Below are 110,379 nucleotides of genomic sequence, written 5' to 3'. Positions count from 1 at the left end.
AATGGGCGCGCGAACGCACGTGGCGCATCTGGCCGTCCGGCAGCAGGATGCGGAATTGCGAGGAATAGCCGCTCTTGTTTTCTATGGCCCGATCAAAATCGGCGCAGGCGCGCTCGCGGTCGCCGGGATGGACATGATCGATCCAGGTGACGACCGAACCGAATTCAACGCCGTAGAGATCACAAAGCCGCTTGTCCCAGACCACCGCGTCGGTGACGAGATTGTGCTCCCATATGCCCATCTGCGACGCTTCGAGCGCAAGCGCCAGCTTGCGGTAGAGCAGCCGAAACTCTTCCGCAGATTCATTGGGGAGCTGAACTGGCTCCAATGCTCGCTCCTCTACGCCAATGGCCTCGGAACGATGGCGGCACGCTCATCCGTGATGGCAGCCTCTCCTAACCCTTATCGTCCCCACACCCCGAGCCTACCGCACGTTTCTCAACATCCCGTTGCCGGCTTTCGCTAAAATCGAATATTTCGGGGTGGTTCATGGGCATGCCGGCAGGGGTGTCGCGCCGGTTTACGCGTCGCTCAGCGTCCGCCGCACCGCGTCCTTCCAGCCCTTGATCTTCGTGGCCCGCGTCTTCTCGTCCATCTTCGGCTCGAAGCGCGTATCGCGCGCCCAGGACTTGGCGAAACCCTTGCGATCCGGCCAGACACCGGCGCGCTGCCCGGCAAGCCAGGCCGCACCGAGCGCCGTCGTCTCCAGGATCGTCGGGCGGTCCACCGGCGCGTCCAGGATGTCGGCGAGGCGCTGCATGGTCCAGTCGGAGGCGACCATGCCGCCGTCGACGCGCAGCACGGTTTCCTTGCCGTTGGCCTTCCAGTCCTTGTGCATGGCGTCGAGCAGGTCGCGCGTCTGGTAGCAGACGGCCTCCAGTGCCGCGCGGGCGAATTCCGCGGGGCCGGTGTTGCGCGTCATTCCGTAGATCGCGGCGCGCGCTTCCGGGTCCCAGTGCGGCGCGCCAAGCCCCGTGAAGGCCGGCACGAGATAGACGTTCTGCGTCGGATCGGCCCGTGCCGCGAGATCGCCGGTATGGGGGGCGGCCTTGATGACCTTCAGCCCGTCGCGCAGCCATTGCACGGCGGCCCCCGCGATGAAGATCGAGCCCTCCAGCGCATAGGTCGTCTCGCCGTCGAGGCGGTAGGCGATGGTGGTGAGCAGGCGGTTCTTCGAGCGCACCATGTCGGCGCCGGTGTTGAGCAAAGCGAAGCAGCCGGTGCCGTAGGTGGATTTCATCATGCCCGGCTCGAAGCAGGCCTGGCCGATGGTGGCGGCCTGCTGGTCGCCGGCAACGCCGAGGATCGGGATTTCCGCGCCGAACAGACCCTTCTCCGTTACGCCGAAATCGGCCGCGCAATCCAGCACCTCCGGCAGCATGGCTTTTGGCACGCGCAGGATGTCGAGCAGCTCGTTGTCCCAGTCGTTGGCCGCGATGTTGTACATCAGCGTGCGGCTGGCATTGGTGGCATCGGTGACATGCGACTTGCCACCCGTCAGCCGCCAGATCAGGAACGTGTCGATCGTGCCGAAGCAGAGGTCGCCCTTGGCGCCCCGCGCCCGCGCACCCTTCACGTTGGAGAGCATCCACGACAGTTTCGTGCCGGAGAAATAGGGGTCGAGCAGCAGGCCTGTCTTCTTGGTAAAGGTCTTTTCGAGGTCCTGCTTCTTCAGCTTCTCGCAATAGGAGGCGGTGCGACGGTCCTGCCAGACGATGGCATTGTGGATGGGTTTGCCGCTCTCGCGCTCCCACACGACGACCGTCTCGCGCTGGTTGGTGATGCCGATGGCGGAAATGTCGGAAGCCTTGACCTCGGCCTTCTTCAGCGCGGCCTTGACCGACCAGACGACGCTGTCCCAGATCTCTTCCGGATCGTGCTCGACCCAGCCGGATTGCGGAAAGATCTGCGTGAATTCCTTCTGGCCGGACCCGACGACCTTCTGTTTGCCGTCGAAGACGATCGCCCGGCTCGAGGTCGTGCCCTGATCGATCGCGAGAACATATCCGCCCATGCTTGCCTCCCAGCTGAAGGTCGCTCCCAGACCCTTCGGAATCTTCAATACGACATCAAAACGAATGTCAAAGGAAAATAAAACGCAAATCGCGTTACCCGCCCCACGCCACTCTACAGCGCGGAAAACGCAATTGTCATCGCGTTGTTTTTAGGCGTAGGCTGACGCGAAGCAGCATATCGGGAGTTGAAAAGCATGAAGAGTGTCGTCGTAACCGGCTCCACCAGCGGCATCGGCCTCGCCATCGCCACCGCCTTTGCGGAAAGTGGCGCCAATGTCGTCATCAACGGTTTTGGCGCGGCCGACGAGATCGAGGCGGCCCGCGCGAAGCTCGACGGCCTCGGCAAGGGCCGTGTCATCTACCACCCGGCCGATATGACCAAGCCGCACGAAATCTCCGACCTCATCCAGACGGCCGTGGAACAGTTCGACGGCGTCGATATCCTCGTCAACAATGCCGGCATTCAGCATGTCGAGAAGATCGAGGACTTTCCGCCGGAAAAGTGGGACCAGATCATCGCGATCAACCTGTCGAGCTCCTTCCACACCATCCGCAACGCCATTCCGCACATGAAGCGCAAGGGTTTTGGCCGCATCATCAACGTAGCCTCCGCGCACGGCCTCGTCGCCTCGCCGTTCAAGGCCGCCTATGTCGCGGCGAAACATGGTATCATGGGCCTCACGAAGACCGTGGCGCTGGAAGTGGCCGAAAACGGCATTACCGCCAACGCGATCTGCCCCGGCTACGTGCTGACGCCGCTCGTCGAAAAGCAGATCCCCGATACGGCGAAGGCGCGCGGCATCAGCGAAGCGCAGGTGAAATCCGACGTCATGCTGAAATTCCAGCCGACCAAGGAATTCGTCGGCGTCGACGAGGTGGCGGCCATCGCGCTTTTCCTCGCGTCCGATGCGGCAAAATCGATCAACGGCACCCATATATCCGTCGATGGCGGCTGGACCGCCCAATAAGGATAAAGATGCACACGGACACCGGCAGCATCCGCTTCATCCTGAATGGCGAGGATATCACGCTCCGCCATGTGCCGCCGACGGGCACCCTGCTCGACTGGCTGCGGCTCAGCCGCCGCCTCACCGGCACGAAGGAAGGCTGCGCGGAGGGCGACTGCGGCGCCTGCACCGTGCTGGTCGGTCGCGTGGTCGAGGGCCGGCTTGCCTATGAGAGCGTCAACGCCTGTATCCGCCTGCTGGGCTCGATGAACGCGACCCATGTCGTGACCGTTGAGTATCTGGCGGGTGCGGATGGGCTGCTGCATCCCGTGCAGCAGGCGATGGTGGACTATCACGGCTCGCAATGCGGCTTCTGTACGCCCGGTTTCGTCATGTCGCTGTACGGACTTTGGCTTGCCGATCCGGCGCCGGACCGCGCGCGTATCGAAAAGGCGCTGCAAGGCAACCTCTGTCGCTGCACCGGCTACGAACCGATCGTCCGCGCGGCCGAGGCGATTGCGGAGGCACGGCCGAGCGCCGTGTTCGACCCCATCGAGCGCACGCGGGCGGCGGTGCTGGCGAAGCTTACGGCCATGGCGCCGGCGAAAACCATCCGCATCAGCGACGGCGACGGCCGGGTGATCGTTCCCGCCTCGCTCGACGATCTCGCCGGCATTCTGGCGGAGGAGCCGAAGGCGACCGTCGTCGCCGGCTCCACCGATGTCGGCCTCTGGATCACGAAACAGTTCCGCGACCTCAACCCCGTCGTCTTCATCAATCACCTCGCCGAGCTGCAATCGATCGAGGAGACGGCGGACGGCGTGCGCATCGGCGCCGGCGTCACATATAGCCAGGCCTTCGACGCGCTCTGTCGTTTGATCCCGGCGCTCCGCCCGCTGATCGACCGCATCGGCGGCGAGCAGGTGCGCAACATGGGCACGATCGGCGGCAACATCGCCAACGGCTCCCCCATCGGCGACACCCCGCCGCCGCTGATCGCGCTCAGTGCGACGCTCACCCTGCGCTCCAAAGACGGCCGGCGCGACCTGCCGCTCGAAAGCTACTTCATCGACTACGGCAAGCAGGACCGCCGCGCCGGCGAGTTCGTCGAAAGCCTCTTCGTGCCCGCCCTTCCCGCGAACACCCACTTCGCCGTCTACAAGATCACGAAGCGCCGCGACGAGGACATTTCCGCACTGTGCGGCGCCTTCCGCATAACACTTTCGCCGGACGGCACCGTCACCGACGCCCGCCTCTGCTTCGGCGGCATGGCCGGCACGCCGAAGCGGGCGAGCAATGTCGAGGCTGCACTGATCGGCAGGCCCTGGACGGAAGCCACCATCGACGCCGCTCGTGACGCCTTCGACGCGGACTACAAGCCGCTGACCGATTGGCGCGCGACGGCCGACTACCGCATGCTGGCGGCCAAGAACCTGCTGACGCGGTTCTATCTCGAAACCTCCGGCGAAATCGCGCAGGTGCAGCGGTTCGAGGAGGTGGCGTGATGCTAGCTGATGCGGTGAAATTGCCCCTCACCCTAACCCTCTCCCCGCAAGCGGGGAGAGGGAACGTGGCCCACGCCACGCTTTTGGATGGGAAAACGGCGCGGCATATCCCCTTCGCCCCGCTTGCGGGTAGAAGGTGGCCGGCAGGCCGGATGAGGGGCGAGCCCCTCGGAAGGAGGTAATAGGATGGACCAGTCCACCTTCGAAGACCGCAAGACCATCTCCGCGCCCATGCACGCATCGCTGCGCCACGATTCGGCGCACAAGCACGTCACCGGCAGGGCCGATTACATCGACGACATGCCGGAGCCCGAGGGCACGCTGCATGCGGCGCTCGGCATGAGCGACCGGGCGCATGCCGACATTCTCGCCGTCGATCTTTCCGCCGTGAAGGCCTGTCCCGGCGTCGTGCTGGTCCTGACCGGCGCCGACATGCCCGGCGTCAACGACATCAGCCCCTCCGGCCGCCATGACGAGCCGGTGCTGGCGGAGGGCAAGGTCGAGTTTCACGGCCAGGCGATCTTCTGTGTCATCGCCGAGACCCGCGACATTGCGCGCCGCGCCGCGCGGCTGGCGAAGATCGACTACCGCGACCTGCCGCACTGGACCGACGTCACGGACACACTCGCCCACGGCGCGGCCCTCGTCACCGAGCCGCTGACGCTGAAGCGCGGTGATGCGCAGGCCGCGCTGGAAACGGCGCCGCGCCGCTTGAAGGGCCAGATGCGCGTCGGCGGGCAGGATCATTTTTATCTCGAAGGCCATATCGCGCTCGCCATTCCCGGCGAAGACGACGAGGTCACCGTCTGGTCCTCCACCCAGCATCCAAGCGAGGTGCAGCACATGGTGGGCCATGTGCTCGGCGTGCCCTCCAATGCCGTGACCGTGCAGGTGCGCCGCATGGGCGGCGGTTTCGGCGGCAAGGAAACGCAGTCCAACCAGTTCGCCGCGCTTGCCGCTGTTGCCGCAAAGAAGCTGAACCGCGCCGTCAAATTCCGCCCGGACCGCGACGAGGACATGACGGCGACCGGCAAGCGGCACGATTTCCTCGTCGACTACGAGGCGGGCTATGACGATGACGGCCGCATCCAGGCGGTAAAGGCGAACTATGCCGCGCGTTGCGGCTATTCTTCCGACCTCTCCGGCCCTGTAACGGACCGGGCGCTCTTCCATGCGGACAATGCCTATTTCTACCCGCACGTCCTGCTCACCTCGCAGCCGCTGAAGACGCACACTGTCTCCAACACCGCCTTCCGCGGTTTCGGCGGGCCGCAGGGATTGGTCGGCGGCGAGCGCATCATCGAGGAGATCGCCTATGCGCTGGGCAAGGACCCGCTGGAGGTGCGCAAGGCCAATTTCTACGGCCTGCCCGGCTCCGACCGCGTGCTGACGCCCTATCACCAGACGGTCGAGGACAACATCATCCACCGCATCGTGGACGAGCTGGAAACCTCGTCCGACTATCAGGCGCGTCGCCAGAAAATCCTCGCCTTCAACGAGACGAGCCGCGTCATCCGCAAGGGCATTGCGCTGACGCCGGTCAAATTCGGCATCTCCTTTACCGCGACCTGGTACAATCAGGCGGGCGCGCTGGTGCATGTCTACCAGGATGGCTCGATCCACCTGAACCATGGCGGCACGGAGATGGGCCAGGGCCTGTTCACCAAGGTCGCGCAGGTGCTCGCCGATGCCTTCCAGGTCGATATTTCGCGGGTGAAAATCACCGCGACGACGACGGCCAAGGTGCCAAACACGTCGGCCACCGCCGCCTCCTCCGGCTCGGACCTGAACGGCATGGCGGCCTATGACGCCGCGCGCCAGATCAAGCAGCGACTCGTCGCCTTCGCCGTTGAAAAATGGGGCGTGGCGCCGGAAGACGTCGCCTTCGTGCCGCATCATGTGCGCGTCGGCGATGCGCTCATCCCGTTTCCGGATTTCGTCAAGCAGGCCTATATGGCGCGCGTGCAGCTTTCCGCCGCCGGCTTCTACAAGACGCCGAAAATCCACTGGGACCGGGCGAAGGGCATGGGCACGCCCTTCTATTATTTCGCCTATGGCGCTTCGGTCTCGGAAGTCTCGATCGACACGCTGATCGGCGAATATCTCGTCGACCGCGTCGATATCCTGCACGATGTCGGCCGCTCGCTGAACCCGGCGATCGACAAGGGCCAGGTCGAGGGCGCCTTCGTGCAGGGCATGGGGTGGCTGACGACCGAGGAACTGTGGTGGGACGGCAAGGGCCGGCTGCGCACGCACGCCCCTTCGACCTACAAGATCCCGCTTGCCTCCGACCGCCCGAAAATCTTCAACGTCAAGCTCGCCGAATGGGCGGAAGCGGCCGAGCCCACGATCGGCCGCTCCAAGGCCGTCGGCGAACCGCCCTTCATGCTGGCGGTCTCCGTTCTGGAGGCGCTTTCCATGGCCGTCGCCAGCACCGCCGGCTATCGCCAATGCCCGAAACTCGATGCGCCGGCCACGCCGGAACGCGTGCTGATGGCCATAGAGCGCCTGAAAGCCCGCAAAGAAGGATGAAATGAACTTTCTGCAGGATAGTCTTGAGGGCTTTCTGGCCCGGGAACACCGTGTCGTCATCGTCGAAGTCACCGCCGTCAAAGGCTCCGCACCGCGCGACGAAGGCACGTTCATGCTGGTGGCGCCGACCGAAATCCACGGCACCGTCGGCGGCGGCCAGCTCGAACATATGGCGATCGAGAACGCGCGAAAGATGCTAGGCAGCGCCGGTGGCGAAGCAACGCTCGACATCCCCCTCGGCCCCGATATCGGCCAATGCTGCGGCGGCCGCGTCGAGCTCACCTTCGCCTTTGCCGACGAGGCGGCGCGCGCGGCACTCGACAAGCGCGTGGCGGACGAGGAACGGCGCAAGCCGCAGGTCTGGGTGTTCGGCGCCGGCCATGTCGGCCGGGCGCTCGCCGAGGCGTTGACGCTGTTGCCGCTCAAGGTCTTCGCCGTGGAAGCGCGCGAAACCGAGCTCAACCAGCTGACCTCGGAGGTTCACCGCCGCATGGTCGCCATGCCGGAATCGCTGATCGCGGATATTCCCGCGGGCTCCGCCGTGGTGATCGTCACGCATGACCACGCCCTCGACTTCCTGATCGGGCAGGAAGCGCTCAAGCGCACCGACCTGGCCTATATCGGCATGGTCGGCTCCAAGTCGAAGCGCGGCGCCTTCGTCCACCATCTGGAGGAACAGGGCGTGGATCGCGCGGAAGCCGACCGGCTGGTCCTGCCGATCGGCGGCACGACAGTCGATGACAAGCGCCCGGAGGTCATCGCCGCAATGACCGCCTCCGAAGTGCTGCTCGCATTCGCCGCCTGGCGCAACAAATCGGCTTAGCGTCCGTCGAGAAATCCGAGGTCGCGCTTCATGTAATCGGACAGCGCGCGCGGGTCGAGCCTCGGGACGCGATCTCTCTTCTTCCTGCGAAAGACGAGAGAGAGCTTATACAAAAAGCCTCGCCTGCGGAATTCCAGCGCGCTCATCGGCGCGTCTTCGGTGATGCATGTCATTGGGAGAACCTCGTAAATTCTTTTCCATTGCTTGCAGGGTGCGCCGAAAGGTGATGAAATTCCAATCGAACCTTTGTCTGCATGCATGAAGAGAACTTGGCCATGAAGATGTCGCGCAACTTTCCGCTGAATGCGCTCCGCGTCTTCGAGGCCGCCGCGCGGCATGCGAGCTTCACCCGTGCCGGCGACGAGCTCGGCATGACGCAGACCGCCGTCAGCTACCAAGTCAAGCTCTTGGAAGAGACGTTGGGCGAGACGCTGTTCCTGCGCCAGCCGCGGCAGGTGATGCTGAGCGAGGCCGGCGAACGGCTCGCGCCCAAGGTCGCCGAAGGGCTCGCCAAGCTCGCGGAGGCGGTGGCGGACCTGCGCGGGGCGGCGGAGCAGAAGCTGCACATCCACTCGACGCCCACCTTCGCCACACAATGGCTGAGCCGCACGCTCGGCGATTTCCAGCTCAAACATCCCAACATCGCCGTCAGGCTTTCCACCTCACAGGAGGTGATCGACTTTTCCAGGGAGGAGGCGGATGTCTCGATCCGCTGGGGCAAGGGCGACTGGCCGGGCCTCGAATGCCACCGCGTCATGCGCATGGACTTCGGGCCGATGCTGAGCCCGGCGCTGGCAGAGACGATCGGCGGCGTGCATGAGCCGGCCGATCTCCTGAAACTGCCGATCATCAGCGCACCGGATATCTGGTGGCCCCTCTGGTTTTCGGCCGCCGGCATCGACAATCCGGGCCTGGAACGCTATCCCCGCAACGAACTCGGCGTGCAGACGATCGACGCGCAGGTGGCGATGGCCGGCCAGGGGGTGGCGATCCTCAATCCCGGCCATTTCCGGGCGGAGGTCGCCGCCGGCCTGCTCTACCAGCCGTTCACGCTCACCTGCAACGACGGCCGCGACTACTGGCTGGCCTACCCGGAAAACCGCCGCAACATTTTGAAGATCCGCGCGTTTCGCGAGTGGATTCTGGCGACGCTGCCGACAGAGGCGTAAGGTGGCTCGCACCAAGAGCCTGGAAGTGGAGTTTTGATCTTGAGCGTTGCCTTCATGAAGGAAGAAAGTGCCGAAGCGGCATCGGAAACCCAGCTGCCCGACCGGCCGATCTCGCCGCATCCGAACCTGGTGACGCCGGCCGGCCTGAAGGCGCTCGAAACGCAGCTTGCCGAAGCGCGCGCGGCCTGCGAGGCCGCAAACACCGTCGAGGATATCAATGAGCGGCGCCGGCAGACGGCGGGTCCGCTGCGCGACCTGCGCTATTTCGCCGAGCGCGTTCACACGGCGCAGGTGATGCCTGACCCGGCCTCAAGCGAGACCGTCGCCTTCGGCAGCACCGTCACCTTCAGCCGCGACGACGGCCGCACCCAGACCTACCGCATCGTCGGCGAGGACGAGGCGGACCCCAAGGCCGGCTCGATTTCCTATGTGTCGCCGGTGGCGCGTCTCCTCATGGGCAAGGCCGTCGGCGAGGTGGTGAGCGTCGGCGCGCAGGAACTGGAGATCACCGCCATATCCTGAGGCCCGTCCCTATAGGGTCCCTTCCCTCGCCCGCGAATATTGCGCAATGTGCACACCGGGAGACAGGACGGAAGGGAACGCGCACACATGTATGAATATGCCATCGCCTGGGAATGGCTGACTTTCGCGGTCCGCTGGCTGCATGTCATCACCGCCATCGCCTGGATCGGATCGTCCTTCTATTTCATCGCGCTCGACCTTGGCCTTGTGCGGCGGCCGCACCTGCCGCCGGGGGCTTACGGCGAGGAATGGCAGGTGCATGGCGGCGGCTTCTACCATATCCAGAAATACCTCGTGGCGCCGGCCGCGATGCCGGAACACCTGACCTGGTTCAAATGGGAAAGCTACGTGACGTGGCTCTCCGGCTTCGCACTGCTCTGTCTGGTCTATTATGGTGGCGCGGACCTTTTCCTGATCGATCGCAACGTGCTGGATGTCTCGACGCCGGTGTCGATCCTCATTTCGCTCGCTTCGCTCGGCCTCGGCTGGATCCTCTACGACCTGCTCTGCAAGTCGCCGCTGGGGAAAAACACCTGGGGGCTGATGATCGTCCTCTACTTCATCCTCGTCGCGATGGCCTGGGGTTATACGCAGGTCTTCACCGGCCGCGCCGCCTTCCTGCATCTCGGCGCCTTCACGGCGACGATCATGTCGGCGAACGTCTTCTTCATCATCATGCCGAACCAGCGGGTGGTGGTGGCGGATCTCATCGCCGGGCGCATTCCGGACCCGAAATACGGCGTCATCGCCAAGCAGCGCTCGACGCACAACAACTACCTGACGCTGCCCGTCATCTTCTTCATGCTGTCGAACCACTATCCGCTCGCCTTCGCGACGGCCTTCAACTGGATCATCGCGGCGCTGGTCTTCCTGATGGGCGTGACGATCCGGCACTGGTTCAACACGACCCATGCGCGCAAGGGCAAGCCGACCTGGACCTGGCTTGTCACCGCGCTCCTTTTCGTGCTCATCATGTGGCTTTCCACCGTGCCCAAGGTGCTGACCGGCGAGAGCGCCGGCCTTGCGCCGTCCGCGCAGCGCTTCGCCTCGAACGACCATTTCCCGGCCGTGCGCGATCTCGTCTCGACGCGCTGTTCGATGTGCCATGCGGCGGAACCCGTTTGGGAGGGGCTGCGCGCCGCGCCGAAGGACGTGATCTTCGAAAGCGAATCCCAGATTGCCCTCCATGCCCGCGAGATCTATCTGCAGGCAGGCCGGAGCCACGCCATGCCGCCGGGCAATGTCACCGGCATGACGAAGGAGGAGCGCGCGCTCATCACCGCCTGGTTCGAAACCGCCGCAGAAGGAAGCTGACCGCCCATGACGAAAACCCTCATCCGCGGACGCCTGCTCTCCTTCCTCCGCCGGCCGGACGCGATCGACGATGCGGCGAGCTATCGCTACGAGGAAGACGGTGGCCTGCTGTTCGAGGACGGCCGGATCGCAGCCGTCGGCCCCTATGCGCAAGTGCGCGCCGCCGCTCCCGACGACGTGGAGGAGATCGATCACCGCCCGCACCTCATCCTGCCCGGCCTCATCGACACGCACCTGCATTTCCCGCAGATGCAGGTGATTGGCTCCTATGCCGCCAACCTGCTGGAATGGCTGAACACCTATACGTTTCCGGAGGAATGCCGCTTCGTCGAAAGCGCGCATGCCGCCCGCATCGCCCGGCATTTCTGCGACGAGATGATCCGCCACGGCACGACGACGGCGGTCGCCTATTGCTCGGTGCACAAGGCCTCGGCTGACGCCTATTTCGCCGAGGCGCTGGCGCGCGGCATGTGCATGGTCGGCGGCAAGGTGATGATGGACCGCAATGCGCCGCAGGGCCTGCTCGATACGCCCGAGATGGGCTATGACGAGACGCGCGCGGTGATCGCCGAGTGGCACGGCAAGGGCCGAAACCACGTCGCCATCACCCCGCGCTTCGCCATCACCTCGACGCCGGCACAGATGGAGATGGCGGCGGCGCTGGCCCGCGAATTCCCCGACCTGCATATCCAGACGCATCTCTCCGAAAACCACGACGAGATTCGCTTCACCAGCGAACTCTATCCCGAGGCGATCGACTATACGGACGTCTATGCGAAATACGGCCTGCTCGGGCGCAAGAGCCTGTTCGGCCATTGCATCCACCTGTCGGACCGCGAGGCCGATGCGATGAGCGAGGCGGGTGCCGTGGCGGTGCACTGCCCCACCTCCAACCTCTTCCTCGGCTCCGGCCTCTTCCCTCTGAAAGCGCTGTCGCGGCGGGAAAAGCCGGTTCGCATCGGGCTTGCCACCGATATCGGCGGCGGCACGAGCTATTCCATGCTGAAGACGATGGACGAGGCCTACAAGATCCAGCAATTGCTCGGCGAACGGCTGAACCCGTTCGACAGCTTCTACCACATGACGCTCGGCAACGCCGAAGCCCTGTCGCTCGCCGACCGCATCGGCACGCTGGAGGCCGGCACGGATGCCGATTTCGTGGTGCTCGACGCCGCCGCCACACCCGCCATGGCGCTGAAGATGGAGGTCGTGCGCTCGCTCACCGACGAACTCTTCCTGCTCCAGACGATGGGCGACGACCGCGCGGTGCGCGAAACCTATGTGGCGGGCAAGGCGATGAAGGCGGCGCTCTAGCTCCCGCGATAGGTCGAGTAGCTGTAGGCCGAGAGCAGCAGCGGTACGTGGTAATGGCTCGATGGATCGGCGACGCTGAAGCGCAGCGGGATGCGGTCGAGGAAGGCGGGCTCGGTGACGGCGGCACCGCTGGCGCGCAGGTAGTCGCCGGCGTGGAACACCAGTTCATAGGTGCCGGCCATGAAGCCGACGCCTTCGACCAGCGGCGCATCGACCCGGCCATCGTCGTTCGTCACCGCGCTCACGATATGCTGGTGCTCCTCGTTCTCGATCCAGTAGAGGTCGATCTTCAGGCCGGCCGCCGGCTTGCCGAGCGCGGTGTCGAGGACATGGGTCGTCAGGCGGCCGGGCTTGGTCATGGTTTCCCTCAGGGCTGTTCGATGATGAACGGGGTCTCGAAGAAGAACTCTTCCAGGTTGACGCCGCCGCCGAGGCGATCGACCACGAGGAAATCGCTCGCCGCGCCGAGCGTCATCAGCGGATGGTGCCAGACATTGCGGCGGTAGTTGACGCCCTGCCGCCCGCCGGCGCGAAAGACCTGCGGCCTGCCCGGCCGGCCACCCTCGTCCTCCGCCGCGATCACCAGCCAGGGCCGGTCGTCGATCGGCGAAAAACTCTGGCTGCCGAAGGGATGGCGCTCCATCATGTCGACGGCATAGGGGAAGGCGCGCGGGGCGCCGCGAAACAGGTTGATGATCACCTTCGCATCCTCGCCCACGGCCTCGGCCTCGGCGAGCGCGTGATAACGCTCCGTCGTGCCGCCGTTGATATGGCGCATGGATGCGGGATCGGCCTCGATCACCGTGCCGAAAGGCGCGAAGGCCTCCCGTGTCAGCGGCTGGATGGTCAGTCTTTCAGCCATCAGACTGCCCTCCCGGGGAGAGGAAGGGCGGTCATTCGGTCGTCGGGCATTGTCAATCTCCGGGGAGAGAAGCTTTTAATCTGAGGAGCGCGATGCGTTCCACCTGGGTTTTCGCGGTTTCGAATTCCTCGTCGGTCGTGTTGCCGACGCGGGCTTCGAAGGCCGCGAGAATATCGTCCTTGGTAAGCCCCTTTACCGCGATGATGAAGGGGAAACCGAATTTTTCCACATAGGCGGCGTTGAGCGCGGTGAAACGGGCGTGTTCGTCCGGGCTCAGCCGGTCAAGGCCGGCGCCGGCCTGTTCCTTCCGGCTGTCCTCGGTGAGCCCGCCGGCAATCGCCAGCTTGCCGGCGAGGTCCGGATGGGCGGTGAGCACACCGAGCTGTTCGGCCGCGCTCGCCCTGCGGAAGGCATCCGTCAGCGCGGCATGCACCCCGTCGGCCGTCAGCGGCAGTGCGACAGCGCCCGCATCGAGCGCCCGCTCGGCGATGAAGGGCGAGTGCTCGAAGACGCCGCCGAAACGGGCGAGGAAATCGGCGCGGTCGATCATGCGCCCTTGCTCGTCGTCGGGTGGTAGTTCTCGATCCAGTGGTGCGCGATATCGATGCGGCGTGGAATCCACACCTTCTTGTGCTCCAGCACGTAATCCACGAAGCGGGCGAGTGCCGCGACGCGGCCGGGGCGACCGACCAGGCGGCAGTGCAGGCCGATATTGAGCATCTTCGGGCTGCCCTCCTTGCCCTCCTGGTAGAGCACGTCAAAGGCGTCCTTCAGGTAGTTGAAGAACTGGTCGCCGGCGTTGAAGCCCTGCGGCGTCGCAAAGCGCATGTCGTTCGTATCGAGCGTATAGGGGATGATGAGGAAGGGCTGGCCGTCGAGGCCCGGCACGAAATAGGGCAGATCGTCGGCATAGGAATCGGAAGAATAGACGAAACCGCCCTCCTCCATGACGAGGCGCAGCGTGTTGGACGACGGCTTGCCCTGGTACATGCCGAGCGGGTGGGAGCCGGTCAGTTCCTTGTGCAGGCGCACGGCTTCGAGGATGTGCTCGCGCTCCTTCTCCTCGGAAAAATCCTTGTATTCCAGCCAGCGATAGCCGTGGCTGGCGATTTCCCAATCGGCTTCCTTCATGGCCGCGACGGCATCCGGGTTGCGCGCCATGGCGAGCGTCACGCCATAGACGGTGACCGGCACGCTGCGGCTGGTGAACAGGCGGTGCAGCCGCCAGAAGCCGGCGCGCGAACCATATTCGTAGATCGATTCCATGTTGAGGTTGCGCTGGCCCGGCCAGGGCTGCGCGCCGACGATTTCCGAGAGCAGGGATTCCGACGCCGGATCATCGTCGAGGATGCAGCTTTCGCCGCCCTCTTCGTAATTCACCACGAACTGCACGGCGATGCGTGCGTCGCCCGGCCAGCGCACCTTGGGCAGGTTGCGGCCATAGCCGATGAGGTCGCGCGCGTAAGTCTTCTCGGTCATTCTGTCACCTCGGGAATGGGCATTGAGGAACCAATACCGCCTTGCGCCGTTTCCTGTCCATCACAACCAAGGAGAAACACCTATGGCCATGCAGGACGCAAACATTCGCGAAACCCAGGACCTGATTTCCAGCGACAAGGTGGAAGGCACCAGTGTCTACGGCGCCGACGGCAAGCATATCGGCTCGGTGGAACGCCTGATCCTCGACAAGCGCAGCGGGCATGTCTCCTATGCCGTGCTCAGCTTCGGCGGTTTCCTGGGCATCGGTCACGATCACTATCCGCTGCCCTGGGGCAAGCTCAACTATGACGAAGGCCTCGGCGGCTACCGCGTCGATGTGACGAAGGAACAGGTCGAAAAGGCGCCGCACTATGAAAGCGACGCGGAATACGACTGGAACCGCCGCAACGGCAAGGTGATCAGCGACTATTACGGCGTGCCGCCGTACTGGATGTAAAAGCGGGTTAATCCCGTCCGGCTTCCTCCAGGTGGGCTGAGACGGTGAACGAGGGCGGTACGTCAAGCGTGCCGCCCTTGATTTCGTGAAGGACCTGGCGCGCCAGCGCATGCGCCATGCCGAAACTCACCTTGAAGCCGCCGGTCATCAGGCTGATATTCGCATGATCCGGATGCCGGCCGACCATCGGCTCCCGGCCGATCGCCTTGGGGCGCAGACCCGCCCAGCGCTCCACGACGGGTGCCTCCGCCAGAATTGGTGCCATGCGCCGCGCCTTGTCGATGAGGGTATCGAGAAGGCCGTCGGTTGCCAGTGGATCGGCAAAGGTGTTTTCGCTGGTACTGCCGATGGCGACGAGACCGTTTTCATGCGGCACGATATAGAGGCCGTCGGCGAAAATCACCGGAAGCGCCGGATCGACCGGGGCCTTCAGCAGCGCCGCCTGCCCCTTGACCGCGGCACCGACCGGCTTGGCGAGCGGCGGGTTGAGGGGCGCGAGCAAACCGAAGGTCTCGACACCGGCGGCCAGAACGCAGTGGCCGAAGCGCAAGCTGGTGCCGTCATCGAGGCTGGCAAGACCGGCAGCGGACTCGATCGCCTCAACGCCGACGCCCTCGGCAATCGCAACATTCGGCAGACGTTCAAGCGCCGCGCGCAAGGCCGCCAGCAGGCTGCGCGGCGCAAGGCGGGCGGCGAGGTGATCGTGCACGAGCCCGTGCGCCATCGCCGCCTCGGCCGGCCAGCCGGAAACCGGGGCAGCGTCCAGCACTTCGAAAGAAAACGTGCGGTTGGGGGTGTTCCAGACCGAAAGCGCATCCCGCGCATGGCCGAGTGCGATGTCGCGATTGTGCGGCTTCGGGAGTGGAATGAGGCGGCCGGAGCGGCGGTAGCCGGCGGAAAAACCGGTTTCGGCTTCGAGTGCGGCAATCTCCGCTTCGAGCGAGATGAGGGCGGCGAGCTGAAAGGCCTTCTTGGCGTTCCAGCGGTCCGGCAGATGCGGCATCAGCGCGCCGAGCACGCCGCCGCTGGCACCGGCGCCAATCCCGCGGCGTTCGACGAGGCGCACGGAAAACCCCTCACGGGCGGCGAAAAGCGCGGTCCACAGGCCCATGATCCCGCCGCCGACCACGAGCAGGTCCACGCCCGGTTGACCGGCGGCCTTCACGCGACTATCGGCATCCGTCATGGCTGAGCACGATCCTGAAAACGTCCCGCAAAACGAAGCGGTCCTCGACTGGCACGAGGGCGATATGCCCTATTCCCGGGCCTTTGACGACCACTTTTATTGCCGCAGCGACGGCCGGCTGGAATGCGGCCACGTCTTCCTCGCCGGCAACGAGCTGCCGCACCGCTGGCAGCGCGGAAAACCGTTTCGCATCGCCGAGCTCGGCTTCGGCACGGGCCTCAATCTCTGCGAGACGTGGCGGCAATGGCGGGACACGGCGCCAGACGGCGCGAGCCTCTCCTTCACCTCCTTCGAGCGTTTTCCGATGGCGCGCGCCGATATCGACCGGGCGCTCTCGCACTGGCCGGAGATCGACCGCGAGCGCGCCATCCTCACCGAAAACTGGCCGGAAACGCCGGCCGGCCGCGTCGAGATCGACCTGGAACCTAACGTCCGCCTCACCGTCATCTGCGGCGCGGCCCTCGAAAGCCTCAGCCGGGAGGAAACGCCCTTCGATGCCTGGTATCTCGACGGTTTCGCGCCGTCGCGCAATCCGGACATGTGGTCGGCCGAGTTGATGGCGGAGGTTTTTCGCCTGACCGCGCCGGGCGGGCGTTTCGCGACCTATGCGGCGGCGGGTTTCGTGCGGCGCAACCTGGCCGCCGCGGGCTTCATAGTGGAGCGCCGCCCGGGTTTTGCCGGCAAACGCGAAATGCTCTGCGGGGAAAAGCCGGCGGCCTGAAGCCTCAATGCAGGGTGCCGGTTGCAGCCTGCGTCTTGCCGCGCTTCAGCCAGCGGTCGAGTTTTTCTTCCAGCTTCTCGATGCTGATCGGCTTTGCCAGATAGTCGTCCATGCCGGCGGCAAGGCATTCTTCACGGTCGCCATCGAGCACATGGGCGGTGACGGCAACGATCGGCACGCGATGGCCGCTGCCACTTTCGATCTCGCGGATCGCCCGGCTCGCCTGCAGACCGTTCATGACCGGCATGGAAATATCCATCAGGATCATGCGGGGGCGAACGGCACGAAAGACCGCGACGGCCTCTTCGCCATTGCCGACAAGCCGGAACTTCAGGCCCGAAGCGAGCAGCATCTGGGTGAAGAGGATCTGGTTGACCTCGTTGTCCTCGGCGACGAGCACGTCCAGCACCTCGCCCTCCGCAGCGACGGGAGCGGCCGGAGCCACAAGGGGGCGGAGCGGCAGGACCTTGCCCTCGGGTGCGGTCGCGGCCGGCCGGACGCCGCGCGTCGCGCGCAGCACTTCCGAGACCGTCTCGCGCAACAGGTCGGCGCGGGCCGGCTTCATGAGATGGGCCTGGATATCCTGCGAGGAAAGGAGCCTTTCCTCCGACGACAGGTTCATGGAGGTGAGCACGATCACGGAGACATCGGCCGTCGCCGGGCTTTCCCTGAGCGCGCGGATGAAATCGGGCGCGTGGTCCGGCTGATAATCGAGCAGGATGGCGTCCACGGAAAGGCCCATGCCGGTCGCCGCGGCGAGCACGGCGAGCGCCTCGGTCTCGGAGGCCACGGCGGTCGCATCGAAACCCCAGTCCAGCAGCATGTCGTGCGAGGCCTTGCGGGAAAGATCATGCGCATCGACGACGAGGATGCGCGCGTCCGGCGTTTTCGCTTGCACGATGCGGGCCGGCAGCGAGGCAACCGCGAGCGTCATCGGCAGGCGCGCGGTGAAGACCGAACCCTTGCCGACCTCGCTCATCGCCTCCAGCGTGCCGCCGAAAAGCCGCGTCAGGCCGTCGGTGATCGCAAGGCCGAGGCCGGTGCCCTCGTGGCGGCGGGTCGAGGAGGCATCGACCTGCGAGAACTTTTCGAAGATCGATTCCATCTTCTCGGTCGGGATGCCGGCACCGGTATCCTCGACGCGGATGACGATCTCGATGCCGCCATCGGCCTTCGTGTGGCATGCGAGGTCAATCAGCACATGGCCGCGATCGGTGAACTTGACGGCATTGCCGACGAGGTTGGTGACGATCTGGCGGAAGCGGCCCGCATCGCCCATCACGGCGGCCGGCATGTTGGCCGCGCCGCGCACGACGAGCTCGATATCCTTCTCCGCGGCCTTGGCCGAAAGCAGCGTCGCCACGTCCTCGATCGCCTCGACCGGGTTGAAGGCGACATCGCGCAGCGTCATCTGGCCGGCGTCAATCTTCGAAAAATCGAGGATGTCGTTGATGATGGTCAAAAGCGCATTGCCGGACTTCACCATGATGTCGATGAAGGTTTTCTGCCGCGTATCGAGGTTCGACTTGGCAAGCAGCTCCGCCATGCCGAGCACGCCGTTCATCGGCGTGCGGATTTCATGGCTCATATTGGCCAGGAATTCCGACTTCGCCTTGTCGGCCGTCTCGGCGCGGGTGACGAGCTGGCGCAGCTCCTCCTCGCGGCTCTTGAGGTCGGTAATATCGGAAAAGACCATGACGGAGCGCCCGCGGCCCGTCGGCGTCACATCGAGGCGCAGCCAGCGCTGGTAGCCGCTAAATACCGTCAGCGAGGCCGGCTTGCCGGTGAAGAGGATGGTTCGGAACTTGCTCGCATCGACCGGCTCCTCGCCAACGAAGCCGGCGATCTTGCGGTCGATGCAGCTTTGCAGCACGTCCTTGACCAGCGCGCCGGGCTGCAAAAGTTCGCGCGGCATGGCGATCATCGTCGCAAGCGCCTCGTTCGAGAGCACGACCCGGTCGTCCTCGATGATCAGCAGGCCCTGGCTCATGGAGGAGACGGCATCCTTGACGAGGCTGCCGACCTCTTCCAGCGCGCTGCGGGTTTCCAGCACCTCGCGCTCGCGCTCGCGCCGCTCGGTGATGTCGATATAGGTGAGCAGGCAGCGGCCGCCGGAGATCGCACAGCCCGCCTCGATGACGGTGCGGCCGTTGGCATAGGCGACTTCGCGCACCGGCATCTCGCCGGAGCGGATGCCGGAGAGGCACTGTTCGTAGCCCTGGTCGCAATCGCCGTCCTCGCAGGTGCCGCCCTGCGCCTGCTGGAAGCGCAGGAGCACGCCGAGCGCCTCGCCCCTGATCGGCGGCAGAGCACCGTCCCACAGGTCTTCGAAAGCGCCGTTCACCAGTTCGATGATGCCGGTTTCGTCGACGACGACGATGCCGACGGGAAGCGAGGCGACGATGCTTTCGAGGTCGGAGCGCGCCGCCTCCGCCGCGCGCTGCGCCTCGATAAGCTGGTCTTCGCGCTTCTTCAGCACCGTCGTGTCGGTGATCGAGCCGATCAGGTAGCTCTTTTCGTCGAGCGTCGTGACACGGTAGAGCCTGGAGATCGTCGGCAGCGTGGAGCCGTCCGGGCGCACATAGTCGATCTCGGATTCGACGAGTTCGCCGGTGTCGAGCACGAACTGGTTCTGCTTGTGGAATTCCTGCCCCTGTTCCGGGTACATTTCGAGCGTCGTCAGGCCTAGCAACTGTTCCGGCTGCTTGCCGGTCATCTCGACATAGGCCCGGTTGGCGAAGATCATGCGTTGGCTCTCGTCGCGCATGAAGCTTGCGACCGGCAGTTCGTCGAGCAGCGCCCGGTAGAGACTGATCTCCTGCGAATGCTGCTTCAGCCGCCCTTCGCTCTCCTTGAGCGCCGTCACGTCCAGCCGCAGTGCCACGAGCGCGCCATCCGGCCGGCGCTGCGTGACAAGGCGCATCCAGCCGCCCGCAAGACGCGCAACGGATTCGTAGACCGGCAGGTCGTAGCTCGCGAGCCGCGCGGCAACCCAGCGCTCGCGCTCCGCCGCGGGCGTGCGCCCCACTTCTATATCGTGCAGCGCCTCCGTGAGCGTCGTCAGGCTCACCGGCCCATCCGCAAGCTCGCCGACGAGCACCCGGTAGAATTCCCGCATGCTGCGGTTGGCATAGCTCAGCCGGTTGTCGGCATCGAACACGGCGACGCCCGCGCCGAGCGCATCGAGCGCGCCCTGGACGTGATCAGACGGGCGGTCCTGCCCGTCATCGTCGTAAGCGTTCGACGGCCGCACGGCATCGGCGTTCGCATTGGCGGCAGCGCGCAGCGTCGTGGCCAGCGCCTCGATCGACGGCGTGAAAAGACCGACGAGGATCGACAGCGTGGGAGAAATGCGCTCGCGTTTCAGCGCGATCTCGAAGCTGCCACCGCCGAAGGGGTGAATGTAGCGGGCGCGTTCGGGATTGCCGAAAATCAGGCAGCGGCGTTCGGGATCGTCCCGGTCGCCATGGCCGAGCGCTTCGCCGATCTCGTCGCTGCGAAGGCCGATCATCTCAGAGGCTGTATGACCGAACAGGCGGGCATAGGCGTCGTTCACCGCCAGGTAGCGCAGCTCGCTGCTTTTGACGTAAGCCGGATGCGGGTGTTCGCGAACGCGCTCACAGGCCGCCACCAGCAATTCGTCTTGAGATTCAGCCACGCCAAGCGCTCCCCGAAGCGGGACGGAGGGAGAGATTCATACCCCTTGGGGAGTACCAGCAATCCTTGAACGGATGGTTAACCGTTCGTTGCCGGAAATCACTCATGGCGGCTGCGAGCGCCCTCTTATCCAAGAGAGCATTTCCCTGTCGCAAATGACGGGGCATCGCACGGCGGGATATGCAACAAGGAGAAAAGACAAACCAGACCGGGGTTCTCTTGCACATGGGCGACGTGATCAAACTCGAAAATCACCTCGAACAACCGGAGGCCGAGGCCGCCGAAACACCCGTCGAACGCCGGCGCCGAAGCGGCGGGCGGGGCGCTGAGCGCAGCCGGCGCGCGCCGGCCAGCTCGAAATATCTGAACCTCGTCAACACGACCGCCAAGTCCACCGTGCTGTCCGAGGATGCGCTGGAGGCCGTGCACCAGGCCTCGCTGACCATCCTCGAAGAGATCGGCATGGACGTCATCCTGCCGGAGGCGCGCGAGCGCATGAAGGCGGCGGGCGCCGACGTAACTTCGGGCACCGACCGCGTGCGCTTCGACCGCGGGCTCATCCTCGACATGATGGCGAGCGTGCCGCCGGCCTTCACGCTGCATGCCCGCAACCCGATCCGCAATGTCGAGATCGGCGGCAACAACCTGGTCTTCGCGCAGATCGCCTCCGCCCCCTTCGTCGCCGATCGCGACGGCGGCCGACGCGCCGGCAACCAGGAGGATTTCCGCAAGCTGGTGAAGCTCGCGCAATCCTACGACATCATCCACACGACGGGCGGCTATCCCGTCGAGCCGATCGACATCCACGCCTCGATCCGCCATCTCGACTGCCTGTCGGACATGGTGAAGCTCACCGACAAGGCCTTCCACGTCTATTCGCTGGGCAAGCAGCGCAACCTCGACGGCATCGAGATCGCCCGCATCGGCCGCGGCATTTCCATGGAGCAGATGGAGCGCGAACCCTCGCTCTTCACCATCATCAACACCTCCTCGCCGCTCCGCCTCGACGGACCGATGTTGCAGGGCATCATCGAAATGTCCTCGCGCAACCAAGTCGTCGTGGTGACGCCGTTCACGCTCGCGGGCGCCATGGCACCGGTGACGATCGCGGGTGCTGTCGTGCAGCAGAATGCGGAAGCGCTGGCCGGCATCGCCTTCACCCAGATGGTGCGTCGCGGCGCGCCGGTCATGTATGGCGGCTTCACCTCCAATGTCGACATGAAGACGGGCGCGCCCGCCTTCGGCACGCCGGAATATATGAAGGCGGTGGTGGCCGGCGGCCAGCTCGCCCGCAAATACAACATCCCCTACCGCACCTCGAACACCAATGCCTCCAACACGCTCGATGCGCAGGCGGCCTATGAATCCGCCTTCTCGCTCTGGGCACTGACGCAGGGCGGCGGCAATTTCATCATGCATTCGGCGGGCTGGAGCGAGGGCGGCCTGACGGCCTCCTTCGAAAAGTTCATCCTCGACGTCGACATGCTGCAAATGGTGGCGGAATATCTCCAGCCGCTCGATGTCAGCGACGATGCGCTCGGCCTCGATGCCGTGCGCGATGTCGGCCCCGGCGGGCACTTCTTCGGCACGCCGCACACGCTGGCGCGCTACGAGACTGCCTTCTACGCGCCGATCCTGTCGGACTGGCGCAATTTCGAGACCTGGACGGAAGCCGGCCGGCCGACCACCTACGACCATGCCAACCGGGTTTTCAAGGAAAAGCTCAACACCTATGAACGGCCGCCGCTCGACCCGGCGATCGAGGACGAACTGGATGCGTTCGTCGCAAAGCGCAAGGAAGAGGGCGGCGTTCCGACCGACTTCTAAGCGTCGAACATGATGGAGCGGACGGAGGAGATCAGTTTCTCCGTCGGCAGGTTGGAAAAGTTCTTGTCGATCTCGGCCATGGTCAGCGTGCGGGATTTATCCGAAAGCTTGTTGCGCAGATCCCCCAGCGTCTGCGGTGCTGCGCACACGACCAGCCGGTCGAAGGCGCCTTCGGCGGCGTAGTCGTCGATCCGGCCCGCGACTTCGGCGGTGAATTTCTGCTGTTCTTCCCGCACCGGGTCGCTCGAATATTCCATGGCGGAACGGCCGGGGCCGACCGACGAGTGGCTGCGGCCGGGCTTGTCGGTCATGATGTCCTGCGCCTTCTTCGTCTCAGAGCGATAGACTTCCTGCTCCGGGCTCTGTTGGCCATCCTTCAGCAGGTTTACCCCCTTGAGCAAGCGGGCCTGATTGCCATCGGCGGCGAGAATCCAGGTCGTAGCGGTCATGTTTCACTCCCGTAGCGAGGTTCATGGATAGGCAGACGAATCTGCGTAGGAAAGCATCCTGCAAGATTGTGGCCAGGATGCGCATTGACCCAACGCAACAGGTCGGCCGCATGTTCCGGGTGGCGCTGGACACGAAGCTGTTGGAAAGGCGAAGCGACCCCTATCGCCATGCCGCAAAGGCTGGCTAGGGTGCCCGAAACGACAGGAGAAGACCGTGGCCGAACCGCTGAAAAACCTGCTGCATCCCGGCCTGGTGAAGGACATGGCGGGCCACATCTCCCGCCACGCGCCGGATTTCGACGCGGCCCGTTTCACGCGTCTGGCAACCGACGGCATGGCGGCTCTGGAACTCATGCAGCGCGCGGAGCGCATCAAGGATGCGCTGGCCGAGACGCTTCCCGCGAACTACGCGGCCGCGGCGGATATCCTGCGCAAGGCACTGCCGCAGGATGGCAATCCCGGCCTGAGCGGCTGGGCGCTGCTGCCGGTCAACCAATTCGCCGCCCAGCACGGTCTCCAGCATTTCGACCTCTCGCTCGCGCTCCTCAAGGCGCTGACGCCGCATTTCACGGCGGAGTTCGGCATCCGCCGCTTCATCCATGCCGAACAGGACCGGGCGCTCGCCGAAATCTCCGGCTGGACGGCCGACCCCAACCACCACGTCCGCCGGCTTGCCAGCGAGGGCACCCGCCCGCGGCTGCCCTGGGCGATGCGCCTGCCGGCACTCGTCAAGAACCCGCAGCCGATCCTGCCGATCCTCGTCGCCCTGCTGGACGATCCGGAGGACTATGTGCGCCGCTCCGTCGCCAACAGCCTCAACGACATCGCCAAGGACCACCCGGCGCTCGTCACCGATTTCGTCGAGCGGCATATCGCCGGCGCCTCGGCCGAGCGGCGGCAATTGCTGCGCCACGCCTCGCGCACCCTGCTCAAGAAGGGCGACGCGAAGGCGCTTGCCAATTTCGGCTTCGCAGCCGCCAAGGGCATCCAAGCCACGCTGGCGCTCGCCACACCGGTCGTCGACTTCGGCGACAAGCTCGGCTTCTCGATCGTCGTGACGAATGCCGAGGCCGCGCCGCAGCGGCTGATGATCGACTACGCCATCCACCATATGAAGGCGAACGGCACGCTGGCGCCGAAGGTCTTCAAGTGGAAGCAGCTCGACCTGCCGGCCGGCGGCAGCCAGGCTATCGCCAAGGACCACGCGATCCGGGCGATCACCACCAGGCGCTACTACCCCGGCGCGCACCGCATCGAGATCCTGATCAACGGCGCGATCTGCGCCTCTGCCGACTTCGATCTCCGCATAGAATGAGGCCGGTCTTTTCGCACCTGCGAAAAACTAGGGCTTGACTTTCCGACGCAAAACAACGACATGAGCCCCAGCGTCGCCCTTCGGCCGCCGCGTGAGCGAGCCAAAGATGTCCCGATATCGGGATGCTGAGAAGGACTAGCGCAAGAGAACGATCCGCCTCCCATTTGCGGATGCCTGCGCAGACGACTACCCAACCAACCCACAAGTTCCCAATTCACGCGGGGTTCTTGACGCCAGACGAAACCGGAAGCGCATGATGCGATTCCGGTCCAAAGCAGTTCGAGCAAAAGTGTGACGCGGTTTGCGTCCCGAACTGCCTATGGAAAAGTCGTTTGGTGCCCCGAAAGGTATTTGACTTGACCACTTTCCACGACCTCGGCCTCTCGAAGACCATCGTCGACACGCTCACCACGCTCGGTTTTGAAAAAGCAACGCCGATCCAGGAAAAGGCCATCCCGCTCGTCATGGAAGGCTCGGACCTGATCGGCCTCGCCCAGACCGGCACCGGCAAGACGGCCGCCTTCGGCCTGCCGATGATCGAAAAGCTTCTTGCCGACACCCGCCGTCCCGACCCGCGCAACATCCGCGCCCTCATCCTCGCGCCGACCCGCGAGCTGGTGAACCAGATCGCCGACAACCTGCGCGACTTCGTGAAGAAGACCCCGCTGCGCGTCGTCACCGTCGTCGGCGGCGCCTCCATCAACAAGCAGTCGGAAATGCTCTCGCGCGGCACCGACATCCTCGTCGCCACGCCCGGCCGCCTGCTCGACCTCGTCAATCGCAAGGCCGTGACGCTGACCCAGGCCCGCTACCTCGTGCTCGACGAAGCCGACCAGATGCTCGACCTCGGCTTCATCCATGATCTGCGCAAGATCTCCAAGATGGTGCCGAAGAACCGCCAGACGCTGCTCTTCTCGGCCACCATGCCGAAGCTGATCGGCGAACTTGCCGGCGAATATCTCGTGAACCCGAAGAAGGTCGAAGTGACCCCGCCCGGCAAGGCCGCCGACAAGGTGGAACAGTATGTCCACCACGTTCCGGGCAAGGACCAGAAGGCGCAGATCCTGCGCAAGACGCTCACCGACAATCCGGACGGCCTGTCGCTCGTCTTCTCGCGCACCAAGCATGGCGCCGAGAAGCTGATGAAGCATCTCGACCATATCGGCTTCAAGGCCGCCTCCATCCATGGCAACAAGAGCCAGGGCCAGCGCGAACGCGCCCTCAAGGCCTTCCGTGACGGCGAAATCCGCGTGCTGGTCGCCACCGACGTTGCCGCCCGCGGCATCGACATCCCGGGCGTCACCCACGTCTACAACTACGACCTGCCGGAAGTGCCGGACGCCTATGTCCACCGCATCGGCCGCACGGCCCGCAACGGCCGCGACGGCATCGCCATCGCCTTCTGCACGCCGGACGAAGCGCACCTGCTGCGCGATATCGAAAAGCTGATGGGCATCCAGATCACCGTCGCAAGCGGTGAAGCGCCGGCCGTCATCACCGCCGGTCCCGGCGGCAAGTCGCGCAAGCCCCGCTCGGGCAGCGGCCACCGCGCCAGCCAGGGTCGCGCAGGCCAGCGTCCGGCGCGCAAACCGTTCGGCGAAGGTGCGCAGGCCGATGGCGGCACACCGGCAGCCGGCAAGCGCGCGCATGGCAACCGTCCGCCGCAGAAGCAGGGCGAGCGCCAAAACCGCAACCACGGCGCCGGCAACGGCCAGGGCCGCCCGAACCAGAGCGGTAAGCCGCGCCGTTCGGAAGGCCAGCGCCGCGAACAGGCGTAAGCTACAGCGTTAGGAAATGAGGAAACGGCGGGCTTCGGCCCGCCGTTTTCGTTTGCTCACTCCGCGGGCGCGGGGTCCTTGCGGTTGGTGAGGTAGACGCCCACCACGACGATCAGCGTGCCCAGGATCATCGGGATCGTCAGTTCCTCGCCGAAGATGGCGGCGGCCTGGAGGGCGGCGATCGGCGGCACGAGATAGATAAGCGAGGCCGCGCGCGAAACCTGGCCGCGGCGCAGCAGGTAGAGCAGCAGCAGGACCGCCCCCATCGAAATGCCGAGCACCGACCAGGCGAGCGCGGCGACGAAGGCCCAGCCGAAATCGACATGCAGGCTTTCGAGGCCGAGCGCAAGCGGCACAGTGACGATCAAGGCCCCGGCATATTGCAGGGTCGCGATCGCCCTGATGTCCCCCGTCGGCAGATATTGCTTCTGGTAGATCGTGCCATAGGTGACGGCGGCCATGCCGAGCATGTTGAGGACAAGCGCGAAGGCCGGGATTTCCGCTGCCCCCTGTCCGAAGAATTTCGGCAGCACCGCGAGCAGGACGCCGAGGAAGCCGAGACAGAGGCCCGCCTTCTGCGTGCCGCTCAGCCGCTCGCCGATGAAATAAGGCGCGGCCAAAGCCGTCATCAGCGGCTGGAGTGCGGCAATGATAGAGGAGAGCGCCGCCGGCACGCCCTCCCCGATCGCCCACCAGACCGCCCCGAGGTAAAGCCCGTGCAGGAAGGCGCCGGAGACCACGGCATGCACGATGGTGCGCCTGTCGCGCGGCCAGGCGACGCCGGAGACGACGCACAGCCCGCCGAAGAGAATGGCGGCGGCGATATAGCGAATGCTGAGGAAGGTCAGCGGCTCCGAGACGATGGCGCCGAACTTCGCGACGACCCAGCCGGTCGACCAGAGCAGGACGAAGATGGCCGGAGCCAGGCGATCGAGGGACATGGGACTTCCGGCAGAAGGACAATCGGTGGGCGAGCGATAGGCGCCGCCCCCGTGATGGTCAAAGGAATTTCCTTGATGATTAGGTTCAACGAAAGGCGCGACGGTGCAGCTTTTCGGCATCTGCCCATGTTTTCGGCACATCGCGCGCAGGACGCCGGCGCGGGGAATGCGTCGGCCGGTTCGTTCCCACCGGAAAACCGTCCTGCCGGCCGGTTTAGCCCTGCTCAAAGCGGTATGAGAATTCTTCAGCGCTAATTGAGCATGGTTCTTGCATTGCCCCTGATGTTGTACTCAAATGGCGAAAAATAGGGAACACGCCTTTGGCATTTGACGAAATGATGAGCGCGGACTCCAACCCGCGGCAGCCATATGAAAACTACCATGACTGGTACGAGGGGCAGGATCGGGCTCGCCTGATTGCCAAATCGAGGGACGCCGAAAACCTCTTTCGAAAAACCGGCATCACCTTCGCGGTCTACGGACACGAAGACAGTTCTGAAAAACTCATCCCCTTCGACATCATCCCCCGCATCATTTCCGGCCGAGAATGGCGCAGGCTCGCCCAGGGCATCGAACAGCGGGTCATCGCCCTCAACGCCTTCCTCGACGACATCTACCACAAGCAGGAAATCATCAAGGCGGGCCGCGTGCCGCGCGAGCTGATCGAGCGTAATGTCGCCTTCCTGCCGCAGATGATCGGCTTCAAGCCGCCGGGCGGCGTCTACACCCACATCGTCGGCACCGATATCGTGCGCACGGGCGAAGACCAGTTCTACGTGCTGGAAGACAATGCCCGCACTCCTTCCGGCGTCAGCTACATGCTGGAAAACCGCGAAACCATGATGCAGATGTTCCCGGAGCTGTTCCACCTGAACAAGGTGCGCCCGGTGGAAGACTATCCGAAACTGCTGCGCCAGAGCCTCGCTTCGCTCGCCCCGCCGCGCTGTTCGGGCAAACCGCGCGTCGCGGTGCTCACGCCCGGCATCTTCAACTCCGCCTATTACGAACACGCCTTCCTCGCCGACATGATGGGCGTGGAACTGGTCGAGGGTTCGGACCTGCGCGTCGTCGACGGCAAGGTGAAGATGCGCACGACCCGCGGATACGAGGCGATCGACGTGCTCTACCGCCGCGTCGACGACGATTTCCTCGACCCCCTCACCTTCCGCCCGGATTCGGCGCTCGGCATCCCCGGCATCATGGACGTCTACAAGGCGGGCAACATCACGATCGCCAACGCGCCAGGCACCGGCATTTCCGACGACAAGGCGATCTATTCCTACATGCCGGAGATCGTCGAGTTCTATACGGGCCGCAAGGCACTGCTCGAAAACGTGCCGACCTGGCGCTGCTCGGAAGAAGACAGCCTGAAATACGTGCTCGAACATCTCGAAGAGCTCGTCGTCAAGGAGGTGCACGGCTCCGGCGGCTACGGCATGCTCGTCGGCCCGACCGCCTCGAAGAAGGAATGCGCGGCCTTTGCCGAAAAGCTGAAGGCCCGGCCGTCCAACTACATCGCGCAGCCGACGCTGTCGCTCTCCACAGTCCCCATCCTCGTCAACAAGGGCATCGCGCCCCGGCACGTCGACCTCCGGCCCTACGTGCTCGTTTCCGACAAGGTGCAGATCATTCCGGGCGGGTTGACCCGCGTGGCGCTGAAAGAAGGCTCGCTGGTGGTGAACTCCAGCCAGGGCGGCGGCACGAAGGACACCTGGGTACTGGAGGACTGATGCCGATGCTGGGAAGAACTGCAAACGGCCTATACTGGATGTTCCGCTATATCGAGCGGGGCGAAAACATTGCCCGCCTCATCGACGCGGGCCTGCGCATGGCGCTGACGCGCAGCGGCTCCAGCGACGAGGACTGGGACGGCGTGCTGCAAAGTGCCGGCGTGCGCGAGGATTTCGACGAGGTGCACGGCAAGCTCACGAGCGCCGATGCCATCGACTACCTGCTGCGCGACCCCGCCAACCCGTCCAGCGTGATGTCCTGCATCGATTCCGCGCGCAACAATGCGCGCATGGTGCGCACGGCGCTTACCCGGGAGACCTGGGAAGCGACGAACGAGTGCTGGATCGAGTTCAAGGATATGCTGTCCAAGCGCGTCCGCCCGGCCGAAATGCCCGAGGTGATCGACGCGATCAAGCGGCGCACCGGCCTCATCCGCGGCGCCTTCCACGGCACCATGCTGCGCGACGACATCTACAATTTCTCGCGCATCGGCACCTTCATCGAGCGGGCGGACAATACCGCGCGCATCCTCGACGTGAAGTATTACGTGCTGCTGCCGGCGATCGCCAAGGTCGGTTCGTCGCTCGACAACATGCAGTGGGAATCGATCCTGCGCTCGGTCTCGGCACACCGCTCTTACAGCTGGGTCTATGACGGCGACTATTCCGCCACCAACATCTCGGATTTCCTGATCCTCAACGACCGCATGCCGCGCTCGCTCGCCTATAGCTATGACAAGATCGTCAGCAATCTCGGTTATCTCGCAAAACTCTACGGCGACAACCACGCGGCGCACGAGACGGCCTCCGCCACGCTGATGCTGCTGCGCAGCCGCAACATCGACGACATCATGGAACAGGGTCTCCATGAATTCATCGAGGAGTTCATCGTGCACAACAACCGCCTTGGAGAGGAAATCTCCGAAGGCTACCGCTTCTACCGATAGGCTGACGGGGCAACCAATGCGACTGAAGATCAGCCACACGACGGAATATCACTATGACGACCCGGTGCAGTATTCGCTGCAAAGGCTGCGGCTGACGCCGAAGACCCAGCCCGGCCAGCGCGTGCGTGACTGGAAGACAACGGTGCACGGCGCTCGCCTGGAGGCGGGCTACACCGATCATTTCGGCAACCATGTCGACCTCGTCAGCACCAATGCCGAGCAGGTGACGATCCGCATCGTCGCCGAGGGCGAGGTGGAGACGGAGGACCGCGCCGGCGTCTTCGGCCCGCACCAGGGGTTCGTGCCGCTTTGGCTGTATCTGCGCGAAACGCCGCTGACCAAGCCCGGCGCTCTGATCCACGAACTGGCCAAGGCCGCCAGCGGCGAAAACGAACTGGCGCGCATGCACGCGCTCATGGAAGCGATCCACCAGGCCGTCGCCTACAAGCCGGGCGAAACCGCCTCCGACACCACGGCCGAAGAGGCGCTGGAAAAGAAGCAGGGTGTCTGCCAGGACCACGCGCATATCTTCATCTCCGCCGCACGCTCGCTCGGCCTGCCGGCCCGCTATATTTCCGGTTACCTGCTGATGGAAACGCCCGAGCAGACGGCAAGCCATGCCTGGGCGGAAGTGCACCTGCAGGGGCTCGGCTGGGTCGGTTTCGACGCGGCCAACAAGATCTGCCCGGACGCCCGCTATGTCCGCCTGTCCACCGGCCTCGACTATACCGACGCCGCCCCCATTTCCGGCATGGTGGTAGGCACGGCGGCGGAAACGATGAGCGTTGCCATCACGGTGGAAACGTCCGGCCAGAGCCAGTCACAGAGCCAGAGCTGACGGCACTTGAATCAGGGTTCCCAAAGGGCGCCGTAACGCCCTGAATCTGCTGCACAAGCCCTCAAATCGAATCCGCTTTAAGGGCTTGTGCAATCGCTTTAACGCGACGCCGTTTCGAGCAGGCGGCAGAGTTTCACGAGGGCGGCATCATAACCGCCGCTGTCGACGCCGCGACAGCGCTTGATGAGCTGCATGCGATCGTTGCCGGAGAGCCGCGAGAATTCGCGAACGACCGTGCGGTCATCCGGATCGCCGCGCCGGTCGTCATCGCCGAGCGAGCGCGGCTCGCGGCGGTCCGGCCGGCCGAGCACGTCGTCGTCGCCGAGGCTGACATCCACGTCGGCATCCAGCAGGCCGCGACCGCCGACCGTCGCACCGACATCCGCCGCAAGTCCATCCCGCCCGCCAACGGTCGCCCGCACATCCGCATCCGCAAGGCCGCGCGATCCGCCGACATTCGCCCTGACGCTGGCATTGACGCCATCGCGCCCGCCGAGGCCGGCCTTCACATTCGCATCGGCAAGCCCGCGAGCACCGCCGACATTCGCCTTGGCATCGGCCTTCAGGCCGTTCCTGCCGCCGACCCGCGCGCCGACATTGGCATCGGCAAGCCCCTTGCTGCCGCCGACCCGGGCATCGACACCGGCCCGGACGCTACCGAGGCTCACGCCGACGCCCACACCGAGGCCTCCCCGATTGCCGCGATCGGCCGCGTGAACCGGCACGGCAAGAACCGCCGCGACCAGCACGACCGCGGAGAGTTTTGGAATCGATACACCGTCTGATGCTCTGAACATGGAAACCTCCCATTCAGCGACCGACCCGGGAGTGGACCGGTATCGTGAAATGGAAGGGGAAGACGACCTCCGCGGTTCCTCGCGCAGGACGACAGGTGGCTGCAAGGGGAAAGGAAAGGTTGCATTCGGCGCGCAAGGCGGGGCAACCTGTGCCGGAACGGCACAGATCGGGCGCGACCTTGAAAGCCGCGCCCGAAAAAGCTCAGTGGCTGTCCTTGCCGACCGCGCTGCCGCGACACCCCTTGAGGAAGTCGAGATCGGCGCCGGTATCGGCCCCCTGGACATGCTGCTGGTGCAGCCAGGCGTAACCCGACACGGGCAGATCATGGTTCGGCGTCCAGGCGGCAAGCCGGCGCGCCAGCTCCTCCTCGGAAATGTCGAGATGCAGGCGGCGGTTCGGCACGTCCAGTTCGATCATGTCGCCGTTCTTCACCACCGCAAGCGGCCCGCCGACGGCGGCTTCCGGCGAGGTGTGCAGCACAACGGTGCCATAGGCCGTGCCCGACATGCGCGCGTCGGAGATGCGCACCATGTCGGTGATACCCTTCTTCAGCACCTTCGGCGGAAGGCCCATATTGCCGACCTCGGCCATGCCGGGATAACCCTTCGGCCCACAGTTCTTCATGACCATGACGCAGGTCTCGTCGATGTCGAGAGCGTCGTCGTTGATCTTGGCCTTGTAGTCGTCGATATCCTCGAACACGACCGCCCTGCCCCGATGCGTCAGAAGATGCGGCGAGGCCGCCGACGGCTTCAACACCGCGCCCTTGGGCGCAAGATTACCGCGCACGACGACGATGCCGCCCGATTGCGTCAGCGCCTTTTCGGCCGGAAGGATGACGTCCTCGTTCCAGTTGACGACGTCCTTGACCTCGTCCCAGACGGTTTCGCCGGAGACCGTGATCGCATCCTTGTGCAGGAGGCCGGCCTCGCCGAGGCGCTTGAGAACGACGGGCAGGCCGCCGGCATAGAAGAACTCTTCCATCAGGTATTTGCCCGACGGCATCAGGTTGACGATGGTCGGCACGTCGCGGCCACAGCGGTCCCAGTCGTCCAGCGTCAGGTCGATGCCGACACGGCCCGCCATGGCGAGCAGATGGATGACGGCATTGGTCGATCCGCCGATCGCCGCATTGGTGCGGATCGCATTCTCGAAGGCCTCTTTCGTCATAATGTCTGACGGCTTCAGGTCGTCCTTCACCATCTGCACGATGCGCCGGCCGGTGAGCTGCGCCATGACCTTGCGGCGGGAATCGACGCCCGGAATGGCGGCATTGCCGGACAAAGCCATGCCGAGCGCTTCCGCCATGGAGGCCATGGTGGAGGCCGTGCCCATCGTGTTGCAGGTGCCGGAAGAACGGCTCATCGAGGCTTCCGCCTCCAGGAACTCTTCCTGCGTCATCTCCCCGGCCTTCACCATCTCGGAAAACTTCCACAGATGCGTGCCGGAGCCGACGCGCTCGCCGCGGAAATAGCCGTTCAGCATGGGGCCGCCTGTGACGACGATCGACGGCAGGTCGACGGACGCTGCCGCCATGATCAGCGACGGCGTGGTTTTGTCGCAGCCGACCATCAGCACGCAGCCGTCCATCGGCTGGCCGCGGATCGTTTCCTCGATCGCGAGCGCTGCCAGGTTGCGGTACATCATCGCGGTCGGGCGGAAGGTGTTTTCGGAGGCCGAGAACACCGGCACCTCCATCGGGAAGCCGCCGGCCTCCCAGATGCCCGCCTTCACCTTCTCGGCGAGCTCGCGCAGGTGACCGTTGCACGGCGTCATATCCGACCAGGTGTTGAGGATGCCGATGACCGGGCGTCCGTCGAACAGGTCGTGCGGATAGCCCTGGTTCTTCATCCAGCCGCGGTGATAGATCACGTCACGGCTGGTGCCGCCGTACCATTCCTGCGATCTCAGCCTGCGCGGCCATTCCGCTTTCTTCTTCATGTCTTTCAGTCCTTGAAGGGCCTGCCGCGAAAAGCCGGGCGGCCTTTGCCTCACGCCAGGGTGTAGGCGGTCTTGACGGTTGTGTAGAATTCGTTGGCGTATTTGCCCTGCTCGCGCGAGCCGTGCGACGAGCCCTTGCGACCGCCAAACGGCACATGGAAATCGACGCCCGCCGTCGGCAGGTTCACCATCACCATGCCGGCCTCCGCATTGCGCTTGAAATGCGTCGCATGCTTGAGGCTCGTGGTGGCGATGCCGGAGGACAGGCCGAACGGCGTGTCGTTTGCGACGGCCAATGCTTCCTCGTAATCCTTGACGCGGATGACCGCAGCGACCGGACCGAAGATTTCTTCGCGCGAAATGCGCATGTCATTCGTCGCTTCGGTGAAGAGCGCCGGCGCGAGATAGAAGCCGGGCGTGTCGCGCTTCAGCAGTTCGCCGCCGAAAGCGAGCCTGGCGCCTTCCTTCTGACCGATCTCGATATAGTCGGTGTCCTGCTTCAACTGGCTCTCGTCGACCACCGGGCCAATATGCGTGCCGGCCTTCAGCGCATCGTCGACGACAACGCTCTTCAGCCGCTCGCCAACGGCAGCGACGAAACGGTCATGAATGCCTTCGGTGACGATGACGCGCGAGGAGGCCGTGCAGCGCTGGCCGGTGGAGAAGAAGGCCGAGTTGACGGCGGCTTCGACGGCGACGGTGAGGTCCGCATCGTCGAGCACGACGAACGGGTTCTTGCCGCCCATTTCGAGCTGGTATTTGCGGTTATGCTCGACGGAAGCGGATGCGACGCGTTTTCCTGTACCGGTCGAGCCGGTGAAGGTGATGGCGTGCACGTCCGGACTGTCGAGCATGGTCTGGCCGACGACGGAGCCCTTGCCCATGACGAGGTTCAACACACCCTTCGGCAGGCCGGCGCGCACCAGGATATCGACGATCGCCCAGGAGCAGCCCGGCACCAGTTCGGCCGGCTTGAAGACCACCGTGTTGCCGTAGCAGAGCGCCGGCGCGATCTTCCAGGCCGGGATGGCGATCGGGAAATTCCACGGCGTGATGATGCCGACGACGCCGACCGGCTCGCGGGTAATCTCGACGCCGATATTCGGACGCACCGAGGGCAGCACTTCGCCGGCAAGGCGCAGGCACTCGCCTGCGAAAAAGTCAAAGATCTGGCCGGCGCGCACGGTCTCGCCGATGCCTTCGGCAAGCGTCTTGCCCTCTTCGCGCGACAGCAGTCGGCCGAGTTCGTCCTTGCGGGCAAGGATCTCGTCGGCGGTCTTGCGCAGGATGGCGTGGCGCTCAAGAATGCCGGAGCGCGACCAGGCCGGAAACGCTGCCTTTGCTGCCGCGATCGCGGCCTTGGTGTCCTCGACGGAGGCGCGGGCATATTCGCCCACCACATCGTCGGTGTTCGACGGGTTGATGTTGCGGATCGCGTCCGAGCCGACCCATTCGCCGGCAATCAGGTTCTGGTGGATGGTCATGGGCTGTCGAGCCTCCTGTGTGTCATGGCGGCCGCGTGGCCGTCGCATCGATTACAATTGGCGGATTTCGATCTCGTCTTCCCTCGCGATCGCCAGCGGATTGCGCAGCGGCAGGCCAAAACCGTCGGCGCCGATCTCGAACACGTCGCCCTCTTCCGTGCGGATGCCGTCGCCGAAGGACAGCGTCGCCGTGCCGAACATGTGGACATGCACGTCGCCCGGCGCGCGGAACAGGCCGTATTTGAAGTGGTGGTATTCGAGGTTGGCGAAAGTGTGGGACATGTTCGCCTCGCCGGAGACGAAGGGCTTTTCCCACAAGACCTTTCCGCCGCGCAGGATGCGCGAGAAGCCGCGGATATCCTCGGGCGCTGCGCCGACGCGGATTTCCGGGCCGAAACTCGCCTGCCGCAGCTTGGAATGGGCGAGATAGAGATAGTTGATGCGCTCCGTCACATGGTCGGAGAATTCGTTCGAGACGGCAAAGCCAATGCGGAAGGGCGAGCCATCGGCCGCGATGATGTAAATGCCGGCCATTTCCGGCTCCTCGCCGCCATCGAGCGCGAAGGAGGGCGATGTGAGCGCAGCACCGGGTGCGACGGCCTGCGAGCCGTTGCCCTTGTAGAACCATTCCGGCTGCACGCCCTTCTCGCCGGCTTTCGGCTTGCCGTTTTCGAGGCCCATGCGGAACATCTTCATGGAATCCGTCAGCGTCTCTTCGGCGGCTTCCGTCGTCTTCTTGTGCATGGAATCGCGCGTCGCGGCGGAGCCGAGATGGGTGAGGCCCGTGCCGGTCAGGTGCAGGTGTGCGGCATCCGGATGGGTGATCGGCGAAAGCAGCCGCCCATCGGCATAGGCCTCTTCCAGATCGACCTCATCGCCAAGGCCTTTGGCATCGATGACAGCCTTCAGCGACCGGCCGCTATTGCCTGCTTCCATGGCGAGCGCATAGACGCTTGCCGCACCCTTAACCGCGCGGCCATGGCCGCCCTCTTCCCGCACGACGACCGTGATCGAACCGTCGGCATTTCCGACCTGCGAAATCAGCATTTCCATTTCCTTCCTGGAGCCGGCTCTGGCCAAGGCTCCGCACCTGCGGTGGACAGACGCCACCACAGTGGCCGCCTCGGCGGCTCGTCAGATACACATGCAATTCGGAGGGTTGGCCGGTTCCGGTCAGCCCTTGTTCTTGTTGTAGACGTCGAAGAACACGGCCGCGAGCAGCACCAGGCCCTTGATGAGCTGCTGGTAATCGATGCCGATGCCCATGATCGACATGCCGTTGTTCATGACGCCCATGATGAAGGCGCCGATGACCGCGCCGGTGATTTTTCCCACGCCGCCGGAAGCCGAAGCGCCGCCGATGAAGCAGGCCGCGATGACGTCGAGCTCGAAGCCGACGCCGGCTTTGGGCGTCGCGGAGTTGAGGCGGGCGGCGATGATCATGCCGGCGAGTGCCGCAAGTGCACCCATGTTGACGAAGGTGTAGAAGGTCAGCCGCTCGGTATTGATGCCCGAAAGCTTCGCCGCCTTCTCGTTGCCGCCCATCGCATAGATGCGCCGGCCGATCGTCGTGCGCGTCGTGACGAACGTGTAGAGCACGATCAAGAGGCCCATGATGACCAGAACGTTCGGCAGGCCGCGATAGGTGGACAGCTGGAAGCCGAGGAAGATCGCCACCGCGCTGATGATCACCATCTGCCCGGCGAAGAAGGCGAAGGGCTCGTTCTCGGTCTCATGCAGCGCGTTCTGGCTGCGCTCGCGAAGGCCGGCATAGATGGCGTAACCGACCAGCAGGATGACCACGACGAGCGCGAAATAGTTCTTGATGAGGCTGGTTGCCGGATCGGTGATCGACAGGAAGTCCGGCACGAAACCGGTGGAGAGGATCTGGAAATCCTTTGGGAACGGACCGACCGGGCGGCCGCCAAGCACGACATAGGTCATGCCGCGGAAGACCAGCATGCCGGCGAGCGTGACGATGAAGGACGGGATCTTCTGGTAGGCGACCCAATAGCCCTGTGCCGCGCCCATGAGAGCGCCGACGAGAATGCAGGCCGGCACGACGATGATCGCCGGCACGCCCCATTTCACCAGCATGATCGCCGATATCGCCCCGATGAAGGCGACGATGGAGCCGACCGAGAGGTCGATATGCCCCGCCACGATGATCAGCAGCATGCCAAGCGCCATGATGACGATGAACGAGTTCTGCAGCACCAGGTTGGTGATGTTGACCGGGCGGAAGAGCACGCCGTTGGTGATGACCTGGAAGAAGATCATGATCACGACGAGCGCGACCAGGAGGCCATATTCGCGGATGTTCTTCTTGAGGTATTCCCCCACCGAAGGCTGGGTCGTCTTTGTCGCGGTGTCGGTGGACATCAGTGTTTCTCCCCGGAGCGCATGATGGCGCGCATGATGGATTCCTGGCTTGCTTCCGCCTTGGAGAGCTCGGCCACGATGCGTCCTTCGTTCATGACATAGATGCGATCGCAGGTCCCGAGCAGTTCCGGCATCTCCGACGAGATCATGAGGATGCCCTTGCCCTCGGCGGCAAGCTGATTGATGATTGTATAGATTTCGAACTTTGCGCCGACATCGATGCCGCGCGTCGGCTCATCGAGGATCAGCACCTGCGGATCGGTGAACAGCCACTTCGACAGCACCACCTTCTGCTGGTTGCCGCCCGAAAGATTGACCGCTTCCTGATAGATCGAGTGGGACCGGATGCGCAGCCGCGAGCGGTAGCCGGAGGCGACCTTCGTCTCCTGGTGATTGTCGATCACCGCCGCCTTGGAGACACCCTTGAGGTTGGCGAGCGTCGTGTTGTGCATGATGTTGTCGATCAGCACGAGTCCGAGATGCTTGCGGTCTTCCGTCACATAGGCAAGGCCCGCATCAATCGCCTTGGGGATCGTGCTGACATCGACCGGCTTGCCGCGCATCGCGACCTCGCCCGTGATCTTGTGGCCCCAGGACTTGCCGAAGATGCTCATCGCCGTCTCGGTGCGCCCGGCCCCCATCAGCCCGGCAATGCCGACCACTTCGCCGGCGCGCACGTTGAAGCTGATATTGTGCAGGAACTGGCGGTCGCGGTGGTGCTGGTGGAAGACGTTCCAGTTCTTCACTTCCAGCAGCGTCTCGCCGATCTTCGGCTCGCGGACCGGATAGCGGTCTTCCATCTCGCGGCCGACCATGCCCTTGATGATGCGGTCTTCGGAAATATCCTCGTGATGACAGTCGAGGGTTTCCACGGTGCCGCCATCGCGCAGGATGGTGATCTGGTCGGCGACCTTTTTGATCTCGTTCAGCTTGTGCGAGATAATAATCGACGTCATGCCCTGCGCGCGGAATTCCACGAGCAGCTTCAGCAGCGCATCGGAATCCTTCTCGTTGAGCGAGGCGGTCGGCTCGTCGAGGATGAGCAGGCGCACCTTCTTGGAGAGCGCCTTGGCGATCTCGACGAGTTGCTGCTTGCCGACGCCGATATCGGTGATCAGCGTGCCCGGCGGCTCCCTGAGGCCGACCTTGTTCAACAGTTCCTGCGTGCGGCGGAAAGCGAGCTTCCAGTCGATGATGCCGTTGGTCGCCACCTCGTTGCCAAGGAAGATGTTTTCGGCGATCGACAGAAGCGGCACCAGCGCCAGCTCCTGGTGGATGATGATGATGCCCAGATGCTCGCTGTCGGAGATCGTGGAGAAACGGCGGACTTCGCCGTCGAAATGGATTTCGCCCTCATAGGAGCCGGCGGGATAGACGCCGCTCAACACTTTCATGAGGGTGGATTTGCCGGCGCCGTTTTCGCCGACAAGGGCGTGAATCTCGCCTTCGCGGACTTTCAGGTTGACGTTGTCGAGCGCCTTTACGCCCGGAAACGTCTTCGTGATGCCACGCATTTCGAGAAGGGTCTTGCTCATGTATCAGTTTCCAGCAGCCGGTCCTCCACCATGCGGCGGTAAACCGAGCCTATTCGCTCTGCGATCCGGAGAAAAGAGGGTTCGCGCACGCTGGCGCGAACCCCGGAGAATGGAGAACGATCAGTTCTTCAGCTGGTCGGCCGTGTAGTAGGCCGAGTCCGTGACGAGGATCTTCTCGGCATTGGACTTGTCGACGGCAACCGGCTTCAGCAGGTAGGACGGAACGACCTTGACGCCATTGTCATAGGTCTTGGTGTCGTTCACTTCCGGCTCCTTGCCTTCGAGGATCGCGTTGACCATGCTGACGGTGACCTTGGCCAGTTCGCGCGTGTCCTTGAAGACCGTCGAATACTGTTCGTCGGCGAGGATCGACTTGACCGACGGAAGTTCGGCGTCTTGGCCGGTGACGATCGCCATCGGCTGGTCGCCCGAGCCGTAGCCGACGCCCTTCAGGGCCGACAGGATGCCGATCGAGAGACCGTCATAGGGCGACAGAACGCCATCGACGCGGCCATCGGTGTAGGTCGAGGACAGCAGGTTTTCCATGCGGGCCTGGGCCACGGCACCGTCCCAACGCAGCGTGCCGACGGTTTCCATGCCGGTCTGGCCGGACTTGATGACGATGTCGCCGCTGTCGATCAGCGGCTGGATGACCGACATTGCGCCGTCATAGAAGAAGAAGGCGTTGTTGTCGTCCGGCGAACCGCCGAAGAGCTCGACGTTCCACGGCTTGGTGTCTGGGAACTTCGCCTTGAGGCCGTCGACGAGGCTGGTGGCCTGGAGAACGCCGACCTGGAAGTTGTCGAAGGTGGCGTAGTAGTCGACATTGCCCGAATCGCGAATCAGGCGGTCATAGGCGATGACCTTCACGCCGGCATCGGCCGACTTCTGGAGAATGTCGGAGAGCGTCGTGCCGTCGATGGCGCCGATGACGAGAACCTTGGCACCCTTGGTGACCATGTTTTCGATCTGGGCGAGCTGGTTCGGGATGTCGTCGTCAGCAAACTGCAGGTCCGGCGTGTAGCCGGCTTCCTTGAAGAGCTTTTCCATCGTCTCGCCGTCGGAAATCCAGCGGGTCGAGGTCTTGGTGGGCATGGAAATGCCGACCATGCCCTTGTCCTGGGCGAAGGACGGCGCCACGAACGACGCGACGCTGATGGCGGCGGCGGCGAGAAGCGAAGTGATCATTTTCATTGAAAGGTCTCTCCCTTGTGCGCACTGGCCGATATTGCGGCCAGGCATTGTTCTGTGCGCGACGGGGTCGCATTCAGACGACGGTCCAGACTGGCCGGGCGCGAGACCCGCCGGTCCCCACTCCCAAGGACCCCAGCGCACATTGGCGCAAGGTCGTACGAATTGCCATAACTGTCAAATGCAATAAGCTTCTAAATCGATATCAGAACTGATATATTATGGGGCAAATATACTATTTTATGGATTGGAGTAACCATGCGTTTGGAGGACGATATCGACGAACGCCTCTTTTCCGATGACAGCGCCGACAACCTGCAGGGCGTCGGCCTGCTGCGCAGCGGCCTGAAGCTCAGCCACCTGCGCATGATCGTCGCGATCGAGGAACACAAGCAGGTGAGCGCCGCAGCCGATGCGCTGAACATCTCGCAGCCCGCGGCCTCGCGCATGCTGACGGAAATGGAGACGATCCTCAAGGCCCAGTTGTGCGAGCGCGTCTCGCGCGGCGTGGCGCTGACGGCCTTCGGCCGCGCCTTCGCGCGGCGCGCGCGCACCATCCTGCTCGAACTGCGCGAGGTGGACCGCGAGCTTTCAGCGCTGAAATCCGGCACCGGCGGCTCGGTGTTCCTCGGCTCGGTGACAGCGCCGGCAATCAGCCTCGCCGTGCCGGCGATCCAGCAGGTGAGTGCGGCCTATCCCGGCATCGAGGTGAATGTGCGCGTCGAGACGAGCAACGTGCTCGCCCGGGAGTTGCTGGCGGCGCGGCAGGATTTCATCATCGCCCGCGTGCCGGACGATCTCAACCCGCGCCTCTTCAACGTCACAGAGATCGGCATCGAAAAGGCCTGTCTCATCGTGCGCAAGGGGCACCCGCTTTTGGAAAAGCCCGTCGTCGGCCTTGCCGACCTGCCGCATTACGACTGGGTGTTCCAGCCGGCCGGCACGCTTTTGCGCCGGCGCATCGAGGAACTGTTCATCGCGGCGGGTGTCGCCCTTCCCTCCACCGTGGTCAACACCTCGTCGATCCTGCTCACCACGGCCATCGTCTGCGGCTCGAATGCGATTGCCCCCGTCGCCCGCGACATGGCGGTCTTCATCGCCGATGTCGGCGCGCAGGCGGGCGATGTGCGCATCCTCAACACCGATTTCGAGATTGACATCAAGCCGTACAGCCTCATTTCCGTCAAAGGCAGGGCGCTGCCGCCGAGCGCCAAACTGCTCTATGATCTGATCCTGCAACGCAGCCGGATGCTTTCGCCGGACTGAGGAGACTTTTGATGTTCGGCCTGACCGTTTTCGAATCCGTGCTGGAAAGGCTGAAGGCCGAGGCACGCCAGGCGGCCGAGGATGACGCGCAAGAAGAAGAAGGCCCGGGCGAGATCCGCGGCCTCACTTCCGGCTTTACGGGATTGGGAATGGGCGGAACCTTCGTCTCCGGCTCGCAGGCCGCTGCCGCCTATCTCGATCTCTATGAAGAGCCTGCCCCCGTGCCACCGGAGCCGGAGCCGTCACCGCCAGAGCCGCCGCCGCATCTCCTGCGCATCGCGCCGGAAGAGGTGGCGGAAGACCTCGCCTTGCACGGCAAGGAAAGCGTGGACGACTTGCTCGCCCGCCGCCGCAGCTTCGCGCGCGAAAACCACCCGGACGGCGTACCGCCGGACCTGCGCGACAACGCGACCCTGCGCATGAAAATCGCCAATATGCTGATCGACGAGACGATCCGGCGGATCAATGTCGAGAAGAGCCTGGGGTTGTCGCGCTAGCTCTTGGGCTGCTCTTCCGGCGGCTTTGCGGCCGGATCGGAGGGCTTGAAGAACAGGATGAGGTTGGCGAAGGCATAGGCGGTAACGACGAGGAAGATCGTGCCCCAGGTCTGCTCGCCGTTATAATATTCCACGCCCGTCCATGCGGCACAGACCCCGACCAGAAGCAGCCGCCGCCAGAGCGGACGGTAGAACGGATGGTCGGTATCGATGATTTTCATGAACGTCTCCTCACGCCTTCGCCCGTCTATAGGCGGTTTTTCCGCGCGGGGAAACCGGCTTTTCAGGCATCGAGACGATCGAGGAAGGCCGCAAGCTCCGAGGGCTCGATGCCGACGAGATGGCTCTTCTCCGGATAGGTGCCGGAGCGCACATCATCCACATATTCGCGGAAGGCGGCGATGCGCTCCTGCTGGAGCCGGTCATATTCGACGGCGAAATTGCGATAGACCTTGGCATGGCGCGGATAATGGCCGCGGTTCTGACCGAGCACGTCGTCGGCAAAGAGATATTGCGCATCGCAGCCCGTACCGGCGCCCATCGAGAGCATGAGGAGCGACGTCTTCGCGCTGATCGCAGCCGCAACCTCGCCCGGCACGACCTCGATTTCGGCGGCGAAGGCGCCGGCCTCTTCCAGCGCCTTCACCTGCCGCCAGATTTCGAGCGCACTCGCCGCCGTCTTGCCGACCGCCTTGAAGCCGCCCGTCCACGTCGCCTTCGAAGGGATGAGCCCGACATGGCCGCAGACCGGAATACCCTCTTCGCGCAGGCGCCGGACGGTGGAAAGGCCGGCCGCGCAATAGACCGCATCGCCGCCCGCCTTCATCACCTGGAAGGCGCCACGCAGATAGTCGTCCGCGGTGACGAAGTCGCCATATTCGAGGCCGGGAAAGGCGAAGACCGTGGGCGCCGCCTCGCGAAAGGCGGGGCCGAGCAGCGCGGGCGGCACGGAGACGAGGTCGATACCCGCCTGCTCGGCGGCGGCAGCTTCCTCCAGCGTCACGACGCGCAACATGGTGAGCTGGCGCTTGCCCTTCATCGCCTGAAGGTCGGCGACGGTCGGTCTCTTGTTCTTCACGGTGATCTCCTGGGTTCAGGCGGCAAGCAGTTTCTTAAGTTTGGTTTCCGGCGCGGCCAGTTCGGTCGGATCGGGATGGGCGCGTGCGGCGATGAGCATTTCCGCAAGACGGATATCGCGCGCCACCGCATTGCCCGGCCCGATGCCGCTTGCGGCAATCAGCCGGCCCTCACCATCGAGGTGGAAGAGGATAAAAGCCCCCTCGCCCATGTCGCGCCGGACTGTCGTGACCGCACCATCCGCAAGGCCTGCGATCTGCAGCGTCATGTCATAATGATCCGACCAGAACCACGGCACGGCCGAATGCACTTCCGCGGCGCCGAGCATATTGGCCGCGGCAAGCTGGCCCTGCTCCTGCGCATTGCGCCAGGATTCGAGGCGGATGCGGCGATCGCCGTAGAGGGGCAGCGGATAGGACGTGCAGTCGCCGGCCGCGAAGATATCCGGATCAGAGGTGCGCAGCATTCCATCAACGGCGATGCCGTTCTCGGTCGCAAGACCCGCCGCTTCCGCCAGTTCGGTGTTCGGCATCGCGCCGATGCCGACGACCAGAAGATTTGCCGAGACGGCGCGGCCATCCTCTAGCGCGATGCGCACCTCGCCCGGCAAGTCCTCGACACCCGCAACCTTTGCACCGCAAAGGATCTCGACACCCTCCGCCGCATGGCGCTCCGCCACGATCGCGGCGATTTCGGCCGGCACGCCGCGCGTCAGCACGCGGGGCAGCCCCTCGACCAGCGTCACCATCGCCCCAAGCTTGCGGGCGCTGGCCGCCAGTTCCAGGCCGATAAACCCGCCGCCGAGGATGGCGATATGGCTGCCATCGACCAGATGCGCACGAATGGCCGCGGCATCGTCGTGGCTGCGCAGCGCGACGATGCGCCCGCCGGCATAGGGCGCACCCGGCAGGGCGCGTGGCCGGGCACCGGTCGCGAGCAGCAGCTTGTCGTAGGCAAGCGCGGCGCCGTCGCCGAGCACGATGCGTTTTCCGGCGCGGTCGATCTCGGACACCGTCCGGCCGGTGAGCACGTCGATGCGCGCTTCGGCATAACACTCCGCATCCGCCACAAGCTTCGGGCCTGCACCGGCCACCAGCGCCTCCTTGGAGAGCGGCGGGCGCTCATAGGGCAGATGCATCTCGCTGCCGATCAGCGTGATCGTACCGTCGAAACCCTTGTCGCGCAGCGCGAAGGCTGCGCGGGCGCCGCATTCGCCGGCGCCGACGATGACGAAATCTGCCATGGACTGTTTCCTCAAAGACCGATGAAGACGGTGCCGCCTTCGACCTTGACCGGATAGGTTTTCAGGTCGACGCAGACGGGCGCGCCCTTGGCCTCGCCGGTCTTGTAGTTGAAGCGGCCGTTGTGCTTGGGACATTCGATGACGTGGTCCATCACGAGGCCATCGGCGAGATGGATTTTCTCGTGGGTGCAGAGCCCGTCGGTGGCGTGATAGGTGTCTTCCGGGCTGCGATAAACCGCGAAGGTGCGGCCCGCATGGTCGAAGCGGATGACATCCTCCTCGTCGATTTCGTCCGCTGCGCAGACCTCGATCCAGGTGTCGCTCATGGTCGTCTCCTCCAAAGACTGGGGTTTTACTCGGCGGCCGCGACGGCCGGTTCTGCGTGGAATTCTTCCTTGTAGGGCCGTGCAGTCGTGGGCAGGGCACGCTTCAAAAAGTAGTCCTCGTTGCGCAGTTGCCGCAGGAAGGCCGGCAGCATTTCGCGATAGCCGTGCCACATGGACGGGTTCGGCGCCGGCAGATCGTGCTTGATCATGGCGTGCAGCCGCGGCAGCGCGTGATAGGGCACCATCGGGAACATGTGGTGCTCCACATGGTAATTCATGTTCCAGTAGATGAAGCGGCTGAAGGGGTTCATATAGACCGTGCGGCTGTTCAGCCGGTGGTCGGTGACATTGTCGGCAAGGCCACCGTGCTGGAGCAGGCCGGTCAGCACATGATGCCAGGCGCCGTAGAGCCGCGGCAGGCCGATCAGCATGGCCGGCAGGATAGAGCCGGTGGCGAAACAAAGGGCGATGGTCGCGAGATAGATCGCCAGCCAGATGCGCGCGATGCGGATCGCCTTCGGCTGCTCCGATTCGGGGATGAAGGTTTTTTCCGCCGCACTCATCACGCCGGAAGCATTGCGCACCATATCGACGACAGCATGCCAGGCATCGAGCAGGCCGAAGAAATTGAGCACGAGGCGGACAAGATCCGGCGGGCGCATGACGGCGATTTCGGGATCGCGGCCGACGATGACCGTATCCGTATGGTGGCGGGTATGGCTCCAGCGCCAGGTCACCGGATTGCGCATGATCATGAAACAGGCGATCTGGTAGACGGCGTCGTTCATCCACATCGTCTTGAAGGCCGTGCCGTGGCCGCATTCGTGCCAGCGGGAATCCGATGCCGAGCCGTAGAGCACGCCATAGACCAGGAAGAACGGCAGCGCCCACCAGCTTCCCCAGAACCAGATGCCGAGAGCGCCGGTGACGAGCATCGTGCCGAGCCAGATCGCGGTGTCGCGGATCGCCGGTCCATCGCTGCGCTGCATCAGCGCCTTCATCTCCTTGCGCGGGATGTCGGTGTGATACCACTCGGCCGCGGCAAGGCCATTTGCCACGGCGGCCTCGGCATCGCGGCCAAGAAGGCTGTAGTCCCGCTTCGTCGGCTTCATCGCCCGTCTCCTCCATCTGATGGGCAAACGATAATACCGATGCTTGCGTCTCTCAATCCTGCCATGATAGAATGCGTCAAATCCTATCATTCGCCATCATTTAATTTTGATGGAAAGATTTCAGGGAGGGGAACATGGCATCGCGGCCCACCATCACGGATCTCGCCAACGCGGCCGGCGTCAGCGTCGCGACCGTCGACCGCGTGCTGAACGGTCGCCACAAGGTGCGCGAGGAAACGGCGCGCCGGGTCTATGATGCCGCCAATGCGATCGGCTATCACGCGCTCGGCCTCATCCGGCAACGCGTCTTCGAGGACCTGCCGCAATATCGACTGGGCTTCAGCTTCCAGCGTCCCAACCAGGCTTTTTATCAGAACTTTGCCCGCGAGATCGAAATCGCCTGCAATGCCTGCACCACCGCGCGCATCGTGCCCCAGATCGATTTCATCCCCACACAGACGCCGGCCGCGATGGCCGAAATGCTGCGCCAGCTCTCGACCCGCAACCAGGCGCTCGCCGTCGTGGCACCGGATTATCCGGCGACGACGACCATGGTGGAAGATCTGAAAAGTCGCGGCATTCCGCTGTTCTGCCTGCTCTCCGACTTCGCCATGGACGTGCGCCAGGGCTATATCGGCCTCAACAATATGAAGGTCGGGCGCACGGCGGCATGGATGATCGCCAAGGGCGCCAAACGCCCCGGCAAGGTGGCGATCTTCGTCGGCAGCCATCGCTTCCACGGCCATGAACTGCGCGAGATCGGCTTCCGCTCCTTCTTCCGTGAAAAGGGCCAGGGCTTCGAAGTGCTCGACACGCTGGTCAATCTCGACACCAGCGAAATCACCCACGAGGCGACCGCCAACCTGCTGGCGCAGCATCCCGATCTGGTCGGCCTCTATGTCGCCGGCGGCGGCATGGAGGGGGCGATTTCCGCTGTGCGGGAAGAGGGTTATGCGGGAAAGGTGCAGTTGATCGTCAACGAGTTGACTCCGGAATCGAAGGCGGGGCTTGCCGACGACGTGGTCACCATGGCCATCCACACGCCGCTCGCAGCACTTTGTCGCGAACTCGTCACGCTGATGATCACCGCCATCGAGAAGGGCGGAAACGCCGTGCCTGGCCAGACCTTCCTGCCGTTCGACATCTTCACGCCGGAAAATATCTGAAGCGGAAATGATGGTTTCCCCTCACACCCGCCGCTAATCTTTCAGCAATGAGGGCGCATCCGCGACCTTCGGCTTTGACGCCCGCAAAACCCTTCCCGATCCTCATGCGTGCATGCGAGGCCGCCCTGTTGCCGCCTCGAAGACCGGAGGACCCATTCCATGCCCGCCCTGACTTTCGCCCTCAACCACATGACGGCGCCCGCGCTGACGCTCGACGCCTTCTTCGCCCTTGCCGTCTCGCTCGGCATGAAAGCCGTCGAAATCCGCAACGACCTTGACGGCAACGCCATCCTCGACGGCACGACGCCGGCCGAGGTGAAGGCGCTTGCCGAGCGCCACGGCGTCACCATCATCTCGATCAACGCCCTCCAGCGCTTCAACGAATGGACACCGGCCCGCGCCACAGAAGCCAAGGAGCTCATCGACTATGCGAGCGCCTGCGGCGCCCGCGCGCTCGTGCTCGTGCCGAAGAACGACGGCACCGGCCAGGCCGACGGCGAGAGGCAGGCGAACCTGCGGGAAGCGCTGAACGCGCTGAAACCCCTGCTGGATGCCACCGGCATCATCGGCCTCGTCGAGCCGCTCGGCTTCGAAATCTGCTCGCTGCGCTCCAAGCGCGAGGCCGTGGAAGCGATCAGGGCCGTCGGCGGGGAACAAGCATTCCGTCTGGTGCACGACACGTTCCATCATCACCTGGCGGGCGAGCCCGACCTCTTCGCCAACCTCACCGGCCTCGTGCATATTTCCGGCGTCGAGGACCCCGCCGTCTCTGTTTCCGACATGCGCGACGGCCACCGCGTTCTCGTCGGCCCGGCGGATCGGCTTGGAAATATCAGCCAGATCAATGCCTTGCTTGCCGCCGGCTATACCGGTCCACTCTCTTTCGAGCCCTTCTCACCGGCCGTGCACGACGTTGGAGACCCGCAGGCAGCGGTCGCCGAAAGCGTTGCCTTCCTGCGTGAAAACATCTGAAAACCGGGTGCCGGCGGGCAGTCTGCCGGCACTTTTCCCCAAGCGGAATGAATCGCGCATCGGAAAAAATGGAACAGGCTTGACGTTCTCCGCAGAAAATGGAATAAACATTCCGTAAGACGGAATTCGCGGTTTGTTTATTCTGTTTTGACCCTTGCCTCCCGGGAGGAGCAAGGGTCGGCCACCCGCAAGGGCGCGCCATCCGGATCAGTCTGTGGTGCGACCGGACACCACGTTGAGGAGGAGAACGACATGAAAAAATTCATTCTTGGCTCGGCACTCGCCGTCATGATGTCCACCGCCGCCCATGCCGAGACGATCGGCGTGACGATGGCGCAGTTCGACGACAACTTCCTGACCGTCCTGCGCAACGGCATGTCCGATTATGCCAAGACGCTCGACGGCGTCGAACTGCAGATCGAGGATGCACAGAACGACGTCGCCAAGCAGCAGAGCCAGATCCAGAACTTCATCGCTTCCGGCGTCAGCGCCATCATCGTGAACCCGGTCGATACCGACGCCACCGCCGCCATGTCGAAGGCTGCCGCGGATGCCGGCATTGCGCTCGTCTACGTCAACCGCGAGCCGGTCAACGTCAACGAACTGCCGGAAAAGCAGGCCTTCGTCGCGTCCAATGAAATGGAGTCCGGCACGCTGGAAACCAAGGAAGTCTGCCGGCTCCTCAACGGCAAGGGCAAGGTCGTCGTCATGATGGGCGAGCTTTCCAACCAGGCCGCCCGCATGCGCACGCAGGACGTCAAGGACGTGATTGCGACCGACGAGTGCAAGGGCCTCGAAATCGTCGAGGAGCAGACCGCCAATTGGTCGCGTACCCAGGGCTCCGACCTCATGACCAACTGGCTCTCCGCCGGCCTAGAATTCGACGCCGTCATCTCCAACAACGATGAAATGGCGATCGGCGCCATCCAGGCGCTGAAGGCCGCCGGCCGCTCGATGGACAGCGTCGTCGTCGCCGGTGTCGATGCCACGCAGGACGCGCTCGCCGCCATGGCTGCGGGCGACCTCGACGTGACGGTGTTCCAGGATGCCGCCGGCCAGGGCAAGGGCTCGGTCGATGCCGCGCTGAAGCTCGCCAAGGGCGAAAAGGTCGAGACGAAGGTCTACATCCCCTTCCAGCTCGTGACCCCGGCCAACATCGCCGACTTCCAGTCGAAGAACTGATCGGCTCTCGCCGGTCAAGCAAGAACGGCTAGACTGTTATGGACGCGCGCACGCAGGCGTGCGCGCGTCCGACCCGTTTCAGGTTGCAAGGGAGGGGACGATGGTCAGTCCGACCACCATGGCCGCGGTTCGTGCCAGCGGCGCCATTCCGAATGCCGAATATCTCTTGTCCGCGGAGGGTGTCCGCAAGGAATTCCCCGGCGTCGTCGCCCTCGACGACGTCCAGTTCAAGCTGAAGCGCGGCACCGTGCATGCCCTGATGGGCGAAAACGGCGCGGGCAAATCCACGCTGATGAAGATCCTCGCCGGCATCTACACGCCCGACCAGGGCGAGGTGCTGCTGAAGGGCCAGAAGATCCGGCTCGGCTCGCCGCTCGATGCGCTGGAAAACGGCATCGCCATGATCCATCAGGAACTGAACCTGATGCCCTTCATGACGGTGGCGGAAAACATCTGGATCCGCCGCGAGCCGAAGAACCGCTTCGGCTTCGTCGACCACGGCGAGATGCACCGCAAGACCGCAGAACTCTTCAAGCGCCTCAACATCGTCATGGACCCGGAAGTGCAGGTGCGCGACCTCTCGGTGGCGAACCGCCAGATGGTCGAGATCGCGAAGGCCGTCTCCTACGAATCCGACGTGCTGATCATGGACGAGCCGACCTCGGCGCTGACCGAGCGCGAGGTGGAGCATCTCTTCACCATCATCCGCGACCTTCGTTCGCAGGGCATCGGCATCGTCTACATTACCCACAAGATGAACGAGCTGTTCGAGATCGCCGACGAGTTTTCGGTGTTCCGCGACGGCAAATATATCGGCACGCACGCCTCCACCGACGTGACGCGCGACGACATCATCCGCATGATGGTCGGCCGCGAGATCACCCAGATGTTCCCCAAGGAAGAGGTGCCGATCGGCGACGTCGTGCTGTCGGTCAAAAACCTCTCGCTCAAGGGCGTCTTCCACGACGTGTCCTTTGATGTGCGCGCAGGCGAAATCCTGGGCCTTGCCGGTCTCGTCGGCTCCGGCCGCTCGAATGTCGCCGAGACGATCTTCGGCGTGACGCCGGCGACGTCCGGCACGATCGAGATCAACGGCAAAAAGGTCACCATCGACAGCCCGAACACCGCGATCCGCAATCGCATGGCCTTCCTCACGGAAGACCGCAAGGAGACCGGCTGTCTGCTGATCCTCGACGTGCTGGAAAACATGCAGATCGCCGTGCTTCAGGACAAGTTCGTGAAGAACGGCTTCGTTTCCGAGGGCGCGCTGACCAAGGTCTGCGAGGAGATGAGCAAGAAGCTGCGCGTCAAGACGCCGAACCTGTCGGAGCGCATCGAGAACCTGTCGGGCGGCAACCAGCAGAAGGTGCTGATCGGCCGCTGGCTGCTCACCCATCCACGCATCCTCATCCTCGACGAGCCGACCCGCGGCATCGATGTCGGCGCCAAGGCGGAAATCCACCGCTTCGTCACCGAGCTCGCCCGCGACGGCGTCGCCGTCATCATGATCTCGTCGGAAATGCCGGAAGTGCTCGGCATGAGCGACCGTGTGATGGTCATGCACGAGGGCCGCGTCACCGGCATCCTCGACCGCGCGGACGCCACGCAGGTCGCGGTGATGGAACTGGCTGCCCAGTAAGTTTTTGGGCCGCTAAGCGGCCACAAGGGAGGTAATCATGAGCACGAATTCCGCAGCGCAAGCCCAGGTCGCCGCGCAGAAATCTGCCCGCCGGCTCCCGCCGGAACTCAGCATCTTTCTCGTCCTCATCGGCATCGCGCTGGTCTACGAAATCCTCGGCTGGATTTTTGTCGGCCAGAGCTTCCTGATGAACACGCAGCGCCTGACGATCATCATCCTGCAGGTCTCCGTCATCGGCATCATCGCCGTCGGCGTCACGCAGGTCATCATCACGGGCGGCATCGATCTGTCCTCCGGCTCGGTGGTCGGCATGACCGCCATGTTCTCCGCGAGCCTCGCGCAGTCCTCCACCTGGCCGCGCGCGCTCTATCCCTCGCTGACCGACATGCCCGTCATCGTGCCCGTCGCGCTCGGCATCGGCGTCGGCCTGCTCGCCGGCTTCATCAACGGCCAGCTCATCGCCAAGACGAAAATACCGCCCTTCATCGCCACGCTCGGCATGATGGTCTCGGCGCGCGGCATCTCCAAGTGGTACACGAAGGGCCAGCCGGTCTCGGGCCTCACCGACCAGTTCAGCTTCATCGGCACCGGCATCTGGCCCGTTGTCATTTTCCTCGTCGTCGCCGTGATCTTCCACATCGCGCTGCGCTACACCCGCTACGGCAAGTTCACCTATGCGATCGGCGCGAATGTGCAGGCCGCCCGCGTCTCCGGCATCAATGTCGAATCGCATCTGGTGAAGGTCTATGCCATCGCCGGCGCGCTGGCCGGTCTTGCAGGCGTCGTCACCGCGGCCCGCGCCCAGACCGCCCAGGCCGGCATGGGCGTGATGTACGAACTCGACGCCATCGCTGCGACCGTCATCGGCGGCACCTCGCTTGCCGGCGGCGTCGGGCGCATCACCGGCACGGTCATCGGCACCGTCATCCTCGGCGTCATGACATCGGGCTTTACCTTCCTGCGCGTCGATGCTTTCTACCAGGAAATCGTCAAGGGCGTGATCATCGTGGCCGCCGTCGTCGTCGACGTCTACCGCCAGAAGAAGCGCAAGACGTAGTTTCAAAGAGCGAATAGGGCGTGGCGAATAGCGAATAGTTCGCCGACAACCGCTCCCTATTCGCTATTCCCTATTCGCTACTCGCTCACATGAGGACAACATGACTGTAAGATTTGGTCTTCTCGGCGCCGGCCGCATCGGCAAGGTGCACGCCAAAGCCGTGACCGGCAATCCGGACGCCGTGCTCGTCGCGGTCGCCGATGCTTTCCCGGCTGCCGCCGATGCCATCGCCAAGCAATATGGCTGCGACGTGCGCACTATCGAGGCGATCGAAGCGGCCAAGGACATCGATGCTGTCGTGATCTGCACGCCGACCGATACCCATGCCGACCTGATCGAACGCTTTTCGCGCGCCGGCAAGGCGATCTTTTGCGAAAAGCCGATCGACCTCGATGTCGATCGCGTGCGCGCCTGCATGAAGGTGGTGGAAGACACCAAGGGCAAGCTGATGGTCGGCTTCAACCGCCGCTTCGATCCGCATTTCATGGCCGTGCGCAAGGCGATCGACGAGGGCAAGATCGGCGACGTCGAGATGGTCACCATCACGTCGCGCGACCCCGGCGCTCCGCCGGTCGACTATATCAAGCGCTCCGGCGGCATCTTCCGCGACATGACGATCCACGACTTCGACATGGCCCGCTTCCTGCTCGGTGAAGAGGTCGTCTCGGTCTCGGCAACCGCGGCCGTGCTGGTCGATCCGGAAATCGGCAAGGCTGGCGACTATGACAGCGTCTCCGTCATCCTCCAGACGAAATCCGGCAAGCAGGCCGTCATCTCCAACTCGCGCCGCGCCACCTACGGCTATGACCAGCGCATCGAGGTGCACGGCTCGACGGGCATGGTCGCCGCCGAAAACCAGCGCCCGGTCTCGATCGAAATCGCCAACGGCGACGGCTACACCCGCCCGCCCCTGCACGACTTCTTCATGACCCGCTACACGGAAGCCTACGCCAACGAAATCGCCGCCTTCATCGCGGCAATCGAAAAGGGCGCCACCATCTCGCCTTCAGGCGCCGACGGCCTCGCAGCGCTGGTGCTGGCCGATGCCGCGGTAAAATCCGTACAGGAAAAACGCCAGATCTCCGTCGCCTGACGGACAACGCCTCCCAAGGCAACTGGCCGGGCGATACTGTCGCCCGGTCTTTTTTGTGCGGCCCTCGTAATCGACCCGAGCATGACGGAGGAGAGGCGCCTGGGAAACCGGGAAAGCCGAAACGGGCTTTCCCCACCTGCCCTCAATCCCCATCCGCCCTGACCGCGATAATATCGTGGTCCATCTCCGCCAGCGCGCGGGCGAAGTGCCCCTCCAGCACCAAGGTTGCCTCCTCCGGCACGACCGAAATCGGTGGCGCGCCGAGCAGGCGAACCTGCTGCGACTGCGCGAGCCCCTCCTCCAGTCCGCGCTGGATGAGGTCGAAATAGCGGGTGCCGGGGCCGGTGATGGCGATGGGCATGTTTTCGTAGAGGCTCACCATGCGTGAAAGCCCCTGCCCCAGCGCGAGACCGGCCTGGCGGAAGGCGTATTCGGACATGCGGTGGCCCTGGCGGGCGCGCAGCGCGATCTTGTCCATCTCGGTGAGCGGCACGAACTTTGCCGGGATCGTGTCCGGCGGCACTTCGAAGGCGGTGCGCAGGATACCGTAGAAACCGGCCGAGGCCTCGATGCAGCCCTGCGAGCCGCAGCGGCACAATTTGCCATCCGATGAATTCAGCATATGGCCGAAATTCGGCGCGGTAACGGAGAGTTCGCCGGAGCGATCGAACCGCGCAATGCCGAGCCCGATGCTGTGGCCGAGCGACAGGGCCGCGACAGCCTGCAGGTTTTTCACGCCCGCTTTTTCCATGCGCAGTGCCATCGCGTGTGCCACGAGCAGCGTTTCGTTGCTGAGCAGGATTTTCGCCCGCCAATGCGGCTCCAGCAGCGCCGCAAAATCCACCTGCTGCGCGCCAAAAACCGGCGACCAGACGAGACGCGCCAGGGCGGGATCGACCAGGCCCTTGCTGCTGATGGAGACGACGAGCACCTGCCCCCGCTCGATGCGTGAGCGGCTCACGAGCTTTTCCAGCGCCGCGACAAAGGCCTCCGCAAAGGGGCGGGTCGAAGTGTCGGCGTGGTTGCGCGCCTCCTCGAACCGGTCGATCAGCGTGCCGGCATAGTCGGCCAGCGAATATTGCACGATATCGGACGAGATGCGCACCGTGACGAGATAACCGGCGCCACGCCGCTGGCCGAAGATGACGCGGGGGCGGCCGCGCGAGGCCGACGCCTGCTGCTCGCGGCGCTCCAGCACGTCGGCTTTTTCAAGCTCCGCGGTAATTGCCGAAACCGTCGCCGAGGCGAGCCCGGTATGCTGGGAAATGTCGGTGTGGGCGAGCGGACCATGCCGGCGCAGCGAGGCGAGCACGAGCGCGCTGTTCTGCTGACGCACAAGCTCCGTGCTCGACTTGGTCAGCATCCCCGGTTTCCACTCGTTTTCAAAGGCTGCAACACATGCCCCTCCCAAAGCATCTGTCGTGCTGCCGATCAAGGTCTCAATGCCTTGTTGACAGCCCGAAAAACTTCTGACATTTATTTTCTCGACTGTCGAGAAAAAAGTCCCGGCACCGTCGGGAGGGGCATCGAGACAGTATTATCGTGGCCGGTCGTTGAAAGGGCGGGAGGTTCGTCCAAGCGGCCGGTATTCACTTGGGAGGATAATATGAAGTTCGTTCTGAAGCTGATGGCAGGGGCTGCCATCATCGTTTCCCTGCATTCCGTTGCGCACGCCAAGGACCTCGTGGTCGGCGTTTCCTGGTCGAACTTCCAGGAAGAGCGCTGGAAAACCGACGAAGCCGCCATCAAGGCAGCACTCGAAGCCTCCGGCGATAAGTACATTTCCGCTGACGCCCAGTCGTCTGCCGCAAAGCAGCTAACGGACGTCGAATCGCTGATCGCCCAGGGCGCCAACGCCATCATCGTTCTCGCCCAGGATTCGGAAGCCATCGGCCCGGCCATCGAAAAGGCCGCTGCTGAAGGCATCCCGGTCGTCGGCTACGACCGCCTGATCGAAAACCCGGCCGCCTTCTACATCACCTTCGACAACAAGGAAGTCGGCCGCATGCAGGCCCGCGAAGTGTTCAAGGTGAAGCCGGAAGGCAACTATGTCTTCATCAAGGGCTCCTCGTCCGACCCGAACGCCGACTTCCTCTTCGCTGGCCAGCAGGAAGTGCTGAAGGAAGCGATCGACGCCGGCAAGATCAAGACCGTCGGCGAAGCCTATACCGACGGCTGGAAGCCGGAAAACGCCCAGAAGAACATGGAACAGTTCCTGACGGCGAACGACAACAAGGTCGACGCGGTCGTCGCCTCGAACGACGGCACGGCCGGCGGCGCAATCGCTGCGCTTACGGCACAGGGCCTCGCCGGCTCCGTCCCGGTCTCCGGCCAGGACGCCGACCATGCCGCGCTGAACCGCGTGGCGCTCGGCACCCAGACCGTTTCCGTCTGGAAGGATAGCCGTGAACTCGGCAAGCGCGCTGCGGAAATCGCAGCCTCGCTCGCCAGCGGCAAGACCATGGACGAAATCGAAGGCGTGACCACCTTCAACGGCGGCCCGAAGGGCGTCGAAATGAAGTCGGTCTTCCTCGCCCCGCTGCCGATCACCAAGGACAACCTGAACGTCGTCATCGACGCAGGCTGGATCCCGAAGGAAACGGCTTGCCAGGGCGTTGCTGCCGGCTCGGTCGCAGCCTGCAACTGAGTAACCGCCAACCGGTACTGATCTGACCATCGCCAGGCGCCGCAACGTCAAACGTTGCGGCGCTTGCGCAAGATGGGCAGCGGGCGGAGGATGAAGGCGGCGAACATCCTCGCAGCGGGATGCGGAAAAGTGGGAACCGGTTTTCCGTGACATCCCGCTTGAACTTCAGACCACGCCCGAAGAACACGTCAACAAAGTGGGGGGACGGCAAAGCCATGGCCGACATCACGACTACCGCACAAGCCAATCGCGCGCGATCGGCAAGCGAGAACCCGGTAAAGCGCTTCTTCCGCGCAACCGAGATCGACACGCGCCTGCTCGGCATGATCGGCGCCATGCTGATCATCTGGATCGGCTTCAACATCCTGTCCGGCGGCCTGTTCCTGACGCCGCGCAACCTCTGGAACCTCTCCGTCCAGACCGCCTCCGTCGCCGTGATGGCGACCGGCATGGTGCTCGTCATCGTCACGCGCAACATCGACCTTTCCGTCGGCTCGATCCTCGGCTTCGTGGGCATGAGCATGGGCGTGCTGCAGGCCGAACTGCTGCCGCAGCTGCTCGGCTTCAACCACCCCGCCATTTGGGTCGTCACGCTGCTGGCCGGCATCCTGCTGGGCGCCGCCATCGGCGCGCTGCACGGCTCCATCATCGCCTTCCTCAACGTGCCCTCCTTCATCGTCACGCTTGGCGGCCTGCTCGTCTGGCGCGGCGCCACCTGGTTCGTCACCAGCGGCCGCACGGTCGCCCCGATGGATTCGACCTTCCGCCTGATGGGCGGCGGCACCGAGGGTTCGATCGGCGCCACGGCGAGCTGGGTCGTCGGCATCCTCGCCTGCATCGCCATCGTCGCCACCATCATCAATTCGCGAAAACAGCGCCAGCGCTTCGGCTTCCCGCAGCGCCCGATGTGGGCCGAATATTTCCTCACCGCCGTGGGCTGCGCGCTGGTGCTCGGCGCCATCGCGGTCGTCAACAGCTACCCCTGGCCCGTCGCCATCGCCCGCAAATATGCCGATGCCAACGGCATCGCCTGGCCGGACGGCGGCCTGTTCATCCCGCACGGCATCGCCATCCCGGTTCTCATCGCCATCGTCGTCGGCATCGTGATGACCTTCATCTCGACGCGCCTGCGCTTCGGCCGCTACGTCTTCGCCATCGGCGGCAACCAGGAGGCCGCGGAACTCGCCGGCATCAAGACCCGCTGGGTGACGGTAAAGATCTTCGCGCTGATGGGCATTCTCTGCGCCATCGCCGCCGCCATCTCCACCGCCCGCCTCAATGCCGCGACCAACGCGCAGGGCGAGCTCGACGAGCTCTACACCATCGCCGCAGCCGTCATCGGCGGCACGTCGCTCGGCGGCGGCATGGGCACAATCGCAGGCGCCATGCTCGGCGCCCTCGTCATGCAATCGCTGCAATCGGGCATGGTGCTGGTCGGCATCGATACCCCGTTCCAGCGCATCGTGGTGGGCATGGTCCTTGTCGTCGCCGTCTGGCTCGACACGGTCTACCGCGCCCGCGCCAAGTAAGAGGAGCCCATCCAATGACGGACACCCGTACGCCCCTCGTGGAAATGAAGAACGTTTCCATCTCTTTCGGCGGCATCCACGCCGTGGACAATGCCTCGATCGACCTCTATCCCGGCGAGGTCGTGGCGCTGCTCGGCCATAACGGTGCCGGCAAGTCGACGCTGATCAAGATCCTCTCCGGCGCCTACAAGCGCGATGGCGGCGAGATCCTGATCAACGGCGAAGCCGCCGAGATCAACAACCCGCGCGACGCCAAGAAATACGGCATCGAGACGATCTACCAGACGCTCGCCGTCGCCGACAATGTCGACGCCGCCGCCAATCTCTATCTCGGCCGGGAACTCCGCACCCCCTGGGGCACGCTCGACGACGTGGCGATGGAAGCGAAAACCCGCGAAGTCATGGGCCGCCTCAATCCCAACTTCCAGCGCTTCAAGGAACCGGTCAAGGCGCTCTCCGGCGGCCAGCGCCAGTCGGTGGCGATCGCCCGTGCGATCCTGTTCAACGCCCGCATCCTGATCATGGACGAGCCGACCGCGGCGCTCGGCCCCCAGGAGACGGCGCAGGTCGGCGAACTGATCAAGCAGCTGAAGAAGGAAGGCATCGGCATCTTCCTGATCAGCCACGACATCCACGACGTCTTCGACCTCGCGGATCGTGTCTCGGTGATGAAGAACGGCCAGGTCGTCGGCCACGCCCGCACGGAAGACGTCACCAAGGACGAGGTGCTCGGCATGATCATCCTCGGCAAGGTGCCCCCCAAGGCCATCCCCGGCCCCGGCGCCATGCAGACCGCCTGAGCAGATGAGGACGGGCCGCCGGCAACAGCCGGCGGCCCGCACCACGAAACAGATCGCCTTTCGACATTTTCCCGATTGAAGCCCGCCCTCACCTAGGCTAAGAACCCTCTCATCGGACAGGCGAGTCATCGCCTAGGGCAAGCACCCGTAGCTCAGCTGGATAGAGTGTTGGATTCCGATTCCAAAGGTCGCAGGTTCGAATCCTGCCGGGTGCGCCACTTCCTTGCAAAACTGGACATTCTTCTACCGGGGCCACGTCGAGCGGGCTCTATCCAGTACGCTCAAGCGCCTTTCCCCGAGGCCTCTTCGATCACCCGGCCGAGACGTTCGAGTTCGAGGGCGTAGCAGAATGAGGCGAAGAGCAGGGCCATGACTCCGGCCGCTTTCGCCAAGCCTTGTTGTGGCGCGCGGCTGGCTTTGGCACACAGCGGCGACAGCTTTGGCACAGGAAATTTTTCAGCAGCTTGACGAAATGGGGTAGCAGCGCCATTTAGCGCAGCCGGGGCAACGAAATGACATGCGGCACATCTAAGCGAGGATGACGCATGTCTGAAAAAATCGTAGCCGAACTGCTGGACGGCCTATTTGGTGCCGACCGCCCGACTTTTAGCAACCTGTTGCAATGGTATGTTCTCGGCGGCCGGTGCCTAAGTTGCGGGCGCGATGGCTGGGTGGATCGATGGGAGTTAACTCGCCGGTTCGGCCGGTCTCAATACATACACCAACTAAGCCCGCTTTTGCGCTGTGTCGAGTGCGACAGCAAAGGGTCAAACAAGTGGATTGTCGGAAGGATGCCGCGATGATCCCATATGATGGAAAGTTAGCTACAAGGCCCCGCGATTAACGTGGGGCCTTGCGGCGCTAATGCCGACCTATGTGGGCAGCCTTGAGAGTTCGCCACGCATACGCCGCAGCCAGACTGACCACTCCGTTACCGGCCGCATCGGATCGGTCCATCCGATCGGCCATCCCATCACCCAATCCGAAAAGTTCGGGTTGAAGGTCAGGTCGCCGGGCAAGGATCGGTGCCCAGCGTTCAAACTCAGATGGAGCGGGCGGGAAGACGGGAAGCTGAAAGACCGCGTCGGTGTCGCCCCGCAAGCCTTCATCAGCAGCCAGATATGCGTCCACACCCGCGCCGCCTTGCCTATCCCGAACTGCGATCCCGCTGCTGCCGCATCGTCCCTCAGCCGGAAGCAGTTGTTGACCAGCTCCAGCTCGATCCTCGTACAGTAGAGGGATTTTGTCGGCGTGGGCCACAATGAAGAGCCGACGCCGTATATGGCTTGCACCGGCTTCGAGCGCGCTGAACAGGCCTGCTTTGACCGTAAAGCCCATCCCTTGAAGGTCCCGGAAGACTGCGTCGGCTCCCAGGGACATGTGTCCTTCGACGTTCTCGAAGAAGCACCACTCCGGATCGAGATCGCTAATGATCCGCCGGATGTGGGGCCAGAGGTGGCGGGGATCGTCTTCGCCAAGCCGCCTTCCAGCGAAGCTGAACGGCTGGCAGGGATAGCCGCCAGTGAGGATATGAACCTTTCCACGCCAAGGCCGGCCGTCGAAGGTGGTGACGTCGTCCCAGATAGGAGCCTGATCCAGGGCCGCGTCTGCCATCCTCGCCACGAGAGTGGCCGCAGGGAAGGCTTCCCGCTCAACGTAACAAACAGTTCGATAGTCGGGTTCGGCGATATGCAATCCAAGTTCAAGACCTCCGACGCCGGCACAGAGGGCAATTCCGGTGAAGTTATGGGCGGGATGTAGAGCCACACGAGTTTTTCCCTATCGGTCGCTCCTGGCGATCTTGTTCGGGCTCGATTGGCCTCAAATGATTGATGGTGCCGCATCGGCGGCATTTGATCTCAATGTCGTTAGAAATCGCGGCAGGCCGCGCCCTAAATAAGAGGGCGTGACAGGTGCCGCACCTTACGTCTTGCATTCCGTTTTGCTCTCGACTCAGTCACATAGAACGCGCCTCGCGAGGCAGGGTGTGACGGTTGTCGATAGGTGCTGTCATACGGGACTTGTTTCCACACGTAGCCCCGTAGTCGGTGCGTTAGAGCGCACCGGCCGCCCTCTGATATTCGAGGATGGCCTGAAGGTCTCGAAATTCCCGATCGGCGGTGGTTTGGCATCCGCCGAGCAGAACGCCCACCATAGCGGCGATGACGACGCGGCGGATCACGCTGCACCCCCAGCGGGAAGCCAGAGGTAGGCCGCCCATACGATCGCGTACACGATCATATTGCCCGCCATGTCGGTCACGTTGCTCCAGCGCGTCCACATCAGATACCACGCGCGCGGCGAGCCGGCCGGCAGTTTGAGCCCGGTCTCGCAATCCCGCTTTTCGCGCCCGAGATAGACGAGGATGCCGGCAGCGCCGCCATAGAAATAGGCCGTCCAGGCGTTCTGGCCGAGAAGGTTGATCAGGAGGAGCATGACGAGCAGCGCGATCAACTGCCCTTCGAGAATATGGCCGACGAAGCTGCGGTCGAGTTTGAATTCACCTTGCATTGAAGTCCCTTTAAACGTGTGAGGATAACGACAAGCGGCGAGCAGCTAGGCCGCCCGCACCTCCGGGCGCACCGAGACGATGAATGTCTCGCCGTCCGGCTGGACGACGAAGTGAGCGAGAAGGTCCGTGTCCAGGACAAGGCTCGGCGGCACCTCCTCGACTTCGTTAGGGGGCGTCTCCGAGACGAAATAGCGGGTCTCGCTAACGTCTTCCGGCACGGCATAGACCTTGATCGAGCGCCGCCAGTCGCTCGCCTCTAGTTCGTGACTGAAGGCGGGGAGGCCCAATGCGGGAATAACGCCCCAAGAGGTTTCGAGGCCGAATTCTGCCATAGTCATTTCTCCAGTGATGATGATTGCGATCAGACTTTTGCGAGGCGCGTGCCAGCGTCCCCGTAAGGGCTCGCCTGAAGATAATTTAGCTTCAGGAAAAACAGTCCCGCCTGGGCGCCGTTGTTGTAAGCACCGCCGTGAACCGCCATGCGAACATCACCCGAGCTGGCCTGACTGGTGAAGTTGTCGGGGAAGGTTCCGTTGACCGCCGAATCAACGGTGAGAGGAAGAAAAATGTCCCGGAGGTCCCAGTTCGCTGCCGTGCCATGGTTCATGCTAACGGGCGTGCCGCTCGATGGCGGCGACAGATTTGTCTGGAGGAACTCCTTGTTACCAAGGCGGTCCCAGAGTTCGAGTTTCACGTTCGTGTTCTGGCGGAGGCCATCAATCATCTGAGACACGTTGCCCCAAAGACCGACGATGCCACGCCATGTCGCTGCGACAGTGTCAACATTGGCTACGGTGGTATCGTCTACTCGGCCCGTGCCGATGAGAGCCTGCGCGTCGGAACCGCCGATTTCAATGAGCGCAAGCATCTGGATCGCGGCGAGCTGGTAGACGGACCACATCATGAAGCCATTCACCCCACCAGCATTGCGGGCTGCCGCTCGCGCTTTCATCGTCGCGAAGGCGATGCTGACGAGCGGTGCAGCGCCAGCGACGGAGCCGAGCTTTGTGCCGGCGTCGTTCGTCGCCTGATATTTCCCGACATAGAAATGCGGGATCGGGCTGCCGGCTTCCATGAAGGCCGGATGGAGCACATAACCGGGCAAGGGCTGGTCCGAAATCCACCAGCAGCGCTTGCCGGCACGATCGGAGCCGGCGGGCGCGTCCCCGACCTTGTAGTAAAAAGCCGGGATTTTGATCATCGCCTGCGCGTCGATCGTTACGCCCACGACGTTTGCGTAGACCGCATGGTTGCTGAAGAACGAGGCGTTTGTGGTGCGGTTGTTGCCGTCCTTATCGACGCGCGCCCAAACGCCCGCGCCGCCGCCCGAATTGACCAGCGCAAGGCCGATGACGTTCGCAAAGATCTGTTTGGTCTTGAACCGCGTTTCGGTGGACCACTCGGAATAGCCATTGGCCGTGCCCTTGTGGCGCGCACGCCAAAAATACTCGGTCACGCCTTCCTGAAGCAGCCCGGCCGGGACCTGGACCTGCAAGAGATTGACCGCGTCGTCACCGCTCGCCCATACGGGCGCGGCATAGGTGCCGTCGCTGCGCCTGATCTGCCATTGCGTGGCCGCATGCGTGTCGACCGCGCCATTGACCTCGAAGACCGAGGTGTAGAGCGTCGGCTGCGCGGCGATATCTTCCGCGCCGTTCGCCGGACTGCTGTTCGCGGGCGTCCGGACGTAGATGAAGCTCGCCGCCGCCATGAAGCTCGTCGGAAGCGACCACGACGACCATTCGCCTTCCGCATCTTTCACCCGTGCTCGCCACTGGTAGCTTCCGCTGGCTGTCAGGATGCCAGCTGGCACGCTCCACGAAAGACCGGGCGGAAGTTCACCACTCGCTGCAAGCGGCGCGTTGAAGTCGCCGCCCGTTGCGATGAGTTGGAAACTGATAGCCTTCAGAGCGCTGCCAGTCGGTGAAAGGTAGCTGGCGATGGCGAGCGTCGGCCGCTCCGGAAGGCCTACTGCGGCATTGGCTGGCGCTGCGTTGACCGGACGAACCGGCCCATTGTGTACGCCGCCGAGCTGCGTTGCGGCCGTAAGGCAGACCATGTTGTAAATCGTGACGTCGGTCTCGCTGACGCCGTGTTCGCTCGTGGCCTTCAGGCTGAAAACGCCAGTCGCAGGAACCTGATACTCCACGTCGATGATGCCGGGCGCGATCTGTCGCCGCCACGACCAGGGCGCTGCCGTCCAGGCAGGGTGCGCGGCATCCTTGAAGAACAAGGCGATCTGCGCGTCATTGTCCTGCCGGCGCACGACCACGGCACGCGGGCCGGCCGCGACGCCCAGATTGACGGGCTGTGAGAAATAGACGCCGCCGTCGCCGGCAACGGCCTTGCCGTGCTGGATCAGCCAGTTGGTGCGGGCAAGCTTGGCGGTGGCATTGAACGTGTTGACAAGCACTTCATCGGCGCGAAGGCGGTTCGCCGTCAAAATGCCGTCAATGATCAGCGTTTCCCGCTTCGTGGCGTCGAAAATGACGTACTCGCCGCCGACGACCAGCTTTGCCGTCGAGGCGACGTCCACGCTCTCGTCGCCGGCAACGGAAGCGATAACGGCGATCTGGTCGGTATCGAGCAGCGTCCAGTCGGCCTGGAAAAGCTCGATGGCGATCCGGTAGGACGAATAGAGCCAGTCGAGCTTCACGGCGCGGCTGAGACCGTCTTCGGAAGCGGGATCGCCCGGACCGCCGAGGCCAAGGCTGAGGAGCCGTTCGGCGAGCGATGCCGATGAACCGCGTGCGATTTCAACCTCGTCGGCAAACTGCTTGAGGAACGTCGTGCGGTTCGCAAGCGCCTTCGCCTGCGCGTTAGAAATGCCGTTCGGCCCGCCAACAACCGGGTCGGCGGTCTCGATCTGATAGACGGCGGGGGTAAATTCGGCAGTTTCGGTCAGGTTTGCCACGATGCTTGCTCCTTAAAAGATGATGGTCCAGATGCCGTCGATGGAGATGTCAGCGGCCTTCTCGATCGCCGGACGCGCCTTACGGGCGAAGAGCGTGCCGTCCACGGTCAAAAGGCCGAATTCCTTGATTGCCATGCCGTTGGCCTCGTTTTGCTCCAGCCGCCATTGGAAGCTGACGCGACCCGTCTCCGGGTACTGGTGGCCATAGAGGGGCTTGACGAACGCGCCCGTCAGGCCGACATCGGCCGGCGTCGGCCCGCCCCCATTCGTGCCGACACCAATCTTGGTGATGACCTTGCCCGCCCCATCGCCGGCAACGAGGCGGGCGAGCGCATCGCGCGCGGCCGTCATGATCATGTTGTCGTCGCGCCAGCTTTCGATCAGCACGTCGCCGCGTCTAACGTCGATCGCGAGCGCCCCGCGCAGGGTAATCGTGTCGGAAACCTTCATTGCGCTCCTCATGCAACAAGAACCTGCGGAACGACGCCCGCGTAAAAAATGCCGGTGTAGTAGGTGGATGAGCCGTCATGCTGGAGCGTGCCGTCATAGCGGTGGCCCGCATGGCGATAGCTGCCGTCGTAACGGATGTGCCGATTGACAATGATGGTCATCTCGGCATCCGCGATGACGGGCTGTTCACTGCCGTGGTTGTAGGCCGCATCATGATGCGCCGTACCATCGTAGAAGAGCACGATGCCGGGACGGTCCTCGGCGGCGTGCGTCAGCTCGGCCGCGAACTGTAAACGCTCATTGTCATGCAGCGCGCCATCACCCTGCCAGCGATCCGGCTGCAAGCCATTGTGCGTAAACGTGCCGTCGTAGCGCGCCACGCCACAATAAGGCAGCCGCATAAGCCGGCCTTCGGCTTCCACCGCTGATCGCCGCCTCGGCCCGCTGTGATGCGCGAGGCCGTCATAGTCATGCTGCCCGTCATAGCGGACATAGGCGGCGTGGTCGTAGCTGGTGCGGCCATCGTAGCGCAGGCCATCGGGCCAGACGTCAATCGGATCATGCACAACGGCGACCGCCGCCGTCTCGTCCAGGTCAACGACCTCTTCAAAACCGGCGCGGAAGCCGATCCGGAAATCAATGTCCTGGCTCTTGCGCTTCGTCGCCTCAACCACCTTGCCGATCGCGCGGCGGGAAGCGAGCGAAAGCAGCGGATGGCCGGAAAGGATGCCATCTTCCATCCAGGCGGTCACGACATGCGTATTGTGATGGCCCTTCGGCTCCTGCTGCCACCACTGTTGCCAGTCCACCTCGATACCCATGGCGGAAAGCGCGCGGCGCGTGCCGGCGACAAGGCCACTAAGGGCATGGATGTCCGGCGCCGCGTCAATCAGCGCGCGCAGAAGGTCTTCGCGAAGGTCGGGCGAAACGAAATCCGTCAGACTCGCTTCCACCACCATGATCGGTAGAAGCTCGGCCGGCGCTGTCCAGGCATCCTGCACCACGAGCGCAGGCGGCTTGAATTCTTCCAGCGCCGTGGAGAACGCGGCGATGAAATCCCGGTTGCGCTTGTCGCTGACGCCGGGCGCGATGAGGATCGGCGGGATGAGCGGCTCAGTCATCGGCATCCACCGTGACGTTGACGGTCACCGTGCCGAGGCGGGCGAATTGATGGCGCTGAAGGTCGGTGAAGGCAAAGCCCGTCGTATCCACCTCGATCACGGTCGGCAGTTTTCTAACGGCCACCGTGATATCGGCACGGGCGATCTGCGCGCCAAGCTGGTCGCGCCATCCCTCGAAAACGCCGGCCACCGCCGCCTCTGCCCGCGCTTCAAGATCGAATGAAGCTTCAGCCACGCGAATGTTGATGACAGGATTGAAAATCACCGCTTCGGGATCATGGATCGACACATAGTCGCCCATCGGCCGGCGAAGGTCCGGATCAAGGTATTCGAGGATTTCCGCCTTTAGCTCGGCCGATGGCAAAAGCCCGCCCTTCATGAGCGGGTAGATCTCGATATAGCCCGGTTCCGGCTTGATTACGGCGACGTCAACGATGTCCGGATGAACGTCTTTCACATATTCGCGGTAGCCCGCGCCGGGGCCAGCCTTCGAGATTTTATATAGCGCGTTGGCGGCGCGGCCGCGAAACCGTTCCTTGTCCTCGATGTCAGCGCCGCCACTGATATTCGTGATGTTGGCGGCGCTCACCACGTAGGCGATCGGATCGAGGATTTCCGTCACCTTACCAAGGCCAAGACCATTCCAGCGTGCGCCTGGCGCTTCGGCGGTGGCTGCGATCGACGCCGCATCCATCCCGGCCGGGATAACGAGATCGGCATCCGTCGCAAAGGTGATCGCCGTGCCGGCTGCAACCCGCGTGCCTTTCGGGATAGCGGTATCAAGCAGGCGCGGTTCGGACAGGCGGAATTCCAACGTCGTTGCTGCTCGCTGCGCCAGAAGACGGAACGTCGAGACATTGGCGGCGCGATTTTCGAGATGGACGCCCTCGGCGAAAACCACCGTGTTTTGCTCCACACCCGTCTGGCATGCCTCGCCGAGGAGGGAGAGCGCATAAGCCGCCGTCTCGATCAGGAACATTTCCGTCTGGGCGGGATAGAGCGTGCGACCCGATTCAGCTTCGAAGGCCGCTTTCAGCTTTGTCTTCCACGCTTCCGGATCGCGCTCGAAGAATTTGGGCGCACCGGCCGCGCGCAGCTCGGCGATCGTGCGCATGACGGGATCAGCCATTGAAGGTCACCTCCGTGACCTGCAATTCGGAAACGACGCCTTCGGCCGGCCGCCAGAGGATCGTTGCAACGAAGTGCGCGAAGGACACTTCGCCGATCGCCACCTTTTCGACGATGACACGCTTTTCCCAGATCGCGATGGCGTCCCAGATTTCGCGCGAGAGGTAGGGAATGCCGATGTCCGGGTGCTTGTCGATCGCGCCGAGGATATCGACGCCCTTTTCCGGTTCGGTCGGAACGCTGCCTTTCGGCGTCAGGACGAGATTGGCGATCGACTGCGAAAGGTCGCTGAGCGCCACCTCGATTTCGCCGTAGGTCTCCGGTGCAAGACGCGTCTCAGGATCGGCGCGGCCGACCCTGAGGGACCAATGGCGATGGGTGATTGCATCCTTGTCGATCATGCCGGCGACAATGGCGCGCGGCGGAAACGAAAACGACCGGACACATGTCCGGTCGGTTCATCCTATGAGCAACGGTAGCCGCAAAGCGGGCATGTGACAAGTCAGACGGCGCGCACGCGGCTGGCGGACCCCATGGCCGTATCACCGTCGCTGTCGGTATCACCCTTGCGGTGGAGAAGTTGACCGCCTTCTCCGCCGAGATCGACCTCCCCATCCAGAATGATCTGGGAGGCCTTGAAACGTATTACGCCGGAGGTCTCCAGCGTGATCGCACCCGAGGCCGTGTCCAGCGTAAACATGCCGCCACCCCATTTAAGGGCAACAACATCATTGCTTTCGGCCGGCGGCTTATCCTTGGCGTTGTACTTCGAAGAGATGATGCAGCCGGCTTCGCCCTTGGCATCCATTGCGCACCAGACCTCATCGCCCTTTCCAGGCATGTGGAAGAACGAAACCCCCGTCGAAGAATTTGCGCCGGCATCGATCCACTGTGTGACAACGTCGTCTTCGTCCTCGAACTGGACCTTGGCCTTCATCTTCTTCGGATCGCGATCGATGACGATGCCGCGCCTGATTTGCTGGTTTTGCCGATATTCGTCACCGTTTCGCACTAAGCAACTCCGCGCTGGATGTGTAGCCACTACGGGTCATGGCGTGGCTGGAGCGGTCCACCAGAAGCGGCCCGCTGTATTTCCCGAAATCAACCAGATCGACAATGACGCCGGCCAGCAGCCGTACATCGCCGACGACAGAAATGGAGCCGGAGCGCTTCTTCCGGTTCTTGAAGTGCAGGCGGGATTTTGCGAGCGCCTTGGCCTGCGCGACGTTCTCCACCCGCTCGCCCGCAATGCGCAACGTGTCGCCGGTCTTGACGTCGCTGTCCTCTTCATCCGCCTCAATCTTTTCCTTCTTGTCCTCGTCGAGCGCCGTCACCTTCGCCTTGCTATAGGTGTCGGCCGCCTGATCACGGATACGATAATCGAGCAGGGTCTTACCGATCTGAGTGTGGCTAATGGCCAGTGCCGCCGCCTGTCCGTCGATCGAGCGGATGGAGGTGAACACAGCTCGATTGCCGCGCGCTGAGAAATAATGGCCGGTGTCCTGGGCGAGCCGCGTTAAAAATTCGAGATCCCGTTCGCGGCGTTGGGTCACCCGCTCGAAGCGCTGATCCTCGATATCACCCTCAATCGACAAGCCCGTCTCGCCTGCCACCTTCTGGACGATCTGGCGAAGCGTCTGCTTCTCGAAGGCGCGGGTCTTTTCCGTGCGAAGGGCCTTGGTTATGGGAGCGGCAACCCCACGGATGGTCATGGTGTCGCCTTCGCGATTGCCGGACGCGTCAGGCTCATCCATCTCGAAGATGCCGCAGGGCAGCATGCCGCCGGCACCATCAAAGATGGTCAGTTCCATCGTATCGCCGGTTTCCGGTTTCCACTCACCTTTCCAACGACCGTCCTTGTCCTGCACGGTCACGTCGATCTCATCGACCTTGCCGTGATGGTTGTCGGTGTAGGTGATCGACGTCGTCAGGGGGTCCAACTCCGAAGAGATGTCCGTGCCCTGATAGATGAGCGAAAAACGGGGGCTTAGGGCCATCGGCGCATTTTCCAGTCGGCCACGCCGCCAGCAATGAACGCCGCAACGGCTTGGAAGGCAAAGGCGGTCGCGAGACCGACCTCGTGAAAGATCGAGATGGCCAACAAAACAAGCATGGCAGCGACGGCACCATCAATAACGCCAAGCAGGTAGACCAACGCCTTCAGTAGCGGAACGGTCTCTTCTTCCATGTCACGCTCCATAGGTCGGCTTCGCGCGCTTCCATGGCGGGAGCGCATCAAGATTGGTGGCCTCTTCGACGATGACGGGCACCTTCAGGACCAAGCCGCGCGGCAGGATCAGCGGTGGCACGCTCAGGTTATCAAGCCATAGGGGGCGGTTCGCTTCGAGCAGTACGGTTTGCTTGTCCGGATCGCCGTAGTACCGATAGGCGAGCAGGTCCCACCGATCGCCCGCAATTGTCTTGTGCTCGAAATACTCGCCGGTCAGGATATCCGTCATCTGCGGACCTCCGGATTGAAGCCAGCTTGTTTCGAGACGGCCACTGCGCGTGACTTGGCAATGGAGTTGATCAGTGCGTATAGGCCACCCGCAATGGGGTCTTCCAGTAGACCGATCGTAGCTTCGATCCGCACCGGGACGCCCCGGCTGCTGGTTTTGGTGATGCGGCCATTGAGCGTCTCGACAAGGTAGCGTTTGCCGTCATAGCCGCCGGACCCGAGGGAGAGGGAGTTGGGCGTCTTCGTCAGGAAAGCCATTTGGAGCTTGGCGAATTCCTGTTCCACGTCGCAGAATTCCTCTGAAAGGAAGAACTCGAAGTTTCGCACGTCCAATTCAGAGCCGACGTCCTGGACAACGGGCTTGCCCCGCGTGACGGCATGCTGGACGAAGGTGTTCGTGAAACTGAAGTCGTGATTGATCGGCCCGGTGACCGGGGCAATTCCTAACGGTATGTCGCCGAGGAGGTAGATCATGTGGACGTTCTCCCCTTGCGGCGATTCTCTTCATCGAGCAGACGGGCGATTTCGCGGGAGTGCTGGCGGAGCTGCTCCGCAAAGCTTTGCTGCGCCGAGGCCAGCTCACCGGAAAGGTGGATCGTCGGCGAATAGACGATCGAGGCACCGCCGCCCGCCTGTCCTGCCTGGGCGCTGCCGGCCGACTGTGTCGTGACGCGGGCAACCTCGGACCGTGCCGCATCGGCGCCGGTGATCGGGATGGCCGTCTCCGCCATCGATGGCGAGGCCATGCTTGCCGCGCCCATCGTCGCCAGGGCGGCGGCGCGCATGGCCTTCACCATCGGCTCGGACCTGATGCTTGACGCTATGGTTTCGCCGAACTTGAGACGATGGATATCGGACAGCGGCCCGACCTTGGCCGGTGACGATGGGAGATGATCGCGGACCATCTGCGTCACCTTGCGGATTTCCTCGACCACGACGGCGGCGCGGGCGCGAATGCCGGCCGCGAGCGTGTCCATCATGGCAACGCCCTGCGGATAGAAATTGACGGCCGCAAGCGTCGCCTCGGCCTGCCGTATGGCGGCCGTGATGGAGGAGGAAATCTTGCTGGCGGCAGCATCCAGCGCCGACACCCGCGCCATGGCTTGACTGGTATCGATCGCCGCCACGGCCTGAAGATCGGTTCTCAGGCCGGCCACGGCATTGGCGGTCGCCTGGATAGTCGCGGGATCGGCCGTATCGATCGACATGGACTGCTCGCCCCACGTAAACGCGGACTTGACCTTCGCCCAGGCTGTGCCGAGCTTTGCGGAAACTTCCCCGATCGCTTCCATGGCATCATCCGCGAAACCTGAGAGATAGGCGCGAATGTTCGGAAGCTCAGGCAGGCTCAGGGCCGGCAGTTCGGGCCATTCAAATGTCGGCAGCTCGGGCCATGAAAAGTCCGGAATGAGGTCGCCCCATTCGAAACCGGGGATGAATTCGAGCCACCGGATCGGGAAGATGTAGGACGCCCAATTCAGCGCCGTCAGCATGTCTCCCCATTCGAGCGATGGCAGATTGTCCCAAACCGCACTGAGTTGCGTGCCGATATCGGAAAAGGCTTCGAGCGCCATTTTGCCCGCCGCCCTATGCAGCTCGACAAATCCAGATATCGCCGCCATCGGATCAATGCCGGTGAACCGCGCGATGGCGTCAACCACCTTTTGCGCGCCGGCCGTGATCGTGTCCCAGAGATCGATGAAAAAGGCCTTGATCGGCTCCCAGTTCATGTAGATCACGGCAGCGCCCGCCACGATCGCGGCGATGCCGAGCATGATCGGGTTCGCCATCAGCGCCGCGCCGAGCATCGAAAGCCCTATGGCGATCTGGACGAGGCCGGCGGCCGTGGAAACGAGCGTAGGCGCGAACGCGATGCCTGCAAGCACCATGGCAAGATTTTCCCAGCCGCCGACGTAGTCTGCGGCCGCTTTGAGGTAGACAGCCATCTTTTCGAGGGTCTCCCAAACCTTAGTGCCGAATTGCCATGCACTGTCGAGGACCCAGATAATGTTATCGGAGATGCTCTTTGCCCAGGCATCGAGGGTGCCATCAGCCTTCATTTTGTTTAGGGTCTCAAGAACACCCTCAAGCTTCCCCTTCATCCAATCGAAAAGACCGGCGTTCATGATGGAAAGCTGAAAGCCGCTCCACAGATCGCCGAAGTTGGAAATCATGCCCTCCCAAGTGCCAGAGAGCTTATCCATAGCGCCGCCGTACTTTTCGCTGAAGATTTCCATTAGCTTCAACTGGATCGCCGTGCGGTCATTGGCCTTCACCACAGCCCGCATCTGTTCCCCGGCAGCGTTGGTATAGTTGTAGGTGATTTTATTGCCCGTTTTCTCGGCGGTGATACCGAACGCCTTCAGGCGCTCATTCTCGCCAGTCACGGCATCCGCCATCGCTTCCACGCCCTGCATGAGCGGAACACCCATGGCGGCCGATGTATCGCCGAGCGAAAGCAACAGGCCCTTGGTCGGGTCAAGGCCGCGCGTACGGAGCTGGACGAAGCTCTCCATGACCTGGTCCAGTTCATAGGGCGTCTTGACAGCAAATTCGGAGACCCAACTCATCGCCGTCTTCGCCTTGGCGCTGGAGCCCTCCGTGGTTTCCAGAATGGTTTGGAACTTTTCGAATTGCGAGGCCACGCTAACGAGTTTTCCCGCTGCCAATGCTGCTGCGCTGAACGCAGCAGCGGCTGCCGCCGCCGCAACCGTGAGACCGTTGAAAACCTTGCCCGCGCCGGACTTGATTTGACCGAAGCCCATCTTCCCCAACGCGACAGTCTTGTTGTGAAGGGCAACGGTGGCGCGCGCGGCGGCATTCGCGCCTGAGACAACGGCACTGTAGGCGGAGCGTGCAGCGCCGCCGATACGGGCCAGCGCAGATGCATGCTTGTCGGTTGCTTTGGCAGCGTCGTTGGATGCGGTAGCGCCGGCTTTTGCGCCGGCCTTCATTGCGCTGGCGGTCTTCTTCTCCGCCGACATTATTTTGGACATGACCTTCGTCGCGCGGTCGATGCCTTCGAAGACCATTGCAAAGCGCAAAGCAAAAACTCCATCCGGTATCCCGAATGGAGTTCGCACATTACTTGGGGGAGAACGACCGGACCTATGTCCGGTTATTTGCCAGAGGCTTTGCGGATCGCTTCCGCCTTTGCCTCTTCCAGCGCCACGGCCTCCTCATACCAGAAGCCGAATTCGCTCTCAGTCATGGCATCAAGCGCATCGGGCGTCCAGCCCCTCTCCACCATGAAAAGATGCTGAACCGGAGCGGACAGCGTCAGGCCGCTTCCGTCCCGTTTCCCTCGGCATCGTCGCCGCCGAAGATTTCGCCGATCAGCTCCATCGTATCGCCTGCCGGCATCAGTTCGGCAAGATCGGTGATGGTCAGCTGTTCGCCGTCGAAGAGGACCGTTTCGCAGACGAATGCCGCCTGCGCCTTGGCATTGTCACTCTTCGCGATGCGCTGCGCGGCCATCCACCGGCCGTGGTTGATGAAATTCGGGATGGTCGCGGTGACGCCGCTTTCGGAGAGCGGAAAATCGTAGGTGCCGCTCTTGGCGTCTTTGTTCGCCTTCAGCTTCTTGATGATTGCACGTTCGGGCTTGTCAGCCATATCGTTTCCTCGGATCGTCATTGAAGTGGGGAAGATGCCGGCCGCGCGTCTAACGCGGCCGGGAGAACTGCAAACGGGGCTCGTCAGCAGCGCAGCCGCGTTTCGATGAAGTTCAGCGCGTCGGTTTTCAGGCTCTCGGCATAGTCGGGATGGAGAACAGGCGCAGCGCGGAGCGAACTTCGCCGGAAGCCGGCGTCTTCGCCCTGGCGGATGGAGATCGCCGCCGGCATGGCATAGGGCGAGCCGTACTTGACGAAGTCAGCCGCCCCGAGTTCGAAGCTGGTAGAGTAGACCTGTTCATGGGCCGATGCCGGCGTGAACCAGAGAGACACGGCCAGCAGCGCGATGGCGGCGAGCCCGGTAAACAGCGGAAAGAGATGGTATCGCTTCATAGGTTCCTCGATACGCGTTACAAATTGCCCGGACGCGCGATCAGCGCGGCCAGACGGGTTCACCGTCGATGTTGTAGATGTTGTTGAAGCCATCATATTCGACGATGGGGGTCTGATCGCCGTAGACCTTCTGCATCCAGTACGTAATGGATACGTCCAGTTCGCCCGCGAAGGGCTCGCCGAGCTTGGCGGTACGGCCACCGGATTTCATGCACTGGAAGCGGATGTGCGTGATGAGCGTGTGTGACGCCGACACGTCGAGACCATCCGGCCCCATGACATCCACGTACGAATGCAGCTGAAGCTTCTGCGCGATCGTCGGATTGAGAACCTTCCGGCTGATGCTCGCTTCCAGATAGGAGAAGGTGATCTTGCCTGAGATCGCCTGCATGGGCCGGCCCGGCAGCTTCAGAACGCCGATCATGCCGAGCGCGCTGTGCTCGACTTCCTGATGTTCGAGCTCGCCGAGATCGATTTCGGAAATCCGGCCGACGAGATTGGTCTCGTTGACGTAGACGTCGCCGGCCGTGATCTGTCCAAGGTTCATGGGGCGCGCTCCTTACGCTGCGAGCGACAGGGCGTCGCGGATGAACGACGTATCGACATAGGAGTGCGTGGTGATGCGCTCCATGACCGATACCGGGTGGGACTTGAGGACGTAATGGAACTTGCCGTCAGCGACCTGCGCCGAGGTGTTCAGCTCGTGATCGAACCGGAACGATGCGCCGTAGAAGGCCGGGTCCGTGCCGCCCGATTTTAGACGCAACCAGCCATTGATGGCGTCCTCTGCTGCTTCCAGAAGATGGCGCGATCCGTTCGCATCGACATAGGTCATGGTGTAGAAAAGGATCGTCTCATGCGCCATGTCGAGAATTCGGCGCGCATGGATGAAGTTCTCGACGTGGTTGCTGGTCGGGAACGCGGCTGAGCGGTTTCCATACGTCCTGAAGCCGGTGGCGAACGACCGCATCGCCGTGACGATGCCTGCTTCATTGAGGAAATTGGTGTCGTTTTGGTAGTCACCGGGATAGAAGTTGATAGCAACTTCGAGATCCTCGACGCCTCTCATTTCGCGGTTTGACGGCGAGTGGTGCCATCCTTCCGTCAGGTCGGTCGCGATGATCACGCCCGCGAGGCGCGATGATAGAGGATCAAGGCGCGTCTCGGCCGCGCCGGTCGTGTCCTCGATCTCTACATGCGGGTAGCAGAGGACTGTACGTGCGCTCGACGTGTTTGCGGAGCCAGAAACGCCGCGCGCCTCGACCGCCTGCTGCTTTGTCAGGCCGAGCGGTAGATCGGCAAGGGCGAGCGCATTGAGACGATGAGCAATCACGTCCATTTCCGAGCGGACAATGCCAGTCGGAGAGAAGCCGGGCGTCAGCAACAGTTTCGGGAAATATCCGAATTTGCTGTAGCACTCGTAGGCACCCTTCGCGCCCGTGGCGAGACCTGCGGGCGTGATGACGCCGTTGATCTCCTGAGGCGTGACCTTTGAGACATCGGGCGTTGAACCTTCCTTGTGCGTGTCCGGATCAAAAACGTTGTTGACGATGATCGTTCCGCCAGCGCCCTGGTCGAAGATGGCATCCAGTGCAGCCGGGATCGTAAAGCCCGCCTTGTGCGGTCCGAACGCAGCGGCGGCCTCCGCCTGCGTGCGGATAATGACGCGCTTGTTGATGTACTTGGCGCGCTCGGTCGGCGTGGTGTGCAGCTCGTGGATCGGAGCCGTACCGTTCAGGTACGTCACTGCGGACTTGACGTCCCGCACAACGGCCGAGCCTTCCTTGTGCTCGACGATTTCTGGACCGTGATGAAAAGTGCCGGTCATGGATCAGGCTCCTGCGGGCGTTTCGGCGGGCGCGGATGCTTCACCGAGTTCGGCGGTGAGCAGCTTGCGCTCGATCAGATTGGCGATGATGGGGTGATCCACCGGCAGATCGGTGTACGACCGCCCTGGAAAGAGAGACCGTGTATGATCCGGGCTCTCGTCAAAACTGGTCACCGGCCCGGTGTAGGTGTACTCGGACCTGACGGCGGGCTGCGGTGTCTGGACGGGGGGCTGGTCAACGATGACAACCGGGGCGGAGGCGTCGTCGGCTTTAACGGTCGGCTGCTTTGCCATGGCGTTACCTTTCAGGGCTGAACGGGGATTGCCGGCCGCATCAGGGTCTGAAGCGGCGTGACGGGGTGCTGGCGGGGGACCGCCTGAAGCGGGAGGGCGATGGCGATCTGCCAGCGCCAGATGCCGCCCTTTTCCTCTTCGAGCGCATCGCGAACGATGCGAGCAGGACCGGAGCCGGCAAAAGGTTTGCCCTGCACGGCGAGGCGAATGTCTTCGAGGTGCCGATACGCGCCGCCTTGGCCGCGCAGCGATCGGCAGAGCAGGACAAGCGAGAACTGCATACCCCGCGCCTGGACGGCATTGGCTGGGCCGGCCGGGTCGGTGTAGCGGGAGGCCGAATAATGGATGAGCAGCGCGGCCGGCAGGCCGGAGAAGTCATATTGCGCCGGATCGTTCGGGAACGCCTCAACCTTGCACTGACCGGAGACGCTCTCCTTCAGATGCTCCAGAAGCGCATCCTCAATCTGCTCGATGACGCCGGGAGGGCGAACGTTTCTGACGACGTCGGTCATTGCCGCCACCCGTCAAGAATTGAAGGGACCGGCGATGGTGGAATGATCGATGTGACACGGGCAGAGCCAGCCTCGCCGTTAACGGGTTCACCCGCGATCGGCAGTTCGAATTTGCCGGTTGCGACGGCCTTGATGTTCGCCATCGCGGCGTCGTGGCGATCCTGTACGATCTTGTCGACCTGCCCCTGACCGCCGGAACGCGAACGCAGGCGATAACGGGCTACATCGCTAACGAGGCCCTTCACGAGGTTGGGCGTTGCTTCCGGGGTCAGGGTCTCGATAACGGCGTAGCGCGCGCGGGCGTAGCCGATAAGCAGGTCTTCGGCGTAGGCGATGGCCTCCTCGATCTTTGGCAGATCGAGCGTGCGGCCGGCCGCGTCGTTCAGGTTGCCGATGCCGGCAATTTGCGACAGCTCATCGAGCGTGATGGCGTCCCTGAATTCTTCGACCGTTAAAAACCGCATGGTGTCATCGTCCGTTGAAGGGAATGTGCGGCGCGGCCGATGTAGAGGCAGCCGCGCCGCTGAAAGCCTGCCTTGGGAGATCAGGCTTTCTTGATCGCCGCGCCCTTCTGGCCGGCCGGGTTATTGAGTGCAGCGGCTTCCAGCTCGGCGACACGCGCACGAAGACTGATCGCGTCGGCTTCCGCGGTGGCGCACCGAGCGGTCAGCAACCTCACACCCTCGGCGTGATCGGCCTCCAGGGACGCGATTGCATCTGCCTGCCGGTCTTCCGCCATGGTCTGGAAGTGATCGAGCGCCGTGGACCAGTTGGCTTCCCGGTCAGCGAGCGCGGCGGCAACATCAATCACGGTCTCGGAGCCGGACGCGGCGGGTGGAAGGTCGGGATTAATGACACCGGCAGCGGCAAGCTGGAGAGCGAGGACCAAGGTGACGGGAACCGATTTTCCGGCCGGCTCCCTGACACCGTTGACCTTTGCCGGCCCGGTGAGCGTGACGTGAAACGTCTGATCCATCACGCCCTCCATCACGCCGGAGCCGAACCGGCGTTCTGGAAGAGGAAGCCGCCTTCGGCCCCGGTGAGGATCGGCCGGCGCTCCACCGTCGTCGGGTAAATCCACGACTTGGTGGGCCGGTCATAGTACGGCTGCTCGACCATGGGATAGCCGTTCAGCTCATAGGTGTAGGCGTAGCTCGGCACCTGGAAATTATCGCCGGCCTCGGGAACGTAGGCGAGAATCGCGTCATCGCCCCAGACGTCATTGGCCAGATCGGCATCGGAGGCGGTTTCCGGCAGGTAGACGGAGGAGCCGACGACCACCTTCTTGACGTCGAAATACGCCGCCAGCATCTCGGTCGAAATGCTATCCTTCGACGTGTACTTGAACTGCTCTTTGATCTTCGGATGGTTCTTCAGAGCGTTCGCGGCGTTGGGGCCGAGAGCCAGCGTGTTCGGATAGCGGCCGATCTTGCGGCGGATCACTTCCTTCGCAGCATCGATATCGCCCTTGGGGTCGGATGTGTCGCTCGCCCAACGGTCAGTGCCGGCAAGCACAAGCTTGTTGCTGGCGGCATAGTTGCCTGCGTTGCGCGCGAGGTTGGCGCTGTCGATCTCCAGATTGAGATCGAGTACGTCGAGCACCATATTGACGGCACCCGCGCCAAGATCGATGCCGGGCACCTTCTCGGCCTCCTGCTGATGCTCGCTCGGCACGATGCCTTCCAGTGAATCTTGCACGAGCGCGACGGCGTCGGCTGCATAGCCATACTGGACGCGCTTGGTGACGGAGCCCGGTGCGCGACGGGTGTTGAGCTTGCGGAAAGCTTCCTTGCCGAACTTGATGGTCAGCATCGAGCGGTTCGGGATCGACACGCGCGGAAAGAGCGCGGCGGCAATGAAGGTCGAATTGCGATAGCCGCGCGCATGCGTGGACAGGATCGGATCGACAACGGCGGCAGTACGCTGGTTCAAAGGAGCCATGTGGGCGTTTCCTAACGAATAAGGATTTCGACGAACTCGCCGTCAGCGGCGGCGGTGAGCGCGGTGGCGAAGACGTTGGCGGGAGTGGCACCGGCAACCTTCACGCCGCCGGCAGCGGCGGAGATCAGCTTCGCACCCTTGGTGATCGCCCCACGGGCGCGCACCCGATGGATGCCGAGGGCGTTCAGGGCAACGTCCAGGCCGATCGCGGCCGGAGCTTGGGCGACACCTTTCACCGGCATATCGTCAGCCGTGATCTTGGCATCGCTGAAATCGACGAGGTCATGCGCCTCGAAGACGCTGGTCGCCGTGGCGGTCAGCGAAAGGATGGCGTGAAAATACTGCATGTCGGTATGGCCTCCTCAGGAAACGGCGGCGACGGCGGCGAGCCAGACCGTACCGGGATGGGCTTTCTGGTAGGCCGTCGCCTTGGCATGCAGCTCCATGCCGGTCGGATCGACCGCCTTGCCATCGGCGGCGAACGACGCCTGACGATTGCCATCGCCGGGATCGTCCGGCAGATCGAGCGCCCCGAAGGAAACGACCTTCGGCTGCGCGGCGAGAAGATCGCGAATCGCCTGCGCCACGGGAACGGCGGCTTCACCGGCCGCGAAGGAAACGGCGGTTTCTGCCGGCACGGCGTCGAGGATGGTAACGAGGCGGTCTTTGGAGGCCGGCAGAAGCCGCCCATCGGTCACCAGTTTTTCCGCGAAGGAAACGTTGGCATCGTGCGCGATTTCGGTTTCGCGCTTCTTCAGCGCCGCCTCACGGGCGGTAAGGTCGGCATCGCGCGCGGCGAAGGCCGGATCGGGCTGGGTCACAGCAGGCTCCTTTTTGACGGGGACGGGTGCGGGAGGGGCCGAGAAGGCAGGCTGGCTTGCCGGCTTCTTCTCGATTTCGGTTTCGGCGAGCCATTCGAGGCGGTAGGCCGGCAACGCCTTGTCGGCGTCTTCCATGCCAAATCGCTCGATGAAGAATTCGCGGATGCCGCGAAAAAGGCTGGCAGCGTCCTCAAAACCTTGCTCGCCGAAAGCGGCGGCGAAGGTGACGATCGCCGCCGGGTCCGAGAACTGGACGTTCTTCAGGCCGGTGACAGCCGGAGCTGCGCCGCCGAGGAAGCCGATGTGCTTCGGATACCAGGTGCCGGGGACAGGATTGGCGGCAGCATCAGGACGATGGAAGGAAAGCGACACCTTTTTATAGGTGCCCTTGCGCACGGCCTCGGCGAAGGCGGGGCTGATCTCGCCTACGGTGGCGTAGAGCCGGCCGGTGGTGGCGTCGAAATCGAAGGACTGCGCCCAGCCAAAAGCCGGCGCATCGGTTTCCGGGTGGCCCACGACGATCGGCGCGGGAGCCTGATCGTAGTCGTAGGCATCGGCGCTCGCCCGCAGATCGGCGGCGGTATAGGTCAGCGAACCACCCTGCATCGGCGTAAAGGTGCCGGGGCGGAAAACTTCGATGCGGGCGGTCGGCTTGGCGGGCATGGCGGCTCCAGAAACAATCTGGGGCGACCATGCGGCGGGCCTGAAAACAAAACACCCGGACATGTGTCCGGGTGGTCAGGGTTTTGGCTCCGGCCGCACAATGCGTCAGGTCGGAAATGGTTTCAAGCCTAGATCGCGATCCGTAGGGCGTGAGTAACGGGGTGATGGCCTCTCATTCGATTTCTAACGGGGGTCTAACGGGCCGCGAACCGAAATTCGGTATGAGCGGACGTCCCAGAGGCCTACGCGCGCCAGCGGCCGATATTTCGAGGGGTCATTCAACGGCCAGCCACTCTTCCGCGATGGCGAGAATTTCTGCTTCGTCGTCGGCCGAAATGCCAAGGTAAGGACGGGCCGGAATTACGGCATTCGACATGTAGCCCTTTGACTCGCCTCCGAAGTGTTGGATGGCGGCATAGACGAGCGCCGTCCCGATCCGGACCTCTGTGGCGCTGTGCTCCATGTTCACGGCACGAAGTGCGCCAGACACACGAAGGATCGGCGTCGGGCCGTGTCCGGCCGCCTCACGCCGGGCGACCGTGACGTCTGACAGGATTTGCCACTTTTCGCCGTCCGGTCCCTGCTCATTGTCGAAATTGTCGCCGACCGAGTTCAGCAGATGCTCGCCGACGTTCTTGTAGAAGCCCTCGGCATTCTCCATTCGGTCGATCAGCTCGGCGAGCTTTTCGCGCATATCGCGGTCATCGACCGTGACCTTGTAGCTGATGCCGGACATTGGACTTTTCCTCTTCGGCGCATTATCTTGTCAAAAGTGTCAGGTGACCATGACCGGTGAATGGTCCAGCTAGTTGCCTGATCGATCGGAGGCCGGATCACCCCGGCCTTTATTTTTTCGGGCGCTTGTAAAGCAGCTTTCCGCCCCTGCGCTTGTCCAGGGCCTTGAAATCGGGATCGCCCTTTTTGGTGGTGGGATTGTAGCTGGTGACCGCTTCCCAAAGACGCTCGCCGATCTCGAAGACGATCTGAATGCCCGTCACCGCGTCCACGCGGATATACCGGCGATCCACGACCAGGTCGCCGCTCTCGACCTTGCGAGCAACGCCGGTCCAGATTTCATCGGGATCGATCAGGGTTTCCGCCATCATGCCGACAAGGCGATGCCGGCCGCGCTTCATGATCTTCAGCACGCCCTCGGCGTCCCGGAAGAGCTGGTCGGAAATCGGAAGCTTCGTGCCCGTGTGGTCTTCGAACAAGACCGCGCTGCCGATATCGCCGCCGAAGGGCTTCAGGAACGCCCTGACATAGTCCTCGGGCTCAAGGCCATCGTCCATGACCTTGCTGGAGAAGGGTTTCGCGTCCTTCATAAGATCCGCTAACGGTTCGGGCGTGTCGATCGCCACCGCCATGCGGGGATTGTCGAAGAGTTCGCGACCCTCGTCCATCAATGTCGAGGGCGTAAGACCGCGTTCCCAAAGGTCACCGGGCATGTAGTCCCAGCCCAATCCGACGCCCTGGGGCTGCTCTATCAACTTGCCGGAAATCGGATCGATGACGGGCTCCATCAGTTCGGCCGGCGATTCATCCAGTTCCTTCCCCATGCGCTTCAGGTCCCGCAACGATCTAGACCGAACACCGCATGAGCAAAGCCATTCGTTGGGCGGGAAGTGCTTCTTCCACCAGGGATCATCATGCATGAGCAGCTTGCCATGCCAGGACAGGTGAAGGCGGCGCGGGACCTTCGGGCGGCGGGTTTCACCATGGCGGTATTCCCAGACGGGGCGAAGCTTCAGTACGTCAGGATCGCGCATCTGCTTCAGCCGGCCCGCCATATAGCTCGTCCGCATATTGGTTTCGAAGATCACGCGGGTTCGCCATCCGCGCTCGCCCTTGTAGGCCCAGCCGTGTTTCGCAACGATCCTGTCGAAGTCGCTACGGAATGCCTCCAGCGTCGTACCCTTTTCCATCGCCTCGGCAATGGCGGTTTGAAACTCCGACAACATGGAAAGATCGGTCGCGCCGGCAATGACGAAGGCGCGGTCGTGCGTGCCGCGCATGGCGTCCGTCCAGGCCTTCGTCGGCTTGCCGCGTTTCTGCTTAAAAAAGTCGATCTGCTCTTTGAAGGGCTGGTTGAAGACGTCGGGATCGGCGAAACCCGCCTCCTCCTCGTCATCCAGGTAGACCGCTTCACGCCCATGCAGGGCGGAAAGCTCCAATGCGCCGGCCATGAGAGCGCCTAGCGCGGCCGGCGTCCATTTCGCGGCGAGCTGAAGCACGGCGCGGGCAGCTGCCGGGAGATCGTCTGTAGTGTCGATCGCGGCGCGGATGGCATTCAATCGCCGGGTGAAATGTCCCGCCGCCAACTCTTCCAGATGATCGGTCAGCTGCTCGACCGCATCAGGCTCGCTTGCGAAGCCTACGCCGTCATAGAGTTTTTTTTTACGTCGATCGGGCCGAAGAGCGCCGCGAAGGTCGGGTTTTCCTTTTCGAGCTGGCGCAGATCGCGCGCCCGTTTTCCGCCTTCCATGAAAGCGAAACGCGCCTCAACAAGTCGATCAATCGCCGTGTCGGACAGCGCGTGGGTAAGCTCGAACGAGACGATGAACTCCCGTGCCACCGCGTCGTCATCCAGCATTGCCGCCGTCGAGATGATGCCGACGAGGGCCGCATGCTCAGATGTGGCGGCTTCCGCCCGCGCCTGCCGCGTCTCGGCCTTGGCCTTTTCATTGGTCGGACGGACGCGCCAGATACGCGGGACGCCAGCACCGGGGAAGTTGTAGTCGATCAGCCACGACACCAACTGCTCATAAAGCGTATCGGAGAAATTATCGGCATCACTATCGACAAGCAGGCTTAGCATGTCGGCATGGGTCTCGGCGGCGGCGCGAGAGCCGCCGGCGCCGATATCGGTGGTCAGCGTCTCGCCAAGGATGCAGATGGTGATCTGCTTATCCCAATAGGCGAGCCACTCCTGATAGGAGACGCTGCCGGAGCGGGCAGCCTCCAGGAATTTAACGTCCGTGCCGATCGGCACGGTGATCGCCGACGCGGTGCGGATCGCGGCAAGGTCGTTAAGCAGCTTTTGCTGTTCTTCCGACAGCATGCCGTAAGGCGTCTGCGCGACGACGGTCGGGCCGGCAAACTTGTCGAGGAAGTGCAGCCAAAAGGCTATGCCTTCCCGCTTGAAAAGGACGGCCCAGAACAGTTGGTGCCCGAGGCCCAGACCGTACGGGTTATTTCCGAGTGCACCATATCGGTGGACAATGAACTTCCGGTCCGGAAGCTCGATGCCGTCGGTGATGTTCGTCCAGGTGCGAAGACGCGGCTTCCAATCCGCGCCGAAGGCGAAACGGCGCTGATCGTGGCTGACGATCTTCTCCGGAACGATGCGCTCGCCCTTACGCGCCCAGACGACTTCGGAGACCGCGAAGCCCTTCAGAATGGAGCCGCCGGAAAGCTCTTCGCTGATCCGGTCAAACGGCAGTCCCTTCAGCGTCTCACGGACGAAATCCGCCGCCTCGACATCGCGAGGCGCTTCCGACGCAGGCTCCACCTCCCACTCGCGGGCGATCATTTGTTTGTCGCGCTTGGCCAGCATGGACGAGGCGTGGGTGTCACGCTTGATCTCGTCATAGATTTTGAGGCCCTTGCCGCCGCCGCGCAGCAAGAGCGTGTCGTCGGCATGCTGCAACGCGCCGCTGAAGTACGGGATGGTGATATCGTTCTGGACGGTGGCGATCAGCCCGCGCGCCTCGGCCGGCAGGTTCTTCCTATCAGCGACGGGAGCGGCAAAAGCGGCAGGTTTGTTGTGCTTACGGCGGCTCACAGGCGATAGTCTCCAAGTCGTTCGCCGCCAGCCGAGCTGGAGGCCGTTGCAATGCCGCCGCCAGCGCCGGGCGCTCCAGCCCGACCGCCTGCGTACATCAAGGTGTGCTGCCAGAGCATATCGAGGCAGTCGGGGCCGTCGTCATGATCGGCATCCGGCCATTGCTGCAGCTGGTCGATCAAGGTCTGTTGCGTGGTGTTGACGCGTATGAGGCCGGCTGCGGCAGGCGGCTGAAGACGCTCAATGCGCAAATCCTTGTCCGCGTTAGGAATGACCGGCACTGCGGAAATGCCGACGCCGAGCTTTGCGGCCTCCGTCATCAGCGTTGTGCGCAGGAATTCCTGAAACTGGACGGCCTCGACGAACCAGAGAAGGCAGCGATACTGCCGCTGGAAGGCGATGATATCGGAAATGATGACGTCCGGCAGACGCCTGCGGATCGACGCCTCGACAACGTCCATGGTGCCGGTGAGCCGATTGAAGCCGCCGATCAGGATTGCGGACGGATCGCGGCCCTTGCCCTTTTTGCCAAGCGACGGATCGACCGCCCCGAAATAGATCAGGCCCGGTTCGCGCAGCGTCCAGAAGGTCAGCTTGCTGAAGGGGCTTCCGGCGTTGATCGGCTTGTTCTGGTACTCGGTGGCGAAGCTGTCATGATCGGCGGCGCGCTCAAGCATGAGCCAGACGAGCGGCTGCATCGCCGGCCAATTGACCACCGCACCTTCGTCCATCTGCGCCTTGTTCGCGTCATAGAACGCGCGGGCTGCCTCTTCACCGTCATTGTTGAACGCCTCTTCAAACTTGTCCCAGAGGTCCATGCGATCGGGAAAGCGGATGATCGCCTGGAATTCGGCAACCCGCCAAACCGGCGACTTCGACGCGCGGACCAGCACGGCGTCATAATGCAGAACGGTCCCGACCCAGATCACGTCCATCGACCCATCGGGCGGGCCGACCTTCAAGGCGGCGCGCTTGATCCATGTCTCCAGCTTCTTACGCTGTTCGGGCGAGCGCACTGCCTCATCGTTCTCAAGATCGTCGAAGAACATGAGATCGGGACGGTATGGACCATGGCGACGGCCGCGAAGCTTCTGTCCAGCGCCGAGGCCTTCGACGCGCACATTGTTGGCGGTGACGATCTCGCTCTCGCGCCAGACGCGACCTTGACCGGTGACGTCGGGGAAATCGTTAGAAAGCCGGGGGTTTTCGGTCAGCTCCGCTTTGAGCGCCTCGATCAACAGCGCGGCCTGCGCGTAGACGTCGCAGACCTCCAGAATATAACGCTTGTGCCCGAGGCAGATGCAGTAGAGCGCGAAGCCAAGGGACAGGTGCGTGGACTTGGAAGAACCGCGGGGCGCGACGAACAAGTCTCGCACGCCCTTCTTGCTGGCGAGGATGTTCGGCACGCGGTCGAAAATCTCGCGATGGAAAAGGCTGTGCTCGCCCTTCACATAGTGCGGCAGATACGTTTCGAGAAAGAACTGAAAGCCACCCGGCCCGCGAACCTTGGCGAGGCGCTCGGCCTTCGCCTTCGGATCGGCCGGAAAGGCGGTAACGGACAGGTCCACCCACCGCGCAAGTTCGTCGGCTTTCTCGGAAATCCAATCGAGAAAGTCCTTTTCGCTGACCTTGGCTTTCAGGCTTGGTCGCTTCATGACCTGAAGGCGCTCGCAATCCGGTCACCGAACGGAACGATGATTTCCTGCACCACGGAAATGTGCTGCGGGAACTGCTCTTGGACGAAGGCGATGAGATGCTGCACGACGCTCTGCGCCACGCCGAGCTCGGAAATCTTCGGTGCAAGCTTGCCGGCCGACGCGGTGACCTTCACCATGGCATCGCCGAGCGCCACCATGTGCTTGATCTTCTGATCAATGGACAAGTCTTTGTTGTTCTTGACCTCGTCCAGTAGCGCCTGCGCCATGATGACGAAGTCTTCGACAACGGACGAAACAACCGTATCGAGACCTTCGCCCGCGATCACGGCGGCCGAGCGCGCCATGTCCCAATCGTCGCCGTCTTCCTTCGCGGCCTTCTTCCAGCGGCCGATCGTTGTCTGCGCAACATTGAGCGTCAGCGCGATCGTGCTGAGCGACATGCGACGGTAGATATAGTCGGCACGCGCCTTTCGGCGATGATCGTTATCAGAGGCCATTCAGGCCTCCTTTCAAAATGAAGGTGGCAAATGCGCCGACGACGGCGATGATGAAGGTCCAGACGATGCGCGACAGATTGCCGTCGATCTTGGTGAGGGACGCCTGGATGACGGACATGCGTTCATTGGAGACCGCCTCGTTGCGCTCTAGCGTCGTTACGCGATTGCCCAGGCCGTCGAGCCTCTCATGCGCCTTCTCGATGCGCGTATGCAGATGGGTGGTGGGATCGGTCACTGCGCAGAAAGCCTTTCGATGTCCTGGTACTGGGAGACGACGCGGCCGTGCTTGCGGCTGCATTCGGCAAGGGCGAGGCGCTGCCGGCCGATTTCGACCTGAGCGACGGCGTGATCTCTAACGCCCGGATCGCCGCAAGCCGCCCTGTCCTCGGCAGACAGGGGCGGCACAGGGCGAACAGCGGGAATGGCGATCCTGCTACCGGATAGCGCGCAGCCGGCGAGCGTCGTCGGGAGTGAGACGGCAAGAATTATCAGCGGGAGGAAACGCATTTTCGAGATTATCGACCTGTTCGCGAAGGATGGAGATGGCGGCGGCGTCAGTGGTGGCCCGCTCGACGGCGGCGGCGGAAACCGCGCGCATGGCGGCGATATCCTTCCGCAGTTCGGCATTCTCGGCTGTCAGCGCGGTGACGTTGCAAGAGGCAGCCCCATCTTTACGGCCGACCAAATAAACGCCGAAACCAGAGGCTCCGGCGAAGACAACGAGAGCGCAGATGACCGGCAACAGATCAATGCCGAGGAGCGACAGAAACCACTTCTTCATGCGGTCTTACCGGTGCGGTGATCCTCGGCACGCGCCTTGCCAGCGCGGATGGCCTGCCAGACGATGATCGCACCGCCGATCAGGATCGCGCCGCCGATCCACGGGCCAAGCCGGGTCAACGCGTCACCGAACACGCCCGCATAACCGGTCAGCTGCGACACGATGCCGGACGTCTGCTCAACCACGGAAAGCGCGCCACCGGCCGCAAACAGCCCGCCCATCGCGCCGCTGTTGAGAGAGGCCTGCGCGATACGGCTTCCGCTGCTGGCGAGGCTTGAGACCGTCGCGGCAGCGCGCTTCTCCGAGACGGGGCGAGGCTTCGCATCTTTCAGCGCCTCCCGGCAGGCCGGCCCAAAGACCCCATCCGTCTCCAGATGATTGTCGGCCTGGAACGCCAGCACCGCAGAACGGGTCCGTTCGCCGAAATGGCCGTCCACTGCGCCGGGGAAATAGCCAAGGTCCGTCAGCCGGCGCTGAAGGCCTTCGACGGCACTATTGTGGTTGCCGAAACGAAGGGTGGAAATGACCGCTGGCGTGAGGACCTCTAGCGGCGTGTCGGCCGCAAGCACGGGCGCCTGAAGGGACTTGGAGCCCGCCAAAACCTTGGAGCGGGCGAGCTTTCCGCCGCGATCAAGCGACAGGACCGCCTTATAGTCGAAAACCGGGCACGCCTTGTTGGCAACCTCACGATGACCATGGAACGTGACCTTGCCGTCATAGGCCTCGTTGATCTGGTGGCAGAGGGTCAGAAGCGACTTGAACTGCGCGTCGGTAAACTTGTCCACCGCAAGGCCGTGCAAGCAAATGGCGATCGTGCCGGTATTGTGGCCTTCCTGCGCGGCCGGCACCTTTTCCAGATCGCGGCCCTTTTCGATGAGACCGGACTTGCGGATGAAAAGATGATATCCGACGCCGGCCCAGCCACGCTGCTTGTGCCACTGATCCATCGTGGCGACATTGTCATGTTCCGGACGGTCGGATGCGGAACAATGTAGAAAAACCCGCGTTACGGGACGGCGTGGCTTGGTGAAAACGTAAATGCCGGTGTTGGACATAAGACCTCGCAACGAAAATATGCGAGGACCGTAGAGCAGTCGCGCAATGCGAGCGCCCGGACATGTGTCCGGTTATGTCCCGAAGAGATCGGCTTGGCGGGGTTTGTCCTGATTGGCAACGCGCCGAACGTGGCGCTGGGAAATGCCGAGAGCGCGGGCGATTTCCTCGCGGCTCTTGCCTGCCGCCTGTAGTGCCAGCACGTCCGGCTTGGCGCTCTTTTTTCGGTTCGGCACGTAGATCATGTTGCCGCCGAGCATACTGCATAGCGCATAGCCGTCCTCTCTGCCAAGAGCGCGGATGAACGGATGAGCTTCATCGGGAGATTTCGGAACCGGGACTTCGATGCCGGCATACTGCTGAAGCAGCTTCAACGCCACGCGCAGACCGAGGGTTTCGGCGACGTCGATCAGCGAGGCGGGAATGCCGGCAAGGTTATCGGCCGTCATCGTGAAGCCTTTCCACGCTTCTCCATGGCTTTCAGCGCATCAATGACCTTGGAGGCCTTGCCATAGTCGAGTGCGTCCGGATCGACGGCGACAGCGTTATTGTCAGGGTAGAGGCAGGCTCGGCAGAAATTTCGCAACGCCTGCCTGGAGCCGTCGTTAACGACGCCGAGGCGATGGCAAGATTTCCAGAGGGCGTGGATCAACCGGATATACGGCTTTGTCGACGCCGGCAGCTTCTTTCCGCCGGACGTCACGCGAAAGCCAAGCCGCTTCAGCTCCTCGACAACTGCAATGCGCTGACGCTCCGACATGGCACGCAAAGAGTTGATGCCGGTAACGCGACTATAGAGCGCCCGCACCGTATCTTCGTCCAGGCCGAGCTGCGCGCGGGCAATATTGATAACGGCGAACGTGTTCAAGGCGCACCTCCGGCCTGCCTGTTGAGCGCGGCGATTGCGACGTAGGAGGGTTGCGGGCACGGATGCAGCACCGAGATCGGCTTGCCGTCTGCCACGTCGAAAATCGCGGTGCAGGCGAACAGAACGCTGAACCGGCCGGTATCCGCGCCGTGGGCAGTGACTTTTGCGCCGCAGGCCGGGCAGTTCGAAAGATCGCGCAGAACGTTAAGGCGTGCGGATGCCAACATATCCATCATTCGCCTCCGGCTGGGGCAGCTCCGCCCGTGTCTGTGGCGTCGCGGGCAGCCTCGAACTGTTCCTTAGAAAAGTGCTCGCCGATGCTGTCCGAGTACCGTCCGAGGTGTCTTGCTGTCCGGAAAGCCGCAAACGGCTCTAACGCCTTGCGCAACTGCTCGCGCTGGCTTTTGAGCAATTCGATGCTTTCCCACGCCGCGAATGGGTCTTCGGTCTCGCCCATGTCGCTGGCGATGCGCAACATCTCGGCGGCGAGCGCGGTGATGGTTTCCGGGGCGGTATAGCCGGTGCCTTTGCACGCTCCGCAGAGGAGCGAGGGGAAGCCGACCGGGCAATCTTCGTCTTGCTCGATGGTCGTGCAGGGGCATTCGGTGAGAAGGTCACTCATCGGAAATTCCCTTCGATTTTATGGAGGAACCCTCCGGGTCCAAGGAAACGCCCTCGATCTCGTCGGGCGCGAGAAAGTCGAGCTCTAGCGGATGGCAGAGGCCGGGATGCTTGCAGCCATCGAATTGGACATGCACATAGTGCGTGTGCGTCTCGGCCTCCTTCAGGATGGTGCCGAATTCACCCGTGACGCTGTGCTCGACACGGCCGCCGATGACCGGCCGGACGCCGTAATAACGGAAGATGTATTCATACTGGCCCGTCATGACGCATTCGCCGCGCTTGCTGCCTTCTGAAGCTCGACCTCGTGCTGATCACGGGCGTTCTTCAGGACGGCCGGCCCAACCTCTTCGATCGTCTGCGCATACAAGGTGCCCAGTTGGACCCAATTCCAGCTGCTCTGGTAGGCGGTGGCCGGCGGGGGGAAGTAGTGCCGCACGCACACTTCGAACCGGACGATGAAGCCGGATCGGGAGTGCATGACCAGGGCGCGTGCCCATTCGGCAACATCGTCCACCATGACTGCCGCCAGTTCAGGCAGGGCAGAGAAGATGGGGTCGCTCGGGTCCTGAGCATCCTCCCATAGTTCGATGAGCCACTCAGGCGGATTTTCCGTATCGCCAATCATGCCGATCGGATGGATCGCGGTGACACGGGCCTCCTCCTCAAGCATCTCGTCGTTATAAGTAGCGGGGGTCATGGTCACCTCACGCCTTGGCGAGATTGATGGTGACGGCACGGAATTCGTCCTGATGCGACTTCCGCACTTTGAAATGCAGGTATTCGCGCACCATCACCGTGCGTTCGGCATCCGCAATCGCCTGCATGGCACGGACCCAGCGTTCGTCCTTGATATCGTACTTCCTCAAGTCCAGAATTTTCTGGCGATCCAGCTTGCCCTTCTTGTCGACCTCGAATGCGCCGAGGACGAGGGTTTTCAGTTCGGCGATCGCGTCGGAAGTGATTTCGCGCAGGTATTCGTCGATGAGTGATTTGGCGATATGGATTTCGGGGCCGAACTCCATAAACTTCCCGACCTTCATCTCCACGCGCATCAGATCGTCAAACGTGCGGAGTGAATAATTGCCGCCGGGGCCGCCGATCGTGACGCGATATTCCTGTTCGAGGAGCGCGATGATAGACGCCATGTCCTGTTCGGTATGGCGACGGAAGCGCGTTACCTGCGCCGAAAGGTCAAGCGCATAGGCGATGATCTTTCTAACGACCTCATCCTGAAGCTGATCTTTCGGCTTGACCAACGTCCAATCCATCCACCGGCCTTCGGCATCCTGGACGTGGTTGCGACCGTTGATTTCGATGAAGCCGGTCGGCGGGGAAAGCTCCTCATACTGATCGGCAGGGATGAGCCGGCCGCGAATGTCCTCGATGTAGATTTTCCCGTTCACTTCGTAGGTCGGGCGGGCGGTTTTCGGTTCTGCGATGATGCAGGCTTCCATGCTGAAATCCCTTGTATGAATCAGGCCACGCCGCCTTCGGGCGACGATGGACGGTTGAACTTGACGTGGATGACGTTGCCTTCCGCCGAATGGGCCGGAGCCGCTGCGGCGCAACGCTGGGCGTGCTCAAGCTTGAGAACTTCGCGTTCGCAAAGATCGAGCAAGGTGGTGACAGTGCCGGCGTAGCCCGGATGGATCGGAACGTCGGCTACGCTGTGCAGGTGGGCGAAAGCCTTCAGCAAGGCGATCATGTCGGATGTCCAGATCATGCGAGGCTCCCGATTTCGATCATGGGCGACGAAATGAGCCTGCCTTCCAAAGGCGCATGCGGCCTGCCGGTCAGGTATTGGATGCGCTCCTCCATGTTCCGGGCCTCCATCTCCATCGTCCGGAACGTTAGGACCAGCTCGGAGCGCTCCTCGCGGCTAACAAGCGGCAGCATCCGGTCTCGGAGCGCGACAAGGGCGTCACACAGCATCGTTCACCTCACTCTTTGGCTTCAGGGGATTAAGCGCGCAGGACTGGCAAGCAGCCCACTGGCGAAGCTTGACCGGATCACTGGTCGACATGGTCGCGCGGGCGTAGGACAGGCAAACGCGCTCGCCGATCGCCGCACGCTGATGGGGGCACCACACCTGATGGGCGTACCGCCGCACGACCTGGTCGGCGATCTTGCGACTAACCTTGTCGAGCTTCGCCGAGTATTTTCCGGCGCAGAGGAGCGAGATCGCCGTGCGAGAAACGCCGAGTTCATCGGCAATCTGCTGCTTTGACCGCTTTGGCTTCGCAGCCTCGGCGCGCAGGACATCGATCCAGGCGGGATCGGGCAACGGGATCAGGCTCTGCTGCCGCACGGCACATCCTCCCGCGTGTTGTAATCGTGCAGCGCCATCCGCTTGGGGCTGAAGGCAGGTGCGAGCGGCCCGGTGTTTTTAACGAGCCGGTAGCGCTTGAAGCCGCTGGAAGTCAGCTTCGTGCCGCGCCTGCGTTCGCGCAGCTCTTCGACGTAGCCCGCCCGGATGAGGTACGCGATGTAGCGGGAAGCGTTGTTTTCCGGCCGCATATCGCCAGCGCGTGCCGCCGCCATGACAAGGTCGGCGATCGTGAAGACGCCGCCCATACGCATTGCGCTCCAAAGCCGCCGCCGAAAAGTGTCGCGGACGGGCCGACGCGCGCGGGCCGTGTCCGGACGCCAAGGGCCGCTGGAGATCGTCTCGCCGGCCTGCGCCGCTGCGATGCCCACAGGGGTCAGCTGGTAGCAGCCCGTCTCCACCCTTTCGAGGTAGTCGCGCAGCACGAGCTTTGCCGCACCATCGGAAATCTGGCGACGGCTGAGGTCGAGCATCTCATCAAGCTCGTCGATCGTGCGGCAAGCGCCATCGGCAAGGCAATGCAGGATCGTGCTGGGGATTTCTCCCGGTTCAAGGCGCGCGTCCATCAGACAACCCTCGGGACCATGACGGGCTTGCTGGTGGCGCGATCGTCAATGATGATCTGACCTGCCATGTCACGCAGGGTCACGCCGTCGGAGCCGGGTGGGGAAATCAGGCCAAACCGCTCGATGCGCGCGATGGCCTCAAGGATTTCGCGGTTATAGCCGCCAGTCACCTTCAACACGAAGTCCACCAGATCGTCGGCAACCCGGACTTCGCAGCGTTCGTCTATGAAGTGACGGACATCTTCCTTGGAGGCGCGCGTGAAATGTACCCGCTGCGAAACGCGAGACGCGACCTGCGGATAGCGCTTCAGCTTGTCGTTGACCTTATCCATGCCAACGAGGATTGCCGGCAGTTCGAGATTGTCGGTGAGGTCGCGCACCGTATCGAGAATGGACTGTTTTCCGGCGATATGATCGGCCTCGTCGATGACGATGCCGAAGCTTCCGCCCTGAAGCGAAAGATCATGACGAAGGGTGGCGAGGACTTTTAACGCCTCTTTGAACTTCACTTTGAAACCATTCGGAGGAACGACATTCATCGCCTCCAGGAGGTCATCCATGAACCACTTGGCGTCCCATTCCTTCTTGGCGCGCAGGTAGATGCTGCCGGTCTGGGCCACCCAATGGCGCAGTGTCGTGGTTTTGCCGAGGCCGGGTTCGCCATCGACCACAATAAGGCAAGCTTCCGGTGCGCCGCGATCCTCAAGGGCGGAAAGCGCCTGAAAATAGCGCTTCACATTGCTGGTTCTGACAAAGGCATTCTTCATTTCATGTCTCTCTTGTGCATGGTCCTGTCAGGCGGCGGCGCGAACGATCTCGGTGAGAGCGTCCACGTCGATGCCGTCGAGGAGGAAGAGTTCAATCTCGGTCTGCCGGTTGAGGCAGTCCCGCAGTACGCGAACTTGGCTACTGGTGAGGCTGTCCGGATTGGCGAGCGCGAAACGGGCCAAATCCTGCTTGGAACGGATGATGGGCGCGGCCGGAAGGTCGGCCATGGGCGTCGGGGTGGATGCGCCGGGGCTGTTGTCCACGACCAGCACGGGGCCAGCGGGGATCGGCTCGGCCCGAAGGTCGATGATTGGCATGGGCTCCATGGAGGACTGCTCGACAAGGTACGGAGCGACAAACTCGCTCTGCACGTCCCGCAGTTTGCCCTCCAAGCGCTTGACGCGGCCCTGAGTGCGCTTCTCCTCTGCCTGCTTCTGGACAGACATCGGGACATAGTCGCGCTTGTTGCTATCCCAATCCGCCACACAGATCAGGCGGCCGGGCTGATGCTCGGCGTGATCGATCTCGCGCACCCAAACCTTGGACGCGTCATCGAAATCGTAGCCGACAAGCACCCACTCGTTGTTCCGAAGCTCCAGCTCCCGATGGTGGTAGGTATTGTTTTTCCACGAAACGAAACCTCGCTGGACCTTGCGCGCGATCGTGGGCCGGAACAGATCGTCAATCTCGTCGGCATCGACGGGAACCGGCTCGAAGCCGTCTGCGACATGCAGCGCCCAGAACTGGTTCGGCGTGTAATGCCGGTACTTTCCAGCCGCCTCGTCATAGAAGCGCGGCAGGCCCTCATGTTCGGTATCGTTATATTCCGCGACCGCTTCCGCGCACATATCGCGAAAATCGTCCCACGACGGCAGAAGGCGGGAGGAGCCGAATTCCTTCAGGTCGCGGCGGGTTTCCTTGTGCGCCGCCTTGGCGGCTTCCTTGTCCATCGGCTTGCCGAGATAGGTCGGCAGTTTCTTCGCAAGCGGGTTCCAGACCGAACCGTTAAACCGTTCGATGATGCCCTTTGCCTGTGAATTGTATGGCAAGGCATGCATCTTCGTGATGGAGAGCCGCCCCATGAGGCCACTGGTGTCGGCGTCAAAAGCCTTGTTCTTGTAGCCGGGGCCACGGTCCACGTAGAAGATCGCGCAAATGCCCTCCGCCTCGCAGGATTTGCGCAGGGCTTCCGTCACCGCGATGACGTTTTCCTTCAGCGAGACGGCGAAGCCGACGCATTTGCGTGTCGCAACATCCAGAATGGAGGTGATTTCCGGCTTAAACGCCTTGTTCGAAATCGGATGCGCCACCTCGGCGTCGAAGGTCTTGCCATCGGCCGTGTAAATCGTGGTCGGGAACAGGTTCTCCGTCGAGCGCTGGATGTAGGCCATGCGCGAACGCAGGGTCAGAAGTCCCTCACGGCCGACATTGCGCTCGATATCGTTCAGCTTGTGCTTCAGCGTGTAGCGAACCTGCTCAATGGAGAGCGTGCTGAAGGGATTGACTTTGAGATAATCCTTCAGCGCCTCTGTCGCGGCCGGTTTCGACGGCCGGGCATAGTAATAGAGGAACGACTTGAACTCTTCCGAGATCGGTTCCTCTTCATTCGTCAGTGCTGGGGCAAGAGCTGTGACGCCAGCGGCATCACGAAGGCTGAACCAACGCTGCACCGTGCGGAGGGAAACTTTGAAGGCATCGCCACAACGGTCGTTCGCCAAGCGCAGTGTGTCGGCAAGCAACCAGAGCCCGTTCGGGTCCTCAAGGCGGGAGGGACGCTCAAGCATCAGCAGCTCTCGCCCGTTAACCGGCTCGCCTGCCTTTGATTTCTCGCTCGCAACCACCCATTCTGCGTGGTGCTCCTGCGCCGAGACGAAATCTAGGATGGCCTTGCGACGGCCGACGTACCCGTGTTGCGCCGCGTAACGGTCGATCGAGAGGAGGATTTCGCCACGCGCTTCCATGGTCTGGCGCTGGCGGAACCGCAGCGACGTCACCGGCAGGGTCTCGACCTTCTTGCGCTCGACTTCCCGCCGCATCTCCTGCGCCGCCAATTGCAGCGCCTTGGTCTGTCGTGCGTGGATGACGTCCTGCATGAAGTCGGGCAGGAGCGAAAAATGGAATTCCTTTCCGCCGCCGCCCTCTCGGCCGGAACGTTCGCGGCAAAGGTTGTCCGGCAGGGAGGTCCATCCTTGCTCGGCAACCAAATTGTTGACGCCGCGCTTGCTCCAGGGAAAGTTTTTAACGCCGCGATCTTTCGCGATGGCGGCAAGCTCTCGGGCGCTGAACCATTCGTTGGAGGTCATCGTTTTGCTTTCCTGCGCGCGGCAAGCACCTGTCGGCGCGCCTGCATCTCTTCAATGTGATCTTCCAAGAGGCGCTCTTCGATCAGCGCGGCGTATTCATCCTCGATCACGGTCAGGCCGAACTCGCCGGGCACGAAGCCGAGCAAGCCCTTGGCTCCGGTCGCATGAACGAGGGCAACGAAGGCATCGAGCGGGATGCGGTGATCTTCCGAGCTTTCGGAAGTCCACTTGTAGAGCATGTCCGCTGAGACCTTCCGGCCGAGGAAATCACTGATCCGTTGCGCCACGTCGTCTCGGCTGAGACCTTGATCTTCGCGCGCATCGCGAAGGGCATGCGAAATCAGCCGCGCAATTTTGGCGTCCAGCCGCCCACGTCCGATCACGTCGGCGCTGTAGCCGATAGCCACCTTCGGCGGCTCCCAACTGAACAGGTCTTTCGTGAGGGGATCGCGGCGGCGGGACATGGTTAGATGCGCCCCCTGCGCTTGAGCGATGCGACGATGCGCTCTTCATGCTCCAGGACAACGGTATCCAGTTCATCGTCCTTCAGGCCGCCGAAGAATTTCGACAGCGTGGCGATGCCCTTTTGAAATTCTGCGAGCCGAGCAGCAGCGGACTGGGCACTGGCAATCGACGAGGCGACTGGCTGCGGTAGGGCCTTCAAGGCGTTCCGGGCGGCTTCCGCCTTTTTTTCGGAAGGTGTCTTTGCCGCGCCAGTCTTCAGGATTTCCACGGCATCGGCCACGGTCGATGCAACTGGTGGATCGGCCAGAACCATATCCAGCACCGTCACCTGATCGGCCGGCGACTGCTCGGAAAGCTCTTTCAAGGCAGATTGCCGTTTCGCGATACGCGTGCCGGTGGCGCGTTCCCGGCTTTCAGGCGTCAGGTCGGTCCAGATTTTAACGGCAAGCTTGATCGCACTCTCACTGAGGCCGATTTTTTCTGCCGCCGACTTCGTGAAGCCGAGGATTTCGGGCGCTTCCAGATCAGAAGCCAATTTTTGGCTTCTGATCTCTGATTTGCGGTCGCCGCCATTTCGGGTCTCTGGAAACAGGCGCTCATGAACCTGCTTCAGGTCATAGAGGTGGTGGCAACGGTCGAGTGCATCGAGATCGACACGGCCGAGATTTTCCATGACCTCTTCGAGCTTCGCCTCGTCATCGGTCGAAGCCGTCGAAATGGTCGCTGGGATCGCCTCCCATTGCAGTAAGCGGAAGGCCTCAAGGCGCTTGCGACCAGCTATCAGGCGAAAACGGTTGCCGACAAGGCGAACACGGATCGGGTGCTGAAGGCCGGTGGCGGCGATAATAAGGGAAAGCGCTTTCGCCTCTTGCTCATCGTAGGAACGGGCGCGATCGTCGGGAATGTCGATCTCTGCGAGAGGAATATCACGCACCCCTTCGGTGCGCTGGTCTGGAACGTAGGAATTCTCGGGATTGAACATGGTGTCCTGTGGGAATGTGTCTGCTGGACTGCTGCGGAGCCGCCGCGTCGGGGGCATTGAGACGGCGGCTCCGCGAGGCCACGCCGGACGCAAGACCGGATCGACGCGGCAAAGGGGGTGGCCGAGCGCAGCTTCCGACTACGGCTCGGCCGTCCCGCTGGCACATGAAGGCGATGCCAACGGGAAAGGCGTGAGGCGCTAGCTGGTCCGTTCCAAGTCGGCAGCAATCTGCCGGAAGCGCGCGGCGACATTCGCCCTCGCTGTGGCGCGCACATCCAAGTTGACGCGGGCAACCTCCTCTTCGATCATCTGCCGCGCGACGAGGACGAGCGCCGGGTCCGGCCGCCCCTCACTGAGATCAGGAGGCGTGATGCTCGCCCCCATAAGCGTGGAAAACACCGTCCCGCCAAACGTTGCGGGCGTCAGTTTTTCAAAGGCTTCCTCGGTCGGTGCAGTCGAACGAGGCGGAGTGAAGAGGTGCTCGATGCCGGCATCTTCTAGAACAGGCATCACCACGATCTGGCTCTCGGAAACAATCGGGCCGCCCGTATCATCGGCCGGTCGCCGCACCTTGCGCCCCGGCTTCGCTTTGGCCGTCTCAGCTTCCGTCTTGCCGTTGGCTCCGGGGGCAACTGTACCGAGCGCTCCCGGCCGGGCGATGCCGCCCGCCTGGACGCCGGCCTGCCAACGCTTCACCACGGAGCGCGGCGGCGCGATGATGCCCGCAAAGGTTAGGTCCTGCACGAAATCGTTGTAGGCCACGACGCCGTTATAGGCCGGCTGATGAATTGCATCCCAAAGACGGGACGCGGCCTTTACGGCCTTCTCAGGCAGATCGTTGAAAAAGGGAATGTTCTCGCGATGCGTCATGGTCATTGCGCGGCTCTCCAAATGAGAATGAGGGCTGTTGCAGTGCCGGCGAAGTAGAGGACGCCGAGCACAAAGGCAGTGATGGCCCAGAAGGCGAAGAAATCGCGGGCGGAGAAGGACAGGAGGGCGCGATACACGGCGGCGAGCGCGTTCATGTGGGGTCGCCTTCCGGCAGGTGGCCCAAATCGCGCGCTGCACTGAGGTAGCCCAAGACGTAGACTGCGCAGAGTTCAACGCGGACACGATCTTCGTCCTCTATCGGCAGATCGGCGAAGGTATCTTCATACCAGCGCGCAAAGCTTCTCTCGCCCGCATCGGCAAGTTCATATTCCGAGGCGTAGCCCTCGACCTTGTTGCGGATTTCCGCGTCGCTCGGGATTTCGAGCAGGCTGAAGATCGACGCCTGAAGTCGCAGACGACCGTTCTCGATGTCAGACGGTGTGTTTGTGTCCGACACGAAACGGATCATGCCGCCACCCGCATGTCAGACGCCCTACCCGATTTTTGACTTTCTAACGCCTCGGATTTCGCGGTATGGAAGATGCGGTTAGATTGTATGGGGTAGCGGTCGGGCCAGACCACTTCGACGGGATCACCAAGGAAGTCTGCGATCAGCTGTTCGTTCGGCCGGTTCCAGCGCGTCCAGATGCCGCGAAAGGTGTTGGGGTTGCGGCCGTTCTCAACGGCGAAGTCGCTGAATTTGACGCCTCGGCGGCGAAACTCGGCGAGGATCGAATGGCGGTCCCACTTGGGCTTGGCCTTTGCCATATGACTAACTCCTACAGGAAGCGGGTGGTAGCGCACCCGCTTTTTGCTCAGGGATTTGCAACATTTGCGGGTCGCCGAAGCGGGCCGCACAAATATGATTATGCCCAATTGGGAATTTCGTCAATTCCCAATTGGGCATGTTATGGGGCTGTTGTGTCTGAAAAGATCGACGCTGAGGAAATGCTGTTTCGTGAGCGCGTTCGCGACGCTATCCAGGCAGGGGGAAAATCGGGGGTGATGGCCCGGAAAACTGGCATTCCTGTAGGAACGCTGAACAAATATGTTTCGTTACGCTCGACCCCATCCGCGCCGAACGCTTTGAAGATAGCTCAAGCTGTTGGCCTCTCTGTAGAGGAGCTTGCGGCCGGGATAGCTGTGGGTGAAGGCAATCGGGAAGAGCTATTGCGTGCTGGACGCCCTACGCGTGAGATAAATCCCGCGATTTTCAAAGCGGTCAAAGCTATGATTCGCGAAATCAACGACTCTCAGGGAATAAGGCTCACTGAAGATGCGCGTGAGAGTGAAACCATTCGTTGGTATAATGAGCTGATTTCGATGGCTAAGGGCAATACCGACGAAGGAAAATTGCGGAGCCTTCTCGGAGGATTGGAATACGATATCAGACAGAGCGTGATCGAAGCGGTAGCGGAACCCGGCACTGGCAAACGCTTGGCTTGATGATTGTCAGAAGTTGCATCCTGCTCTCCCCATGCCTATTACGAGCGCATATTTTTACGTGCAATGTAGCGCCGAACTATATTCTCGGTTAAGGTAACCTGGCATGGTAAACGCTTGAGGGACCTATGAAAAAGGTACGGGAAATACTGAATGTTTGCGGCTTTGCAGTTGCAATTATAGCGACCACCGCTGGTTCGGCACACGCTTCAGAAGTTACACTTGGTCGAGGGGACGAGCCGGTTTTTGTCTGGCGTGACGGCGATGCAATGGATGAGGGTTTCAAGCTCATCCGCGCTGGGGTTCACAAATCCAACCCTATGATGGTCATGGAGCTGTTGTCGTGCGCCGTACCAGCGGGCACGAAGGCAATTGTGACCGACAGCGGTTTCGCTACGCATAGCATCCTGGTGATCGACGGCGAGAATTCGGGTTGCCGGGGAGATGTCGTGACCGAGGATATCAAGAGGCAGTAATTCGCAACGTTTCCGTCGTTAAGTGGGGGTAGAAGATCGCTCCATTCTAACGCCGCCTTCTGCCACCCCTGTTCCCACCTCCCGATTTTTAAGTTGAACCGCTGCTGCGCCGCAATGCCCTGCAATTCCGCGCTTTGCGCAAGGTGGGAACAAAACGAGCGAGGTGGGAACGTATTTCCCACCTCGCTCAACCAACTCGAATTTGCTTCGCACCAATTTCCGTCACGTTTCTGGCCGCAAGCCGGTGCACAAGTGCTCCTCCGCTGCACTGCCACGCTCGCAAACGCCTGATACCTCGGGCTTTCCCGGCGCTTAGCAGAACACCGCACCAAGGTGCATGGTTTTAGGGTCAGAACGCACCGTTTCGCATCAGGAATGCCGGCTTTCACCTCGATTTCAGGGGGTGTTGTGCAATCCGTCCGCACCGCCATAGCAACCGGAGAGGCCGAATTCCTCTTTCATTACGGCTACTTGGCCCGCGTTTGGTAGGTTGAACCCTTTGTGTCAAAGGCAGTACCCCCCTACACTTGTCCCATTGGCGGCAGGACGTCGAGTTGGGGGACGTGGCGAAAGAAGATTGCCGAGAAAACCGCGCCGGAGAAAAAGAAGCTGGCGCGGCTGGCGAACAAGACGAGATGGCCGATCATTGCGCCGCGGATCGGCGCGGCGACTGGCACCCGATGATATCGTAGCCAGTAGCAGACCTGCATGACGGACGCCGCAACGACGGCGATGATTGCCGTGGACGTGGGAAGCTGCTGCGGTTGGCCGATTGCCGTGACGACTTGCTGGAAAAGCGGAAACACGACCAGCACCAGAACGGTAGCGGCTCCCGTCTGAATCGCAAGCAGGATCAGATAGACAGCATGCGTTGTGGGGCGCGGGGCGCCGGCGTCACTCTGCATCGGCGCCCTCGCGCTGGACAAGATCGCGCAGGCCATGCGCAAGTTCCTGCGCGGAGACATCGCCCGTGATCGCCGACTGGACGACAAAGCCGAGGATCATTGCGAGCAGCGTCTTCGCGACGTCCCCGTCATCGGCCGTCTTTCGGATCTCGCCGGTACGCTTCCAGTTCGCGACGGCGTCGGCGAGCCGGGCGCGAAACTCCACGTAGTAGACCTGCATCGTCTCGCGCAGATGCTCGTTGCGCTGCGCCTCGCTCCAGCCCAGCAGGGCGACGCGCCGGAGGTCGTATCCCTCGCGCGCGGTGAAGTCCGTGACAGCTCGGGCGATGTCCTCGATAAAACGCGCCGGCGGTGGCAGCGGTGCCGCGTTCAGAAGCGGCTCGACCCGCTCCCGCAGGCCCGTCAGCGAGGTCTTCACGGCGGCGAGGATCAGTTCGTCCTTGCTGGGAAAATAGGAATAGACGGCGCCGGCCGAGAGGTTTGATGCCGCGATGATATCGCTCATCGTGGTGGCGTGCAGACCTTGCTTCTGGAAGCAGGACCAGGCGGCTTCGAGGATCTGGATTCGGCGGAGCGCGCGCTTTTCGTCGGTTATCTTTGGCATGCCTTTTATTAAAACGAATGCTCGTTCTTTACAAGCGTACCCTTGTGCTTTAAATAGAATGAATGTTCGTTTTATGGAGGCATCCATGATCAAGGTCACAGCCATTGAAACCGGCAAGGCCCGCATGAAGACGGCTCAGCGCACCGGGCGCGAAGGCCGGGGCGGCATCGGCCGCAAGATTGACATCTTCCGGGACCCGAACTGGGTCGAGCCGCTGCCCATTCTGTGTTTTCTGGTCGAGCATCCCGAAGGGCGCTTCCTGGTGGATACTGGCGACACCTGGCGCAACTCGGTTCCGGGCTACCTTCCGGGCTGGAACCCGTTCTACAAGCAGGTGCAGATCCGCGTCGCGCCGCATGAGGAGGTCGGCACCCGGCTGCTCGCGATGGGGCTCGATCCGGCCGAGGATATCGATACCGTCATCCTCACCCATTTCCACCACGATCATACCGGTGGGCTCGATCACTTCCCCCGCAGCCGCATTGTCGGCCCGCGCGCGAACTACGCGACCTCGACCGGACTGCGCGGCATGATGACGGGCTGCCTGCCGCAGCGCTGGCCGGTCTGGCTGCGGCCGGAGCTTGTCGAGATGGACGGCCCGCCGGTCGGCCCGTTCGCGGCGTCCCATGCCATCACGCGCGATCGCCGTATCCTGCTCGTGCCGACGCCGGGCCATGTCGACGGGCATGTCTCGGTCATCGTTCGCGGAGAGGGCATGACCTATTTCCTGGCCGGTGACGCCACCTATTCGCAAGCCAATCTGCTGGCGGAGAAGACCGACGGCGTCACCAATGATCCGGCAACGGCCCTAGCGACATTGCGGGCAATCCGCCGGTTCGCTGCCGAGGAGCCGACGATCCTGCTGCCGGCGCACGACCCGGACGGCCCCGCGCGGCTTGCCGCCGGCACGCCCCTCGCCTGACGCCGGCATTATGCCCTTGTGGTGGCGGCATTTCGGGAAACGGCGGGCGAGGCTTCGTACCAGCCCTTCGAGCGGTTCACGATCCAGACGACCGAGAGCATGACCGGCACCTCGATCAGCACGCCGACGACCGTCGCCAGCGCCGCTCCGGATTGAAAGCCGAAAAGGCTGATGGCGGCGGCGACCGCCAGTTCGAAGAAGTTGCTGGCTCCGATGAGGGCGGACGGTCCTGCTACGCAATGTTGTTCGCCTGACAGGCGGTTCAGGAGGTAGGCGAGCCCCGAGTTGAAATAGACCTGGATCAGGATCGGGACGGCCAGGAGCGCGATGATTGTCGGCTGGGCAATGATCTGCTCGCCTTGGAAGCCGAACAGGAGGACAAGGGTCGCCAGCAGGGACACGAGCGATATCGGTTGCAGCTTCTCCAGCAGCCTGGCCAGCCCGGTCGTCGCGAGCCTGGCACGCAGGAGCTGCGCGATGAGTACCGGCGCCACGATGTAAAGGCAGACGGAGATCGCCAGCGTGTCCCATGGAACGGTGATGGCGGAAAGGCCCAGCAGCAGCCCGACGATGGGGGCGAAGGCGACGATCATGATCGCGTCGTTCAGGGCGACCTGGGACAAGGTGAAAAGCGGATGCCCTTTCGTCAGGTTCGACCAGACGAAAACCATGGCGGTGCATGGCGCTGCCGCCAGGATAATCAGGCCGGCAATGTAGGAATTGATCTGCTCCGCAGGAAGATAGGGTCGAAAGAGCCAACCGACGAACAGCCATGCGAGCAGGGCCATCGAGAACGGCTTGACCGCCCAGTTGATGAAGAGCGTGACGCCGATCCCCCGCCAATACGTGCCCACCTGGGCCAGCGACCGGAAGTCGATCTTCACGAGCATCGGGATGATCATCAGCCAGATCAGGACGGCGACGGGGATGTTCACTTTGGCGATCTCGGCGGCGCCGATGGCCTGGAAGACGCCAGGCATCAGGTGGCCGAGCGCAACGCCGACGACAATGCAAAGGAAAACCCAGATCGTAAGGTAGCGCTCGAAGGTCGACATCAGGCGCTCCGATCTTGCGGCCTGGTCGAGCCTTCCATCGCGCCGATCTGCCGGAGCTTCGTTTCCAGCGCCAGCCGGTCGATGGATTCCATGGGAAGGCTCAGGAACGCCGTAATGCGGTTCTTGAGAAAGCGGGCGGCCTGCGCAAAGGCGCGTTGCACCTCCACCTCGGAGCCAAGGACGGCGGCGGGGTCTTCGACACCCCAATGTGCAGTCATGGGATGGCCGATCCAGACCGGGCACGCTTCGCCAGCGGCGCTGTCGCAGACAGCGAAGATGAAATCCATTTCCGGAGCGCCAGGCCCGGCAAAGACATCCCAGCTCTTGGACGAGAAGCCGGTTGACGGATAACCCAGCGCTTCAAGCTCCTTCAGAGCGTGCGGGTTAACCTCGCCCTTTGGCTGGCTTCCTGCCGAGAACGCCTTAAAGCGCCCTCGTCCCTCCTTGTTCAGAATGGATTCGGCGAGAATGGAACGAGCGGAATTGCCCGTGCACAGGAAGAGCACGTTGTAGATTTTCGCAGTCATGGTGATGATCCGTTGTTAGATCGGGGGCTTGAGATTCATGAGGGGTGCCGATACCGGGCGGACTCCGGGAGGCGGAACCATTTTCAGCGCTTCAAGGACGATCATGTTGCCGAGGGTCATGTTTGCGGTCCCGCTGGTGGGCAACAGGGTGTCAGTTCCGCAATCAACGGCGCGCAAAGCTCTTTGGCGCCGCCGCAGCAGTCCTTCAGGAGAAACAGGGTTAGGTCCCGCAGGCCGGCGAGATCGGCGCGATAGATTATCGAGCGGCTCTGACGTTCGCTTTTCACCAGACCAGCACGAGAAAGTGTGGCGAGATGTGCGGACATGGTGTTCTGCGGCACATCGAGCAGCCGGGCCAGCTCACCGGCAGGCACGCCGTCAGGCTCATGACGGACCAGAAGACGGAACGTCTCCAGTCGCGTTGCTTGGGCCAGAGCGGAGAGTGCGGTGATCGCGGATGTGTTTTCCATATATCCAGATTAATGGATATATTGACATTGTCAATGCCCCTGCCCGCTGTCTTCTACCGGCGCTACAGATTTTCTAACGGCCGCAGCCCGACTGAACTATCACACCGTCAGCGTAAAGCGTGTGCGCTCATCGTCCGACACGACGGTCAATGTTCCCCCATGCGCCTTGGCTATTTCCCAGGCGATGAACAGGCCGAGACCCAGGCCTTGGAGGCTGTCGCGTACCTTGCCCCTTCGGAACGGCTGGAAAAGTTGCTCCAGTGTTTCGGGCGGGATTTTTGTGCCGCCGTTTTCGACGATCAGCGTGAAGCCGGCCGGATTGGTCGTCACGTCCACCCGGACGGGCCGGTCTTCAGAGCCGTGCGCGATCGCGTTCCCGAGAAGGTTCGAGAAGAGCTGCCCGAGACGGGCGTGATCGCCACGAACGTCGTGGGCGAGCGCAAAACGGGTTTCGATCTGTCGATGCGGAAAGGCGGCTTTGATCTCGTCGATCACGGTAACAAGCATCGGCTCCAGCGACTTCGTCGTTTTGGTCAGCGTCAAACCGCCACCGAGGCGGCCCCGTGCGAAATCCATGACATTGTCGATGAGCCCCGCCATCCGCTGGACGCTGGCCGCCATCTTCTGCAGGACCGATCTCGACTGATCGTCGTCAATCCTGCGCAACAAAAAATTCGTCCCGCCGCTGATCGCGGCCAGCGGATTGCGAAGGTCGTGGCCGAGAACGGCAATGAACTGTTCGCGGAGCTCCGAGGCAGCCTGCGCGTCCAGCAATTTGCCCTGCGACGCGGCAAGTTTCTCATGCTCGAGGGTCAGGCTTTCCCGCGAGGAAATGAGGGCGGACCGGGCATCGACATGGACGGCGATCAGTTCGGCAAAGAGCTTGAACATGCCGATGGTTTCTGGCGTGCTCAAGCGCATGGGGCGCGGATCGATGGCGCATAACGTACCGAAGAAGCTTCCATCTGCCAGAATGATCGGCATCGATATGTAGCTCTGGAAGCCATACAGCGCCGGCGTATGATGACCGGAAAACGTCTTGTCTTCAGATACATGGTCGATGATCACGGCCTGCCGGCTATCGCGGATTTCGTTGCATATCGTGGTTTCGATGCGCAGTTCGCCGCCGGATTTCAAGCCAAAGTCGATATTGTCCAGGACCTCGCAGGCGATCCATCGATCTTCGGTCACGCGCGCCACGGCCGCGAAGCCCATACCGGTGACCTTGCAAACCACATCCAGGATCGATGGCACCGCCGGAATTTGGCGAACCATCTCAACATCATTCTCGTAGTTCTGACCCATCAACCCAAACACTTAGCATGTTGTCGCTTGGAAGCACGTTATCAAATGTCGCTTTACCCCGCGAGGAACATCATGGGCCGATCTAGCTGGCCGAACCTGCCGCCCGCTCAAGATCTTCCCAACTCTCATCCATCGCATAGGTCGGCGACAGGAAGGGGATGCCGATGTGGCCGTAGCGGAGGGAGAGCTGGCGCTCGGCGGTTTCCTCGTCGATCTTTGCGATGCGGGCAAGGTACATGACGGCGGCCAAGCCCGTGCGGTCGGCGCCGGAGCGGCAGTGGATCAGGATGGGGCGCGGGGCGTCGCGCAGGACCGTGAGAAGTTTTGCGGCGGTCGCGGGGTCGAGGCGGCGGTCGGCTTGCAGGGGGAAATCGATGAGGTTCAGGCCGAGGGTCGTGGCGGCCACGGCCTCGTCCTTGTACCACCTGGCCGTCTCGTGGCGGCCGCGGAGGTTGATGATGGTGCGGATATTGTAGCGGGTGGCGTAGGTCGTGATGTCGGCGCTGGTGGGCTGGTTCGAGCGGTAGACTTCGCCGGGGACGACCGTGGCGAAGTTGCCGGTCATCTGGATAACGCTGAGGTAGAGGCCGAGCGCGGCGGCTGCGGTGCCGAGAAAGAGGCCCGCCCTTTTCAAATGTCGGTTCATGAGGTCCTGTCCTGCCAATCGTGACGGCAGGATCAGGCAAGCGGCTGACAGGGCGCTGAACGTTACAGGGCGGAAGGCTCAGGCGGGTTTGCGCAGGGCGGCGACATGCATCGGGCTGCGCAAGGTGAAGCCGATCGCCTCGTAGAGCGTGATGGCGGCTGCGTTGCTGGCATAGGCGTGCAGGTATGGCTGATCGCCGGCCTGCGTGATTTGGGCGGCGACGTGCAGGGATAGCCGCCGGGCGTAACCTTTGCCGCGATGATCGGGGTGGGTGCAGACGCCGCTGAGCTCGGTGAAGCCAGGCTGTTTCATGCGCTCGCCGGCCATGGCGACGAGCGTCTTGCCCTCCCGCACGCCCCAGAACCGGCCGAGCGCCTGGGACTTCAGCGAAAACGGGCCGGGCTTCGTCAGCGTCGCAAGCGCCAGCATGTCTTCGGCGTCGCTTTCGCCGAGCGGCACAATGGCCTCGTCCGGGGTGGCGGGCGGCACGTTCCGGGCGATCATCTGGACCGCGGGTGCGGCCGTCAGTACTTCGAAAACGACCGGCGGCACGATGGGGTCGGCCATCAGGAAAATGAGCGTCTCGCCCGGCTGCGTCAGCGCCGCCAGGTCCGCCAGCGCCTGCGGGTCATCGGATTCAGTCGCGGCGAGCGGCAGGATGCCGGGCCGGTAGCGACGGGCGAGGCCGGCGCCCTCGCCGAGCTCTCTATGGCGGGTGGTGAGCGCGCTCCAGATCGGTCTGTCGAGCAGGGCTTTCATGATGGGCGTCCTTCGTTTTCAAGCGCGCGGCGATGGAGGGGTTTTTCCTGGAGGGCATCCTCCAGCCGGTCGAGCTGGGCGATGAAGCTGCCATCGAGCCCGTCGCAGATGTCGCGCACCGCCGCCTCGATGGCCGGCCAGATGTCGTGTTTCGAACGGTCGATGAGCGCTTGGCCCTCCTGCGTCAACGAGAGGCGCCGGATGCGCTGGTCGTCCTTCTCCTTGCGCGCGGTGAGATATCCCACTTCGGCCAGCAGGCCCGCCGTCCGCGTCACGCCCGGTTGCGTGACGCCGAGCGCTTCGGCCAGTTCGCCGATCGAAAGGGGGCCGAGCCGGTCGATGGCGGCCAGGAGCGGGTATTGACCTGCCTGCAAGGGCACGTCCAGCCGCTCCATGATGCGCTGCGTATCCGATTGCACCTGCTCGCCGATGCGCTTGAGCCGGCTGCCAAGGCAGAGGTAGCCGAGAGCGCGAACGATGTCTTCCATGCCACATCCATTCCAAGTTATATAACGCGTTATATTTCTGTCCGAGGAAGACGTCAAGGGCTCAGGCAGGGTTGACGATCGGCCGGCATCGCGTAAGCCATCTTCGTACGAACGCCGCTCTCGAAAGGCCGGAACCATGGACGCGATCATCTATCACAATGCGAAATGCGGCACCTCGCGCAACACGCTCGCCCTCATCCGCAATGCCGGCATCGAGCCGACGGTGATCGACTATGTCGCCACCCCGGCATCGAAAGACGATCTGAAGGCTATGATCGCGGCGGCGGGGCTGAGCGTGCGCGCAGCACTTCGCGAGAAGGACACGCCCTATGCGGCGCTCGGTCTCGACGATCCATCGCTTTCCGACGACGCCCTGCTCGACCACATGCTGGCCGAGCCGATCCTGATCAACCGGCCCTTCGTGAAGACGCCGCTCGGCACGCGGCTCTGCCGGCCGTCGGAGCTGGTGCTCGACATCCTGCCGGACACGCGAAAGGGCGCCTTCGCGAAGGAAGATGGGGAAAGGTGATCGGCGAAGACGGCAAGCGTTTCGTCTGATTAGCCTTCCAGCGGCGCCCGCCTCGCCGCAAGACCCAGGGCGGCGCGCAGCGTCGCCTCGCTCTGCCGGGCGAAGCGATTTGCGGCGAGACGCCCGCGGGCCTCGTCGCGCGGCGGCAGCGGCCCGGCGAGCCGTTCCGCCACGCCATCCGCCGTTGCCGGCACATGGGTGAGGTTCTCGACGATACAGAGGCGATGCGCGAGCGAACCCTGCCGCACGACGACGGGTATGCCGAGCTGGGCCGCCCGTCCGAGCACGCCGGAAGCATGGTCGCCGACCGGCGGATAGAGACACCAGACCGCATCGCTCGCCGCATAGGCGCCGAGCAGTTCGGCATCCGAGACCGCGCGGTCGACCTTGACCCCGCCCGCCTCGCAGAAGGCCGCGGCATAGTCGGCGACATCAGGCGCGAATTTTCCGCAGGCGATGAACTGGAAGCGCGTGCGCAGGCCGGCGATCCGCGCGTAGATATCGGCAAAGAGATCAAAACCCTTGTGCGGGCTCTGCGTGCCGATCGCCGTCAGCACCAGGCGGTCGCCCGGCCGCCGCTCGCTGCGCAGCAGCTCCACCGCCTCGCGCTCCGCATCCGTCAGGTCCCAGAGCTGGAAATCGTAGATCCAACCCTTGGCGATGGCGGAAGACGCCGGCAGCACGCTGAAAGGCAGGATGGTCAGCGTCTCGATGGCGTGAAAGCGCTTCAGCCAGCCAAGCACCCATCGTTTCCAACGGTAGCGCCGGCGCGGCGACACGGTGATGGGCATCGGCCGGAGCAGCAGGCCCGCGGTGCGCCGCCCGGTGAGCGCCCGCAGCAGGCCGACCGCCACATAGAGCAGGAGGGCCTCCTCCACCATCAGGAAGAGTACCGGTGCGCGAGAAAACACGAGGGCGCGCAAACCCGCCCGGCGGGCGCCGAACAGACGCTCCAGATGGCGCAGATAGGCGGGGCGGCGGCCACACTCCCGCCGCGAATAAAGCAGCGGCGCGTCCGGACAGACCATCCCCTTTGCCTTGCGTGTCCGCCACAGCCATCGGTCTGCCGATGTGCCACGATGGTCCGGCCGCAGGTCCGATCGCGCAGACGGACCCGCTGCAGCCGGCAGCTCCGAGCCCGCCTGCATGATATTCCCCCGAAAATGGTCGCCAAACGCCTTCCGGGCCGTCCATGCCGCGGAAGGAATGGGGTGGTGCGCCAGGTTCGCCTCCTCGGCCCACCACCCATTTAACGTCAATCTTTCGCGGATGTTTTGCACACCGCGAAATACAACCTTATCGCTAATATTTAGACTTTAACTTGCTATTATCAAAATTCAAGGCGGATTATACAACCTCCGCTAATTGTCCGGATGTGCCATTCCGGCCATCGCTTGCTGCCCCGCGCCCGGACGTTCATAAAGGCTGGAGCCTATCGAAAAGCCGCAGGGAGGCAGGATGAACCTCAAGGAATTTGCCGCCCGCATCGGCCTGTCCCCCACGACGGTAAGCCGGGCGATGAGCGGTTATCCGGAGGTGAAGCCACAGACGCGGACGCGCGTGCTGGAGGCGGCGGAACGGCTCGGATATCGCCCGAACATCAGCGCGCAACGGCTCGCCACCGGCCGGGCAGGCGCCATCGGCATCGTCTTCCAGGGCGGCGGGCGCTTCGGGCCGCATTCCAGCGAGTTCATGGGCGGGCTTTCCACCCGGCTGCAAGAGGATGGCATCGACATTCTCGTCTCGACCGTCGAGACGGAGGCGGACGAGGAAGCCGCCTATCGCCGGCTTGCCGCCAGCAAGCGGGTGGATGCGGTGATCCTCCACATGCCGGCCTGCACCGATGCCCGCATCGCGCTTCTGCAAGCGCTGGACCTGCCCTTCATCGTGCATGGGCGAAGCGCGGCGCAAAAACCCTTCGCCTTTCTCGACATCGACAATTTCGGGGCGATCGAGACGGCGACGCAGCACTTGGCCGGGCTCGGCCACCGGCGCATCGCCCTCATCAACGGCGACACGGTGAGCACCTATGCGCGTGACCGCGACGACGGCTTTCGCGCAGCACTCGCGGCCCATGGCATCGCCTTCGATCCGGCGCTGGTCGGTCATGGCGAATTCACCGACGAGACCGGTTTTCGCCTCATGCAGTCTTTCCTGGCGCAGCGCCCTGCCCCGACCGCCGTCATTGCCGGGTCGATGATGTCGGCGCTTGGCGCCATGCGGGCGATCCGCGTTGCGGGGTTGACCGTCGGCGCGGACGTCTCCGTCATCGCCCATGACGACGTCTTCCCCTATCTGAGCCCGGACAATCTCATGCCGGCCGTCACCACGACGCAATCGCCGATCCGCGCGGCAGGTGCGCGGATCGGCGACATGGTCTTGCAGCTTTTGCAGGGGGAAGCGCCGGAGCGGTTGCAGGAGGTCTGGCCGGTCGATTTCCTCATTCGCGGATCGACAGGCCCTGCCCCGGGCTGACCCTCAGACCTTCCGTTCGCAGCGGTCCTTTTCGGTCTCGATGGCGAGGTCGAGAACCTTCTGTAGCTCGGCGGCGTGGCGGAAGCCGGGCTCGATCCTTTTGCCGGCGGTCACGGCGGCGGCGAAGCGCTGGTAGTTGGTCGGCACCGTGCCGGCATCGAGCTCCCGCCAGACCGCCTGTTCGACATCCTCGCCGAGGCAACCGCGCAGGCGCGAGCCCTCGGTGGAATGGAGAACTTCCAACGCGCCCCTGTCGCCATGCATGCGCAGGCGCAACTCGTTCAGATGCCCGGTCGCCCAGCGGCTGGAATGGATGACGCCGAGCGCGCCATTGGCGAAATCGACGGTCATGGTGAAACTGTCATTGGCATCGAGATCATATTCACCGATGCGGTTTTCCGGCGCCTTGTCGAAGGCCTTCAGCCGCGCGAAGACATGCTCCACGTCGCTTGCGGCACCGTAGCTCGCAAAGTCGAGGATGTGGATACCGACATCGCCGAGCACGCCGTTCGAGCCATGCCGGGTGGAAAGCCGCCACAGCCACTGGCTTTCCGTCGCCCAGTTGCCCCAAGCCTTGGAGACGAGCCAGCTTTGTAGGTAGGACGCCTCGACATGGCGCACATGGCCGATCTCGCCGGCCAGCACCATCTCGCGCGCCTTCTGCAAGGGGGCGACGTTGCGGTAGGTAAGGTTCACCATGGTGACGAGGCCGGATGCGTCGGCGGCGCGCGCCATCTCGTCCGCCTTGGCATAGTTTTCCGCGAGCGGTTTTTCGCACATGACGTGTTTTCCCGCCGCCAGCAGCGCCAGGGTCGTCGGGTGATGCGCACGGTCGGGCGTCACGTTGGTGGCGGCGTCAAAGCCGTTCCAGGCGATCGCATCCTCCAGCGAGGTGAAGACGTTGGGAATGCCATGCGTGTCGGCGAAGGCTTTGGCCCGCAACGGATCGACATCGACCGCGCCGACCAGCTCGACGCCCTCGATTGCGGAAAAATGCTGGGCATGGCTATTCGCCATGCCGCCGGTTCCAAGGATGAGAAGACGCATAATAGGCCTCAGCGGTAACCGGCTTCGCCGGCTTCATGCAGCTTCGGGCCGCGCTCGACGATCGGCTCCAGCGCGTTTTCCACCGGCACGTTCGGCGCGTCGTGGATCGCCGCGTAGGTGCCCTGCGGGTTGAAGGCCCATTTCACGCCGTTGCCGAGCACCTTCTGCACGGTAGCGTCGTGATAGGTCGGATAGGTCTCGTGGCCGGGGCGGAAGTAGAAAATGTTGCCGGCGCCGCGGCGCCAGGTCATGCCGGAGCGGAACACCTCGCCGCCGGCAAACCAGGAGATGAAGACCGTTTCCAGCGGCTCCGGCACGGAGAACTGCTCGCCGTACATTTCCTCGTTTTCAAGCACGAAGTTCTCGCCGAGACCTTCGGCGATCGGATGGCGCGGGTTGATGACCCACAGGCGCTCGCGCTCGCCGGCCTCACGCCATTTCAGCGCGCAGGGCGTGCCCATCAGGCGCTTGAAGATTTTCGAGAAATGGCCGGAATGCAGCACAAGCAGGCCCATGCCCTCCCAGACGCGCTTGGCGACGCGCTCGACCACCGCGTCATCCACCGCACCATGGTCCTTGTGGCCCCACCAGACGAGCACGTCCGTCTCAGCAAGCCGCGCCTCACTCAAACCGTGCTCCGGCTCCTGCAAGGTCGCCGTCGTGGCGGTGATCGCCGGATCGCTGTTGAGCGCGTCGGCGATCGTGTTGTGCATGCCGTTCGGATAGATCGAGCGCACGATCTCGTTCGTCTGCTCGTGGATGTTTTCACCCCATACGATGGTGCGTATAGCCATGTGCCATTCCTCTTAAAGCCGGAAATTGAAACCGCTTTCAATTTGCCGGAATCGATTAAGACCAGACCCGCTTCTTGGCAAGCGGGGGGCCTGTCGATTCCGGCCGCCTTTCAGTGGAATGTCGATTTGGAGAAAAGGTTCAGCACAAGCACGCCGGCAATGATGAGGCCGAGGCCGAAAAGTGCCGCCGGATCGAGCTTCTGGCCGAAGGCGAAATAGCCGACGGCGGAGATCAGCACGATGCCGAGGCCGCTCCAGATGGCATATGCGATGCCGACCGGCACGTAGCGCAGGCTCCAGGACAGGAAGAAGAAGGCGATGGCATAGCAGACGACCATCGCGGCCGTCGGCACGACGCGCGTGAAATGCTGCGCGGCCTGCATGGCCGAGGTGCCGAGCACTTCGAAGATGATGGCGACGACGAGGGCGGCATAGACGAGGGGCAGGCTCATGACGTGTCTCCGGCGCGCATCGC

Annotated in this window: 122 protein-coding genes, 1 tRNA gene and 1 pseudogene (1 of these 124 only partly in view); 33 read left to right on the top strand and 91 right to left on the bottom strand. The window is 63.0% G+C overall.

The annotated features are described in order from the left end of the window. Positions 1-328, bottom strand: the start of a protein-coding gene (locus AC1RWL_RS26375) for a sensor domain-containing diguanylate cyclase (protein WP_493096491.1). Its footprint begins 662 nt before the window's first position; 328 of the gene's 990 nt are visible here — the first part of the coding sequence; it begins with the start codon at positions 326-328; its stop codon lies beyond the left edge, outside the window. Between the two features lie 192 nt (positions 329-520). Then, positions 521-2,014 carry a glycerol kinase GlpK gene (gene glpK, locus AC1RWL_RS26370; protein ID WP_493096492.1) on the bottom strand — a complete coding sequence of 498 codons (1,494 nt, stop codon included), beginning with the start codon at positions 2,012-2,014 and terminating at the stop codon, positions 521-523. Positions 2,015-2,209: 195 nt separating this feature from the next. On the opposite strand from glpK, the gene AC1RWL_RS26365 reads away from it, so the two are divergent. The 4 genes from AC1RWL_RS26365 to xdhC all read left to right on the top strand — a co-directional run bounded on the left by AC1RWL_RS26365 (position 2,210) and on the right by xdhC (position 7,822). Next, positions 2,210-2,983 carry a 3-hydroxybutyrate dehydrogenase gene (locus tag AC1RWL_RS26365; protein ID WP_493096493.1) on the top strand — a complete coding sequence of 258 codons (774 nt, stop codon included), beginning with the start codon at positions 2,210-2,212 and terminating at the stop codon, positions 2,981-2,983. Between the two features lie 8 nt (positions 2,984-2,991). Continuing rightward, complete coding sequence (gene xdhA, locus AC1RWL_RS26360) at positions 2,992-4,467, top strand: xanthine dehydrogenase small subunit (protein ID WP_493096494.1); 1,476 nt, start codon at positions 2,992-2,994, stop codon at positions 4,465-4,467. Between the two features lie 186 nt (positions 4,468-4,653). Further along, complete coding sequence (xdhB, locus tag AC1RWL_RS26355) at positions 4,654-6,999, top strand: xanthine dehydrogenase molybdopterin binding subunit (RefSeq protein WP_493096495.1); 2,346 nt, start codon at positions 4,654-4,656, stop codon at positions 6,997-6,999. Position 7,000: 1 nt separating this feature from the next. Beyond that, positions 7,001-7,822 (top strand): xanthine dehydrogenase accessory protein XdhC, encoded by an 822-nt coding sequence (gene xdhC / locus AC1RWL_RS26350; RefSeq protein WP_493096496.1) that lies wholly within the window; start codon positions 7,001-7,003, stop codon positions 7,820-7,822. Here xdhC and AC1RWL_RS26345 read toward each other — a convergent pair. Then, positions 7,819-7,995: a hypothetical protein gene (locus AC1RWL_RS26345; protein ID WP_493096497.1), complete on the bottom strand. Its 177-nt coding sequence runs from the start codon at positions 7,993-7,995 to the stop codon at positions 7,819-7,821. The two genes, xdhC and AC1RWL_RS26345, sit on opposite strands and share 4 nt — an antisense overlap. Before the next feature lie 102 nt (positions 7,996-8,097). Here AC1RWL_RS26345 and AC1RWL_RS26340 point away from each other — a divergent pair, with 102 nt between their 5' ends. The 4 genes from AC1RWL_RS26340 (at position 8,098) to guaD (ending at position 12,141) form a co-directional block, all read left to right on the top strand. Next, a complete protein-coding gene (locus AC1RWL_RS26340) occupies positions 8,098-8,991 on the top strand; it encodes a LysR substrate-binding domain-containing protein (protein ID WP_256117627.1) in 894 nt (297 codons plus the stop codon). 39 nt (positions 8,992-9,030) lie between these two features. After that, positions 9,031-9,513 carry a transcription elongation factor GreA gene (gene greA, locus AC1RWL_RS26335; RefSeq protein WP_256117632.1) on the top strand — a complete coding sequence of 161 codons (483 nt, stop codon included), beginning with the start codon at positions 9,031-9,033 and terminating at the stop codon, positions 9,511-9,513. An 87-nt stretch (positions 9,514-9,600) separates the two neighbouring features. Continuing rightward, a complete protein-coding gene (puuD, locus tag AC1RWL_RS26330; protein ID WP_493096498.1) occupies positions 9,601-10,827 on the top strand; it encodes a urate hydroxylase PuuD in 1,227 nt (408 codons plus the stop codon). Between the two features lie 6 nt (positions 10,828-10,833). After that, entirely contained in the window at positions 10,834-12,141 is a 1,308-nt protein-coding gene (gene guaD / locus AC1RWL_RS26325; RefSeq protein WP_493096499.1) for a guanine deaminase, read from the top strand. Here the strand turns inward: guaD and uraH are convergent. The 4 genes from uraH to puuE are packed head-to-tail and all read right to left on the bottom strand — an operon-like array spanning position 12,138 to position 14,482. Continuing rightward, positions 12,138-12,500, bottom strand: a complete 363-nt coding sequence (gene uraH, locus AC1RWL_RS26320; protein ID WP_493096500.1) for a hydroxyisourate hydrolase — start codon at positions 12,498-12,500, stop codon at positions 12,138-12,140. The genes guaD and uraH overlap by 4 nt on opposite strands. A gap of 8 nt (positions 12,501-12,508) precedes the next feature. After that, positions 12,509-13,003 (bottom strand): ureidoglycolate lyase, encoded by a 495-nt coding sequence (locus AC1RWL_RS26315; protein ID WP_493096502.1) that lies wholly within the window; start codon positions 13,001-13,003, stop codon positions 12,509-12,511. Positions 13,004-13,055: 52 nt separating this feature from the next. Further along, on the bottom strand, positions 13,056-13,553 hold the full coding sequence (uraD, locus tag AC1RWL_RS26310; RefSeq protein ID WP_493096503.1) for a 2-oxo-4-hydroxy-4-carboxy-5-ureidoimidazoline decarboxylase: 498 nt from the start codon (positions 13,551-13,553) through the stop codon (positions 13,056-13,058). Further along, complete coding sequence (gene puuE, locus AC1RWL_RS26305) at positions 13,550-14,482, bottom strand: allantoinase PuuE (protein ID WP_493096504.1); 933 nt, start codon at positions 14,480-14,482, stop codon at positions 13,550-13,552. The genes uraD and puuE overlap by 4 nt, the downstream gene beginning before the upstream one ends. 82 nt (positions 14,483-14,564) lie before the next feature. Between puuE and AC1RWL_RS26300 the strand changes: the two genes are divergently transcribed. Further along, on the top strand, positions 14,565-14,939 hold the full coding sequence (locus AC1RWL_RS26300) for a PRC-barrel domain-containing protein (RefSeq protein ID WP_256117643.1): 375 nt from the start codon (positions 14,565-14,567) through the stop codon (positions 14,937-14,939). Positions 14,940-14,946: 7 nt separating this feature from the next. On the opposite strand, the gene AC1RWL_RS26295 is transcribed toward AC1RWL_RS26300, so the two are convergent. Further along, positions 14,947-16,125, bottom strand: a complete 1,179-nt coding sequence (locus tag AC1RWL_RS26295; RefSeq protein WP_493096505.1) for an NAD(P)/FAD-dependent oxidoreductase — start codon at positions 16,123-16,125, stop codon at positions 14,947-14,949. Between AC1RWL_RS26295 and mnmC2 the strand changes: the two genes are divergently transcribed. Continuing rightward, the gene (gene mnmC2 / locus AC1RWL_RS26290) at positions 16,124-16,846 is read left to right on the top strand and encodes a tRNA (5-methylaminomethyl-2-thiouridine)(34)-methyltransferase MnmC2 (RefSeq protein ID WP_493096506.1); all 723 of its coding nucleotides are present in this window, start codon (positions 16,124-16,126) and stop codon (positions 16,844-16,846) included. The genes AC1RWL_RS26295 and mnmC2 overlap by 2 nt on opposite strands. Before the next feature lie 4 nt (positions 16,847-16,850). Here mnmC2 and AC1RWL_RS26285 read toward each other — a convergent pair whose 3' ends face one another. Further along, complete coding sequence (locus AC1RWL_RS26285) at positions 16,851-20,504, bottom strand: PAS-domain containing protein (protein ID WP_493096507.1); 3,654 nt, start codon at positions 20,502-20,504, stop codon at positions 16,851-16,853. Between the two features lie 224 nt (positions 20,505-20,728). On the opposite strand from AC1RWL_RS26285, the gene AC1RWL_RS26280 reads away from it, so the two are divergent. Continuing rightward, positions 20,729-22,330: a trimethylamine methyltransferase family protein gene (locus AC1RWL_RS26280; protein WP_256117648.1), complete on the top strand. Its 1,602-nt coding sequence runs from the start codon at positions 20,729-20,731 to the stop codon at positions 22,328-22,330. Here AC1RWL_RS26280 and AC1RWL_RS26275 read toward each other — a convergent pair. After that, positions 22,327-22,779 (bottom strand): host attachment protein, encoded by a 453-nt coding sequence (locus AC1RWL_RS26275; RefSeq protein WP_435267829.1) that lies wholly within the window; start codon positions 22,777-22,779, stop codon positions 22,327-22,329. The genes AC1RWL_RS26280 and AC1RWL_RS26275 overlap by 4 nt on opposite strands. Positions 22,780-22,993: 214 nt before the next feature. On the opposite strand from AC1RWL_RS26275, the gene AC1RWL_RS26270 reads away from it, so the two are divergent. Both AC1RWL_RS26270 and AC1RWL_RS26265 read left to right on the top strand, forming a co-directional pair. Next, positions 22,994-24,094, top strand: a complete 1,101-nt coding sequence (locus AC1RWL_RS26270; protein WP_493096508.1) for a DNA alkylation repair protein — start codon at positions 22,994-22,996, stop codon at positions 24,092-24,094. 356 nt (positions 24,095-24,450) lie between these two features. Next, the gene (locus tag AC1RWL_RS26265; RefSeq protein WP_439624335.1) at positions 24,451-25,872 is read left to right on the top strand and encodes a DEAD/DEAH box helicase; all 1,422 of its coding nucleotides are present in this window, start codon (positions 24,451-24,453) and stop codon (positions 25,870-25,872) included. A gap of 56 nt (positions 25,873-25,928) precedes the next feature. Here AC1RWL_RS26265 and AC1RWL_RS26260 read toward each other — a convergent pair whose 3' ends face one another. Further along, positions 25,929-26,813 carry a DMT family transporter gene (locus AC1RWL_RS26260; RefSeq protein ID WP_493096509.1) on the bottom strand — a complete coding sequence of 295 codons (885 nt, stop codon included), beginning with the start codon at positions 26,811-26,813 and terminating at the stop codon, positions 25,929-25,931. A gap of 335 nt (positions 26,814-27,148) precedes the next feature. Here AC1RWL_RS26260 and AC1RWL_RS26255 point away from each other — a divergent pair, with 335 nt between their 5' ends. The 3 genes from AC1RWL_RS26255 to AC1RWL_RS26245 are packed head-to-tail and all read left to right on the top strand — an operon-like array spanning position 27,149 to position 30,328. After that, positions 27,149-28,543: a circularly permuted type 2 ATP-grasp protein gene (locus AC1RWL_RS26255; protein WP_439624712.1), complete on the top strand. Its 1,395-nt coding sequence runs from the start codon at positions 27,149-27,151 to the stop codon at positions 28,541-28,543. A gap of 5 nt (positions 28,544-28,548) precedes the next feature. After that, positions 28,549-29,490, top strand: a complete 942-nt coding sequence (locus AC1RWL_RS26250; RefSeq protein WP_493096510.1) for an alpha-E domain-containing protein — start codon at positions 28,549-28,551, stop codon at positions 29,488-29,490. A 16-nt stretch (positions 29,491-29,506) separates the two neighbouring features. After that, positions 29,507-30,328 (top strand): transglutaminase family protein, encoded by an 822-nt coding sequence (locus tag AC1RWL_RS26245; protein ID WP_493096511.1) that lies wholly within the window; start codon positions 29,507-29,509, stop codon positions 30,326-30,328. 98 nt (positions 30,329-30,426) lie between these two features. Here AC1RWL_RS26245 and AC1RWL_RS26240 read toward each other — a convergent pair whose 3' ends face one another. From AC1RWL_RS26240 to chvE, 7 genes are all read right to left on the bottom strand, one after another. Further along, the gene (locus tag AC1RWL_RS26240) at positions 30,427-31,125 is read right to left on the bottom strand and encodes a polysaccharide biosynthesis GNAT family N-acetyltransferase UppQ (protein WP_493096512.1); all 699 of its coding nucleotides are present in this window, start codon (positions 31,123-31,125) and stop codon (positions 30,427-30,429) included. A gap of 202 nt (positions 31,126-31,327) precedes the next feature. Beyond that, positions 31,328-33,067: an L-arabinonate dehydratase gene (gene araD / locus AC1RWL_RS26235; RefSeq protein ID WP_493096513.1), complete on the bottom strand. Its 1,740-nt coding sequence runs from the start codon at positions 33,065-33,067 to the stop codon at positions 31,328-31,330. 50 nt (positions 33,068-33,117) lie between these two features. Beyond that, on the bottom strand, positions 33,118-34,551 hold the full coding sequence (locus AC1RWL_RS26230) for an aldehyde dehydrogenase family protein (RefSeq protein WP_493096514.1): 1,434 nt from the start codon (positions 34,549-34,551) through the stop codon (positions 33,118-33,120). A gap of 51 nt (positions 34,552-34,602) precedes the next feature. Then, positions 34,603-35,598, bottom strand: a complete 996-nt coding sequence (gene araD1, locus AC1RWL_RS26225) for an AraD1 family protein (protein ID WP_493096515.1) — start codon at positions 35,596-35,598, stop codon at positions 34,603-34,605. 126 nt (positions 35,599-35,724) lie between these two features. Further along, positions 35,725-36,933: a multiple monosaccharide ABC transporter permease gene (gene mmsB / locus AC1RWL_RS26220; protein WP_435267837.1), complete on the bottom strand. Its 1,209-nt coding sequence runs from the start codon at positions 36,931-36,933 to the stop codon at positions 35,725-35,727. Next, positions 36,933-38,468 (bottom strand): multiple monosaccharide ABC transporter ATP-binding protein, encoded by a 1,536-nt coding sequence (gene mmsA / locus AC1RWL_RS26215; protein ID WP_493096516.1) that lies wholly within the window; start codon positions 38,466-38,468, stop codon positions 36,933-36,935. Before mmsA ends, mmsB begins: the two co-directional genes overlap by 1 nt. 120 nt (positions 38,469-38,588) lie before the next feature. Beyond that, the gene (gene chvE, locus AC1RWL_RS26210; RefSeq protein ID WP_256117669.1) at positions 38,589-39,662 is read right to left on the bottom strand and encodes a multiple monosaccharide ABC transporter substrate-binding protein; all 1,074 of its coding nucleotides are present in this window, start codon (positions 39,660-39,662) and stop codon (positions 38,589-38,591) included. A gap of 255 nt (positions 39,663-39,917) precedes the next feature. On the opposite strand from chvE, the gene AC1RWL_RS26205 reads away from it, so the two are divergent. After that, positions 39,918-40,925, top strand: a complete 1,008-nt coding sequence (locus tag AC1RWL_RS26205; protein ID WP_435267838.1) for a LysR family transcriptional regulator — start codon at positions 39,918-39,920, stop codon at positions 40,923-40,925. Between the two features lie 11 nt (positions 40,926-40,936). Beyond that, entirely contained in the window at positions 40,937-41,422 is a 486-nt protein-coding gene (locus AC1RWL_RS26200) for a hypothetical protein (protein WP_493096517.1), read from the top strand. On the opposite strand, the gene AC1RWL_RS26195 is transcribed toward AC1RWL_RS26200, so the two are convergent. The 5 genes from AC1RWL_RS26195 to AC1RWL_RS26175 form a co-directional block, all read right to left on the bottom strand. After that, entirely contained in the window at positions 41,419-41,643 is a 225-nt protein-coding gene (locus AC1RWL_RS26195) for a hypothetical protein (RefSeq protein WP_256117672.1), read from the bottom strand. The two genes, AC1RWL_RS26200 and AC1RWL_RS26195, sit on opposite strands and share 4 nt — an antisense overlap. Positions 41,644-41,705: 62 nt before the next feature. Beyond that, a complete protein-coding gene (locus AC1RWL_RS26190) occupies positions 41,706-42,500 on the bottom strand; it encodes a 3-methyl-2-oxobutanoate hydroxymethyltransferase (RefSeq protein WP_493096518.1) in 795 nt (264 codons plus the stop codon). Between the two features lie 15 nt (positions 42,501-42,515). Next, positions 42,516-43,742, bottom strand: a complete 1,227-nt coding sequence (locus AC1RWL_RS26185; protein ID WP_493096519.1) for an NAD(P)/FAD-dependent oxidoreductase — start codon at positions 43,740-43,742, stop codon at positions 42,516-42,518. Between the two features lie 11 nt (positions 43,743-43,753). Then, the gene (locus AC1RWL_RS26180) at positions 43,754-44,068 is read right to left on the bottom strand and encodes a MocE family 2Fe-2S type ferredoxin (protein WP_319324112.1); all 315 of its coding nucleotides are present in this window, start codon (positions 44,066-44,068) and stop codon (positions 43,754-43,756) included. A 26-nt stretch (positions 44,069-44,094) separates the two neighbouring features. After that, positions 44,095-45,180, bottom strand: coding sequence for a fatty acid desaturase family protein (locus AC1RWL_RS26175; protein WP_493096520.1), 1,086 nt, complete (start codon positions 45,178-45,180; stop codon positions 44,095-44,097). A 134-nt stretch (positions 45,181-45,314) separates the two neighbouring features. On the opposite strand from AC1RWL_RS26175, the gene AC1RWL_RS26170 reads away from it, so the two are divergent. The 6 genes from AC1RWL_RS26170 to iolG all read left to right on the top strand — a co-directional run bounded on the left by AC1RWL_RS26170 (position 45,315) and on the right by iolG (position 52,289). Further along, positions 45,315-46,346 (top strand): LacI family DNA-binding transcriptional regulator, encoded by a 1,032-nt coding sequence (locus tag AC1RWL_RS26170; RefSeq protein ID WP_493096521.1) that lies wholly within the window; start codon positions 45,315-45,317, stop codon positions 46,344-46,346. 159 nt (positions 46,347-46,505) lie between these two features. After that, a complete protein-coding gene (locus AC1RWL_RS26165) occupies positions 46,506-47,318 on the top strand; it encodes a TIM barrel protein (protein ID WP_493096522.1) in 813 nt (270 codons plus the stop codon). A gap of 252 nt (positions 47,319-47,570) precedes the next feature. Beyond that, a complete protein-coding gene (locus AC1RWL_RS26160; RefSeq protein WP_256117679.1) occupies positions 47,571-48,500 on the top strand; it encodes a sugar ABC transporter substrate-binding protein in 930 nt (309 codons plus the stop codon). A gap of 100 nt (positions 48,501-48,600) precedes the next feature. Then, the gene (locus AC1RWL_RS26155) at positions 48,601-50,139 is read left to right on the top strand and encodes a sugar ABC transporter ATP-binding protein (protein WP_435267847.1); all 1,539 of its coding nucleotides are present in this window, start codon (positions 48,601-48,603) and stop codon (positions 50,137-50,139) included. A gap of 37 nt (positions 50,140-50,176) precedes the next feature. Then, a complete protein-coding gene (locus AC1RWL_RS26150) occupies positions 50,177-51,196 on the top strand; it encodes an ABC transporter permease (protein ID WP_256117685.1) in 1,020 nt (339 codons plus the stop codon). A 100-nt stretch (positions 51,197-51,296) separates the two neighbouring features. Then, a complete protein-coding gene (gene iolG / locus AC1RWL_RS26145; protein WP_493096523.1) occupies positions 51,297-52,289 on the top strand; it encodes an inositol 2-dehydrogenase in 993 nt (330 codons plus the stop codon). A 142-nt stretch (positions 52,290-52,431) separates the two neighbouring features. Here iolG and AC1RWL_RS26140 read toward each other — a convergent pair whose 3' ends face one another. Further along, entirely contained in the window at positions 52,432-53,652 is a 1,221-nt protein-coding gene (locus tag AC1RWL_RS26140; RefSeq protein ID WP_493096524.1) for an ROK family protein, read from the bottom strand. A gap of 243 nt (positions 53,653-53,895) precedes the next feature. On the opposite strand from AC1RWL_RS26140, the gene xylF reads away from it, so the two are divergent. The 4 genes from xylF to AC1RWL_RS26120 all read left to right on the top strand — a co-directional run bounded on the left by xylF (position 53,896) and on the right by AC1RWL_RS26120 (position 57,483). Beyond that, a complete protein-coding gene (gene xylF, locus AC1RWL_RS26135; RefSeq protein ID WP_256117692.1) occupies positions 53,896-54,936 on the top strand; it encodes a D-xylose ABC transporter substrate-binding protein in 1,041 nt (346 codons plus the stop codon). A gap of 215 nt (positions 54,937-55,151) precedes the next feature. Beyond that, on the top strand, positions 55,152-56,465 hold the full coding sequence (locus AC1RWL_RS26130; RefSeq protein ID WP_256117693.1) for a sugar ABC transporter permease: 1,314 nt from the start codon (positions 55,152-55,154) through the stop codon (positions 56,463-56,465). 14 nt (positions 56,466-56,479) lie between these two features. Next, a complete protein-coding gene (locus tag AC1RWL_RS26125) occupies positions 56,480-57,265 on the top strand; it encodes an ATP-binding cassette domain-containing protein (protein WP_435267850.1) in 786 nt (261 codons plus the stop codon). 141 nt (positions 57,266-57,406) lie between these two features. Continuing rightward, positions 57,407-57,483: transfer RNA gene (locus tag AC1RWL_RS26120), tRNA-Arg, on the top strand. Between the two features lie 63 nt (positions 57,484-57,546). Here AC1RWL_RS26120 and AC1RWL_RS26115 read toward each other — a convergent pair. From AC1RWL_RS26115 to AC1RWL_RS25850, 54 genes are all read right to left on the bottom strand, one after another. After that, the gene (locus AC1RWL_RS26115) at positions 57,547-57,711 is read right to left on the bottom strand and encodes a hypothetical protein (protein WP_493158527.1); all 165 of its coding nucleotides are present in this window, start codon (positions 57,709-57,711) and stop codon (positions 57,547-57,549) included. Between the two features lie 415 nt (positions 57,712-58,126). Next, complete coding sequence (locus AC1RWL_RS26110; protein ID WP_493096525.1) at positions 58,127-59,032, bottom strand: DNA cytosine methyltransferase; 906 nt, start codon at positions 59,030-59,032, stop codon at positions 58,127-58,129. Beyond that, positions 59,010-59,201 carry a Com family DNA-binding transcriptional regulator gene (locus AC1RWL_RS26105; protein ID WP_493096526.1) on the bottom strand — a complete coding sequence of 64 codons (192 nt, stop codon included), beginning with the start codon at positions 59,199-59,201 and terminating at the stop codon, positions 59,010-59,012. Before AC1RWL_RS26105 ends, AC1RWL_RS26110 begins: the two co-directional genes overlap by 23 nt. Before the next feature lie 242 nt (positions 59,202-59,443). Continuing rightward, positions 59,444-59,776, bottom strand: a complete 333-nt coding sequence (locus AC1RWL_RS26100; RefSeq protein ID WP_493096527.1) for a hypothetical protein — start codon at positions 59,774-59,776, stop codon at positions 59,444-59,446. A 45-nt stretch (positions 59,777-59,821) separates the two neighbouring features. After that, the gene (locus AC1RWL_RS26095) at positions 59,822-60,109 is read right to left on the bottom strand and encodes a hypothetical protein (protein WP_493096528.1); all 288 of its coding nucleotides are present in this window, start codon (positions 60,107-60,109) and stop codon (positions 59,822-59,824) included. Positions 60,110-60,138: 29 nt separating this feature from the next. Then, positions 60,139-62,691, bottom strand: a complete 2,553-nt coding sequence (locus tag AC1RWL_RS26090; protein WP_493096529.1) for a hypothetical protein — start codon at positions 62,689-62,691, stop codon at positions 60,139-60,141. A 12-nt stretch (positions 62,692-62,703) separates the two neighbouring features. Beyond that, positions 62,704-63,141, bottom strand: a complete 438-nt coding sequence (locus AC1RWL_RS26085; protein WP_493096530.1) for a hypothetical protein — start codon at positions 63,139-63,141, stop codon at positions 62,704-62,706. Between the two features lie 8 nt (positions 63,142-63,149). Then, the gene (locus tag AC1RWL_RS26080; RefSeq protein ID WP_493096531.1) at positions 63,150-64,262 is read right to left on the bottom strand and encodes a phage tail protein I; all 1,113 of its coding nucleotides are present in this window, start codon (positions 64,260-64,262) and stop codon (positions 63,150-63,152) included. Next, a complete protein-coding gene (locus AC1RWL_RS26075) occupies positions 64,255-65,391 on the bottom strand; it encodes a baseplate J/gp47 family protein (protein WP_493096532.1) in 1,137 nt (378 codons plus the stop codon). Before AC1RWL_RS26075 ends, AC1RWL_RS26080 begins: the two co-directional genes overlap by 8 nt. Further along, positions 65,384-65,791 carry a baseplate gene (locus tag AC1RWL_RS26070; RefSeq protein WP_493096533.1) on the bottom strand — a complete coding sequence of 136 codons (408 nt, stop codon included), beginning with the start codon at positions 65,789-65,791 and terminating at the stop codon, positions 65,384-65,386. The genes AC1RWL_RS26075 and AC1RWL_RS26070 overlap by 8 nt, the downstream gene beginning before the upstream one ends. A 101-nt stretch (positions 65,792-65,892) precedes the next feature. Next, positions 65,893-66,402: a hypothetical protein gene (locus tag AC1RWL_RS26065; RefSeq protein WP_493096534.1), complete on the bottom strand. Its 510-nt coding sequence runs from the start codon at positions 66,400-66,402 to the stop codon at positions 65,893-65,895. Continuing rightward, positions 66,389-67,387 (bottom strand): phage late control D family protein, encoded by a 999-nt coding sequence (locus AC1RWL_RS26060; protein ID WP_493096535.1) that lies wholly within the window; start codon positions 67,385-67,387, stop codon positions 66,389-66,391. The genes AC1RWL_RS26065 and AC1RWL_RS26060 overlap by 14 nt, the downstream gene beginning before the upstream one ends. After that, positions 67,378-67,578 carry a hypothetical protein gene (locus AC1RWL_RS26055; protein WP_493096536.1) on the bottom strand — a complete coding sequence of 67 codons (201 nt, stop codon included), beginning with the start codon at positions 67,576-67,578 and terminating at the stop codon, positions 67,378-67,380. The genes AC1RWL_RS26060 and AC1RWL_RS26055 overlap by 10 nt, the downstream gene beginning before the upstream one ends. Position 67,579: 1 nt before the next feature. Continuing rightward, a complete protein-coding gene (locus AC1RWL_RS26050) occupies positions 67,580-67,849 on the bottom strand; it encodes a tail protein X (RefSeq protein WP_493096537.1) in 270 nt (89 codons plus the stop codon). Then, on the bottom strand, positions 67,846-68,322 hold the full coding sequence (locus tag AC1RWL_RS26045; protein ID WP_493096538.1) for a phage tail protein: 477 nt from the start codon (positions 68,320-68,322) through the stop codon (positions 67,846-67,848). Before AC1RWL_RS26045 ends, AC1RWL_RS26050 begins: the two co-directional genes overlap by 4 nt. After that, positions 68,319-70,880: a tape measure protein gene (locus AC1RWL_RS26040; RefSeq protein WP_493158526.1), complete on the bottom strand. Its 2,562-nt coding sequence runs from the start codon at positions 70,878-70,880 to the stop codon at positions 68,319-68,321. The genes AC1RWL_RS26045 and AC1RWL_RS26040 overlap by 4 nt, the downstream gene beginning before the upstream one ends. Positions 70,881-71,127: 247 nt before the next feature. Further along, positions 71,128-71,463 (bottom strand): hypothetical protein, encoded by a 336-nt coding sequence (locus tag AC1RWL_RS26035; protein WP_493096541.1) that lies wholly within the window; start codon positions 71,461-71,463, stop codon positions 71,128-71,130. Between the two features lie 83 nt (positions 71,464-71,546). After that, complete coding sequence (locus AC1RWL_RS26030; protein WP_493096542.1) at positions 71,547-71,855, bottom strand: hypothetical protein; 309 nt, start codon at positions 71,853-71,855, stop codon at positions 71,547-71,549. Between the two features lie 40 nt (positions 71,856-71,895). Then, positions 71,896-72,402 carry a phage major tail tube protein gene (locus AC1RWL_RS26025; RefSeq protein WP_493096544.1) on the bottom strand — a complete coding sequence of 169 codons (507 nt, stop codon included), beginning with the start codon at positions 72,400-72,402 and terminating at the stop codon, positions 71,896-71,898. A gap of 12 nt (positions 72,403-72,414) precedes the next feature. Next, complete coding sequence (locus AC1RWL_RS26020) at positions 72,415-73,683, bottom strand: phage tail sheath family protein (protein ID WP_493096545.1); 1,269 nt, start codon at positions 73,681-73,683, stop codon at positions 72,415-72,417. 3 nt (positions 73,684-73,686) lie between these two features. Then, positions 73,687-73,977 carry a hypothetical protein gene (locus AC1RWL_RS26015; RefSeq protein ID WP_493096546.1) on the bottom strand — a complete coding sequence of 97 codons (291 nt, stop codon included), beginning with the start codon at positions 73,975-73,977 and terminating at the stop codon, positions 73,687-73,689. An 11-nt stretch (positions 73,978-73,988) separates the two neighbouring features. Then, positions 73,989-74,489, bottom strand: coding sequence for a Gp37 family protein (locus tag AC1RWL_RS26010; protein WP_493096547.1), 501 nt, complete (start codon positions 74,487-74,489; stop codon positions 73,989-73,991). After that, complete coding sequence (locus AC1RWL_RS26005) at positions 74,486-74,953, bottom strand: phage protein Gp36 family protein (RefSeq protein ID WP_493096548.1); 468 nt, start codon at positions 74,951-74,953, stop codon at positions 74,486-74,488. The genes AC1RWL_RS26010 and AC1RWL_RS26005 overlap by 4 nt, the downstream gene beginning before the upstream one ends. 80 nt (positions 74,954-75,033) lie before the next feature. Beyond that, positions 75,034-75,465, bottom strand: a complete 432-nt coding sequence (locus AC1RWL_RS26000) for a hypothetical protein (protein WP_493096549.1) — start codon at positions 75,463-75,465, stop codon at positions 75,034-75,036. A gap of 11 nt (positions 75,466-75,476) precedes the next feature. Continuing rightward, positions 75,477-76,430: a major capsid protein gene (locus AC1RWL_RS25995; RefSeq protein ID WP_493096550.1), complete on the bottom strand. Its 954-nt coding sequence runs from the start codon at positions 76,428-76,430 to the stop codon at positions 75,477-75,479. Positions 76,431-76,441: 11 nt separating this feature from the next. After that, complete coding sequence (locus AC1RWL_RS25990) at positions 76,442-76,777, bottom strand: DUF2190 family protein (RefSeq protein ID WP_493096551.1); 336 nt, start codon at positions 76,775-76,777, stop codon at positions 76,442-76,444. Positions 76,778-76,792: 15 nt separating this feature from the next. After that, on the bottom strand, positions 76,793-77,914 hold the full coding sequence (locus AC1RWL_RS25985; RefSeq protein ID WP_493096552.1) for a hypothetical protein: 1,122 nt from the start codon (positions 77,912-77,914) through the stop codon (positions 76,793-76,795). A 274-nt stretch (positions 77,915-78,188) separates the two neighbouring features. Further along, the gene (locus AC1RWL_RS25980; RefSeq protein WP_493096553.1) at positions 78,189-78,650 is read right to left on the bottom strand and encodes a phage virion morphogenesis protein; all 462 of its coding nucleotides are present in this window, start codon (positions 78,648-78,650) and stop codon (positions 78,189-78,191) included. Between the two features lie 109 nt (positions 78,651-78,759). Beyond that, positions 78,760-80,208 (bottom strand): PBECR2 nuclease fold domain-containing protein, encoded by a 1,449-nt coding sequence (locus AC1RWL_RS25975; protein ID WP_493158524.1) that lies wholly within the window; start codon positions 80,206-80,208, stop codon positions 78,760-78,762. An 80-nt stretch (positions 80,209-80,288) separates the two neighbouring features. Beyond that, complete coding sequence (locus tag AC1RWL_RS25970; protein ID WP_493096557.1) at positions 80,289-81,539, bottom strand: phage portal protein family protein; 1,251 nt, start codon at positions 81,537-81,539, stop codon at positions 80,289-80,291. A gap of 155 nt (positions 81,540-81,694) precedes the next feature. Then, the gene (gene terL / locus AC1RWL_RS25965) at positions 81,695-83,353 is read right to left on the bottom strand and encodes a phage terminase large subunit (protein ID WP_493096558.1); all 1,659 of its coding nucleotides are present in this window, start codon (positions 83,351-83,353) and stop codon (positions 81,695-81,697) included. After that, positions 83,350-83,853, bottom strand: coding sequence for a DUF1804 family protein (locus AC1RWL_RS25960; protein ID WP_493096559.1), 504 nt, complete (start codon positions 83,851-83,853; stop codon positions 83,350-83,352). Before AC1RWL_RS25960 ends, terL begins: the two co-directional genes overlap by 4 nt. Continuing rightward, the gene (locus tag AC1RWL_RS25955) at positions 83,843-84,088 is read right to left on the bottom strand and encodes a hemolysin XhlA family protein (protein WP_493096560.1); all 246 of its coding nucleotides are present in this window, start codon (positions 84,086-84,088) and stop codon (positions 83,843-83,845) included. Before AC1RWL_RS25955 ends, AC1RWL_RS25960 begins: the two co-directional genes overlap by 11 nt. Continuing rightward, positions 84,085-84,258 carry a hypothetical protein gene (locus tag AC1RWL_RS25950; RefSeq protein ID WP_493158522.1) on the bottom strand — a complete coding sequence of 58 codons (174 nt, stop codon included), beginning with the start codon at positions 84,256-84,258 and terminating at the stop codon, positions 84,085-84,087. The genes AC1RWL_RS25955 and AC1RWL_RS25950 overlap by 4 nt, the downstream gene beginning before the upstream one ends. Before the next feature lie 28 nt (positions 84,259-84,286). After that, a complete protein-coding gene (locus AC1RWL_RS25945; RefSeq protein WP_493096561.1) occupies positions 84,287-84,634 on the bottom strand; it encodes a hypothetical protein in 348 nt (115 codons plus the stop codon). Then, entirely contained in the window at positions 84,631-85,689 is a 1,059-nt protein-coding gene (locus AC1RWL_RS25940) for a peptidoglycan recognition protein family protein (protein ID WP_493096562.1), read from the bottom strand. The genes AC1RWL_RS25945 and AC1RWL_RS25940 overlap by 4 nt, the downstream gene beginning before the upstream one ends. A 72-nt stretch (positions 85,690-85,761) precedes the next feature. Continuing rightward, positions 85,762-86,136 (bottom strand): helix-turn-helix domain-containing protein, encoded by a 375-nt coding sequence (locus tag AC1RWL_RS25935; RefSeq protein ID WP_493096563.1) that lies wholly within the window; start codon positions 86,134-86,136, stop codon positions 85,762-85,764. Beyond that, entirely contained in the window at positions 86,133-86,555 is a 423-nt protein-coding gene (locus AC1RWL_RS25930) for a phage protein GemA/Gp16 family protein (protein ID WP_493096564.1), read from the bottom strand. The genes AC1RWL_RS25935 and AC1RWL_RS25930 overlap by 4 nt, the downstream gene beginning before the upstream one ends. Further along, positions 86,552-86,788 carry a hypothetical protein gene (locus tag AC1RWL_RS25925; protein ID WP_493096565.1) on the bottom strand — a complete coding sequence of 79 codons (237 nt, stop codon included), beginning with the start codon at positions 86,786-86,788 and terminating at the stop codon, positions 86,552-86,554. The genes AC1RWL_RS25930 and AC1RWL_RS25925 overlap by 4 nt, the downstream gene beginning before the upstream one ends. Next, positions 86,788-87,177: a hypothetical protein gene (locus AC1RWL_RS25920; RefSeq protein ID WP_493096566.1), complete on the bottom strand. Its 390-nt coding sequence runs from the start codon at positions 87,175-87,177 to the stop codon at positions 86,788-86,790. Before AC1RWL_RS25920 ends, AC1RWL_RS25925 begins: the two co-directional genes overlap by 1 nt. Continuing rightward, positions 87,170-87,442, bottom strand: coding sequence for a hypothetical protein (locus AC1RWL_RS25915; protein WP_493096567.1), 273 nt, complete (start codon positions 87,440-87,442; stop codon positions 87,170-87,172). The genes AC1RWL_RS25920 and AC1RWL_RS25915 overlap by 8 nt, the downstream gene beginning before the upstream one ends. Further along, positions 87,439-87,876 (bottom strand): hypothetical protein, encoded by a 438-nt coding sequence (locus AC1RWL_RS25910; protein ID WP_493096568.1) that lies wholly within the window; start codon positions 87,874-87,876, stop codon positions 87,439-87,441. The genes AC1RWL_RS25915 and AC1RWL_RS25910 overlap by 4 nt, the downstream gene beginning before the upstream one ends. A gap of 7 nt (positions 87,877-87,883) precedes the next feature. After that, positions 87,884-88,747 carry a DUF3164 family protein gene (locus AC1RWL_RS25905; protein WP_493096569.1) on the bottom strand — a complete coding sequence of 288 codons (864 nt, stop codon included), beginning with the start codon at positions 88,745-88,747 and terminating at the stop codon, positions 87,884-87,886. Beyond that, entirely contained in the window at positions 88,654-88,902 is a 249-nt protein-coding gene (locus tag AC1RWL_RS25900) for a hypothetical protein (RefSeq protein ID WP_493096570.1), read from the bottom strand. Before AC1RWL_RS25900 ends, AC1RWL_RS25905 begins: the two co-directional genes overlap by 94 nt. A 198-nt stretch (positions 88,903-89,100) precedes the next feature. Continuing rightward, positions 89,101-89,487 carry a MarR family transcriptional regulator gene (locus tag AC1RWL_RS25895; protein WP_493096571.1) on the bottom strand — a complete coding sequence of 129 codons (387 nt, stop codon included), beginning with the start codon at positions 89,485-89,487 and terminating at the stop codon, positions 89,101-89,103. Continuing rightward, entirely contained in the window at positions 89,469-90,071 is a 603-nt protein-coding gene (locus tag AC1RWL_RS25890) for a hypothetical protein (RefSeq protein WP_493096572.1), read from the bottom strand. The genes AC1RWL_RS25895 and AC1RWL_RS25890 overlap by 19 nt, the downstream gene beginning before the upstream one ends. Beyond that, positions 90,071-90,838, bottom strand: a complete 768-nt coding sequence (locus AC1RWL_RS25885; protein ID WP_493096573.1) for an AAA family ATPase — start codon at positions 90,836-90,838, stop codon at positions 90,071-90,073. The genes AC1RWL_RS25890 and AC1RWL_RS25885 overlap by 1 nt, the downstream gene beginning before the upstream one ends. 27 nt (positions 90,839-90,865) lie before the next feature. Then, positions 90,866-93,142 carry a transposase gene (locus tag AC1RWL_RS25880; protein ID WP_493096574.1) on the bottom strand — a complete coding sequence of 759 codons (2,277 nt, stop codon included), beginning with the start codon at positions 93,140-93,142 and terminating at the stop codon, positions 90,866-90,868. Then, on the bottom strand, positions 93,139-93,606 hold the full coding sequence (locus tag AC1RWL_RS25875; RefSeq protein WP_493096575.1) for a hypothetical protein: 468 nt from the start codon (positions 93,604-93,606) through the stop codon (positions 93,139-93,141). The genes AC1RWL_RS25880 and AC1RWL_RS25875 overlap by 4 nt, the downstream gene beginning before the upstream one ends. Positions 93,607-93,608: 2 nt before the next feature. Further along, complete coding sequence (locus AC1RWL_RS25870; RefSeq protein ID WP_493096576.1) at positions 93,609-94,589, bottom strand: ParB/RepB/Spo0J family partition protein; 981 nt, start codon at positions 94,587-94,589, stop codon at positions 93,609-93,611. Between the two features lie 198 nt (positions 94,590-94,787). Beyond that, positions 94,788-95,465: a hypothetical protein gene (locus AC1RWL_RS25865; RefSeq protein WP_493096577.1), complete on the bottom strand. Its 678-nt coding sequence runs from the start codon at positions 95,463-95,465 to the stop codon at positions 94,788-94,790. Next, a complete protein-coding gene (locus tag AC1RWL_RS25860; RefSeq protein WP_493096579.1) occupies positions 95,462-95,614 on the bottom strand; it encodes a hypothetical protein in 153 nt (50 codons plus the stop codon). Before AC1RWL_RS25860 ends, AC1RWL_RS25865 begins: the two co-directional genes overlap by 4 nt. Further along, the gene (locus AC1RWL_RS25855) at positions 95,611-95,928 is read right to left on the bottom strand and encodes a hypothetical protein (protein ID WP_493096580.1); all 318 of its coding nucleotides are present in this window, start codon (positions 95,926-95,928) and stop codon (positions 95,611-95,613) included. The genes AC1RWL_RS25860 and AC1RWL_RS25855 overlap by 4 nt, the downstream gene beginning before the upstream one ends. Continuing rightward, a complete protein-coding gene (locus AC1RWL_RS25850; RefSeq protein ID WP_493096581.1) occupies positions 95,925-96,227 on the bottom strand; it encodes a helix-turn-helix domain-containing protein in 303 nt (100 codons plus the stop codon). The genes AC1RWL_RS25855 and AC1RWL_RS25850 overlap by 4 nt, the downstream gene beginning before the upstream one ends. A 153-nt stretch (positions 96,228-96,380) precedes the next feature. Here AC1RWL_RS25850 and AC1RWL_RS25845 point away from each other — a divergent pair, with 153 nt between their 5' ends. Both AC1RWL_RS25845 and AC1RWL_RS25840 read left to right on the top strand, forming a co-directional pair. After that, complete coding sequence (locus AC1RWL_RS25845; RefSeq protein ID WP_493096582.1) at positions 96,381-96,905, top strand: helix-turn-helix domain-containing protein; 525 nt, start codon at positions 96,381-96,383, stop codon at positions 96,903-96,905. A gap of 125 nt (positions 96,906-97,030) precedes the next feature. Then, positions 97,031-97,378 (top strand): hypothetical protein, encoded by a 348-nt coding sequence (locus tag AC1RWL_RS25840; RefSeq protein WP_493096583.1) that lies wholly within the window; start codon positions 97,031-97,033, stop codon positions 97,376-97,378. Positions 97,379-97,899: 521 nt separating this feature from the next. Here the strand turns inward: AC1RWL_RS25840 and AC1RWL_RS25835 are convergent. Then, on the bottom strand, positions 97,900-98,283 hold the full coding sequence (locus AC1RWL_RS25835) for a hypothetical protein (protein ID WP_493096584.1): 384 nt from the start codon (positions 98,281-98,283) through the stop codon (positions 97,900-97,902). Then, entirely contained in the window at positions 98,273-98,887 is a 615-nt protein-coding gene (locus AC1RWL_RS25830; RefSeq protein WP_493096585.1) for a TetR/AcrR family transcriptional regulator, read from the bottom strand. Before AC1RWL_RS25830 ends, AC1RWL_RS25835 begins: the two co-directional genes overlap by 11 nt. An 85-nt stretch (positions 98,888-98,972) precedes the next feature. Between AC1RWL_RS25830 and AC1RWL_RS25825 the strand changes: the two genes are divergently transcribed. After that, positions 98,973-99,809, top strand: a complete 837-nt coding sequence (locus AC1RWL_RS25825) for an N-acyl homoserine lactonase family protein (protein WP_493096586.1) — start codon at positions 98,973-98,975, stop codon at positions 99,807-99,809. A gap of 8 nt (positions 99,810-99,817) precedes the next feature. Here the strand turns inward: AC1RWL_RS25825 and arsB are convergent, their stop codons facing one another. The 7 genes from arsB to AC1RWL_RS25790 all read right to left on the bottom strand — a co-directional run bounded on the left by arsB (position 99,818) and on the right by AC1RWL_RS25790 (position 105,059). Beyond that, a complete protein-coding gene (gene arsB / locus AC1RWL_RS25820) occupies positions 99,818-100,864 on the bottom strand; it encodes an ACR3 family arsenite efflux transporter (RefSeq protein WP_493096587.1) in 1,047 nt (348 codons plus the stop codon). After that, positions 100,864-101,391 carry an arsenate reductase ArsC gene (locus tag AC1RWL_RS25815; protein WP_493096588.1) on the bottom strand — a complete coding sequence of 176 codons (528 nt, stop codon included), beginning with the start codon at positions 101,389-101,391 and terminating at the stop codon, positions 100,864-100,866. The genes arsB and AC1RWL_RS25815 overlap by 1 nt, the downstream gene beginning before the upstream one ends. Before the next feature lie 116 nt (positions 101,392-101,507). Further along, complete coding sequence (locus tag AC1RWL_RS25810; protein ID WP_493096589.1) at positions 101,508-101,861, bottom strand: ArsR/SmtB family transcription factor; 354 nt, start codon at positions 101,859-101,861, stop codon at positions 101,508-101,510. A gap of 99 nt (positions 101,862-101,960) precedes the next feature. After that, a complete protein-coding gene (locus tag AC1RWL_RS25805) occupies positions 101,961-103,166 on the bottom strand; it encodes a GAF domain-containing sensor histidine kinase (protein WP_493096590.1) in 1,206 nt (401 codons plus the stop codon). An 82-nt stretch (positions 103,167-103,248) separates the two neighbouring features. Then, a complete protein-coding gene (locus AC1RWL_RS25800) occupies positions 103,249-103,812 on the bottom strand; it encodes a dual specificity protein phosphatase family protein (RefSeq protein WP_493096591.1) in 564 nt (187 codons plus the stop codon). Between the two features lie 78 nt (positions 103,813-103,890). Continuing rightward, positions 103,891-104,571: a GNAT family N-acetyltransferase gene (locus tag AC1RWL_RS25795; RefSeq protein WP_493096592.1), complete on the bottom strand. Its 681-nt coding sequence runs from the start codon at positions 104,569-104,571 to the stop codon at positions 103,891-103,893. Then, entirely contained in the window at positions 104,568-105,059 is a 492-nt protein-coding gene (locus AC1RWL_RS25790; protein ID WP_493096593.1) for a MarR family winged helix-turn-helix transcriptional regulator, read from the bottom strand. The genes AC1RWL_RS25795 and AC1RWL_RS25790 overlap by 4 nt, the downstream gene beginning before the upstream one ends. A 136-nt stretch (positions 105,060-105,195) precedes the next feature. On the opposite strand from AC1RWL_RS25790, the pseudogene arsC reads away from it, so the two are divergent. After that, positions 105,196-105,617: pseudogene (gene arsC, locus AC1RWL_RS25785) on the top strand (arsenate reductase (glutaredoxin)). On the opposite strand, the gene AC1RWL_RS25780 reads toward arsC, so the two are convergent. Then, entirely contained in the window at positions 105,618-106,616 is a 999-nt protein-coding gene (locus AC1RWL_RS25780) for a glycosyltransferase family protein (RefSeq protein ID WP_493096594.1), read from the bottom strand. Positions 106,617-107,046: 430 nt separating this feature from the next. On the opposite strand from AC1RWL_RS25780, the gene AC1RWL_RS25775 reads away from it, so the two are divergent. Next, positions 107,047-108,063: a LacI family DNA-binding transcriptional regulator gene (locus AC1RWL_RS25775; protein WP_493096595.1), complete on the top strand. Its 1,017-nt coding sequence runs from the start codon at positions 107,047-107,049 to the stop codon at positions 108,061-108,063. Positions 108,064-108,066: 3 nt separating this feature from the next. Here the strand turns inward: AC1RWL_RS25775 and AC1RWL_RS25770 are convergent, their stop codons facing one another. From AC1RWL_RS25770 to AC1RWL_RS25760, 3 genes are all read right to left on the bottom strand, one after another. Further along, positions 108,067-109,110, bottom strand: coding sequence for a Gfo/Idh/MocA family protein (locus AC1RWL_RS25770; protein WP_256121126.1), 1,044 nt, complete (start codon positions 109,108-109,110; stop codon positions 108,067-108,069). 8 nt (positions 109,111-109,118) lie between these two features. Beyond that, positions 109,119-109,904, bottom strand: a complete 786-nt coding sequence (locus tag AC1RWL_RS25765) for a ThuA domain-containing protein (RefSeq protein ID WP_493096596.1) — start codon at positions 109,902-109,904, stop codon at positions 109,119-109,121. 110 nt (positions 109,905-110,014) lie between these two features. Beyond that, complete coding sequence (locus AC1RWL_RS25760; RefSeq protein WP_256121124.1) at positions 110,015-110,356, bottom strand: DMT family transporter; 342 nt, start codon at positions 110,354-110,356, stop codon at positions 110,015-110,017. Positions 110,357-110,379 lie beyond the last annotated feature (23 nt).

It is taken from the genome of Shinella sp. GW821-FHT10F02 (genome assembly GCF_058809275.1).
Note: the sequence above shows the minus strand (reverse complement) of the source record. Positions and strands in the feature narration are given on the sequence as shown.

Bases quoted from the DNA above. Each gene is read 5' to 3' on its own strand.
- glpK (WP_493096492.1), bottom strand. From the start codon at position 2,014: ATGGGCGGATATGTTCTCGCGATCGATCAGGGCACGACCTCGAGCCGG.
- AC1RWL_RS26365 (WP_493096493.1), top strand. From the start codon at position 2,210: ATGAAGAGTGTCGTCGTAACCGGCTCCACCAGCGGCATCGGCCTCGCC.
- xdhA (WP_493096494.1), top strand. From the start codon at position 2,992: ATGCACACGGACACCGGCAGCATCCGCTTCATCCTGAATGGCGAGGAT.
- xdhB (WP_493096495.1), top strand. From the start codon at position 4,654: ATGGACCAGTCCACCTTCGAAGACCGCAAGACCATCTCCGCGCCCATG.
- xdhC (WP_493096496.1), top strand. From the start codon at position 7,001: ATGAACTTTCTGCAGGATAGTCTTGAGGGCTTTCTGGCCCGGGAACAC.
- AC1RWL_RS26345 (WP_493096497.1), bottom strand. From the start codon at position 7,995: ATGACATGCATCACCGAAGACGCGCCGATGAGCGCGCTGGAATTCCGC.
- AC1RWL_RS26340 (WP_256117627.1), top strand. From the start codon at position 8,098: ATGAAGATGTCGCGCAACTTTCCGCTGAATGCGCTCCGCGTCTTCGAG.
- puuD (WP_493096498.1), top strand. From the start codon at position 9,601: ATGTATGAATATGCCATCGCCTGGGAATGGCTGACTTTCGCGGTCCGC.
- guaD (WP_493096499.1), top strand. From the start codon at position 10,834: ATGACGAAAACCCTCATCCGCGGACGCCTGCTCTCCTTCCTCCGCCGG.
- uraH (WP_493096500.1), bottom strand. From the start codon at position 12,500: ATGACCAAGCCCGGCCGCCTGACGACCCATGTCCTCGACACCGCGCTC.
- AC1RWL_RS26315 (WP_493096502.1), bottom strand. From the start codon at position 13,003: ATGGCTGAAAGACTGACCATCCAGCCGCTGACACGGGAGGCCTTCGCG.
- uraD (WP_493096503.1), bottom strand. From the start codon at position 13,553: ATGATCGACCGCGCCGATTTCCTCGCCCGTTTCGGCGGCGTCTTCGAG.
- puuE (WP_493096504.1), bottom strand. From the start codon at position 14,482: ATGACCGAGAAGACTTACGCGCGCGACCTCATCGGCTATGGCCGCAAC.
- AC1RWL_RS26300 (WP_256117643.1), top strand. From the start codon at position 14,565: ATGGCCATGCAGGACGCAAACATTCGCGAAACCCAGGACCTGATTTCC.
- mnmC2 (WP_493096506.1), top strand. From the start codon at position 16,124: ATGGCTGAGCACGATCCTGAAAACGTCCCGCAAAACGAAGCGGTCCTC.
- AC1RWL_RS26295 (WP_493096505.1), bottom strand. From the start codon at position 16,125: ATGACGGATGCCGATAGTCGCGTGAAGGCCGCCGGTCAACCGGGCGTG.
- AC1RWL_RS26280 (WP_256117648.1), top strand. From the start codon at position 20,729: ATGGGCGACGTGATCAAACTCGAAAATCACCTCGAACAACCGGAGGCC.
- AC1RWL_RS26275 (WP_435267829.1), bottom strand. From the start codon at position 22,779: ATGACCGCTACGACCTGGATTCTCGCCGCCGATGGCAATCAGGCCCGC.
- AC1RWL_RS26260 (WP_493096509.1), bottom strand. From the start codon at position 26,813: ATGTCCCTCGATCGCCTGGCTCCGGCCATCTTCGTCCTGCTCTGGTCG.
- AC1RWL_RS26255 (WP_439624712.1), top strand. From the start codon at position 27,149: ATGATGAGCGCGGACTCCAACCCGCGGCAGCCATATGAAAACTACCAT.
- AC1RWL_RS26250 (WP_493096510.1), top strand. From the start codon at position 28,549: ATGCTGGGAAGAACTGCAAACGGCCTATACTGGATGTTCCGCTATATC.
- AC1RWL_RS26245 (WP_493096511.1), top strand. From the start codon at position 29,507: ATGCGACTGAAGATCAGCCACACGACGGAATATCACTATGACGACCCG.
- AC1RWL_RS26240 (WP_493096512.1), bottom strand. From the start codon at position 31,125: ATGTTCAGAGCATCAGACGGTGTATCGATTCCAAAACTCTCCGCGGTC.
- araD (WP_493096513.1), bottom strand. From the start codon at position 33,067: ATGAAGAAGAAAGCGGAATGGCCGCGCAGGCTGAGATCGCAGGAATGG.
- AC1RWL_RS26230 (WP_493096514.1), bottom strand. From the start codon at position 34,551: ATGACCATCCACCAGAACCTGATTGCCGGCGAATGGGTCGGCTCGGAC.
- araD1 (WP_493096515.1), bottom strand. From the start codon at position 35,598: ATGCTGATTTCGCAGGTCGGAAATGCCGACGGTTCGATCACGGTCGTC.
- mmsB (WP_435267837.1), bottom strand. From the start codon at position 36,933: ATGTCCACCGACACCGCGACAAAGACGACCCAGCCTTCGGTGGGGGAA.
- mmsA (WP_493096516.1), bottom strand. From the start codon at position 38,468: ATGAGCAAGACCCTTCTCGAAATGCGTGGCATCACGAAGACGTTTCCG.
- chvE (WP_256117669.1), bottom strand. From the start codon at position 39,662: ATGAAAATGATCACTTCGCTTCTCGCCGCCGCCGCCATCAGCGTCGCG.
- AC1RWL_RS26205 (WP_435267838.1), top strand. From the start codon at position 39,918: ATGCGTTTGGAGGACGATATCGACGAACGCCTCTTTTCCGATGACAGC.
- AC1RWL_RS26200 (WP_493096517.1), top strand. From the start codon at position 40,937: ATGTTCGGCCTGACCGTTTTCGAATCCGTGCTGGAAAGGCTGAAGGCC.
- AC1RWL_RS26195 (WP_256117672.1), bottom strand. From the start codon at position 41,643: ATGAAAATCATCGATACCGACCATCCGTTCTACCGTCCGCTCTGGCGG.
- AC1RWL_RS26185 (WP_493096519.1), bottom strand. From the start codon at position 43,742: ATGGCAGATTTCGTCATCGTCGGCGCCGGCGAATGCGGCGCCCGCGCA.
- AC1RWL_RS26180 (WP_319324112.1), bottom strand. From the start codon at position 44,068: ATGAGCGACACCTGGATCGAGGTCTGCGCAGCGGACGAAATCGACGAG.
- AC1RWL_RS26175 (WP_493096520.1), bottom strand. From the start codon at position 45,180: ATGAAGCCGACGAAGCGGGACTACAGCCTTCTTGGCCGCGATGCCGAG.
- AC1RWL_RS26170 (WP_493096521.1), top strand. From the start codon at position 45,315: ATGGCATCGCGGCCCACCATCACGGATCTCGCCAACGCGGCCGGCGTC.
- AC1RWL_RS26165 (WP_493096522.1), top strand. From the start codon at position 46,506: ATGCCCGCCCTGACTTTCGCCCTCAACCACATGACGGCGCCCGCGCTG.
- AC1RWL_RS26160 (WP_256117679.1), top strand. From the start codon at position 47,571: ATGAAAAAATTCATTCTTGGCTCGGCACTCGCCGTCATGATGTCCACC.
- AC1RWL_RS26155 (WP_435267847.1), top strand. From the start codon at position 48,601: ATGGTCAGTCCGACCACCATGGCCGCGGTTCGTGCCAGCGGCGCCATT.
- AC1RWL_RS26150 (WP_256117685.1), top strand. From the start codon at position 50,177: ATGAGCACGAATTCCGCAGCGCAAGCCCAGGTCGCCGCGCAGAAATCT.
- iolG (WP_493096523.1), top strand. From the start codon at position 51,297: ATGACTGTAAGATTTGGTCTTCTCGGCGCCGGCCGCATCGGCAAGGTG.
- AC1RWL_RS26140 (WP_493096524.1), bottom strand. From the start codon at position 53,652: ATGCTGACCAAGTCGAGCACGGAGCTTGTGCGTCAGCAGAACAGCGCG.
- xylF (WP_256117692.1), top strand. From the start codon at position 53,896: ATGAAGTTCGTTCTGAAGCTGATGGCAGGGGCTGCCATCATCGTTTCC.
- AC1RWL_RS26130 (WP_256117693.1), top strand. From the start codon at position 55,152: ATGGCCGACATCACGACTACCGCACAAGCCAATCGCGCGCGATCGGCA.
- AC1RWL_RS26125 (WP_435267850.1), top strand. From the start codon at position 56,480: ATGACGGACACCCGTACGCCCCTCGTGGAAATGAAGAACGTTTCCATC.
- AC1RWL_RS26105 (WP_493096526.1), bottom strand. From the start codon at position 59,201: ATGCAAGACGTAAGGTGCGGCACCTGTCACGCCCTCTTATTTAGGGCG.
- AC1RWL_RS26100 (WP_493096527.1), bottom strand. From the start codon at position 59,776: ATGCAAGGTGAATTCAAACTCGACCGCAGCTTCGTCGGCCATATTCTC.
- AC1RWL_RS26095 (WP_493096528.1), bottom strand. From the start codon at position 60,109: ATGGCAGAATTCGGCCTCGAAACCTCTTGGGGCGTTATTCCCGCATTG.
- AC1RWL_RS26085 (WP_493096530.1), bottom strand. From the start codon at position 63,141: ATGAAGGTTTCCGACACGATTACCCTGCGCGGGGCGCTCGCGATCGAC.
- AC1RWL_RS26080 (WP_493096531.1), bottom strand. From the start codon at position 64,262: ATGACTGAGCCGCTCATCCCGCCGATCCTCATCGCGCCCGGCGTCAGC.
- AC1RWL_RS26075 (WP_493096532.1), bottom strand. From the start codon at position 65,391: ATGGCTGATCCCGTCATGCGCACGATCGCCGAGCTGCGCGCGGCCGGT.
- AC1RWL_RS26070 (WP_493096533.1), bottom strand. From the start codon at position 65,791: ATGATCGACAAGGATGCAATCACCCATCGCCATTGGTCCCTCAGGGTC.
- AC1RWL_RS26060 (WP_493096535.1), bottom strand. From the start codon at position 67,387: ATGGCCCTAAGCCCCCGTTTTTCGCTCATCTATCAGGGCACGGACATC.
- AC1RWL_RS26055 (WP_493096536.1), bottom strand. From the start codon at position 67,578: ATGGAAGAAGAGACCGTTCCGCTACTGAAGGCGTTGGTCTACCTGCTT.
- AC1RWL_RS26050 (WP_493096537.1), bottom strand. From the start codon at position 67,849: ATGACGGATATCCTGACCGGCGAGTATTTCGAGCACAAGACAATTGCG.
- AC1RWL_RS26045 (WP_493096538.1), bottom strand. From the start codon at position 68,322: ATGATCTACCTCCTCGGCGACATACCGTTAGGAATTGCCCCGGTCACC.
- AC1RWL_RS26040 (WP_493158526.1), bottom strand. From the start codon at position 70,880: ATGGTCTTCGAAGGCATCGACCGCGCGACGAAGGTCATGTCCAAAATA.
- AC1RWL_RS26035 (WP_493096541.1), bottom strand. From the start codon at position 71,463: ATGGCTGACAAGCCCGAACGTGCAATCATCAAGAAGCTGAAGGCGAAC.
- AC1RWL_RS26030 (WP_493096542.1), bottom strand. From the start codon at position 71,855: ATGAAGCGATACCATCTCTTTCCGCTGTTTACCGGGCTCGCCGCCATC.
- AC1RWL_RS26025 (WP_493096544.1), bottom strand. From the start codon at position 72,402: ATGAACCTTGGACAGATCACGGCCGGCGACGTCTACGTCAACGAGACC.
- AC1RWL_RS26020 (WP_493096545.1), bottom strand. From the start codon at position 73,683: ATGACCGGCACTTTTCATCACGGTCCAGAAATCGTCGAGCACAAGGAA.
- AC1RWL_RS26015 (WP_493096546.1), bottom strand. From the start codon at position 73,977: ATGGCAAAGCAGCCGACCGTTAAAGCCGACGACGCCTCCGCCCCGGTT.
- AC1RWL_RS26010 (WP_493096547.1), bottom strand. From the start codon at position 74,489: ATGACCGACGTCGTCAGAAACGTTCGCCCTCCCGGCGTCATCGAGCAG.
- AC1RWL_RS26005 (WP_493096548.1), bottom strand. From the start codon at position 74,953: ATGCGGTTTTTAACGGTCGAAGAATTCAGGGACGCCATCACGCTCGAT.
- AC1RWL_RS26000 (WP_493096549.1), bottom strand. From the start codon at position 75,465: ATGGATCAGACGTTTCACGTCACGCTCACCGGGCCGGCAAAGGTCAAC.
- AC1RWL_RS25995 (WP_493096550.1), bottom strand. From the start codon at position 76,430: ATGGCTCCTTTGAACCAGCGTACTGCCGCCGTTGTCGATCCGATCCTG.
- AC1RWL_RS25990 (WP_493096551.1), bottom strand. From the start codon at position 76,777: ATGCAGTATTTTCACGCCATCCTTTCGCTGACCGCCACGGCGACCAGC.
- AC1RWL_RS25985 (WP_493096552.1), bottom strand. From the start codon at position 77,914: ATGCCCGCCAAGCCGACCGCCCGCATCGAAGTTTTCCGCCCCGGCACC.
- AC1RWL_RS25980 (WP_493096553.1), bottom strand. From the start codon at position 78,650: ATGTCCGGCATCAGCTACAAGGTCACGGTCGATGACCGCGATATGCGC.
- terL (WP_493096558.1), bottom strand. From the start codon at position 83,353: ATGAAGCGACCAAGCCTGAAAGCCAAGGTCAGCGAAAAGGACTTTCTC.
- AC1RWL_RS25960 (WP_493096559.1), bottom strand. From the start codon at position 83,853: ATGGCCTCTGATAACGATCATCGCCGAAAGGCGCGTGCCGACTATATC.
- AC1RWL_RS25945 (WP_493096561.1), bottom strand. From the start codon at position 84,634: ATGAAGAAGTGGTTTCTGTCGCTCCTCGGCATTGATCTGTTGCCGGTC.
- AC1RWL_RS25940 (WP_493096562.1), bottom strand. From the start codon at position 85,689: ATGTCCAACACCGGCATTTACGTTTTCACCAAGCCACGCCGTCCCGTA.
- AC1RWL_RS25935 (WP_493096563.1), bottom strand. From the start codon at position 86,136: ATGACGGCCGATAACCTTGCCGGCATTCCCGCCTCGCTGATCGACGTC.
- AC1RWL_RS25925 (WP_493096565.1), bottom strand. From the start codon at position 86,788: ATGGATATGTTGGCATCCGCACGCCTTAACGTTCTGCGCGATCTTTCG.
- AC1RWL_RS25920 (WP_493096566.1), bottom strand. From the start codon at position 87,177: ATGAGTGACCTTCTCACCGAATGCCCCTGCACGACCATCGAGCAAGAC.
- AC1RWL_RS25915 (WP_493096567.1), bottom strand. From the start codon at position 87,442: ATGACGGGCCAGTATGAATACATCTTCCGTTATTACGGCGTCCGGCCG.
- AC1RWL_RS25910 (WP_493096568.1), bottom strand. From the start codon at position 87,876: ATGACCCCCGCTACTTATAACGACGAGATGCTTGAGGAGGAGGCCCGT.
- AC1RWL_RS25900 (WP_493096570.1), bottom strand. From the start codon at position 88,902: ATGATCTGGACATCCGACATGATCGCCTTGCTGAAGGCTTTCGCCCAC.
- AC1RWL_RS25890 (WP_493096572.1), bottom strand. From the start codon at position 90,071: ATGGACGCGCGCCTTGAACCGGGAGAAATCCCCAGCACGATCCTGCAT.
- AC1RWL_RS25885 (WP_493096573.1), bottom strand. From the start codon at position 90,838: ATGAAGAATGCCTTTGTCAGAACCAGCAATGTGAAGCGCTATTTTCAG.
- AC1RWL_RS25880 (WP_493096574.1), bottom strand. From the start codon at position 93,142: ATGACCTCCAACGAATGGTTCAGCGCCCGAGAGCTTGCCGCCATCGCG.
- AC1RWL_RS25875 (WP_493096575.1), bottom strand. From the start codon at position 93,606: ATGTCCCGCCGCCGCGATCCCCTCACGAAAGACCTGTTCAGTTGGGAG.
- AC1RWL_RS25870 (WP_493096576.1), bottom strand. From the start codon at position 94,589: ATGTTCAATCCCGAGAATTCCTACGTTCCAGACCAGCGCACCGAAGGG.
- AC1RWL_RS25865 (WP_493096577.1), bottom strand. From the start codon at position 95,465: ATGACCATGACGCATCGCGAGAACATTCCCTTTTTCAACGATCTGCCT.
- AC1RWL_RS25860 (WP_493096579.1), bottom strand. From the start codon at position 95,614: ATGAACGCGCTCGCCGCCGTGTATCGCGCCCTCCTGTCCTTCTCCGCC.
- AC1RWL_RS25855 (WP_493096580.1), bottom strand. From the start codon at position 95,928: ATGATCCGTTTCGTGTCGGACACAAACACACCGTCTGACATCGAGAAC.
- AC1RWL_RS25850 (WP_493096581.1), bottom strand. From the start codon at position 96,227: ATGGCAAAGGCCAAGCCCAAGTGGGACCGCCATTCGATCCTCGCCGAG.
- AC1RWL_RS25840 (WP_493096583.1), top strand. From the start codon at position 97,031: ATGAAAAAGGTACGGGAAATACTGAATGTTTGCGGCTTTGCAGTTGCA.
- AC1RWL_RS25835 (WP_493096584.1), bottom strand. From the start codon at position 98,283: ATGCAGAGTGACGCCGGCGCCCCGCGCCCCACAACGCATGCTGTCTAT.
- AC1RWL_RS25830 (WP_493096585.1), bottom strand. From the start codon at position 98,887: ATGCCAAAGATAACCGACGAAAAGCGCGCGCTCCGCCGAATCCAGATC.
- AC1RWL_RS25825 (WP_493096586.1), top strand. From the start codon at position 98,973: ATGATCAAGGTCACAGCCATTGAAACCGGCAAGGCCCGCATGAAGACG.
- arsB (WP_493096587.1), bottom strand. From the start codon at position 100,864: ATGTCGACCTTCGAGCGCTACCTTACGATCTGGGTTTTCCTTTGCATT.
- AC1RWL_RS25815 (WP_493096588.1), bottom strand. From the start codon at position 101,391: ATGACTGCGAAAATCTACAACGTGCTCTTCCTGTGCACGGGCAATTCC.
- AC1RWL_RS25810 (WP_493096589.1), bottom strand. From the start codon at position 101,861: ATGGAAAACACATCCGCGATCACCGCACTCTCCGCTCTGGCCCAAGCA.
- AC1RWL_RS25805 (WP_493096590.1), bottom strand. From the start codon at position 103,166: ATGGGTCAGAACTACGAGAATGATGTTGAGATGGTTCGCCAAATTCCG.
- AC1RWL_RS25800 (WP_493096591.1), bottom strand. From the start codon at position 103,812: ATGAACCGACATTTGAAAAGGGCGGGCCTCTTTCTCGGCACCGCAGCC.
- AC1RWL_RS25795 (WP_493096592.1), bottom strand. From the start codon at position 104,571: ATGAAAGCCCTGCTCGACAGACCGATCTGGAGCGCGCTCACCACCCGC.
- AC1RWL_RS25790 (WP_493096593.1), bottom strand. From the start codon at position 105,059: ATGGAAGACATCGTTCGCGCTCTCGGCTACCTCTGCCTTGGCAGCCGG.
- AC1RWL_RS25780 (WP_493096594.1), bottom strand. From the start codon at position 106,616: ATGGTCTGTCCGGACGCGCCGCTGCTTTATTCGCGGCGGGAGTGTGGC.
- AC1RWL_RS25775 (WP_493096595.1), top strand. From the start codon at position 107,047: ATGAACCTCAAGGAATTTGCCGCCCGCATCGGCCTGTCCCCCACGACG.
- AC1RWL_RS25770 (WP_256121126.1), bottom strand. From the start codon at position 109,110: ATGCGTCTTCTCATCCTTGGAACCGGCGGCATGGCGAATAGCCATGCC.
- AC1RWL_RS25765 (WP_493096596.1), bottom strand. From the start codon at position 109,904: ATGGCTATACGCACCATCGTATGGGGTGAAAACATCCACGAGCAGACG.
- AC1RWL_RS25760 (WP_256121124.1), bottom strand. From the start codon at position 110,356: ATGAGCCTGCCCCTCGTCTATGCCGCCCTCGTCGTCGCCATCATCTTC.